93 protein-coding genes and 1 tRNA gene (1 of these 94 only partly in view) are annotated in these 102,593 nt (G+C 37.1%); 38 read left to right on the top strand and 56 right to left on the bottom strand.

Features of this window, described 5'->3' with window-relative positions:
• Positions 1-188: 188 nt before the first annotated feature.
• The 8 genes from AC4IFE_RS05370 to AC4IFE_RS05335 all read right to left on the bottom strand — a co-directional run bounded on the left by AC4IFE_RS05370 (position 189) and on the right by AC4IFE_RS05335 (position 13,520).
• On the bottom strand, positions 189-515 hold the full coding sequence (locus AC4IFE_RS05370; protein ID WP_490755424.1) for a VanZ family protein: 327 nt from the start codon (positions 513-515) through the stop codon (positions 189-191).
• A 25-nt stretch (positions 516-540) separates the two neighbouring features.
• Entirely contained in the window at positions 541-918 is a 378-nt protein-coding gene (gene gcvH, locus AC4IFE_RS05365) for a glycine cleavage system protein GcvH (RefSeq protein WP_490755423.1), read from the bottom strand.
• 129 nt (positions 919-1,047) lie between these two features.
• Complete coding sequence (locus AC4IFE_RS05360) at positions 1,048-2,076, bottom strand: cell wall anchor protein (protein WP_490755421.1); 1,029 nt, start codon at positions 2,074-2,076, stop codon at positions 1,048-1,050.
• A 126-nt stretch (positions 2,077-2,202) separates the two neighbouring features.
• Positions 2,203-9,171 (bottom strand): T9SS outer membrane translocon Sov/SprA, encoded by a 6,969-nt coding sequence (sov, locus tag AC4IFE_RS05355; RefSeq protein WP_490755431.1) that lies wholly within the window; start codon positions 9,169-9,171, stop codon positions 2,203-2,205.
• A gap of 57 nt (positions 9,172-9,228) precedes the next feature.
• Positions 9,229-9,813: a Holliday junction branch migration protein RuvA gene (ruvA, locus tag AC4IFE_RS05350; protein WP_490755420.1), complete on the bottom strand. Its 585-nt coding sequence runs from the start codon at positions 9,811-9,813 to the stop codon at positions 9,229-9,231.
• 199 nt (positions 9,814-10,012) lie between these two features.
• On the bottom strand, positions 10,013-12,313 hold the full coding sequence (locus AC4IFE_RS05345; protein ID WP_490755418.1) for an NADP-dependent malic enzyme: 2,301 nt from the start codon (positions 12,311-12,313) through the stop codon (positions 10,013-10,015).
• 16 nt (positions 12,314-12,329) lie between these two features.
• On the bottom strand, positions 12,330-13,181 hold the full coding sequence (locus AC4IFE_RS05340) for a BadF/BadG/BcrA/BcrD ATPase family protein (RefSeq protein WP_490755416.1): 852 nt from the start codon (positions 13,179-13,181) through the stop codon (positions 12,330-12,332).
• 75 nt (positions 13,182-13,256) lie between these two features.
• Positions 13,257-13,520, bottom strand: a complete 264-nt coding sequence (locus AC4IFE_RS05335) for a hypothetical protein (RefSeq protein WP_111957401.1) — start codon at positions 13,518-13,520, stop codon at positions 13,257-13,259.
• Between the two features lie 492 nt (positions 13,521-14,012).
• Here AC4IFE_RS05335 and AC4IFE_RS05330 point away from each other — a divergent pair, with 492 nt between their 5' ends.
• The 12 genes from AC4IFE_RS05330 (at position 14,013) to AC4IFE_RS05275 (ending at position 27,094) form a co-directional block, all read left to right on the top strand.
• Entirely contained in the window at positions 14,013-14,471 is a 459-nt protein-coding gene (locus AC4IFE_RS05330) for a GtrA family protein (RefSeq protein WP_490755415.1), read from the top strand.
• A 3-nt stretch (positions 14,472-14,474) separates the two neighbouring features.
• Positions 14,475-15,203 (top strand): lysophospholipid acyltransferase family protein, encoded by a 729-nt coding sequence (locus AC4IFE_RS05325; RefSeq protein ID WP_490755413.1) that lies wholly within the window; start codon positions 14,475-14,477, stop codon positions 15,201-15,203.
• A 39-nt stretch (positions 15,204-15,242) separates the two neighbouring features.
• Entirely contained in the window at positions 15,243-16,688 is a 1,446-nt protein-coding gene (locus tag AC4IFE_RS05320) for an MFS transporter (RefSeq protein ID WP_490755411.1), read from the top strand.
• A gap of 91 nt (positions 16,689-16,779) precedes the next feature.
• Positions 16,780-17,808, top strand: coding sequence for a DUF3810 domain-containing protein (locus tag AC4IFE_RS05315; protein ID WP_490755409.1), 1,029 nt, complete (start codon positions 16,780-16,782; stop codon positions 17,806-17,808).
• A gap of 750 nt (positions 17,809-18,558) precedes the next feature.
• Positions 18,559-20,067: a vitamin K epoxide reductase family protein gene (locus AC4IFE_RS05310; RefSeq protein WP_490755407.1), complete on the top strand. Its 1,509-nt coding sequence runs from the start codon at positions 18,559-18,561 to the stop codon at positions 20,065-20,067.
• Positions 20,068-20,151: 84 nt separating this feature from the next.
• Positions 20,152-20,340 carry a bacteriocin-like protein gene (locus tag AC4IFE_RS05305; protein WP_490755405.1) on the top strand — a complete coding sequence of 63 codons (189 nt, stop codon included), beginning with the start codon at positions 20,152-20,154 and terminating at the stop codon, positions 20,338-20,340.
• A gap of 33 nt (positions 20,341-20,373) precedes the next feature.
• Entirely contained in the window at positions 20,374-20,559 is a 186-nt protein-coding gene (locus AC4IFE_RS05300; protein ID WP_490755403.1) for a bacteriocin-like protein, read from the top strand.
• Positions 20,560-20,638: 79 nt separating this feature from the next.
• Positions 20,639-22,831 (top strand): peptidase domain-containing ABC transporter, encoded by a 2,193-nt coding sequence (locus AC4IFE_RS05295; RefSeq protein ID WP_490755401.1) that lies wholly within the window; start codon positions 20,639-20,641, stop codon positions 22,829-22,831.
• A gap of 40 nt (positions 22,832-22,871) precedes the next feature.
• The gene (locus tag AC4IFE_RS05290; protein ID WP_490755399.1) at positions 22,872-24,170 is read left to right on the top strand and encodes an HlyD family secretion protein; all 1,299 of its coding nucleotides are present in this window, start codon (positions 22,872-22,874) and stop codon (positions 24,168-24,170) included.
• A gap of 292 nt (positions 24,171-24,462) precedes the next feature.
• On the top strand, positions 24,463-26,622 hold the full coding sequence (locus AC4IFE_RS05285; RefSeq protein WP_490755397.1) for a zincin-like metallopeptidase toxin domain-containing protein: 2,160 nt from the start codon (positions 24,463-24,465) through the stop codon (positions 26,620-26,622).
• Position 26,623: 1 nt separating this feature from the next.
• Positions 26,624-26,926 carry a hypothetical protein gene (locus AC4IFE_RS05280; protein ID WP_490755396.1) on the top strand — a complete coding sequence of 101 codons (303 nt, stop codon included), beginning with the start codon at positions 26,624-26,626 and terminating at the stop codon, positions 26,924-26,926.
• A 45-nt stretch (positions 26,927-26,971) separates the two neighbouring features.
• Complete coding sequence (locus tag AC4IFE_RS05275) at positions 26,972-27,094, top strand: hypothetical protein (protein ID WP_490755394.1); 123 nt, start codon at positions 26,972-26,974, stop codon at positions 27,092-27,094.
• 327 nt (positions 27,095-27,421) lie between these two features.
• Here AC4IFE_RS05275 and AC4IFE_RS05270 read toward each other — a convergent pair.
• The 7 genes from AC4IFE_RS05270 to greA form a co-directional block, all read right to left on the bottom strand.
• Positions 27,422-27,495 (bottom strand) — tRNA-Met (locus AC4IFE_RS05270).
• 44 nt (positions 27,496-27,539) lie between these two features.
• Entirely contained in the window at positions 27,540-28,832 is a 1,293-nt protein-coding gene (locus tag AC4IFE_RS05265; protein WP_490755392.1) for a peroxiredoxin family protein, read from the bottom strand.
• A gap of 61 nt (positions 28,833-28,893) precedes the next feature.
• Positions 28,894-29,106, bottom strand: a complete 213-nt coding sequence (locus tag AC4IFE_RS05260; RefSeq protein WP_490755390.1) for a signal peptidase — start codon at positions 29,104-29,106, stop codon at positions 28,894-28,896.
• A gap of 5 nt (positions 29,107-29,111) precedes the next feature.
• Positions 29,112-31,079, bottom strand: a complete 1,968-nt coding sequence (locus AC4IFE_RS05255) for a T9SS type A sorting domain-containing protein (protein WP_490755388.1) — start codon at positions 31,077-31,079, stop codon at positions 29,112-29,114.
• Between the two features lie 76 nt (positions 31,080-31,155).
• Positions 31,156-32,343: an ATP-dependent Clp protease ATP-binding subunit ClpX gene (clpX, locus tag AC4IFE_RS05250; RefSeq protein ID WP_490755386.1), complete on the bottom strand. Its 1,188-nt coding sequence runs from the start codon at positions 32,341-32,343 to the stop codon at positions 31,156-31,158.
• 66 nt (positions 32,344-32,409) lie between these two features.
• Complete coding sequence (locus tag AC4IFE_RS05245) at positions 32,410-32,799, bottom strand: HIT family protein (protein ID WP_490755384.1); 390 nt, start codon at positions 32,797-32,799, stop codon at positions 32,410-32,412.
• Positions 32,800-32,859: 60 nt separating this feature from the next.
• Positions 32,860-33,330, bottom strand: a complete 471-nt coding sequence (greA, locus tag AC4IFE_RS05240; RefSeq protein WP_490755382.1) for a transcription elongation factor GreA — start codon at positions 33,328-33,330, stop codon at positions 32,860-32,862.
• A 110-nt stretch (positions 33,331-33,440) separates the two neighbouring features.
• On the opposite strand from greA, the gene AC4IFE_RS05235 reads away from it, so the two are divergent.
• The 3 genes from AC4IFE_RS05235 to AC4IFE_RS05225 all read left to right on the top strand — a co-directional run bounded on the left by AC4IFE_RS05235 (position 33,441) and on the right by AC4IFE_RS05225 (position 36,114).
• Positions 33,441-33,896, top strand: a complete 456-nt coding sequence (locus AC4IFE_RS05235; RefSeq protein WP_490755380.1) for a Rieske (2Fe-2S) protein — start codon at positions 33,441-33,443, stop codon at positions 33,894-33,896.
• Positions 33,897-33,899: 3 nt separating this feature from the next.
• Entirely contained in the window at positions 33,900-34,349 is a 450-nt protein-coding gene (gene dtd, locus AC4IFE_RS05230; protein WP_490755379.1) for a D-aminoacyl-tRNA deacylase, read from the top strand.
• A gap of 112 nt (positions 34,350-34,461) precedes the next feature.
• Complete coding sequence (locus AC4IFE_RS05225) at positions 34,462-36,114, top strand: S8 family peptidase (protein ID WP_490755377.1); 1,653 nt, start codon at positions 34,462-34,464, stop codon at positions 36,112-36,114.
• 81 nt (positions 36,115-36,195) lie between these two features.
• On the opposite strand, the gene AC4IFE_RS05220 is transcribed toward AC4IFE_RS05225, so the two are convergent.
• The 8 genes from AC4IFE_RS05220 to AC4IFE_RS05185 all read right to left on the bottom strand — a co-directional run bounded on the left by AC4IFE_RS05220 (position 36,196) and on the right by AC4IFE_RS05185 (position 40,926).
• Positions 36,196-36,708 (bottom strand): hypothetical protein, encoded by a 513-nt coding sequence (locus tag AC4IFE_RS05220; protein WP_490755376.1) that lies wholly within the window; start codon positions 36,706-36,708, stop codon positions 36,196-36,198.
• Between the two features lie 59 nt (positions 36,709-36,767).
• The gene (locus AC4IFE_RS05215) at positions 36,768-37,307 is read right to left on the bottom strand and encodes a hypothetical protein (protein ID WP_490755374.1); all 540 of its coding nucleotides are present in this window, start codon (positions 37,305-37,307) and stop codon (positions 36,768-36,770) included.
• Positions 37,308-37,312: 5 nt separating this feature from the next.
• Entirely contained in the window at positions 37,313-38,686 is a 1,374-nt protein-coding gene (locus AC4IFE_RS05210) for a DUF4153 domain-containing protein (protein WP_490755373.1), read from the bottom strand.
• Between the two features lie 44 nt (positions 38,687-38,730).
• A complete protein-coding gene (locus tag AC4IFE_RS05205; RefSeq protein WP_490755371.1) occupies positions 38,731-39,027 on the bottom strand; it encodes a hypothetical protein in 297 nt (98 codons plus the stop codon).
• A 9-nt stretch (positions 39,028-39,036) separates the two neighbouring features.
• Complete coding sequence (locus AC4IFE_RS05200) at positions 39,037-39,522, bottom strand: Coq4 family protein (protein WP_490755369.1); 486 nt, start codon at positions 39,520-39,522, stop codon at positions 39,037-39,039.
• A 79-nt stretch (positions 39,523-39,601) separates the two neighbouring features.
• Positions 39,602-39,892, bottom strand: a complete 291-nt coding sequence (locus AC4IFE_RS05195) for a hypothetical protein (protein WP_490755368.1) — start codon at positions 39,890-39,892, stop codon at positions 39,602-39,604.
• A gap of 64 nt (positions 39,893-39,956) precedes the next feature.
• Positions 39,957-40,247: a winged helix-turn-helix domain-containing protein gene (locus AC4IFE_RS05190; protein ID WP_436807287.1), complete on the bottom strand. Its 291-nt coding sequence runs from the start codon at positions 40,245-40,247 to the stop codon at positions 39,957-39,959.
• A gap of 61 nt (positions 40,248-40,308) precedes the next feature.
• Positions 40,309-40,926 (bottom strand): hypothetical protein, encoded by a 618-nt coding sequence (locus AC4IFE_RS05185; RefSeq protein WP_490755366.1) that lies wholly within the window; start codon positions 40,924-40,926, stop codon positions 40,309-40,311.
• Positions 40,927-41,094: 168 nt separating this feature from the next.
• On the opposite strand from AC4IFE_RS05185, the gene AC4IFE_RS05180 reads away from it, so the two are divergent.
• Positions 41,095-41,607 carry a hypothetical protein gene (locus AC4IFE_RS05180; protein ID WP_490755365.1) on the top strand — a complete coding sequence of 171 codons (513 nt, stop codon included), beginning with the start codon at positions 41,095-41,097 and terminating at the stop codon, positions 41,605-41,607.
• Between the two features lie 80 nt (positions 41,608-41,687).
• Here AC4IFE_RS05180 and AC4IFE_RS05175 read toward each other — a convergent pair whose 3' ends face one another.
• From AC4IFE_RS05175 to AC4IFE_RS05165, 3 genes are all read right to left on the bottom strand, one after another.
• The gene (locus AC4IFE_RS05175; protein ID WP_490755364.1) at positions 41,688-43,208 is read right to left on the bottom strand and encodes a RagB/SusD family nutrient uptake outer membrane protein; all 1,521 of its coding nucleotides are present in this window, start codon (positions 43,206-43,208) and stop codon (positions 41,688-41,690) included.
• Positions 43,209-43,217: 9 nt separating this feature from the next.
• Positions 43,218-46,166, bottom strand: a complete 2,949-nt coding sequence (locus tag AC4IFE_RS05170; RefSeq protein WP_490755362.1) for a SusC/RagA family TonB-linked outer membrane protein — start codon at positions 46,164-46,166, stop codon at positions 43,218-43,220.
• 760 nt (positions 46,167-46,926) lie between these two features.
• Entirely contained in the window at positions 46,927-47,691 is a 765-nt protein-coding gene (locus AC4IFE_RS05165; RefSeq protein WP_490755360.1) for an enoyl-CoA hydratase/isomerase family protein, read from the bottom strand.
• 267 nt (positions 47,692-47,958) lie between these two features.
• Between AC4IFE_RS05165 and AC4IFE_RS05160 the strand changes: the two genes are divergently transcribed.
• Both AC4IFE_RS05160 and AC4IFE_RS05155 read left to right on the top strand, forming a co-directional pair.
• A complete protein-coding gene (locus tag AC4IFE_RS05160) occupies positions 47,959-48,507 on the top strand; it encodes a phage tail protein (protein ID WP_490755359.1) in 549 nt (182 codons plus the stop codon).
• A 26-nt stretch (positions 48,508-48,533) separates the two neighbouring features.
• Positions 48,534-49,355, top strand: coding sequence for a T9SS type A sorting domain-containing protein (locus AC4IFE_RS05155; protein ID WP_490755358.1), 822 nt, complete (start codon positions 48,534-48,536; stop codon positions 49,353-49,355).
• A gap of 74 nt (positions 49,356-49,429) precedes the next feature.
• Here AC4IFE_RS05155 and AC4IFE_RS05150 read toward each other — a convergent pair whose 3' ends face one another.
• From AC4IFE_RS05150 to AC4IFE_RS05040, 23 genes are all read right to left on the bottom strand, one after another.
• On the bottom strand, positions 49,430-50,116 hold the full coding sequence (locus AC4IFE_RS05150) for an SMUG2 DNA glycosylase family protein (RefSeq protein WP_490755356.1): 687 nt from the start codon (positions 50,114-50,116) through the stop codon (positions 49,430-49,432).
• A gap of 2 nt (positions 50,117-50,118) precedes the next feature.
• The gene (locus AC4IFE_RS05145) at positions 50,119-50,895 is read right to left on the bottom strand and encodes a DUF4241 domain-containing protein (protein WP_490755354.1); all 777 of its coding nucleotides are present in this window, start codon (positions 50,893-50,895) and stop codon (positions 50,119-50,121) included.
• A gap of 46 nt (positions 50,896-50,941) precedes the next feature.
• Positions 50,942-51,478 carry an SMI1/KNR4 family protein gene (locus AC4IFE_RS05140; RefSeq protein WP_490755353.1) on the bottom strand — a complete coding sequence of 179 codons (537 nt, stop codon included), beginning with the start codon at positions 51,476-51,478 and terminating at the stop codon, positions 50,942-50,944.
• Positions 51,479-51,606: 128 nt separating this feature from the next.
• Positions 51,607-52,233, bottom strand: a complete 627-nt coding sequence (locus tag AC4IFE_RS05135) for a transposase (RefSeq protein WP_490755351.1) — start codon at positions 52,231-52,233, stop codon at positions 51,607-51,609.
• A gap of 124 nt (positions 52,234-52,357) precedes the next feature.
• Complete coding sequence (locus AC4IFE_RS05130) at positions 52,358-52,519, bottom strand: bacteriocin-like protein (RefSeq protein WP_490755350.1); 162 nt, start codon at positions 52,517-52,519, stop codon at positions 52,358-52,360.
• A gap of 201 nt (positions 52,520-52,720) precedes the next feature.
• Positions 52,721-55,216, bottom strand: a complete 2,496-nt coding sequence (gene paaZ, locus AC4IFE_RS05125; protein WP_490755349.1) for a phenylacetic acid degradation bifunctional protein PaaZ — start codon at positions 55,214-55,216, stop codon at positions 52,721-52,723.
• A gap of 94 nt (positions 55,217-55,310) precedes the next feature.
• Positions 55,311-55,889 (bottom strand): transposase, encoded by a 579-nt coding sequence (locus AC4IFE_RS05120; protein WP_490755348.1) that lies wholly within the window; start codon positions 55,887-55,889, stop codon positions 55,311-55,313.
• 10 nt (positions 55,890-55,899) lie between these two features.
• Positions 55,900-56,175 (bottom strand): hypothetical protein, encoded by a 276-nt coding sequence (locus AC4IFE_RS05115; protein WP_490755347.1) that lies wholly within the window; start codon positions 56,173-56,175, stop codon positions 55,900-55,902.
• Positions 56,175-56,864, bottom strand: a complete 690-nt coding sequence (locus AC4IFE_RS05110) for a DUF6624 domain-containing protein (protein WP_490755346.1) — start codon at positions 56,862-56,864, stop codon at positions 56,175-56,177. Before AC4IFE_RS05110 ends, AC4IFE_RS05115 begins: the two co-directional genes overlap by 1 nt.
• A gap of 3 nt (positions 56,865-56,867) precedes the next feature.
• Positions 56,868-57,719, bottom strand: a complete 852-nt coding sequence (locus AC4IFE_RS05105; protein ID WP_490755344.1) for an alpha/beta hydrolase — start codon at positions 57,717-57,719, stop codon at positions 56,868-56,870.
• Between the two features lie 35 nt (positions 57,720-57,754).
• A complete protein-coding gene (locus AC4IFE_RS05100) occupies positions 57,755-58,348 on the bottom strand; it encodes an acyltransferase (protein WP_490755343.1) in 594 nt (197 codons plus the stop codon).
• Positions 58,349-58,481: 133 nt separating this feature from the next.
• Complete coding sequence (pcaF, locus tag AC4IFE_RS05095; RefSeq protein ID WP_490755341.1) at positions 58,482-59,687, bottom strand: 3-oxoadipyl-CoA thiolase; 1,206 nt, start codon at positions 59,685-59,687, stop codon at positions 58,482-58,484.
• Positions 59,688-59,781: 94 nt separating this feature from the next.
• Entirely contained in the window at positions 59,782-60,195 is a 414-nt protein-coding gene (locus tag AC4IFE_RS05090; protein WP_490755340.1) for a PaaI family thioesterase, read from the bottom strand.
• A gap of 72 nt (positions 60,196-60,267) precedes the next feature.
• Positions 60,268-61,401: a 3-hydroxyacyl-CoA dehydrogenase NAD-binding domain-containing protein gene (locus AC4IFE_RS05085; RefSeq protein ID WP_490755338.1), complete on the bottom strand. Its 1,134-nt coding sequence runs from the start codon at positions 61,399-61,401 to the stop codon at positions 60,268-60,270.
• A gap of 84 nt (positions 61,402-61,485) precedes the next feature.
• Positions 61,486-62,286 carry an enoyl-CoA hydratase/isomerase family protein gene (locus AC4IFE_RS05080; RefSeq protein WP_490755337.1) on the bottom strand — a complete coding sequence of 267 codons (801 nt, stop codon included), beginning with the start codon at positions 62,284-62,286 and terminating at the stop codon, positions 61,486-61,488.
• A 306-nt stretch (positions 62,287-62,592) separates the two neighbouring features.
• Positions 62,593-64,467, bottom strand: a complete 1,875-nt coding sequence (locus AC4IFE_RS05075) for a right-handed parallel beta-helix repeat-containing protein (RefSeq protein ID WP_490755335.1) — start codon at positions 64,465-64,467, stop codon at positions 62,593-62,595.
• 147 nt (positions 64,468-64,614) lie between these two features.
• Complete coding sequence (gene paaD, locus AC4IFE_RS05070) at positions 64,615-65,079, bottom strand: 1,2-phenylacetyl-CoA epoxidase subunit PaaD (RefSeq protein ID WP_490755333.1); 465 nt, start codon at positions 65,077-65,079, stop codon at positions 64,615-64,617.
• 82 nt (positions 65,080-65,161) lie between these two features.
• Positions 65,162-65,911, bottom strand: a complete 750-nt coding sequence (gene paaC, locus AC4IFE_RS05065) for a 1,2-phenylacetyl-CoA epoxidase subunit PaaC (protein ID WP_490755332.1) — start codon at positions 65,909-65,911, stop codon at positions 65,162-65,164.
• 72 nt (positions 65,912-65,983) lie between these two features.
• Positions 65,984-66,265: a 1,2-phenylacetyl-CoA epoxidase subunit PaaB gene (gene paaB, locus AC4IFE_RS05060; RefSeq protein WP_490755331.1), complete on the bottom strand. Its 282-nt coding sequence runs from the start codon at positions 66,263-66,265 to the stop codon at positions 65,984-65,986.
• A gap of 109 nt (positions 66,266-66,374) precedes the next feature.
• Positions 66,375-67,313, bottom strand: a complete 939-nt coding sequence (paaA, locus tag AC4IFE_RS05055; RefSeq protein WP_490755329.1) for a 1,2-phenylacetyl-CoA epoxidase subunit PaaA — start codon at positions 67,311-67,313, stop codon at positions 66,375-66,377.
• An 83-nt stretch (positions 67,314-67,396) separates the two neighbouring features.
• Positions 67,397-68,482, bottom strand: a complete 1,086-nt coding sequence (locus AC4IFE_RS05050) for a 2Fe-2S iron-sulfur cluster-binding protein (protein ID WP_490755328.1) — start codon at positions 68,480-68,482, stop codon at positions 67,397-67,399.
• Positions 68,482-69,798, bottom strand: a complete 1,317-nt coding sequence (locus AC4IFE_RS05045) for a phenylacetate--CoA ligase family protein (RefSeq protein WP_490755327.1) — start codon at positions 69,796-69,798, stop codon at positions 68,482-68,484. The genes AC4IFE_RS05050 and AC4IFE_RS05045 overlap by 1 nt, the downstream gene beginning before the upstream one ends.
• A gap of 461 nt (positions 69,799-70,259) precedes the next feature.
• Positions 70,260-70,838, bottom strand: a complete 579-nt coding sequence (locus AC4IFE_RS05040) for a TetR/AcrR family transcriptional regulator (RefSeq protein ID WP_490755326.1) — start codon at positions 70,836-70,838, stop codon at positions 70,260-70,262.
• A 468-nt stretch (positions 70,839-71,306) separates the two neighbouring features.
• Here AC4IFE_RS05040 and clpB point away from each other — a divergent pair, with 468 nt between their 5' ends.
• The 8 genes from clpB to AC4IFE_RS05000 all read left to right on the top strand — a co-directional run bounded on the left by clpB (position 71,307) and on the right by AC4IFE_RS05000 (position 79,901).
• A complete protein-coding gene (gene clpB / locus AC4IFE_RS05035; RefSeq protein WP_490755324.1) occupies positions 71,307-73,901 on the top strand; it encodes an ATP-dependent chaperone ClpB in 2,595 nt (864 codons plus the stop codon).
• A gap of 148 nt (positions 73,902-74,049) precedes the next feature.
• Positions 74,050-74,226 carry a hypothetical protein gene (locus tag AC4IFE_RS05030; RefSeq protein WP_490755322.1) on the top strand — a complete coding sequence of 59 codons (177 nt, stop codon included), beginning with the start codon at positions 74,050-74,052 and terminating at the stop codon, positions 74,224-74,226.
• A gap of 379 nt (positions 74,227-74,605) precedes the next feature.
• Positions 74,606-75,145, top strand: coding sequence for a hypothetical protein (locus AC4IFE_RS05025; RefSeq protein ID WP_490755321.1), 540 nt, complete (start codon positions 74,606-74,608; stop codon positions 75,143-75,145).
• 32 nt (positions 75,146-75,177) lie between these two features.
• Positions 75,178-75,837, top strand: coding sequence for a hypothetical protein (locus tag AC4IFE_RS05020; protein WP_490755319.1), 660 nt, complete (start codon positions 75,178-75,180; stop codon positions 75,835-75,837).
• Positions 75,838-75,920: 83 nt separating this feature from the next.
• The gene (locus AC4IFE_RS05015; RefSeq protein ID WP_490755318.1) at positions 75,921-76,592 is read left to right on the top strand and encodes a sensor histidine kinase; all 672 of its coding nucleotides are present in this window, start codon (positions 75,921-75,923) and stop codon (positions 76,590-76,592) included.
• Positions 76,589-77,230, top strand: a complete 642-nt coding sequence (locus AC4IFE_RS05010; RefSeq protein WP_490755317.1) for a response regulator — start codon at positions 76,589-76,591, stop codon at positions 77,228-77,230. Before AC4IFE_RS05015 ends, AC4IFE_RS05010 begins: the two co-directional genes overlap by 4 nt.
• Positions 77,231-77,488: 258 nt before the next feature.
• Complete coding sequence (locus tag AC4IFE_RS05005; RefSeq protein WP_490755316.1) at positions 77,489-78,505, top strand: zinc metalloprotease; 1,017 nt, start codon at positions 77,489-77,491, stop codon at positions 78,503-78,505.
• Between the two features lie 406 nt (positions 78,506-78,911).
• Positions 78,912-79,901 (top strand): zinc metalloprotease, encoded by a 990-nt coding sequence (locus AC4IFE_RS05000; protein ID WP_490755315.1) that lies wholly within the window; start codon positions 78,912-78,914, stop codon positions 79,899-79,901.
• A gap of 55 nt (positions 79,902-79,956) precedes the next feature.
• Here AC4IFE_RS05000 and AC4IFE_RS04995 read toward each other — a convergent pair whose 3' ends face one another.
• The 5 genes from AC4IFE_RS04995 to AC4IFE_RS04975 form a co-directional block, all read right to left on the bottom strand.
• A complete protein-coding gene (locus AC4IFE_RS04995; RefSeq protein WP_490755314.1) occupies positions 79,957-81,822 on the bottom strand; it encodes a M1 family metallopeptidase in 1,866 nt (621 codons plus the stop codon).
• Positions 81,823-82,045: 223 nt separating this feature from the next.
• On the bottom strand, positions 82,046-82,873 hold the full coding sequence (locus tag AC4IFE_RS04990) for an endonuclease/exonuclease/phosphatase family protein (protein WP_490755313.1): 828 nt from the start codon (positions 82,871-82,873) through the stop codon (positions 82,046-82,048).
• Between the two features lie 294 nt (positions 82,874-83,167).
• Complete coding sequence (locus AC4IFE_RS04985) at positions 83,168-85,369, bottom strand: M1 family metallopeptidase (RefSeq protein WP_490755311.1); 2,202 nt, start codon at positions 85,367-85,369, stop codon at positions 83,168-83,170.
• Between the two features lie 81 nt (positions 85,370-85,450).
• Entirely contained in the window at positions 85,451-86,332 is an 882-nt protein-coding gene (locus AC4IFE_RS04980; RefSeq protein WP_034703011.1) for an SDR family oxidoreductase, read from the bottom strand.
• A 230-nt stretch (positions 86,333-86,562) separates the two neighbouring features.
• Positions 86,563-86,970, bottom strand: coding sequence for a DUF1573 domain-containing protein (locus tag AC4IFE_RS04975; RefSeq protein ID WP_490755309.1), 408 nt, complete (start codon positions 86,968-86,970; stop codon positions 86,563-86,565).
• A gap of 169 nt (positions 86,971-87,139) precedes the next feature.
• On the opposite strand from AC4IFE_RS04975, the gene AC4IFE_RS04970 reads away from it, so the two are divergent.
• From AC4IFE_RS04970 to AC4IFE_RS04960, 3 genes are all read left to right on the top strand, one after another.
• On the top strand, positions 87,140-88,387 hold the full coding sequence (locus AC4IFE_RS04970; protein ID WP_490755308.1) for a sensor histidine kinase: 1,248 nt from the start codon (positions 87,140-87,142) through the stop codon (positions 88,385-88,387).
• 17 nt (positions 88,388-88,404) lie between these two features.
• Positions 88,405-89,088, top strand: coding sequence for a response regulator transcription factor (locus AC4IFE_RS04965; protein ID WP_490755306.1), 684 nt, complete (start codon positions 88,405-88,407; stop codon positions 89,086-89,088).
• Positions 89,089-89,175: 87 nt separating this feature from the next.
• On the top strand, positions 89,176-91,473 hold the full coding sequence (locus tag AC4IFE_RS04960; protein ID WP_490755305.1) for a GH92 family glycosyl hydrolase: 2,298 nt from the start codon (positions 89,176-89,178) through the stop codon (positions 91,471-91,473).
• A 385-nt stretch (positions 91,474-91,858) separates the two neighbouring features.
• On the opposite strand, the gene AC4IFE_RS04955 is transcribed toward AC4IFE_RS04960, so the two are convergent.
• Positions 91,859-93,196: a dihydroorotase gene (locus AC4IFE_RS04955; RefSeq protein ID WP_490755303.1), complete on the bottom strand. Its 1,338-nt coding sequence runs from the start codon at positions 93,194-93,196 to the stop codon at positions 91,859-91,861.
• 212 nt (positions 93,197-93,408) lie between these two features.
• Between AC4IFE_RS04955 and AC4IFE_RS04950 the strand changes: the two genes are divergently transcribed.
• The 8 genes from AC4IFE_RS04950 to ribA all read left to right on the top strand — a co-directional run bounded on the left by AC4IFE_RS04950 (position 93,409) and on the right by ribA (position 100,445).
• The gene (locus AC4IFE_RS04950) at positions 93,409-94,830 is read left to right on the top strand and encodes a lipopolysaccharide biosynthesis protein (protein WP_490755301.1); all 1,422 of its coding nucleotides are present in this window, start codon (positions 93,409-93,411) and stop codon (positions 94,828-94,830) included.
• 148 nt (positions 94,831-94,978) lie between these two features.
• Complete coding sequence (locus tag AC4IFE_RS04945) at positions 94,979-95,995, top strand: sugar phosphate nucleotidyltransferase (protein WP_111957258.1); 1,017 nt, start codon at positions 94,979-94,981, stop codon at positions 95,993-95,995.
• 107 nt (positions 95,996-96,102) lie between these two features.
• A complete protein-coding gene (gene lolB1, locus AC4IFE_RS04940; protein ID WP_490755299.1) occupies positions 96,103-96,945 on the top strand; it encodes a lipoprotein insertase outer membrane protein LolB1 in 843 nt (280 codons plus the stop codon).
• A complete protein-coding gene (locus AC4IFE_RS04935; protein WP_490755297.1) occupies positions 96,942-98,504 on the top strand; it encodes a peptidoglycan DD-metalloendopeptidase family protein in 1,563 nt (520 codons plus the stop codon). Before lolB1 ends, AC4IFE_RS04935 begins: the two co-directional genes overlap by 4 nt.
• Before the next feature lie 31 nt (positions 98,505-98,535).
• Complete coding sequence (locus AC4IFE_RS04930) at positions 98,536-98,754, top strand: twin-arginine translocase TatA/TatE family subunit (RefSeq protein ID WP_490755295.1); 219 nt, start codon at positions 98,536-98,538, stop codon at positions 98,752-98,754.
• Positions 98,755-98,769: 15 nt separating this feature from the next.
• Positions 98,770-99,384 carry a DUF4254 domain-containing protein gene (locus AC4IFE_RS04925; protein ID WP_306840360.1) on the top strand — a complete coding sequence of 205 codons (615 nt, stop codon included), beginning with the start codon at positions 98,770-98,772 and terminating at the stop codon, positions 99,382-99,384.
• Positions 99,381-99,839: a hypothetical protein gene (locus AC4IFE_RS04920; RefSeq protein WP_490755293.1), complete on the top strand. Its 459-nt coding sequence runs from the start codon at positions 99,381-99,383 to the stop codon at positions 99,837-99,839. The genes AC4IFE_RS04925 and AC4IFE_RS04920 overlap by 4 nt, the downstream gene beginning before the upstream one ends.
• A gap of 9 nt (positions 99,840-99,848) precedes the next feature.
• Positions 99,849-100,445, top strand: a complete 597-nt coding sequence (gene ribA, locus AC4IFE_RS04915; RefSeq protein ID WP_490755291.1) for a GTP cyclohydrolase II — start codon at positions 99,849-99,851, stop codon at positions 100,443-100,445.
• Between the two features lie 360 nt (positions 100,446-100,805).
• On the opposite strand, the gene AC4IFE_RS04910 is transcribed toward ribA, so the two are convergent.
• On the bottom strand, positions 100,806-101,348 hold the full coding sequence (locus AC4IFE_RS04910) for a hypothetical protein (RefSeq protein WP_490755289.1): 543 nt from the start codon (positions 101,346-101,348) through the stop codon (positions 100,806-100,808).
• Positions 101,349-101,463: 115 nt separating this feature from the next.
• Here AC4IFE_RS04910 and AC4IFE_RS04905 point away from each other — a divergent pair, with 115 nt between their 5' ends.
• Positions 101,464-102,593: the 5' portion of a glycoside hydrolase family 3 protein gene (locus AC4IFE_RS04905; RefSeq protein ID WP_490755288.1), read on the top strand. The gene runs 604 nt beyond the window's last position; the window shows 1,130 of its 1,734 coding nt (coding positions 1-1,130); the start codon lies at positions 101,464-101,466; its stop codon lies beyond the right edge, outside the window.

Below are 102,593 nucleotides of genomic sequence, written 5' to 3'. Positions count from 1 at the left end.
AAACTCTCGTTTTTCAGTGGGGCAAAGATAACAACTTAATAACACGCAAAACAAATCTATTTAACATAAAATTCATATACGAGTTATATTGGGGATAAGTATCAATATAGTGTTTTGATTGTTAATACATTATGCCTATGATATAGTTATCCACAAAGATCGTTGAGTAAAAATAAGAAAGGTTTAGTTTAGAAAAAACGTTTAACTAGTATCTTATATATAGAGTATCCAATTAAGCATCCTATAGTATCTGCTACGATATCCAGAGATTCCATGGATCTGCCTAAGCCCATTTCCTCCTGGAAAATTTCGGTAAGGAAGGCATATATAAGGATGATCTGAAAAAAATATGAAAATTTGATTTTGGGAAATGCAGCAATAAAGCAGAAACCCAGCATTGCAAATATGCTTACATGTAAAACTTTGTCAATACCATTGAACATGAACCAGTACTCGTTATTCTCTTCGCCCGGTTTGAGAAGCATATAAGTAAGAAATGCCCAATAAATGGGCAAAATCTTACTAAATATTTTTGAAACCTTATCCAATGATTGCCTGGTATTCTTCTGCAGTAAGCAGTTCTGAATGATCTGCACCATCAGCAATTTCTAATTTAATGATCCACCCGTTTCCGTAAGGGTCTGTATTTAACAGTTCAGGCTGATCTTCCAACTCTGAATTAAATTCAATAACTTTTCCGGCAATAGGCAGGAATAAATCTGAAACAGTTTTCACTGCTTCTACACTTCCGAAAACAGCTCCCCCTTCAAGATCATCATCTATAGTATCTACATCTACATATACGATATCGCCCAATTCTCCCTGTGCGAAGTCTGTAATACCGATTGTAGCAACATTACCTTCAATCTTGATCCATTCGTGATCTTTAGTGTACTTTAATTCTGATGGTGTATTCATTTTAATTTTTATTTTGTACAAATGTATTCAAAATAATAAAAGCTTCAAAGGGGTAATGAATATCTTAATTAAATTTTGGAAACAAAATAAAAGACCGCTACCTAAGCAGCGATTGGATATTGTATATTATTATTTTTTTATTGTTTTTAGTTCATCTACTTCTTTCATAAGTTTATCGTTATTTTCCTGAAGTTTTTTAAGCTGCTTACTTTGCTCAATAGTATACAGCGTAAGTTCTTCAATCTTCTGAAGAAGCTTAATCTGAAATTCTCCAATATTGACTCCTTCTTTTTCCATCTGTGCTGCCGATGCAATTTCAGGAAGGTGCTTTTTTTCTTTAATATGCTTTTCAACCTCTTCCAGCTTCGGAAGATTGTATTTTTCGTCAAAAACAAAATCAGCCGTTGGCGTGAGGGTTACTTTTACTTCTTTTGCCTCAAACTTTCCTTGTAGCGCAGCATTTCCATTCACTGCAATTTTCATTATCTCATTCATAGCTACAGGTGAATTTAATGCAATCATTTGCTGAGGAGATGTCAAAAATTTAATTCCATCATCATTTAATGTTATAGCTACTTTAGAAAAGTTCAGAGTTCCATTACTAGATACCCATCCATTTCCAATATTATTGTCTGCTTTAGCTCCAAAGCTCATATAAGTTGCGGCTGAACTTCTTAAAGATCCCCAATTATTTAGTGATCCATTTTCATATCTTATGGCAAATGCATTAATACCTTCTGTAGCATTAGTATTTCCAGTTAAAATATTCCCCCAAACATCAATTTTAGATCGTGGATCTGTAGTTCCTATCCCCACATCTCCATTAACATTTGCCATTAATAACTGATTCCAATTCCCCCACTGACTATCTGCTTGTGAAGCGTTTCTATAGAATACACCTCCGTCATTAAAATTAAGCTGATGTACTTTATTGCCTGAACTGTCAACCCAAGGTGCTATAGTAAACAGCGACGAGAAATTTCCTACTCCCGGCACTTGCACTACATCTCTAAATTTAAATTCTACTTTTGCTATCTGAGTATAAGTAGATGGAAGAGAGTTAATGTCTCTCGTATCTAAAACAGCCAAACTTGTAGCTTGCTGGGCGTATATTAGACTTGTAAATACCAGCCCAGAAATTAATAGTGTTTTTTTCATATAAATTATTTGACAGTAAAGATACCGTATAAACCAAGCTATTCCAAAAAACGTGAATTAAAACTAAAATCCCTTTCTATAAAAGAAAGGGATTTTTATTTTAGTGATTATGTATTAATTTTTTTCTTAGAAACCACCACCTGAGTCTCCAAATGTAAATGTTGCAGAGAGACCGGCTCTAATAGTAGACAGCGGGAATGCCGTTGATATTTTGTATTTGGAAGTCATCTGCTCATAGAATACTCTCAGGTTCAGATTTTCTGAAACGTTATAATCTGCAGAAAGCTTTATATTCATGAGTTTCTGTCCTCCTGTGATCTGTGAATCATTCAACAGGATATTCATGATGGAAGTTTTGCTGTCTCTCAGTGAAATATCTCCTCTGATGTTCAGGTCACTACCTTTTCCTCTTGATCCTCTTGTATTGGCCATACCAAGTCTGAAGTTTTTAACGATATACCCAAGTCTTACTACATATTCCGTATTGGAATCTTCGGTAAGGGTATGGTTCACCAATCCTAATAGCATCATCCGGTTTCTGTTATACTGAAGTCCAAACTGCATGTTGTTTCTCATGGTAACATCTATACCGATAAGTGGCGAGAAAGATTCTACATAACCGACCTGCGAGAATGTGAACGGATTGATGTAATCATTATTCACATCGAATGCATTTCCACCGGAAATCCTGTTAAAGTAATCAATACTTGACTGGATACCTGTTGCTGTATACGTCGCTGTATATCCGTGCAGGATATCAAATTTAGAGAACTGACCATTAATGATCGGGATGTTTCTTAAACCTGAATAGGTGATCTTCCAGTTTGGAATCGGAAGTCCGGCTTTTTTAGCATTTCCCATCTGCTTAACGGATTTCCCTTCAACTGCTGCCCTGAATGCAGGAATCAATACATAAGCATTGGCAATACTATAATGATCTGCAAAGCCATCACTGTTCAGTACTTCTCCTAACCCCATCTGCTGGGAAAGTATCATTGCATTTTCCCTGATCGCCTGGTAAACGGCCTGGGTTTCCTTGAATGATGTTTTCAGAAGCACCACAGAGTTAGAATACGTTACCTGATCATTGGCAAATGCATAATCATGGTTTGCTGTTCCAAGGTTATTCCGGTTATTAAATCCGGACTGAGAGAAATTTCTGTTGTAGTTATGCAGTGCACTAAGATCAATCCTGAAATCATTGATCGGAACAATCTGTAAATTGGCCCTCAATTCTTTTGTTGACATCTTCACATATGGATCCGTCATATAAGGCGAATCACTTACCCATCCATTTTCCAGCACGGTTCTTCTGATATCAGCCTGCGATCCAAAAAGGAATCCTATAGTAGGACCTCCCAACGTCTGGCCATACCCATACATGTTTGGCGCAGAAAGCAATCCTGGAAGTACTGTTCCGTTATTTTCAGAGTAATTAATATCTAACTGTTTGAACGATGTCAGTGCAAAAGCTGCGCTCTGAAGTATTGTCAGTTTATTTTTGAATTTATAGCTCTTATATCTGTATCTTTTCTTTTCCCATTGCTGCGTATATATATTATTCAATGAGTCAATCTCCTGTTTACGCTTCTGCAGTTTTGCAGAGATGTTCTTGAAATACTTAAACTGTCCGAAGAATTTAGGAATATCCGCAGTAGCTGTAGCCTGAATCACATTTGTATTCTGACCTACGGAGCCTAAGCTTCCTTCCGGACTTGAAAGGAGTGCGGTAGATCTTGCATTCCAGTTGTAAGTAAGCCCATACCCAATTTCTGCATCAATAAAGTCCAAATACGGGAGATACTGGAACGGCAGTTTGTAATTAATCTGTACTCTGTGATTGTACAATACCGGTCTACCTGCTCTGAATACATTTCCAAAGATGGATTTGTCATTCATTCCGTTCACATCTACATTATCATTAAGGGTTCTTGTTGCAGAATTGATCTCCAGTTTTAATGATTTTGTAAAGTTGAATCCTAAACCGTACTGCCATCCGAAGAAGAAGTTTCTGTTTTTGATCGCCGCAAAACTGTCACCTGTATTTCCACTTAAGATTGCTTCTACATTTCTAAACTCAAGTTCGTTATAATTTCTGTCTACTTCTGTTCTGAAAGATAATCTCGTAGGAATCGGGTTGAAATTGAATTCTTTGATCCATCTCAGATATTTTGTAGATTTCGCCGTATCACTGATCATTTTGTTGAACGGCTTAATTACCCACGGCTTGAAAGTATAGTTGTAATCAACATAACCTCTAAGATACTGTCTGTAGTTTCTTGAAGTATAAATATCTCTGTAATAATCGTCATTATAAACTGCCGTTACGGAAACGTTCTCAATATCATAGAACTTAGGTTTCTTATTTGGATTTACCCTTTCCTTATGCATATTGACAACGCCAATGCTTCTTTGTTGTGTATACGTTCTTGCTACTTTTTTAAGCTGCTCCTTGTTGGCTGCCTTGCTGAATTCCACATCGGTGTCCAGAGGGTTATATTTCGGATCCTCGATAGTCTGTGAGTAGGAATAGTTTAAAGGAATTTTCAGTCCGCTTTTTTCAGGAAGGAATTTGTCTACGTTTACAGCAGTATTGATACTGAAAGCAGACTGTGTAGACTGATTTCTTTCTGCCGGCTTTGAATCTATATTACCGAAACCTACGGAAGTATAAGATGCACTTGTATTGACAGTAGCAAAATCTCCAAGGTTAAAGTTCAGACTTGCATTACCTGCATATCCTCCATCATTTTCAATTTCGGAAAGACGGATCTCATTCACCCAAAGAATTCTGGTAATAGAGTTTGAACGGCTTGTATTTCTTACCCCAATCATAATGGTAGTAATATTTCCTAAGCTCGGACGTCCTTTGATATAAATTCTTTTTGATTCATCTCCAAAGTTAGGATCCATGATCCTGTCTACAATATTAGATGAACTCTTATCTCTTCGAATTTTGGCATCTACAAAGTTCTGGATCTCCAAATCAACATTGTTTTCAATAGGCCAGATTTCCAAAGGTGTAGTTGCTGTCCTAGGCGTAAGCAACATTTGAGATTCATATTCATAATAGTTGTCCGTAGCATCACTTCCGAAACGGATGAAGAATTTAGATTCAGAATCGATACCCTGGTATCTGTCTGTCGGGTCCTGAGCATGTAAAAAAAGTTTTAGCTTTTTATATCTTCTCATATCCAGGGTAGTATTCTTGAAAACCCCTCTTGCTTCTCCGGCAAGACCGTCTATCTTCATGTAAAGTGAAGCCTCATTCTGTCTCTGTGCTCCTGCATTTCCACTCAATACCTGTCTGTCAATTCCCGGAGGAAGTACATAAGGAGGCTGGTTCAGGGCGTTCTCTTCAATATTTACACTTCCAACTTCGAAGTTATTATTTTGTGCTATACCTACACCTTCCTGTTGTGAAGATACTGTAGGGCTGGCAATTTGATTTGGATATCTTCTCCAGTCCGATCTTACAAGGTCCATTGTCCCGAATCTTAAGGTAGAAGTCTGTTCAAAACCGGCAAGCATTAATCTCGCAAATCTTACATTGTTAAGTACTGACGCACTTCGCTCTCCTTCCGCATCCGTTTCAGCATATTTTGAAACAGGGATTCTGAACAGGTACCATTTCACATCAGAAGACTGTCCGTTCTGGAAGGTAGCCTTCACCGTTTTTACATCTACGATATTGTTCTGTCCTAAGGCAAGACTCGGTTTATCCAGTTTTACAACATATTCATTGTAGCTTTCTGTCTGGTCAAGGTTATAATCTTTATTGATATCTTCTGCATCCGGAGTCTGTGAAGCCACTTCCAATGAATTAGCCTGAGAGTTCCCTTCCGGATTTCTGAAATATTTATATCTCTGAACAAGAGAGGCCGCCTGATTGCCTGTAAATTTGTCCGACATGAAGAATACGAAATCATCCACAGCAGGGTCAACTAAGTTGGTAACCGGGTTAACAAATGTATTTCCGAATCTCATTGATTCCTGATCTGAGTTTAAACCGTCATATCCTAAATCCTGAGATCTTCTGTCATCACCTTCACTTGAAAATGCGTAAAGAATGGGTGGCTGTTTCGGCTGTACTCCCCAATTGGAAGTTGTGGTAGTAGAAGGCGCTCCCGGAGTAGGAAGACCATTTTCATACTGCATTTTACCGTCTTTCAGGATATCTTCGGAAACGTTTCCTAACTGAAGTAAAAGTCTCGCTCTATCGCCTAAGACAGTTCCATCCGCATAAGGGTCCATCATCCAGAATTCAACATATTCTATATTTGAATTAACGAAATTGGAAACACTGATCGGTCTCATGATCCCTGCCCATCTGGAAGCCGCTGTTTCGGAGCCTGGATTGACATTGTACGGACCTTTTTCCTGAGGATAGTAAGAAATATCTAAAGTATTGGTGAAGGTCTGCTCACCCGCAACAAAATCTCTGTTGTTATAAATTTCGGAATACTGAACTCTTCTGGATGCGTGGTTGGAAACAGACTGTGCCGTAATTCCAGCTGGTGCCCTGCCTCCTACTCCCCAGAATCTTGGGTCAATATTATACCATGATAAAAGTCCTCTTCCGTAACCACTTGTCAGAGCATCATCACTAGGAGCTCCGTTAAATGGAGGCGCTAAGTTTTTCTCAGGTCTTGAAGCTAAGCTCCAGGCTGCCGGTTCTTTTAACGAAATTTTAGAAGTTGTCTGTTCAAAATCATCTACATAGGATTGGTCATTCGTTCCTTTATTTAATCCGGGAAGAAGGTATGCCCCTTCCATTTTAAAATTCAGGTTTGACGGAGCTTCTGTATTTACAAATGGAATTTTATCTGTAAGCCTTGTCAGGAAAGGAATCTGATTGTTGTACATCATGTTAATCCCGGCCATTGTATTATTAACGGCTTCCTGCCCGTAGTTTACTTTCTGGGTAAGCGGAGATTCGGAATAATTAACAACTGTTCCCCCTATTATAAAGTTCTCATTGAATCTTCTTTCCAGGTTTAATCCTAAAAATCTTTTTCTTTGGGTATTAAAGGTAAGCTGATTTTCTAATGAGATATTGATAGCCTGTCCCGACTGTTTAACATTTTCATTGATAATCGTTACTGTTCCGAGCATATAATCTACGGTATAGTCTACCCCTTCTGTCAGCTGAACACCATTCGCCGAAACTTTTACAGATCCCTGCGGAACGTTTACAGCACCAAGAGAAATTCCCTGCCCCTGTGTTCCTTTGTATCGTCCTTCTATGGTATATCTCTGGGCAAGGTTGCTGGAAGATGCCACTTGTTTCTGCTGTCTGTAGAGATCCGTAAAAACAAACTGCGGATCATTTCCGACCTGTCCTTGCATAAAGCTTCCGAAAGGCTGTACTTTGGTAAATATAATCCTCCCTGTTTCCGGCCGGATCGTAATTCCATTCACAAAGTCAAAAATACCGTCTCCCAATATACCACTGCTGGCCTGGATATCTCCATTCATGTTAAGACGGTCCCAGTTAAGTAATTTCAGTAAATTTTTATCCTGAACACTGGTTCCGGGAAGGTAATTCACTTTACCCCCGGTTTTCGGATCCCTGTAGAATACGTTAAGAATAAAGCCGTCCTGTGCTACCTGTCCTGCATCCAAAGAATAGATGTTTTTCATCATCAGGTCCCACATTGGAGATTCTGTATTTACTTTGTTGTTTACTCTAAGCACTTTGGTTACCAATACGGGACTTTCTTCGGAGAACTCCCCTACTTTATAGACTTTATTGGTACCATCCGTAAAGGAATAGGAAACGGCTAAAAGCTGATTCTCGTTCAGCTTCTGGTTCAATGAAATATATCCTAACTGAGGCTGCAATGTATATTCATTAGCATTCAGCCTTCTTGCTTTTGTATTAAAAATAAACTGTTCACCATTATCATACGGCTGTGCACTTCCAGGGAACATCTGCCCCTGAAAGGTTGTCGCATAATTTTTACCGGCTTCTCTTGGTCCTATTGCCGCATTAATAGATGGGTATAATCCATTCTGGGAATTGTCCGGCAATCCTGAAGCACCTTCTCCCAAATCCCTGATACCGATAATACTTTTCTGATACGCCAGATTACTGTTTCCCTGGTCAAGCACCCAAACTTCCAGCCTGGTAATATTTACCGTGGAATTGATTTGCGGATAGTTGGCCAGCGCGTTATCATAACGGTCAAGGAAATAATGCCCAAGGAAAAAGTGTTGGTTGTCTTCGTAGTCAATCGCATTAACTTTAAAATTATTCATAACACCTCCACCCTGTACTACAATATTACGGGCTTCTCCCTGTTGCTGGGAAAGGACTACTGTTCCGTAAGTTTTTCCTAACTGGAATTCTGTTTTTACCCCGAATAATGACTGTGAACCACGGATAAGACTGGTAGAAAGCGGCATATTCACGTTACCAAATTCTATTCTCTTAATGATTTTATCTTCCCCTCCTGCACTGGGCTTATCTACCTCGCCAAGGCCTTTGGTCTGAAGATCTTTCCAGTTTCCTTTCGCCTGCCATACAAGATTCATTCTGTTTTCGAATGCAAAGCCACTCTGGGTATCATAATTAGCCTTCAACTGAAGGTTTTCTCCTACTTTACCCAATAAGCCCAGCTGTATCCTTTGGTCTATATCAAAGGTAAAACTGGTCCTGTTCTGAGGCAGGATCAGTGGATTATCTATTTTTTGGTAAAGTCCGCCAAAGTCTAAAGAGGCATATCCTGAAGGAATGATCTCTATTTTATTACTTCCGAAAATAGTTTCAAACAGCCTGTTATTGATCATCAGAGACGGGATGAGACCTTTCTTACGGGCATCAGTCCTATCTCTTCTGTAAAGAAGACTGTACTTATCGGATTTTTCTTTATAGTAAGCTTTTGACTGCGTTGCGAGCATAAATTCTTTATACTCTTCGGGAGACATAGCTGTAGGAGGCCCTGTAAATGTATTTCCAATTTTAGGATATACATAATACATACCTGTTTTTATATCATAAAAGGCCTCATACCGGGTAGGATCAGCCAGTTGATAATCTTTCTTTATGATCGCAGTATCCCGTACCTGTTGTGCAAAGGCACTTACTGACATACACAGGAACGACAGGAACAAAAATATTTTCAGATGCTTATTATTCGCCACCAAATGTTAAATGTTTTTTAAGATATGTTTTATAAGTTCTTCTACGGAGATCTCAGGATTCTGCTTCATCATCCTGTCTGCGATCTTCTCGCTCATTCGTTTCGGAATCCCTAAAACTTCTAATGCAGATAACGATTCTTCCTTGACTTTATTATCCACAAAAGAAGAAATATTTTCTTCTGCAATGCCGAATTTCTGGACTTTATCCTTTAGATCCACGATAATTCTTTCTGCAGTTTTAGTTCCTATTCCTTTGGCTTTTTGAATCAGTGCACTGTTCTTGGAAAGTATGGCTGAAGCAATCTCTTCAAGGCTTAAGGTGGAAAGAAGTATAAGGGCAGAAACAGCCCCTACTCCGTTAACGCTTATTAACAGATTGAACATTTCTTTTTCTGAACGAGTGTTAAATCCAAAGAGAAGATGAGCATCTTCCCGTATGATCTGCTGAGTAAATAAAAATGCCGGCTTATTCAGGGCCAGGGCCTGGGAGGTCATCAAACTGATACCTACATAGTAACCAACTCCTTGTACATTGATTACTGCGTAAGTGGGTGTAAGTTCTTGAACACTGCCTTGTAAGGAAAATATCATATTAATTTTTAAAACTCCCAAATATAGCAATTTAAACTAATTAATATTTTCATTTCACGTGCGAATGATTTTTAACTTAAATTTTGATCGTACATTCAAGGAATTAATATAAAAACAAAAGACTCCAAAATATGGAGCCTTTTATTATTTTATGATTAAAACTATCCTTTAAACTGACAGTTTTGTTATGCTTATCCGTTTATTTTTTTTCGGAATTTTTCTTTTCTCTTCTCTGAGCATCAAGAACGGCGACAGTAGCCAGGTTTACAATTTCATCTACGCTGGAACGCATCTGTAAAACATGTACCGGCTGCTTTAATCCCATCAAAATTGGGCCGATCACCTGTGCCACTTTCATGCCTCTGATGATCTTGTAAGAAAGGTTGGCGCTTTCAAGATTCGGGAAAACGAAGGTATTGGCAGGAGTTGTTCCTAATTTTGAGAAAGGATAGTCACTTAAGTGATCCGCATTCATTGCAAAATCCGGCTGGATCTCACCATCAACAACCATTTTAGGATATTTCTCGTGGAGAATGCTTACTGCTTTGGCTACTTTTTTGGATGTATCGGAAATGGCTGCAAAGTTTTCGAAACCAAGCATGGCGATCCTAGGCTCTATTGCAAAAGATTTTACTGTAATTTCTGCCATTTTAGCAATATTCACAAGATCTTCTGCTGTAGGATTCTGATTGATGGATGTATCAGCAAAGAAAATAGGTTTCTTTTCTGAAAGGATCATCATCATGGCCGCTACTTTATCTACTCCTTTATCTTTTTCAATAACTTCTAACACAGGACGAAGCACAGAAGTATAATTTTTAGAGAAACCAACGATAAGGCCGTCTGTATCTCCATGTCTCAGCATTAACGGACCGAAATAATCTCTCTGGCGAACATATCTTTTTGCCTTATATTCGTTCATCCCTTTTCTCTGACGAAGTTTCCAAAGAGTTTCCCTGTATTTTTTTCTGTTTTCTTTCTGATCGTCATCACTTGGATCAATGATTGGAATATCCAGATTGATTCCAAAGCGCTCCATCTGTTCTTTGATGTATTTTTTATCTCCTAACAGGCTCGGGAAAGCAATTCCTTCTTCGTAAAGAATCTGAGCTGCTTTCAATACGTTGTATTCTTCAGCGTTGCCTAAAGTAATTCTCTTCGGGTTGGATTTTGCACGGCTCTGCATCATTCTTACCAGCTTCTCGTCTCTTCCCATTCTGTCCAGCAGCTGGTTTTCGTATTCTTCGAAGTCTTCGATAGTTTTTCTGGCAATACCGCTTTCAATGGCTGCTTTTGCTACAGCGCTGGATACTTTGGTAATTAACCTGTTATCAAATGGCTTTGGAATAAAGTATTCTCTTCCGAATTGTAGGTTCTGAACATTATAGGCCAATATTACAGCTTCCGGTACGGGTTCTTTTGCAAGATCTGCGATAGCGTGTACGGCTGCCAGCTTCATCTCTTCGTTGATTCCTTTTGCCTGAACATCTAATGCTCCACGGAAAATATAAGGGAATCCCAATACATTGTTCACCTGGTTAGGATAATCACTTCTACCTGTTGCCATGATGACGTCTTTACGGGTTTCAAGGGCAAGATCGTAAGCAATTTCCGGATCCGGGTTTGCCAAAGCAAAAACGATAGGATTCTCATTCATGCTAGAAAGCATTTCCGGAGTCATTACGTTTCCTTTTGACAGACCGATGAAAACATCTGAACCTTTTACGGCATCTTCAAGTGTTTCGATATCTGTATTAGCAATAAAGTCAATTTTTTCAGGCGTAAGGTTTTCTCTTTTATGATTGATAACTCCTTTGCTGTCACACATTAAAACATTTTCTCTTTTAAGCCCCAGAGAAATATATAAGTTGGTGCATGCAATGGCCGCCGCTCCGGCTCCATTTACCACCATTCTCACTTCTTCGATATTTTTGTCAGCGATCTGAAGAGCATTGATCAATGCAGCAGCAGAAATAATTGCCGTTCCATGCTGATCATCATGCATTAAAGGAATATCCAGTTCTTCTTTCAGTTTTTGCTCGATATAGAATGCTTCGGGAGCTTTAATATCTTCAAGGTTGATCCCTCCGAATGTAGGAGCAATTCCTTTTACAATCTGAATGAATTTTTCCGGATCCTTTTCATCAATTTCAATATCAAAAACATTGATATCTGCAAAGATCTTGAACAAAAGACCTTTTCCTTCCATTACCGGTTTTGAAGCTTCTGCTCCGATATCCCCAAGTCCTAATACAGCTGTTCCGTTGGAAATTACAGCTACCAGGTTTCCTTTACCGGTGTAGTCGTACACGGTTTCGGGTTTATCATGGATCTCCATACAAGGAACTGCCACCCCAGGTGAGTATGCCAATGATAAATCTCTCTGAGAAGAGTGAGGCTTCGAAGGAATAACTTCGATTTTTCCTTTAGGTTCGGCTTTATGATAATCTAACGCGGCCTGATTAAAGTTCTTTTCGTCGCGGTGGGTTTTACTTGACATAGAATTTTGTTTTTTATTAAAGTATATACTTAATATGGTAGTCTACTAAACTTTCGATAGGTTTCTGGACAACGTGGCCCACATTTAAATGAAGTTCTGCCGCCACTGAGCGGAGAATAGCTTCGTAATAATAAGCGATAGAGCCGATGAAATTGATCTCGGCTTCTTTTGATTCTTCGTAAGGGATCACCTGGTATTCAAAGAAATTTTTCATTTCTTCGTATACCATACTTTTAAAGTAAGGATGCTCCTTTCTTTCGATGACAAATTTGTTGAAATCCGCCAGCCAGGCATTCGGTCTCGGGCTGTGGTACATATTGTTCAGGGCTTCCTCTATTTTAAGCCCATAGTTCTGCTCGAACTCCTTATGAAGATCCGCAGGAAGTTTTTTCATAAAATATCTTCGTACCAGCTGTTTTCCAATAGCACTTCCGCTTCCTTCGTCTCCCATAAGGAAACCCAGGGAAGGGAGTTCTATTTTAAGATTTTGGCCATCGAAATAGCAGGAATTTGAGCCTGTTCCTAAAATACATACCACAGCCGGCTTTCCGCTGTATGCGGCATAAGCTGCGGCCATAAGATCTTCTTTCACAACGATTTCAGCTTTTGTGAATATTCTTTGAAGCTCTTCTTTAATAGTTTCGCAGTTTTTTTTCACACCGCATCCTGAGCCATAGAAGAAGATCCTCGTTATGGAATTTTTGACTAATATAAGGCTGCTGTTCTTTTCTATTTCAGGAACAATAAGTTCTCTGTTGATAAAATTGGGGTTAAAGCCGATGGTTTCTGTTTTTAAAAACACTTTTTTGAAATCATCCAGTATCACCCAATCTGATTTGGTAGACCCACTATCAACAATAGCAACCATATATTACATTTTAGTTTAAGGATGCTAAATTATGAATTTATCTTCAAATAGCGTTTAAAAACAGACTGGAAGCTTCTAATGTTTTATATCAGCTTTTTGATTATCGAACTTGATGAGCCAGTCCTCAATTTCATCTTCCAGATAAGAACTCTGAAGCATGATGGCATTGATAAAATCATCCGGCACAGGTTCATTGGTAGAGTTTTCAAGGTTCCACAACTCATCTGTCATATTTTCATATTCTGAATACACTCTTTTGAAGCGGGAATTTTCTCTCTCAAGAGCTTCAATATTTTTTTGCTGAAGCTGGAATTTTCTGTATTTGTTTTGACTTTTCATACAAATATTGTTATAATTTGGGTCGTAAAAATTATGGTAGTATGCGTTATACCGCACATTACAAGATAGAAAAAACCATCAACACAAGAAGTTGAAAATGAATTTATTATCAGGTTATAATTACATCATTCTGAATATTAAATTTAGAAATTATTTTGATTCAAAAAAATAATTTAACAACTTTTTTCATTGTTTAACATATGTTCACCGAAATATTTTGGGCTGAAACTTTCAGATTCCTTTAGCCATCACTGTTGCTATCGTTTTAAAGTTTTGGAAGTGATAAAGAAGAAATTTCCAATTCATTAATACTACTTATAACCCCGGAAGATCAGGTATATTACTTTAATAAAGTATATAGTATATCATCAAATCAATATCAATACATCTGCCTGATATACAATAAGTTAAATCGATAGTTTGTTTTTAAATAATCTTTTATTCTTACATTATTAACATATAATTATAAATTTGCAACTTCATATATATTGAATGAGAGAATTACTAATACGCCAGAAACAGGTTTTGTTCTTCATTATTGCCGGGGGGCTCAGTGCCATTGTAGAGATTGGAAGCTTTAAAGCATTCAGCACTTATCTTCCGCATGTCTTTGCCAGAGAAACCAATTTTCATGGCATCCATTATCCTTTAAGTAATATTTTCTCTACGAGCTGTGGAATCATCAGCAACTATTTCCTGAGCATCTGGTTTGTCTTTGAAAGAGGAAAGCACTCTAAAAGAAAAGAGTTTGCTTACTTTATGGGCGTGTCCTTCATTTCAACGTTATTAAGCTTAGGCTTTTTCCAGATTTTTTACAGCTTTATATTTAAGGATAATATCAATTTAATTTTTTATACCTTAAGCCCGGAAATGATCAGTAAGATTGCAGCAATTCTGCTGGTTTCCATTCTTAATTATTCTGTGAAAAAGAAAGTAATTTTTAACGGTTAAGCAGTGGCAAAAATTTTAAATTATCTCTGGAGATTCTGGCTGCTGATACTGGCGTTTGTTTTAACAGTCACTTTGGGAATCCCTGTCTATATTTTATCTTTTAATAAAAAGCATTATAAATATGCTTACAAATTTATCAGGATTTGGTGCTTCGGTATGTTCTACGGTATGGGTCTGAGGTACGATCTTACGAATCTTTCTGACCAGAAAAAAGACAAAAGTAAACCGTATGTTTTCATTTCGAACCATACTTCCATTATGGATATTATGCTTGCCTGTATCCTGATGCCCCATCATCCTATTTGTTTTGTAGGTAAAAAAGAACTTGTAAAGATCCCCATTTTTGGTACCATATATAAAAGGATCTGTGTGATGGTAGACAGAGGCAGCGCAAGAAGCCGTGCAGATGTCTACAGAAGATGTGCGGAAAAGATGGAAGAAGGAAACAGCATTGCCATATTCCCGGAAGGTGGCGTACCCGACGATACTTCTATTATTCTTGATGAATTTAAAGACGGAGCATTTACTTTATCTTCCAAACACCACTCCCCAATCGCAGTATATACTTTTGTAGGATTGAAAGAAATCTTTCCTTTCGACAGTGCAAAAGGTTACCCGGGAAAAGTAAAAGTATATTTCAACGGAATCATGGAACCATCAGATTCTCCGAGAGATCTGAAAACAAAAGCTTATAAGGAGATAAAAAAAACATTGCTGGAACATTCTATTTAAAAGAAATAGTTATATTTGTTTGCGAAATTTTTAACAAACATGTCAAATTATTCTAAACAAACCAATTGGGGACAGTTTATTCCCTTGGTTACTGTGTTTTTTTTCTGGGGATTTGTTGCGGCAAGTAATGACATTCTCATACCAGTTTTCCAAAAAGCCTTTAAATTGACCCAAACTGAAAGTATGCTCGTACAGATCTGCTTTTATGTGGCGTATACTGTGGGTTCTTTAATTTATATGGCTGTTTCAAAAGGTTTGAAACAGGATCTTATTAATAAAATAGGTTACAAAAACGGACTTATATTAGGTCTCCTTATTTCTGCTTCAGGAACTTTACTGTTCTATCCGGCAGCAAATCTGGCATCGTTTCCGTTAATGATCTCCGGTCTGTTCATTGTGGGGCTCGGCTTCTCATTACAACAAATTGTAGCGAATCCACTGGCTATTGAAGTAGGACCATCTGAAACGGGATCTCAGAGACTTACCATGGCGGGAGGAATCAACAACCTGGGGACAACCATCGGACCACTTATTGTATCATTTGCTATTTTTGGTGCTGCATCCGCAGCTAATACAGAAGCAAGTATCGAAAGTGTAAAAATCCCTTATCTTATGCTGGGAGTTGCATTTGTACTGGTGGCCATCATGCTTAAATTCTCCTCTCTTCCTGCAATCACTCCTACTATTATAGAGGATACTGACGATGTGATTCCGGGAGACCACAAAAAATCCGCTTTCCAGTACCCTCAGCTTGTGATGGGTATGATTGCTATCTTTGTATATGTAGGCGTAGAGGTTTCCACAGCAAGTAATCTTCCTGCATATATGGAAAAAAGCTTAGGTTTTGAAACCAAAGATGTAGCGCCTTATATTTCCTTATACTGGGCTTCATTAATGATAGGCCGTTGGACGGGTGCTGTAGAAGCATTTGACCTGAGTGCCGGATTCAAAAAGATCTTAAGATTCCTTGCCCCTTATCTTGCATTCGGTGTATTCTTATTAGTGAATGCAATTGCTAAGCATGATCTTTCTCCCTTCTATGTGTACGGCGCTGTTATTATTGTGATGATCATCTGTGACATTATGAGTAAAGGAAACCCTGCAAGAATGCTTTTGATTTTCTCTGTAGCAGGTATAGCCGCCTTACTGATAGGAATGTTTACAACAGGAATGGTATCTGTGTATGCTTTTACCAGTGTAGGATTGTTCTGTTCTACCCTATGGCCTTGTATTTTTGCTCTGGCCATCAATGGTCTCGGAAAACATACCAACCAGGGTTCCGGCTATCTGATCATGATGATCATGGGTGGTGGCGTTGTAAGCTTTATTCAGGGATATATTGCAGATAAAACCAATATCCACTTCAGTTATATTGTAGGCGTTGTATGTTTTGCTTATCTTGCATTCTATGCAATCCGTGTAACAGGGATCTTAAAATCCCAGGGCATTGATCTGGATAAAATCTCTAAAGGCAGTGGTCACTAATACAATAAAAATAATATATAAAAAGAGATTTTGGGCAGGTATACTACTTGCCCAATTTCTTTTGTTCTATGGCTTCTCAAAGTCCGGAACAATGATCTATTTCTTTGAACGTTTTTTCGAATTTCAGAAAAAAACCCATCAGATACTTTTCAGCTGGATTCCTTTTTCTTTCGGGGATTTTATCTATATTCTTCTGGGAATTTTTCTTTTGTACTGTCTTGTTTTATGTTTTAAAAGAAAAAGCAGAAATGGGGCTGTTTTGAAGCTTCTGGCTACAATTAATATCTTTTATTTCATCTATCAGATCTTTTGGGGAATGCTTTATTTTCAGACGCCTGTCATCAGGAAACTTTCCAGCCAGAAAGAGCCTGAAGTGGGTAAAGCAAAAACATTAGCCTTACGCTATCTGGAAAAATGCAAATCTACACGGCAATCTGTACGGGAAGATAAAAACGGAATATTCATTATTAGTGATCTTACTTCTATCCAGACAGAAATTTTACATCAGCAAGCACAGCTTCCGAAATATCTTTCGGATAAAAGTACTCCACAGATCAATGCTTTTAAACCAAGCCTTTTCAAAAGTGCCATGAATTTTACAGGGATATTGGGCTATTACAACCCTTTTACAGCAGAAGCCCAGTATAATGCAGAACTCCCCCATACCCTCATGCCGTTTACCTCTGCACATGAAAGTTCTCATCAGCTAGGTTTTGCCAGAGAGCAGGAAGCTAATTTTATAGGCTATCTGATAGGCATCAATTCCAAAAATACAGATTTAAGATACAGTACTGAATATTTTACCCTAAAAAGTCTTTTAAGGTTCATAGTTGAGGAAGATCCTGAATTTGTAAAATCGGTTCTTAGACAATATTCTCCGGCCATGAAAAGAGACCGGATGTACGAAAGGAGTTTTATTTTCAGACATCAGGGCTGGTTGGACGATTTTTTTGGGTTTACAAATAACCTGTTTTTGAAAAGCAACCAGCAGGAAGGTGCCGTTACCTATTCTTATTTTATTGATCTCCTTTTGAATTACGAAGGTAATAAAAACAAAAGAATCGTATCAGGCGATACGATTCTAAAAACACAAATGATGAAAAAAAATTTATTACCTTGACTTGTTCCCTCATTCAAGGCGATGTAAAAGTACAACATATTTTATAAATACAAAAACATTTCTATTGTTTTTTAAAACTTTAAGAAAACTTTATGATTTTTTAAGTTTTTTTGAGTTTAACCTTGAAAATTAGAACTTTAACAAATTTTAAGATTCGGCAATCAATCAACATAAAAAGTTCAAATAGGGTAACAAAAATTCATAAAACTAAACATTTGTTTAAAAATAAAGCATTCAATATTTTTTGAATTTTCAGTATGAAAAAATTAGAGTTATCTTTCAAATAAGCAGATAAAAGTGATTTAAAAAAGGATGAAATATTTCTCTTCGGTAATTTTTTTTTAAATCATCTAATTAAAAATTACCGTTTATCTCCATCTGTTCAAATTTAGGAAATACACTTCTTCACCTTCTTTATTAAAGTTAAATAGTGATTCTCACAAAAGAAACAAAAAGAGGATACGAGGAATGAAGATCATACATCAGAACAGCAAAGAATCACATCCTATTCCAGGGGCTTACCATGGATGATAGAGGAATTTTTAGGCTACCATAGTCTTATTGAATTTTCCAAAGGCTCTCCAATATTTTTGAACCAGATTACGAAATCAGCCTGATTTTTTGATAAACAAAAGAAAAAATACAACAATAATTACACAAAATCAATTATTTAACAAAAGTATATCACTAAGAAAAGAAAAAAAACTTGTTTTTTTAAAACATCTGCGTATTTTAGTTAAAAATATTACTATGATTTTCGACAAGCTAATTAACTATCTAAAACTTGATAAACAGGAGTTTTCTTTCCAGTTCAACTCTCATCCAAACTATCCTTCTGCGCTGGCTTTTAGTGATACGCTTAATTTTATGGGCGTTAAAAATGATGCTTATGAACTTGATAAGGAATATTGGGATGAGTTGCCGGAAGAGTTTATCGCCATAGTAGATAATTCCTTTTCTCTGGTAAAGAAATCGGGAGCCAGTTATTCGGTTTATTCTGAAAAAGCCAAAACACTCAACAAAGAAGAACTTCATAAGAAATCAACAGATTTTGTCCTGCTTTTTGAAAAAACTGAAAATGCGGAAAATAAGACGGCGTTTGATTTTAAACCTCTTCTCTATGTTGTTTTCGCTATCATTTTGGGCTATTCTTTTTTTACACAAACGATATACGAAGCTATCTTTAATGTTCTTTCCCTGGCAGGTGCCTATATTTCGCTGGAGATATTCAATCAGAAATTCGGGAATACTTCTACAGTAATTGGCAGTATTTGCGGAGATACTTCTGCCAAGCAGGTTACGAACTCATGTGATAAAATTATCAAGCAGGATAAAACAAGTATTTTCGGTTTAAAATTCTCAGATTTCTCCCTGATTTACTTTACAGGGCTTGCTGTACTGGGGCTTTTTCTTCCTGCAACAGCTTATATCGTAAAAGGATTTACATTTGTTTCCGTATTGGCTATTGCCTATTCATTATATATCCAGGCTTTTGTGGAAAAGGCTTTCTGTAGGGTCTGCCTTCTGATTATTTCAATTCTTACCGGACAATTAGTGCTAAGCATTTTGTTTTTCCAGAGTACCCCGTTCAGTATAGGAACACTTTTATTAACAGCTGTTCTGTGGATTCTTGTTTTTTCTGCTGTTTTATATTTCAGCAACATTCTTTCCCAAAAAGAAAGTCTTCAGAAGTCAAATGCTAAAAACCTTAGATTTAAAAGAAACTATGAACTTTTCAAGAGCCAGCTTTTAGAAAATGAAAAAATAGAATTCCAGGATACCGAAACTTTCGTATTAGGAAATAAAGACTCTAAACTTCGTCTTTCAATTGTATCCAATCCTTATTGTGGTTTCTGTAAAGACGGCCACAAGATCATGGAAGGACTGCTTGAAAAATATCCTGATGACATTTCTGTGCAGATCCGTTTCAATTATTCGCCGGACAGGGCTGATGAGAAATACACCAGATTACTTTCAGCTTTTAAACATATTTATCAAAATAAACCTCAAAAAGAGTTTTTGAAAGCTGTAGAAGAATGGTTCGAGACCAAAGATGAAAACAAAATCGTTTCTTTGTCAGGATCCTCTGCAACTGAAGATCTGACACCATTCATCGAAATGACAAAGGATAACAGCAATTCAGGATTGAATTTCACTCCCATATTTATTCTCAACGGGCACCAGTTTCCGGATAAATATGACCGTGAAGATATTTGGTTTTTTGTTGATGAATTAATGGAAGATGAGGACTTTCAATAAATCTTTCCGGAATTGAAAAATTCACTATCTTAGGAAAAAATAAAAGCGAATTTTAAGAGCCAAAAAACAAAAAACTTAGTAAATATGAAAAACTTAAAGAAAATCTCAAGAGAAAGTTTAAAAACCATTAAAGGTGGACTTAGACAATGCCCTCTGGACGGCAATTGTGGTGGAGATCAATGCTGTGCAAACGGTGTATGCAGATCCATAGCCGGAGCTGGTCCTAATACGTATTATTGTACTCCTCCTACAGTGATTGATGTTACGCCGTAAACAGGTTAATAACTTTCAACAAAGCTTAATAATATGAAAAATCTAAAAAAACTGTCAAGAGAAAACTTGAGAATACTTAGAGGAGGTATCACAGAGGAATGTGCCCGTATCCAGTCCTCTGCCAGCTACTGTGTTTTTAAGACGCAGGGCCAGTGCTCAACAGCTGATCAGGAAATGTTCATCTGTGTGAATGCATGTAATAAATGGTGCTATTATTAGCCAAGTGATTAATTAGTACAACAATGAATAAAGTAAAAATGTCGTCATACGTGGCGACATTTTATAATGAGTATAAATTTTGAAGAAATTTCCCTTTTATAAACAGCCGGATGCTAAAGACTGCGGACCAACCTGCCTTAGAATAGTAAGTAAATATTACGGCAGAAGTATCTCTTTGCAGCAGATCCGTACACTTTCTGAAACCACCCGTGAAGGAAGCAGCCTTTTGGGCCTTAGCGATGCATCAGAAAATTTAGGATTCCGTTCCCTTGGAGTCCAGATTGATTTTAATACCCTGGCAGAAGAAGTACCGTTCCCATGTATTGTCCACTGGAATAAGAACCACTTCGTTGTTGTCTATAAAATTGATAAAAATAATAAAGTATATATTTCAGATCCGAGCTACGGACTGATTACCTATACCCGTGAAGAATTTATTAAATTATGGATCGGGGAAAATGCCAACGAAAATACAGAAGAAGGAATTGCCCTTATTCTTGAAACAACCCCGGCATTTTTTCAAACAGAATTTGACACTACGGAAAGTAAAGCCAGCTTTTCTTTCCTTTCAAAATATCTGCTTAAATACAAGTCACTTGTTATACAGCTTGCCGTAGGTCTTCTGGCGGGAAGTTTACTTTCGCTTATTTTTCCGTTTCTTACCCAAAGTATTGTAGATGTCGGGATACAGAACCAGGATCTCAACTTTATTTATGTTGTGCTCCTTGCCCAGATTATGCTATTCCTCGGAAGAATGGGTATTGAGGTGATCCGGAGCTGGATCCTGCTCCACCTTTCTGCAAGAATCAATATTTCGATTATCTCAGATTTCTTTATCAAGCTGATGAAGCTTCCTATAAGCTTTTTCGATACGAGAATGACAGGAGATATTATGCAGAGGATCAACGACCACCACAGAATAGAACAGCTTTTGACGAGTTCCTCATTAAATACCCTTTTTTCACTTGTCAATCTTATCATCTTCAGTATTGTACTGCTCTTCTACGATTACAGACTTTTTATCGTTTATCTTGTAGGAGCAGCATTATATATTGCATGGATCAGCTTCTTTCTTAATAAGAGAAAAGAGCTGGATTATAAAAGATTCTCTCAGGTTTCACAGGAACAGAGTAAAGTAATTGAGCTGATCAACGGTATGCAGGAAATCAAAATGCATAATGCAGAAAAGCAGAAGCGTTGGGATTGGGAATTTTTACAGGTAAAGCTGTTTAAAATCAGAATAAAATCTCTATCTCTGGAACAATGGCAATCTGTAGGAGGAAATTTTATCAACCAGATGAAAGACATTCTGGTAAGCTTTCTTTCTGCCAAATTGGTTTTGAGTGGCAATCTTACCCTGGGAATGATGCTTTCGGTGCAGTATATTATTGGACAGCTGAACAGTCCGTTATTGCAGCTTATCGATTTTATCAAGCAGACTCAGGATGCTAAGATTTCATTGGAAAGATTGGGTGAGATTCACGACAAAGAAGATGAAGAAGACAAAAATGAACAGTATGCGGGTGAAATTCCGGAGAAAGACATTGATGTCAGCAATATATCATTCAGGTACATTGGATCTGATGTTCCTGTATTTGAAGATCTCAGCCTTACCATTCCCTACCAGAAAACGACGGCTATTGTAGGAGCCAGCGGAAGCGGTAAAACGACTCTTCTGAAGCTACTGATGAAATTTTACGAACCTAATTCGGGAGAAATTAAACTTGGAAATACCCAGTTAAGAAATATTTCCCCAAGATTCTGGAGAGATCATTGCGGAGTGGTAATGCAGGAAGGATATGTGTTCAATGATACTATCGCCAATAATATTGCGGTGGGAGAAGATTATGTTGACAAACAGAAACTGAGGCGTGCCGTAGAAATTGCCAATATTAAGGATTTTATTGAAAGTCTTCCTTTAAGCTATAATACGAAGATTGGAAATGAAGGTGTAGGAGTCAGCGGTGGCCAGAAGCAGAGGCTTTTTATTGCCAGAGCCGTTTACAAATCCCCGGAGTTTATCTTTTTCGATGAAGCCACCTCTGCTTTGGATGCTAATAATGAAAAGGTAATCATGGAGAATCTGGAACAGTTCTTTAAAGGTAAGACAGCCATCGTCATTGCCCATAGATTATCAACAGTAAAACATGCTGATAAAATTATAGTTTTGGATAAAGGTAAAGTGGTAGAGGAAGGCAATCATGCTGAACTGGTCTCCTTAAAAGGAGAATACTACAGGCTGGTGAAGAATCAGCTTGAATTAGGAAATTAAAATACGCTCTCTGAAATCACAGGGAAAATTCTATCTTAACATGAAAGAAGACATCTTAGACAATATTGAACTTCGCTCTGAAAGTGTTCAGGACATTCTTACCCAGCCTCCCCATTGGATGATACGCTGGGGAAACAGTATCATATTAATTATTCTCCTGCTCATCCTTGTAATGAGCTATATCATCAAATATCCGGAATTTGTTTCTGCCCCCGTTATTGTTACATCACAAAATCCGCCTGAAAAAATAGAAGCCAGAACCAGCTCAAAAATTGAAAAGATCTTCATCAAAGATCATCAGGAGGTTAAAAAAAATGACGTTTTGATGGTAATGCAGTCTACAGCAAATTATAAAGATGTCCTGGAATTGAAAAAGCTTGTGGATTCTATTGCTCCCAATCAGCTCAGCTCTTTTCCGATTGCGCAGACGTCCAGATTCAAACTGGGAGAATTGCAGGGTGATTACAATAGTTTTGCAAAAGCTTTTCAGGATGAGGAACTTTTCACAAGGCTACAGCCTTATGCTCCGGAAAATATTGCAGCCAATCAAAGTATCTCAGAATACAGAGGGAGAATCGCAACTTTAAAACAACAGAAAAGCCTGGAATTAGCTAAATATGAATTATCAAAAAAAAGCTATCAGAGATCTCAGGAACTTTACAACCAGGGAGTGATTGCTTCTGTAGAACTTGAAAATGAGAAAATAAAATATCTTCAGGCTCAACAAAACCTTGAAAACCTTAATATTTCCATTTCGCAAATGGATGAAGGAATTTCCAATCTGAACAAAACCAAAAGCGGCACAGCCATTAATACGGAAAAAGACAAAATCACATACTCTTCACAGACTTTACAGCTTTTTGAGCAGCTTCGTAAATCTTTAAAGCAATGGGAACAAAATTACCTTGTTATCTCTTCCACAGATGGTATGGCCAGCTTTCAGCAGTTTTTTGGAGAAAATCAATTTGTAAAAGTGGCAGAGCCCATCCTTTCCATACTTCCTACAAACAAGGAAAAGCTGGTGGGAAGAATGTCTGTCCCTACTATTAACTCAGGAAAGGTAACTACAGGCCAAAAAGTACTGATTAAGCTTGATAACTATCGTTTTCAGGAATATGGTATTGTAGAAGGGAAAGTACAGAATATTTCTCTTATTCCTGATGATAAAGGAAATTATTATGTGGATATCACTCTTCCTAAAGGATTAAAAACAAGCTATAATAGAAATCTTCCGTTTGATAAAGAACTCAGAGGTAATGCTGAGATCGTAACGCAGGATCTACGGCTTATTGAGAGATTTTTCTACCAGATCAGAAAATTATTGGGGTACCAAAGTTAATTTGTCCTTTAAAATATGAATGATACAGGCTGTCCGAAAAATATGGATAGCCTCATTTTTTCACACCTTTTATTTGCCTTAGACATAATTATAATGGGAAACACTCATGATTAAATGTTTTTTATGGATGATTAAGAAACTATAAAAAAACATTCCTAATAGAGTAAATTAAATTAGCATAAATATTCCAAGTAAATTATAGGATATACTTTAAAATTTTTGAAAGTATTCTAATACGACGAGTTTTGTCGCTACCTGTATCTACATTTGGTTCGTAATAAATTCAAATGATATGATACAAAGATTAGAGTATGTTCTGAGTAGAAACCTGGACAGTCCTTATGGAAAAAATAGTGTGTTTTTTGAAACATTTGTTGTTCCTCCTGAAGACTTCGGCAAAATTTCCGAAACCAAAGAAACAGAAGGTATAAAGTACACTTTTATATTATGCAAAAGTGGTGTTGAGGTGTTTGACAGGTATCAAAAAGATGAAGTAGATGACAAGGAATTTAAAGTATTCTATGAAGAAGACAACCCTAAAAAAAGCAATTTTTTTGGTACTGCCTGTCGGGTAAAAATGGGAAAAGATGCCAAAGACTTTTTTAACAGAATATACAGTATAGACCAGAATGTGAATTTTAGAGGATTGGTTTATGATTATACCGTGAATGGCTTCGACAATCTTGTAATGGTATTAGCAAAAGAGAAAAAGATAAATGAAACTCTTTTAAAAGGTGCAATCTATTTGGAAATTGCAGAACAAACCAAACTAAATGAAGTCTATAAAAAGGTATTCTCATTAAACAATCAGTTGGCAGACTGGATGAGAGGAGGTATAGAAACCATTGAGAAATGGAAGTTTACAGAGGAAAATTACGATTACATAAAATTTTATGTAAATCCGATGTACAGCACCTATCAAAATAAAATAGGAACAACTGGTTTCGCAAAAGAAGAAGTAAAATATAAGCCTATTATCCCTGTACCCATTGAAGCCAAAGAATACAAGACTATGCAAAATGCTTCTGAAATAGCAGCCGCAGGATTTGTCAAGTTTAAAGAATTTGCAAATTATTTTGAAGAGGTTTCTTTAGCAATAGTCACAACCGTAGTAAAAGCAACACCTACCATTACGGATGATATTTTCTTTGCTGTTGTTTTCTATTTAAAAAATTTCATTGAAGACAATATCCCCGAAAGTATTAAAAACGTCTATAACAAGCTCAAAACATTCTTTAAGGAAATATTGGAAGTTTTTTCGGGAATTGGTGCAATTATAGGAGAGAAAATCAATCAGGAGGTTGCTAAAGTCAATGCTTTTCTTTGTGGTTTGCTAAATGGTCTCATTTCTTTGGCACAAACTGTTATTATGCTATTAGCGATGATTACGGATAAAATTCCTTTCTTGGAAATGGAAAAAATGAGTCCTTTAGAATTAGCTAAGCATCAGGAAAAATTGGAGTTCATAGAAGATTTTGTAGATTTATTTTCTAAAAATTCTAAAGAATTTCTTGCAGGGATTAAAAGTCTGTTCAGTGAGGGGAAGATATGGAAAGAACTCTCAAAAGTAATTGACGGACTGAAAAAGAAATTTGCTTCGATAAAAGATTATAATGAGTATTTTTGGGCGTACTTCATTGGTGCTGTTGCATTTGAACTCATTTTAGATGCTATTATTGCTTACTTTACAGGGGGAAGCTCTTTAGTAGCCGGCCTTTCCGCTAAAATCAGCAGAATGGCTGCTAAAGCGGAACAGTTAGGTGCAAAGGGAATACAACTCACCAAAAATATAGGTAGGAAAATAGCTACTACTGCACAAGACCTTTACAAATGGTTGGAGAAAGAGTTTTTAGAAATGCTGGAAGCTATAAAAAGTGGTAAAATTGCGGAATGGATTAGAAAGAAAATTGATACTATATTTGGGGAGGGAAATAAGCCATTGGGAGAACTGTCAGGTTTAACTGATAATGAGTTGGACTGGATGGCAACCCGAAGGCTAGATGAGTTTGGAGGAAAAATATTGACAGCTAAACAAATCAGAAGACTAAGAGGACTTCTTAAAGAAAAGGGTATAACCCTTATAATGGAGGACGATATAAGAAGTATTAAAAAACTATTTACACCTGTAATGGGTTACAGCAATGTAGATGACTTGTTTTATTTTATGAGACAAAACGGAATTGCAGGAGGGTTTGATGCTGTCAATAGACAACTCGTACTTCCCAAAAATGCTTCGGAGTTAGTTGCTTTCCACGAAATGTCTCACGTAAAACATTTTGAGCAATTAGAGGATGTATATCACACTTTAAGTACATTGGAAAAGGAAACATACGTTTGGCAACAAACTTTAGCAAATAGACATAGGTGGGCAAAAGAAGAATTTGAGGAAGCACTAAGATATATTAATGATGTAAGAGAAAGATTTGGATTAGAAGCTATTAAAATTAAATAAAATGAAACATACAGAAAAACAAATATTAGAAAAGGCTATTAAAATTGTAAAAGATTTGGATGGAAGCCATAATGTAAGAAAAGTTAATCATGCTACGTTTGTAGAAAAGAAGAAACTTGCAAAAGGAATTGATAAAGATAAAGAACACCCTTGTTGGATAGTGTATATTGAGTCACTATTTGGTAATGAAGATCATTTAATTATTTCCGATGAAACAGCAGAACCACTATATTATCAAAATTTTAATTTAATTACTATGGAAATTATTAAAAATAATGACGGTATTTATCAATACAAAAAATAATATTTTCATGGTTATCGAAAAGCCAATTATCTGAAATTCAAAATAATGAAACAGACAGAAGATAAAATTAGAGAAAAGGCAATAAAAATTATAACTGACTTAACAGAAGGAACGTATGGTAAAGACAATATCATAAATACAATTTTCAAAAAGATGATGAATTATTAATTCCTAAAGGTAAAATTATAGACTCTTGGACGGTTTCGGTAAAATCCCTTTTTGATAATAGAGACTTTTTAATTCTTTCGGATGAAACAGGAGAACCAATATATTATCAAAACTTCAATTATACTACAACTGAAATTATTAAAAACGATAAAGGTACTTACCAATATAAGAAATAGTGTATTGAAATTTCATTACTCCACCTTATATTTTCTATTCAAAAGTAAAATTTAGACAATAAGAAAAAAACTAATTTGAAGTTACTGTACAAATACCGTACAAATCAAAAACCGCAACTATTGAAAATCAATTAGTTGCGGTTTGTTATTGTAGCGAAGACGGGAATTGAACCCGTGACCTCAGGGTTATGAATCCTGCGCTCTAACCAACTGAGCTACCTCGCCGTTTTGGTGGTGCAAATATAGAAAATATTTGTTTACCACCAAAATTATTTCAGCTTAAAATATTCCAAAACATTGCCCACGTGGTCTGGCTTATTGATTATCTTATTGTTAGCATCTAAAATAAAATAGGTGGGAGTTGCATGAACATTATAGGTATCTACATAACTGCTGTTCCAACCTCTTAATTCAGAATCATTGATCCAAGGAAATGCAGCAATCTTTTGAGTGTAAGAGTTTTTATCCGTATCTAAAGACAGCCCAATAATCTGTATGTTTTTAGCTTTTAAATCATTGTATTTGGCTAAAAGCTGAGGCAGCTCGCTTTCGCAGTGAGAACATGTAGATGACCAGAAAATGATTATTTTCTTATCAGCTTTCACATCATACAGTGATTTTGCAGATGTGTTGGCTGGGGACTGGAATTTAACATTGGGAAATGCTGCTCCCATCTCTACATTAGCATTAGATTTTAAAGTGGTTGCCAACCTGTCTGTGATCGTGCATTTAAGATTTTTTGCAAGCGTAAGATATTTGGTTTTGAGTTCTGTCATATCGTAGGCGTCAAAAATATCAATCAGCTCCGACAAAACGGTTTGCCCTCTTGGAGTTTCAACTTTTAAACGGTCTAAAAGAGTATCTACTGAGCCTGCAACATTCGTATTACCTCCGGAATTAAGATATGAAACCAAAACTGGTCTTAAAAGAGAAGAAGACTCAAGCATATCATTGGATTTATCCAGGAAGTTAACAATATCGTCCTGACTGACCTTTTTAGCAGGATCTGTTGAATTGGACAGAAATTTATTATAGTTGGTATTATAATAAGAAATAAATGGATGCTGAGCTGCATCAATACTGTTACTCGTTGCAGCAAGCCTTTCTATCTCACTTTTCAGCGCTTTTCCGAACTCAGTATTATCCTTATAATATTCTTTGATCTGTGCTAATGCCGGAAGAATAAGTTCTTTTTTCTGCGATCCTTCCTGCTGTTTGCTCATCAGATCATTAACTTCATCGAGATAAATAACATCCTTAAGCTTATTATTCTGCACATCCATTTTAATACTTACATTTTTGTTTTCCGAAACAAAACTTACCGCATTATTTGAAGCCGGAAAATACACCTTCATCATCCCCATATAATGGTTTGGATATTTAAAGGTCCATATATTATTCTTGTTCTGTTCTTTAGTAACGATTATATCTTTCGATCCGTTTAGTGTATATAGAATGGCATCCTGGTCTTTAAATTCTGCAGGAGCCTGAATAGTAACTGTAAACTGAGCCTGCAACGAAAATGCAGATAATACTGCAGATAGTATATAAATCTTTTTCATAAGGTAAAAATAAAAAAACTCTCCGACTAATCAGAGAGTTTAATGTTATTTTAATAAAATTTTAGGCTTTTTGGCTCTTCAATTTCTTTGTATAGTATATAATAAATGCAACTGCAACAATAGACAGTAGATAAACATACATGTCAATAGGTGAGGCTTGAGCACCAGTCCCATTTCCTCCGTTACCTCCACCTCCCGGAACAGGTGGTTGTGCAGTGACCAGTAGAACTGTGAAAAAGAAAAGAGCAAGTACTAGTTTACTAATAGTTTTCATAATATTTATTTTAAGATTTTAGTGTTAACAGTCTCTCCTTTATCAGAAACAATTTTTACAACATAAGAATTTTTAATTGCTCCATTAAGCTCAATTACGAAATCCGTAGATGTATTAACTGCTTTTTTAGAGATAACTAGTTTACCGCTCATATCATAAACTTCAATATCTGCTTTTTTCCAGTTTGGATCGAATCTAACAATGTAATTGGTAATTTCTGGATTGTATACCACCATTGTTCTTGAAGGTGTAGCAACCTTTTCTTTTGCAGCTAATACCACATTGCTTGGCTCACCATAATATAAATCATATTCAGTAACAGCATTAGGTGCTGTACCGTTCTGCGTTGCAGCTTGTAAAGTGCCGTTTGATGCTTTATAATAAAAGCCGATACCTGCAGATAGTAAGTGAGTTCCTGATGGAACTAACTCTCCATTTTCTCTTATTTCAAATTTATAAGACTTTACTTTATTAGTATCGTAATTTACCAGTTTAACATTTTTACCTTTAAAGTTACTTTCATTGGCTTCATTAATATATAACCAATATTGTCCTGAATAGTTATTATCATAACCACCAGTAAGAGCTTCTTCAAATGTACCGATTATGTTTCCTGAACTATTAGCAGCCTGAACAGTGGTTGCAATAGATGTCTGGTGTCCGGTTGTTGCTGTTGGAGAAACCACATAATATGTTCTCGCGATTTCTTTTCCTGTGGCATCTAAGCCAATTACTCCAAGTTGTTTTACCGTACCCCTGCTGTCTTTTGCACCATTTCTAGCTGCTGTTACACTGTAATCAGTAGCAGCTGCTCTTGCAGTTGAGTTAAAACGTCTTAATGTATTAAAATTTAAAGTTTGCGGAACATTAGTTCTCAACTTTAATTTGAACGTTTGCATCGGCTTGATCATAAGCCCAATATCCCCTACTGGCGTTCCATCTGGATTAAATGTTGTCACTAGTGCTCCCGTAGCATACGTAGATCCTGAGGATAACGTTTGTACAGTACCTGGTGAATATTCAATTCCCCAAATATTACCCACGCTATTCCCATCAGTAACACCTGCGTTCTCAACATAACCAATTTTAGTTAAATCTAAATTGGTAAGATACGGGTTCCCATACTGATAGAAATTCTTCCCATATGTTCCTAACCATGGACTTGCAGTAACCTCAAATGAATCCTGAAGATAGGTATTATATCTCTCATTTTGAGGATTAATAGCCGTTCCTCCAGTGCCGAAATTAACATTACCACCGTTTTGTAATGTCACAGAACCTACTGTAGTGTAAGGTCTACCATTAACTGTAAATACAGAACCTGTAGGAGTAGGAGCAATAGTTGCCATACTTGCCGGTGGGGTAGCTGTACTAAAGTCATTGTTCGTAACTTTTAACATATAGTATCCTGTACCATCACTTGTGAGAGATGATAAATTTGTAAAATGGTTAGATACTGCACCAGTATTATCCCATGTTAGAATTGGATTACTATATCTGCCGGTATTAAAGGTTTTGGCAAATTCAGTTGATAAAGTACTTAGGGTTTTTCCATAGAAAGGGAGAGCAATTTGTTGGAAATAATTGCCGTTACCATGCCTATCAGTTCTAAATTCTTTACTAACAACTCCGGTAATATTGGCTTGTGTTAAACCATCAACGTAAAGTTGTCCGTAAGTAGAAGTAGCATAGGAGCCCGGATTGTTCAGCCTTAAAACAATATTTCCACCGTCGGTTTTATCTGCACCGGCAGCATCAATTGTTTTAAAAGCATCTCCAGCTGCACCTACAACCATAACGTTTCCATGAACATCCAAAAGGCCATTTCCTTTTGTCTGTACACCTCCACCGCTGTAAACTAGGGTACCATCGCTTACATACATATTAGCATTAGTGTCAATATGACATAATATCTGCGCCTGAACAGAATAACTAATTGCTAAAAGACCTATAGCAAATAAACTTTTTCTCATTGTATAAATTATTTGTGTGTTAATACAATCTTCACCCGCAAAGGTAAGATTTTTTTTTAAAGAAAAAAAAAATATTTTATTTATTAACAAAAATATTATCTTCCGTTAATATAATTTCTTTCTCTTCACCTATTGAAAACATGTAGTCCTCCAGTACTTTTTCAGTTGTTCCTCTTAAGCCTCTGGCTCCCAATCCTTTTTCGATGGTCTCTTCTACAATCTTTTCAATAGCGCCATCAGTAAATACCAAATTCGTGCCATCCATTTTGAAGAGTTCTACAAATTGATTGATAATGGAGTTTTTAGGCTCTTTCATGATTCTTACCATGGTCTCTTTGGTGAGCTTATCAAGGTAAGTAATGATTGGAAATCTTCCTAAAAGTTCAGGAATTAAACCAAAAGAACGAAGATCGATTGCGTTAATATGGGTCAATATATATTCTTCTTCGTCAGTCTTATTAATTTTTTCTGAACTGAAGCCTATGGCCTGTTTATTCATTCTTCTTTCTATGATCTCTTTGATCCCGTCAAAAGCACCTCCTGCAATAAACAGAATGTTCTGAGTATTGACCTGGATATATTTCTGATCCGGATGTTTTCTTCCTCCCTGAGGCGGAACATTCACAATACTCCCTTCTAAAAGTTTCAGCAATCCCTGCTGTACACCTTCCCCGGAAACATCTCTTGTAATACTTGGATTGTCTGATTTTCTTGCAATTTTATCGATCTCATCAATAAATACAATTCCTCTTTCAGCCTTTTCCACATCATAGTCTGCCACCATGAGAAGTCTTGAAAGGATACTTTCCACATCTTCTCCCACATAGCCGGCTTCCGTAAGGATAGTAGCATCTACGATACAGAAAGGAACGTTCAGCTCTCTTGCAATGGTTTTTGCCAGGAGAGTTTTCCCTGTACCGGTTTCGCCTATCATAATGATATTTGATTTTTCCAGCTCTACTTCCCTGTTTTCGTCCTGAGCGTGAAGCAGTCTTTTATAATGGTTGTATACTGCAATCGAAAGTTGCTTTTTGGCCTGATCCTGCCCAATTACATATTGGTTAAGGAATTCCTTGATCACTTTCGGTTTCTTAAGTTCGTCTATATTTGCTGCAGGAGAAGATCCTGTTTTAGAAACGCTGTCTTTTACAATAACATGCGCCTGTTCGATGCAGTTCTCGCAGATAAAGCCACTTTGCCCGGAAATAAGCATCTGTACTTCATTTCTTTTTCTGCCGCAGAAAGAACATTGGTTTGAATTCATACTATATAATATATGTTAAAGAAAATCGTAAAAAATTTCTTTTTTACGATTTTACGATTTTATGCTTTAAGAATTAATAATTGAGTTTTGGATCTCTTTATATTCTTCGTCTGTTAATTTAAGTCTTTCATTTCTGAAGTTCATGTCTTCCATCTTGTTTAGAGGAATAAGATGGATGTGAGCATGTGGAACTTCAAGCCCTACTACAGCCACTCCTACTCTTACGCAGGGAACAGCATGTTTAATCTTTTTGGCGACCTGCTGTGCAAATCCCCAAAGGTTTTTATATTCTTCACTTTCCAGATCAAAGATCAGATCAACTTCTTTTTTAGGAATTACCAGGGTATGTCCTTTCACCAAAGGCATTGCATCAAGGATTGCTATAAAATGATCATCCTCAGCAATTTTGTATGAGGGAATTTCACCATTGATAATTTTTGTGAATATACTGCTCATTTTTTATAGAAGTTAAAGGTTAGAAATTAGAAGGTTGAGTCCGGAATATACTTACTTAGATTATAGTGTAATGTCTAATACTTCGAAAGACAGTTTATTTCCGTTTGGCAATGTAATATCTGCCGTTTCGCCTATTACTTTTCCAAGTAATCCCTTTGCGATCGGTGTATTCACAGAAATTCTTCCTGTTTTAAGGTCGCTTTCGTTATCTGGTACCAATGTAAACACCTGCTCCTGATTGGTTGCATTGTTTTTAAGTTTTACAGTGGTAAGGATTGAAACCTTTGAAGTATCTAATTGACTTTCGTCTATAATCTTGGAAGTTGCGATAGCGTCTTTCAGCTTGGAAATTCTCATTTCAAGCATCCCCTGAGCTTCTTTAGCAGCATCATATTCAGCATTTTCAGATAAATCTCCTTTATCTCTCGCTTCTGCAATTTGCTGGGTAATTTTTGGTCTTTCCACAGTTTCTAACTGTTCCAGCTCAGCTTTCATTTTGTCTTGTCCCACCTTTGTTACATAGCTTGCCATAATTTTCGAAATTTAGTTTTGGTATAAAAAAATAATCCGACATTTGCCGGACAATGTTTTACGTGTTATAATCGTTTAACTTTTACAAATATATAAAAATTTAAATTGAAATGAAAAAAACTTTTTCAATCCTATCTTTTTTAATACTACTGATTTTCAGTAATTTAACCATAAACTCTTGTGGAAGCAGAGAAGATACCGTGAGTTGTTTCCCGAACAATCCTGTAAACGTAACCTTAAACCTGAATCTACCCGCTTATAACAATCTCAACTATGATGGAGGCTGGATTTATGTAAACGAGCAGCAAGCCGGAACAAGAGGACTGATCGTGGTCCGGGTTGGAGATAATTTCAAAGCGTACGACAGGAATGCCCCCCATATTTGTCCTGATGTAAATACTACCCTTGAGGTAAAAGACAATATCAGCATTCTGTGCCCCAAAGACAATACCCGCTGGATTCTGAGAACCGGCCAGCCGGAATCAGGAGCCGCTACTTCACTGCCACCCAAAACATATCCTTACAACTATGATCCTTCTACCAAAAGTTTAAATATCTATTACTAAAAAATGAAAGTTGTTATACAAAGAGTTTCTGAAGCACATGTAAAAGTAGATGGAAAGGTTGTCGGGGAAATTGGAAAAGGATTGATGCTGCTCACCGGGATTGATGAAAATGATGAAAAAACAGATGCAGACTGGCTTGTCCAGAAGATCCTTAATCTAAGAATTTTCGGTGATGAGGATGACAAACTTAATCTTTCTGTGAGGGACACTTCGGGAGAGATCCTGTGCATCAGCCAGTTTACATTAATTGCAGATTATAAAAAAGGCAACCGCCCTTCTTTCATTAAAGCCGCAAAGCCGGATAAAGCCATTCCTCTTTTCGATTATTTCAAAGAGGAACTGGCCAGATCAGGTTTAAAAACGGAGAGCGGAATTTTCGGTGCAGATATGAAAGTTTCTCTGATTAATGACGGACCTGTAACAATTGTTATGGATTCGATTACTAAAGGTTGAAAAATAACAGAATATAATTAAAAAAATAAATATCAATTTAATTTCACAAAAAAGTGATTAATATTTCTCATTAAAATTATATATTTGGTTAACAACCATTTAAAATAATATTATGAGAACAAAAATTAGACTTTTCACATTCTTTATTTTTATTTTTTTCATTTCCTTCGGTCAGAAAAATGATAAGCTGAACCGTAACATTTATGTGTGTTTTTCAAAAGATATTCATTCTGAGAAAATAGCACTTGATAAAAATCCGGCATTAGCAGAATTTGTTAAAACAAATGAAATTTCATTCGTTAATGATCTTGGTTTTAGTGACGGGAAGCTTGAGGAAATGATCAAAAACAGCAGGGCAAACGGTAATTCGGGTGAGTCAGTCGAAAAACTGAAGCGTATTTTTAAGGTGAACCTGCCTTCACAAAGTGAAGAGGAAGCCGAACAGCTGGTCCGAACTCTTGAAAAATTTCCGGAGGTAGAATATGTTTCTGTAATGAGCAGCACTCCTATCGAGCCGCCATTCGTAAAAGCTTTCGTAACTACTCCGGATCTTGAAAGCCTTCAGACTTACCTCAACGACAACCCTGGGATCAATGCAAAATATGCCTGGTCCAGAGGAATTACAGGTCAGAATATCCGCATCCGTGATGTGGAATACGGATTTTATAAGACTCACGAGATGCTTGCTAATCAAAATTCAATTCAATTGGAGCCCGGATATTCGCCTAATTCGGGTTTATCAGGCAATAATTACCGGGATCACGGAACAGCTGTGGTCAGCATTTTAGGTTCTGTAAAAGATAATATCGGACTTTCCGGTGCAGCTTATGGTGCTTCTGAGATCAAAGGATATATGGAGTGGACGACTGTAGGCTACAACAGGGCTGCAGCAGTAAGCAGATCAATCAATGCATCACAGGCGGGTGATATTATTTTATATGAAATGCAGACAGGTGGAAAAGATGGTCAGTATTGTCCAGCTGAATATGACAGTGTGATCTGGGATTTAACCAAAGCAGCTACAGACTCGGGAATTATCATCATTGCAGCAGCAGGAAACGGGAATCAAAACCTGGATGATCCTTTTTATGCGGCTTATAATGCAAGAGGGAACAGCGGAGCGATTATTGTAGGAGCAGGTTCTCCAAATACTACCCATTCTAAGCTAAGTTTCAGCACATACGGAAACAGAGTGGATGTACAGGGCTGGGGAAGCAATGTTTTAGCAGCGGGATATGGCTCTTATCAAAAATATGACAACGATAACAACAGAACGTACAATTATTTTAGCGGAACAAGCTCTGCTACGCCTGTTGTGGCATCTGCGGCTACTTTAATTCAGTCTTATTATCGTCAGGCTACGGGGCAGTATTTAAGTCCGGCTGCTATGAAAAATCTTTTAATATCTACAGGAATTCCTCAGGGCGGTACTGTTGTTGGCCAGAAAATAGGACCTTTTCCTAATGTAAAGAATGCCATATTGCAACTGGAAAGCAATTTATTCCTTACTACAAATAAGAGAGAAATCCCGCTTCCTTTGGAAATAAAAATCTATCCTAATCCTGCTACCAACTATGTTGCTGTTCATGGCAATGAAGGTCAAAAGCTGGATTTTGAGATTATCAATATGTATGGACAAACCGTTGTAAAAGGATCTGTGTCATCTGATGAAAAGATCGATACTTCTCATTTGCCAGCGGGTCAGTATATCATAAATATCACTGAAGGACCCAAAAAAGTGGTTGAAAGATTTACTAAATTATAATACATTTAATGCATAAATTAAAAAAGCAATGAAGCGGCCTACTTTTAGGCCGCTTCATTATTTGATATAGAATTGCATAAATTATTGCGCAGGAACACTATTGAAATTAAGTGCTATTTTAAGCGTCATATCCGAACTTGTCTGGTTTTTCAGCTCATAAACTGTTCTTACCGTAAGGCCGGTACTTTTTACCACCTCATCCAGGTATCCTGTATCATTAAGATCCAGATTTAAGCTGGAAGAATCCGTTGTTATATTGGAACGTGATGCTACAAGCTTTTCGCCTGTTCCGTTGGAAGAAACATATACTTTCACGGATTTAAGTGCACTCAGGTTTCCACCTGAAGGAGAAGCTACAGAGATTTTGGCATCGGAGATTCTTACATCTTTGATCTTTGCATTATTATTTCCTCCAAACCATGTCTGTACATTGGTGGCCGTAGCCGTAGATGAAACTTCTTTATCAGCAGGCACTCCTGTAGAAACCAAAACATTGGCTGTATAAGGGAATGTATTCTGAACCAGTGACTGTACAGTTCCACAGCTTATTACTACTGCTGAAACTGCTGCTGTCATTAAAAATATATTTTTCATAATTTTAAACTTTAGTATTGATATTTGAGTTTGCAGAAATTATACCAAAATGGTTAATCTTATTCAACACTTACATTAAACCCTCCTTTTGTGTTTCCGGAAGCCATATTACTTTTTCCTATAATTAGCCATACTTCACCTTTTCCTTTGGTCTCATAGGTAATTTCTCTTCCGAATGGCCCGTCATAATCCCCGTTTGGCAGCCTGATCTGGTTGAATCTAATATTAAAGTTCTTTTCATTGGTTGAAATTTTAGCTTTAATAGTAGGTTTGTCATAATGGGTCAGTTTTAAAACCAGTTCCTGACCGTCTTTTGTAAATTCTTCTCCCAATGTGAAAGGGAGCTGCAATGCATCTGCCGTTCTTATGATCTGGCCCTCTTTTTCACTTCTCATCACACCTTTCCGTAATACTTCTTTGGTGACAGGAGCATTGTTAATGATTGAATCTTGCTTTCTAAGGGCAGCAGAATCTGTTTTTGTGGCAGAATCCGGCATTTCTGTAACCACAGCGGAATCTTTGTTCACGGTTTCCGTTACGGCTGGTTCTTTTTTACATGAAATGATAATCAATGGAATTAACAATAAGGATTTTTTCATAATAATTACTCTTTTAATGTTTCAAAGTAAAGGATCTTTGAAAGGAAAGGTTTGGAGGTTTCTAGTTTAACTTTTTCCAGCACTTTCTTTTTCAGCTGCGGATCATTTTTTTCTTCTGCATACTTCAGCAGTCCTTTCTCACTGAAGTTGATCTGTTCCAGGTGATAGTTTACCACAAAATCTTTACGTTTCATATTCTGGGAAGTGATCATTCCGCCCCAGTTCACATAACTACAAGCCAAAATTGTTCCATAAAAATACCAGGTCATTGTATTGAACAGGAATGCATTTCTTTTTTTCTTCTGAATTTTAATGAAAGTAAGGGCTAATCCAATCACCGCCAGGAGAAGAAACGCAAACACACCCAACCTTTTATAAGTAAATCCGTAACTGATAATGTATTCGTAGTTTTTCAGGGCAGCGGAAAATACAAGAACAGCATTCAGAATGATCCAGATCCTGGCAAGAATTTTCATCAGCTGAGCTTTAGGATCAAAATTAAAGCTGGATTTAAAATAGAACATAATGACCAATACTGCCATAACGATCGACATGATGACAGCATTGACTCTTTCATGAGTTTCTTCTGAAAGCTGTACAGGCGTTTTTGAAACTTCATAAAACTGCTCATAGTTGTAAGTGATAATAAAAAATATGAGTAAAATATTCAGGCAAAAGAAAGAAATAACACCGCTGGTTCTCTCTGCATCCAGATCAAGGAAGGAATAGGTGGCCTTCTGAATTGTATTGCTGTCCTGAAAATCATCATCCAGCAGATGATTTTTTTTATAAATGAACCTTTCCACTGCATAGTTCCAGTAATTAAAAGCAATGAAAAAGCCCAAAACTGAAAGAGCCAGTACCTGCCATATATTAATATCCAGCTCATAATCTCTGAAAACAGCCGCAAAATGATCACTTCCCACAGAATAAATCCCGAAAAACATAGAGATAAACAATAGCGGAATAATAATGAACGCTAAGGTTTTTTGCCATACCCCGGAAACATTCTTTTTCGGCAGCCAGGAGTCAAAGCTGAAAAAACGGAAAAGTGAGGTAAAGCTGTTGATGATAAATACAGGAATGAGGAAAAGTATTTTCAGTTCCCTGTTTCTTGAGCGATATCCTAATAACAAAAGGGAACTTACAACCGCCAGCAGGGATGGAAAGTCTCTGAACCATGCAAAAGCTAAACTTGACAGAATACTTGTAACGAAAAGCATCAGAAAAGTTCTTGTCCTGTTTCTCTCCGGAGTTTTGAACAGGGTCAGCAATGCGTAGACAATACCCAGAATACCGAGATTCAGTCCCATGTCCTGATCGTAGAAGACAATAACAAACAAAGCGGCTGTAAGAAATATATGATGATGTGTTTTCATGATGGAAAAGATTTGATAATTTAAAGATTCAAGAATTGAAGAATTTACAATTCGAAATTAAAGAGGATGCAGATATAGAGAATGGTGACGGGAATATTGACCAGGAGGAGCAGTACAGAATTTCCTGAGGATTTTCTATCAGGAATATTGGCCAGGAATTCTAAAAGCTCATACAGCAGAATAAAGATATTGGCCACTGCTGCAATGATCACGAAATAGAATCCGGATATTACCAGAAAATCTGCACCTGTTACAAGATAAGATACCAGTAATAAAGTCCCTGAAATAAAAGAGATCAGAAAAGTATTTCTGCCAAGCGTACTGAATTTCAATTTATTCATGACCGATCTTTAATATAATGCTGGCGTTTCTTTCTGCTGAATATAATCCTTCAGGTGGTCGAAGTTCTGCCACAGCAGGCTTTCAAAATCCCAGTGATAAAATGGTCTCATGCTCTGCCCTTTTCTGTATGCCTGCCTATATAATTTCAGATATTCCGGAAGAATAAATGTTCCCAATACAACTGCTGCAAGGAGATGGGCATTGAGCTTACCGTTTCCCAGAAGCAGATATTGCATGGCAATCTCGTCTTCAAATTGGGTTCCGCATCCGGTGATCAGATGGTGTACATCATGGTTTTCCATTTTGGGAATCATTGAGAATCCGTGCTTTTTATAGAATTCCCCCAGTTTTCTTCCGAGAGAATCTTCCTGAAATTTCAGCAGCTGTTCTTCATTGAACTGCCATTGTCTTTTTTTCTTTTTAAAATATTTCCTGTAAAGTTTCTGGGTTTTATCATAGACAAAAAGCAGAAATTGAACACGTACTTTTTTCATAAGGTTTTATTTTTAGTTTAGATTTAGCCCTATTACAGCATACAGTATGGCTATGGGAATATTAATCATAAGAATACTATTAATTTCCGGCGAAAGGAGTTCCGAAAATGCCTACTGCCAATTCTGCCCAGACAAGCAACAGCAATATAAGAATGGCTACGCTTAACAGGATTTTGTACGTTTTGTTTTTAACGATCCGCAGAATCAAATCGATTATAAAAGCTGTTCCAAAAAGCAAAACGGCACCGATTACAAAATCTCCCGGTGACCAGTCGAATTCTTCAGAGAAAATATTCCCCAATAACGGAATGCATAATAAAACTGCGGGTGCAGCGTAGATAAGAACTGTTTTTTGTTTTAGTGTCATCATTTTTTTAATTTTAAATTTATAAAGTACTTTGTATTTCAAAGTTGATTTTCAAAAAAATATAAGATTACCTTCCCAATAATTTTTCAAGAGCATCCAGATGTTCGTTAAAAGCCTGTCTTCCATTCTGTGTAACACGATAAGAAGTTTTGGGCTTTTTGCCTACGAACTCCTTTTTCACTTCAATATATCCGGCTTTCTCCAAAGCATTGCTGTGGCTCGCCAAATTGCCGTCTGTGATATCTAAAAGTCCTTTCATTTCAGAAAAGTCAACCCAGTCGTTTACCATAAGAACGGACATTATACCCAATCTCACACGGCTTTCGAATTCTTTATTGAGTTGATTTATCTTTATCATAACAAGTTGCTAACTGCAGTTTTAGAGAAATATGCCCCTGAAAAAGCTGCAAATTTAATCTTTATTTATATTTTTTATGCATGATCAAGCCATACACAATGTGTAAAATCCCAAAACCGATGGCCCAAAATACAAGCCCCCATCCTAAAAAGAAAAGAGAAACCAATCCCAGAACAATTTGACAGTAGCCTAAATATTTAATATCTGTTAAAGTATATCTTTCTGCACTGACCAGGGCAATACCATAAAATATTAATGTAGCCGGAGCTATCCATACAAACAGATGGTGAAAAAGAAGCGCAAGGCAAAAAATCCCACCTGTCACCAATGGAACGGCAAATGTTAACAGCAAACGTTTGGTTGTACTGTCCCATATTTTCAGGCCTTTCTTTTTGCTTTTATTGGCTGTGAAAATATATCCGCTCAGTACGGCTGTCAGTAAAATTACAGTTCCTACAATTACCAGTTCCCGGACCAATGCCGGGCCAAAGAAATTTCTGTCGCCGTCAAAGTAATCAATTCCTTCCCGCTGGAAAATACAATAAACGTATCCTGCACCGATCAGTGCAGCCAAGCCGGCAAAAACTCCGGACAGTCCGCTCAATGAAATAAATCTGGAAGACCGCTCCATCATGGAACGGATATGGGATAAGTCTTCGTGATAGTTTTTCGAATCCATAAAAAGAACTTTGAATTACAAAGTTATAACTTATTTTCAATCTGCCAATTATTTTTTACATTTTAGTAATATTTTTTTTCTCATCAAATTCAATACAATTCTTAACTTTAAGAAATTAGAATTGAGTGGTATCCTCAAAAAGTTTTATGAACATTCAAATAACCTGCTATGACCGAAGTTTTAATAGACTATTCTCAAATACAATTACAGGAAAATGTTCCCTTGAGTGATACGGAGATCAAAAAAATTGAAGAAGGTCAAAAAAAACTGGCTAAATTATTACCAACTATACTGGCTTTTTGTACACTTTTTACTATGGCAATTCCTATTTTCAGTATAGAAAGTTTCAGCAAATTCAAATACTATGATTATATTTTATTTGCCGCCGGAGGATTGGCGCTGTTTGGTTTCGCCTATCTGATTTCTTTCTTAGTAACCGGCTATGACAGACGAAATTGGAAAAAAGATAAAATCCATGGAAAAAATAGATTGACAAGCATTATTATTAACCGCGACAAAACAGACTATGGAGAATATTTAACTTTGGCAGGGAAATCTAAAAATGATAAGGTAAGGCTTGAGGTTGAACCAGAAGTTTATTCCCGGTATCAGCCAGGAACAAAAGTAGAAGTTACGTATTTAAAATATGGTAAAAAGGTTCTTTCTATCCGGGAGTTCTGAATGATTAAATTGATATAAATAAAAAAGAACCCTGCAGAAAAACAGGATTCTAATTAAAAATATTAAAATTTGAAGATTGTTTATAATGGATTTTGTTCAATAAGCGGGTTGGCATTGATCTCATCTTTGGGAATCAGCCACTGCCATCTATTATCTGTATTAGGGACTGTAAATACACTATTAATTACTGCAGAAGAGTGATTAGCTCCTGTTCTGTCTAACCCCTGACCCAGTCTTTTAAGATCCAGGAATCTGAATCCTTCACCCCAAAGCTCTATTCTTCTGCTGTTGAGAATCTCTGTAATATAAGCTGCTCCGGTAGTAGTTGCACCTGTATAAGAAGGGTTTCTGTTTTTTGCAAGCTGATTGAACACTATCTTTGAACCCGCCTCATCATTAGATCTGGCTAATGCTTCTGCTTCAATAAGATACATTTCCGCAGCTCTCATATAAGGTACATCCACCCTGCTATCTGAGATGGTTAAACACAAAAACTTTTGACTTGTGTATGGGAATTTTAAATATGTGCTAGGTAAGGCAAGTGCAGTATGTGCTCCTGTAGGATCTACCACCTGGGTCCTTACATCTGTAGCAGGAAACATCGCATATAATTTTTTATTCATTGCCTTAGGTGCCTGCCGAACACTTATAGAGGTATAATTTCTGGATATGTAAGCTCCAAAATTACTAGCGGCATCACTTTGTTCCACTACAGATATTGTAGAACCCCACATCCATTCTCCATTAGTTTCTAAACTGCCATTTTTAAATCCTAAGATATAATCAGTATTACTCATTAAAGAAAAACCGGCTCTGGCAAGTTTGGCAGAAGATGCTGCCAATGCATAATTCCCCTGCGTTAAAGCAACCCTGGCTCTTAAGCCCAATACCACCTTATCATTAAAATGTGATTTGAAAGTTCTTACACTACTAAGCCTTGATAGCGCTTCAGTAAGATCATTATTAATCTGGGCATATACTTCTTCTACCGTATTCCTTGCCATTGGGGCTACATCATCTATTAGCCTTAAAGGAACACCTAATTGGCTGTTTGTTGTACCGGGAATATATCTTTTCCCATAGATCTGTACCAGCATATAATAACTGAAAGCCCTGAAAGCATAAGCTTCCCCCATTGCCTTTTTTACCGTGTCCGCATCAGTTGTATTAAGTACCGGTACGTTTGGCCCATGGGCAATAACCAGGTTAGCATTTCTGATCAATTCATAATAGAACTGGTAAGGATATAAATTGGGAGTTGTACCATTATTAACCGGATCCACCCACCTAGCCGCCGATATAAACTGGCCTCCGGAAGTAGAGGTAAAAACGAGGTCCTCTCCCATCGCGTCCATCGTAAGCATAAGTCCTCCCTGCCCATTTTCCGGCTGGGTGCTATTTTGCCGGACATACATATCCCTGTGCATCCCACTGATAATGGACATAAGGCCATTTGCACTGGAATATGCTGTCTGCTCAGATATTGCCGTAGCAGGGTCTATTTCCAGATAATCGCTGCTGCAGGATGAGCTTACAGCAAAAAATATAAGGGCTGCAGAGCATACTGCAATTTTTTTATAATGTCTGATAATATTTTTCATAATGTATTTTTAGAATGATAAACTTAATCCTAATGTGATAATTCTTGACGGGGTATATCTATTCTGAGTACTGCCGTTGAAATTTTCAGACGGCTCCAATCCTTTTCTTGCAGTTTTACTCCAGAGATTTTCTCCTGACAACATTAACCGCAGGGAAGTCAATCCATATTGTGAAAGGCTTTCCGGCTTGAAACCGTAACTTAATGTGGCCTGTCTGAAAGTAATAAAGTCTGATTTCACGAGCCACCTGCTTGATGCCGCATCTGAATTTGGAGCTGTAGAAGAATTTAAAGCAGGAACATCCGTAATTTGTCCCGGAGTAGTCCATCTGTTCAGAATATCAGTGCTTAAATTAGTTCCCTCCGGATAGCTGGCCATTAAAGCAGCATAATTGGAGTCATAGGTCATTCCACCCAACTGATAGGTAAACATGGTTGACAGAGACCATTGCTTATAGGTAACTGAAGTTCCGAAGCTTCCAAATAAGTCCGGAATAGCCGTACCTGAATAATCAAATTTAGCTTTATTAAAGTTGGTGGTTACCAGTGCTCCGTTAACTGTTCTGATATCGGATGCAGGAGTGCCTGCATAAGCATCATCAACTAAAAATAACGGGGAACCGTCAGCAGGGTCCACCCCATACCATTGTCTTAACCAATAATCATAAATTGAGCTCCCTACAATAATCTGTTTGTTACCGGTATTGATAGTGTTAATCCCATCCGCCAATTTGGTAATCTCATTTTTCAGTGTTGAAGCATTAACATTAACGTTCCACGTAAAATTCTTTTTTCTGATGATATCTGCACTAATTCCCAATTCAAAACCTCTGTTATACATGGCTCCGATATTTCTGCTAACACTGTATCCCGGAACACCACTGGATACCGGAAGCGGCACTGCAAAGATCAAATCATCCGTAATTCTGTTATAATAGTCCACAGTACCTGTAATTCTGCCCTTAAAAAAACCAAAATCCAATCCTATATCCGTTTGCTTGTTACCCTCCCAGGTAATGGAAGGATCTGCCAGATAATTATACAAAATACCCGGTTCTGTTCCATTACTATATCCTAATGAAAATGTACTCTGGTACATATAATAACTGTTAGTCTGGTCATTTCCAACCTCACCGTAAGATCCTCGCAACTTAAGTTCGCTGACTGTATTTGATTTGCTTAAGAATTTCTCTGCTTTTATTCTCCATCCTGCCCCTACAGACCAGAAAGAAGCCCATCTTACATCCTCTTTAAATCTTGACGACCCATCCCATCGGATGGAGCCTGAGAGAAGATATTTAGATTTATAATCATAATTCAAACGCGAAAAAACACTCTCTTTTCTATAATTGATAGTTTGCGATGTCATATCAACAGCAGTTATAAAGTTGACGAACTCAGTATTATCATTAACATTCTGATCCTTTCTGGATCCAGAAGTTAATTCAGATAAATATTTATAGTTTTCATGCCCCATCAAAAACTCAAAATTATGCATTCCGAATTTACGTTTATAGTTCAATATCTGATTAAAAGTAAGGGTCTGCAGTGTGGTCGTAGATTTTAAAATACTACCGGACGAAACAACATCTCCGATAATACGGTTTCCATATTTACTTCTCCTGATATTTCTGATATCATACCCCACATTGGTAGATAAGGTTAAATACGGATCTACTTTAAATTCAGCGTAAGCTCTTGAAATGATATAGAAGTTCTTGGTAACATCACTATTTAAAAGAACCTCCTGAATTACGTTTCTTCCGCCTCCAGCTTTAGCTCCTCTTGCACTTCCCGGATCATACATGATATTTCCGGCGGCATCATAGAGGGTGGCAAACGTAACCGGGTCATGGGCATAAGGACTATAAATAGGGGCCAATGTCCTGGTCCATCTGTACGGGTTACCTAAACCAGTATCATTAGCTTCACCATCAATAGAATTATTACCGTTGGAAGAATTCCCGGTAATGCTTGTTCCTAACTTAAGCCACTTTCTAATCTGAGAATCAACTTTAAGCCTAGCAGTAAACCTTTCCAAATCTGACTTGATGATATATCCTATCTCATTGGTGTAACCTACTGAAGCAAAGTAAGTAGTCTTATTATTTCCGCCACTGTAATTCAAATCATAATCCTGCCTGAACCCCGTCTTCATCAGTGGTTTCTGCCAGTCCAGGTCTGTATATTTCAATCGGGCATTAGGATTCAGGACACCGTCAACTACCAATTGGTCATCCGGAACATTAAATACATTCGTTTTCAAAACCCCGGAGATCAAAGTGCTTGTTGCATAGGCATTGGCTGCTGCAATACCGTCTGCAGGATTAGTTGTCAGCCTTCCGTTTCGGAGCGATTCCCAAACTAAGGGGTAGTACTGATTGGCATCGACCCTGTCATACTCCGGAATTGCTCTTCCTACATACCCTGTACTCATATTAAAATTCAGGACATCAGCCCCCCTTTTACCTGATTTTGTGGTAATAAGCACTACACCATTAGCCGCCGAAGAACCATATAACGATGTTGACGCCGCATCTTTCAGAATATTGAAAGACGCAATATCGTTTGTGTTAATGGCAGACAATGCTCCTGTAAATACCACACCGTCTAACACAATTAAAGGCTGTGTTGAAATCCCAAAGGAACCGATACCCCTGATTCGAATATCCGGACTACTTCCCGGCTGTCCCGCACTTGTAGCTATCTGTATGCCGGGACCTGCCCCATCAATTGCCTGCCCTATACTGGTTAGGGGACGATCAACAAATTGTTTGGCCTTTACCTCAGTATTAGCTCCTACCAATGTTTCCTTTTTTTGAGTCCCGTAGGCAACTACGACAACTTCATCAATTTCATTTTCTTTGGTTATCGTATCTTTCTTTTTACTTTGTGCATCAACCATTTGTCCTGCAAAGAACAGAACAGCAGTAGACAGAATTGACAATCTTATTTTCATGATATTAAATTTTTAATATTCCTAACAATTATGTTAATAAATAAAATTATTTGAATCCCATCCTATAATGCGTTTGGAAGATTCCGGGTTAAATCCGTTTTCCGTGTCTTTAATTTCAGGAGGCTGAGTATAACAATGTACTAGTGTATTATTTGAGAAGCATCTATTTTGTGAAAAAATAAAAGGAAACATGTAATTTTTCATCATAATTAATTTAAATGTTTTTAATGTAAAATTGCTTTAACTGCTATATTGTAAATAGCATATGTCGGCACTCCTTCGAAAGTAATAATTGAATATAAAAAACACATTACTGCAATTTAACTGCAATTACACAAAATGTTAATTTTCAACGCAATACACATGGAAAATAGTTAAAGAGCAGTATAAATGCAGTACAAAAACAATTAAAATACGGATAATTACACCCGTTACAACTGATGATAAAATGATATTTGAACCACGAAGTCCTATAGAAATGAAATTATTTTATCATTTTTAAGCAAGCCAAGTGTATTAACTTGGTTTAGCAACGCTTTTTAAGGCAATATCTTAACCGTTACAATGTAAACGGGCTGGAAAGTTGTAAATCAATTTTTGATTTGGTTCTCATAAAAAATAAAATAAACCCTGCTTTTTCAAACAGGGTTTTAAGAGTTTTTCAATAAAAGGATCAGTTTACTTCAGCTCAGGATAAAAATACAACCATTTGTATCCATGTTGAGAGCTGTAATAATCAGAAAGTTTCAGGCCATACCTATTATTTTACTTTTAACCTTTCCTTGATCGCTTCAATATTCTTTTTGGCAGAATCTTCCAGAATAAGACTTGCACTCATGTGAATTCTGGCAGGCATCAGTTCATTAAAATGATCTGTACCTTCCCAGGATACTTTTTTAATTAATGCTAACGCCTCAGTACTCCTCGAAGCTAAAGTCTGTAAAAATTTTTCCAGTTTGCTATCCATTTCTTCAATATTTTCGGAAACGGAATGATAAACATTGTGTTGTTCTGCCCATTCTGCAGATCTGAAATCGGCATCAATAGCCATTGCAGAGAACTGTGATTTCCCGATTTTTCTTTCCACGTAAGGCCCAATCACGAAAGGTCCGATTCCTAAATTGATTTCTGTAAGCGCTAATGCCGAATCCTTAGTGGCAAAACAGTAATCTGCCCCACAGGCAATTCCTACTCCTCCACCTGTTGTTTTTCCCTGCACTCTTACCACTACTATTTTACCGCAATTCCTCATTGCATTCAGAACTTTTGCAAATCCACCGAAAAATTTTGCAGATGCCTCCAGCTCTTCAATAGCTAAAAGCTCATCGAAACTGGCTCCTGCGCAGAATGCTTTTTCACCTTCACTTTTTATTAAAATAGCTTTTACTTCTTCTTTAGCTCCTTCATCCATAATGGTCTGTGCCAGCTTTTCTAAAATAGCTCCCGGAAGCGAGTTACTTTTTGGGGTTCCGAAGGTAATTCCGGCGATATTATTTTTAATTTCTGATACTACGAATTCGTTCATTTTTATTTTAATTGGATTATTACAAAAATACTAATTACAGTTTAAACATTCCCATATAATATCTGTTCTTTTTGTCGCATAAATTCTCTGTAAAAAGGAAATACAGAGATCCGTTACGTATAAATACGGACTTCCTAATTTGGTATTTTCTACTCTAGTAATCCCCTTTTATATATTGTTCCTTTGACTCATAAAACTAACGACACAGGCGAAATCCGAAAAGCCAAAAGAGAGTAGGAAATTTTAACAACTGAAAAAACTATTATCATGGAAGAGTACATTGGAATTGTAAAATTATTTGCAGGCAATTTTGCCCCTAGAGGCTGGTTATTTTGTGACGGAAGCTTATTAAGTATTTCAAGCAATTCTGCATTATTTTCAATTTTGGGAACCATTTACGGCGGTGACGGAGTCACTACTTTCGCCCTTCCAAACCTAAAGGGAAGGATGGCCATAGGCGCCGGAAATGTGAACAGTAATGAATATTATCCTCTGGGAGTAATGGCAGGGACTCCGCAAAATACGATCATGGCACAAAATCTTCCAAGCATTGGATCCGGCTTTCAGCTGAAAGTGGCCAATGCCAATGCAACTTTGCCCGCTCCGTCAGTTAACACATCTATTGCTATTACAGGGAACCAGGTAGGAAGGGATTTTACGGCGATTCCAAGTTTTGTACAGGCTGATCCTGATACCGCTCTTAATGCAAGATCTATATCCTACATCGGACAGAATATTCCGATGAATAATATGCCGCCTTATTTAGGGCTTAATTACATCATTTGTGTAGAGGGAATTTATCCTCCACGTGGCTAAAAAATAACCTATTTAAAACCTAAATCATGAAAAGATCTATTTTTTTAACCATCTGTAGTCTGTTCATCTCCTTATTTTCTTTTGGACAGACCAGTACGGAGCAATTTGAAACGGAATCTCACGGAAGTCTCAGTTTCACAGATAACGGAGTAATATTCAATGTTATCTCTTATGTAGGAACTTTTGATATTCAGGCCAACTACCCGGGGACAGGCTGGAACGGGACAGCTAATGATAACAGATATATTGATAATTCCGGATCTGTTGCCACTGATGCTTCTTTTAGTATCAAGACCACAGCGAACTTATTTAAAGTAAACCGATTTTGGATATTCCTTTCTAATAATGCATTAAATCAAAATGTTGTTGGAAATCTTACCGTAACCGGAAAGTTATCAGGGGTCACTAAATTCACCCAAACCAAGACGACTGGTTTTGTAACATCTCTGGGTTCAACCAATGGGTATACTTTAATTGATTTAACCAATCTGAATGGACAAAACTATTCGAACATTATTATTGATGAGCTTCGGATCACTTCAGGCGGGGCCTATACCTATGTAGGTCTGGACGCATTTACCTGGGTAAAAGATACAGGTATTGTACTGGCAACTGATGAAGTTAAAACAGCTAAAAACGAACTAGCTGTTTATCCTAACCCTACCAACGGACCGCTTTCGATTAAAACGGAAGAAAATACAAAGGCGGAAATTTACAGCCAGGATGGCAAACTGCTTAAAAGCTTTGAAATGAATAAGGGAACCAATCAAACAGATATCTCGGAACTTCCAAATGGTGTTTATATGATCAAAACTCCATCAGGATCTTCAAGGATCATTAAAAAATAAATTTTTATAAATGATTTGTACCCGAAAAGATTCTAATGCATAAATGAGAAATTCCCTGATTGTTCAGGGAATTTTTATTTTTTCAATGCTGAAATATATTTGTCGATGTACAGCTGCTTTTCTTTTGTTTTATACTGCTGAATGTATCTCGGATGTTCAAGAACGGTCATTTTTTCAAATAGCTGAGCTTCTTTATTGAGTGCCGAAATAAATTGTGAGTTCTTTTTGCCAAGAATAAAGACCTCTGAAGTATCCACACCCAGACTGATATGATTTTTCAGAGAATCAATCATAAATTCTCTGACGACTTCAAATAGTTTTTTATCATCATAATAATTCGCATTCAGCCAACCGGTCTTTGCTTTTCTGACAATGGCCAGCGGAAACGGTGAATTGATATAAACATCTTTATAAAATTCTTCTGCACCACCATATTCAGCGATCATATCATATATAAAAACGGAGGAAACTTCATGGGTCCGGGCCGACTGCATTTTAATTCCGCAGACAGCCTCCAGCCTTTTGGTATCAGTAAACGGTACACCTGTCACTCCTGCTCCATGCCGGCTGGGATTGATCCCGATGATGAATTTTCTCCGGTTCTGATCATTATAATATTTGTGATAAAACTCCCGCATGACAGTCATGGTTTCCGGATTGTCCATATACGGATTCAATGCCTGAAACGTTTCAGGAAGTTCTCCGGTATATTCGAGATTTTCATTAAACTGAATGACTTTATCAGCAAAAGTTTTATCCATATTTAGTTTTTCAGAAAAATAAAATTTTCAGGCTGATCATCATCATCTTTGTAATCTTCCTCGTCCCCTTCTTCACTTAAAGCCAATTCAATATCAATAAATTGAATATACAGGCCACAAATTTCTCCATTGACATCATAAGCAAAGTAAACAGGATAACTTCCGTCACCAAAACCACTTGCAAACATCGGAATCTGATAATTGGTACCCGGAACAGTCCAATTGATCCAGTCTCCTGCTTCTCTCTGATTGTTGGGATGGTCTTTATAGCTTTGTGCAAAAAGTTCAGCAAAATAATCATCGTAAATATTGCCGAAATCTTTTTCATCTATAAATTGATCTACAAAAGGAAGCACTTCTGCATCGGTAATACAGCCTAAACCGGCATCCACTCCGAAACCAAAAAAATCGTCTTCTGTTACACCTTCCAACTCTTCAATTCCGATGAGGGCTTCTCTGTAAACAACAGGTTTTGCTTTAGTAAATTCAACTTTTACAACAGCATATCTGTCTCCCCAGTCTTCAGATTTCACTACGGCAATGGTCACAGGGAAATTTCCTTTCGGAGCCTGAATAAAATAAGGTGATTGATTGGCATTCAGAGAAACCAACGGATCTCTCACCACCACTTTTCCGGAAGGAAGAGAAACATTCCCAATCTCCATTACTTCCAATTTCTGCTCCAGAATTTCATCCGAAGTAAAATAGGTTTCCAAATCTACAGGGCATATAAGTATATCTTTTACCTCTTGCCATTTTTGCATCCAGTTTTCGTTCATTTTTTTATTTTATGATTTGATTAATGTTTAAAAGTATCTGTTTTAATTATTCACCGTCAAATTCATCTTCGCTTTTCAGTCCTTTTATGAAAGTTTCAAAGTCTTTCGCCAGAAATATTTTTTTATAATGATCTTCCTGATCAATGTGGACCACTTCCGGCTCACCGTCTTTTCCGCAATTCGAATAATCCAGCAAAACCATATCATGCCCTGCCGAAGGACAGTCGCAGATATAAACACCTATTGCCGGATACCCCCATTCCTCAATCATAAACTGACTTCCGAGTTCTCCGCAGATGGAATAGGTTTTCTCTCTTCCTATTCCCATAATTCCGGTAATGGCAATATGATCGTCTGCCCATGAATTCTCTTCTGATGTAGGAAAGCAGAATTTTTCGACCAATCCTCCGTTCTGCAGTCTCATCAGTTCGATATAAGAAGCCGGAAGCTTGTATCCAAGCTCTTCTTCTACGGAAGCAATAAGTTCATCATCCGGAAACGGTTCTATATAATCTCTTACGGAATAGCTGCTCTCGTTCCAAAAATCCGTAAAGTCAAAGTCTTTGAAAAATTGTAGTTCCATATTTTGTTCTAAATAAATGAGATTTCTATTGTTCTGTAAAAGTAATTATCATTTTTAATAAAACCTTTTCCTGAGCTAAGATTTTTCATGCAGCAAAAATGCCTTATCCGGGTGCCAAGAAGCTTAAACTAAAACTCATCATCAAAATCAATAACTTTTTTATGTGACAGTATAAAGTTTTCTCTGTTATCAAATAATTCAATAACCTCTTTCCTTCTCAATAAAGTTTTTGAATTACTTAAAATCGATTGATATGAGGAAAAATTATATTTTGAAAACTCACGAGCCACTGAATGATTTTGTGGATTTTGATGAATATAAATTATGACATTAATTAAATATTCATCCGATGTAATCAATTTTCTTTTAAATGGAGATTCAATAAGAGCACCATGTCTTTTATTTTCTTTATTAAAAGCCTGAGAATAAGAATTGAAAACCCGGGCAAAATGTTTTGAGAAAATATTCTGAGGAGAATTAAGACCGGTTTTATTCTTCGTAGCCTTGTCAAGGTTTAGAACCTTGACAAGGCTATTCAATTCAAAATCAGATTTTACCTTAACTAAAAGATGAAAATGATTAGGCATAAGACAATAGGCATACACATCGCAAACGGGAAGAAGAAATTCAGATACTTTACTGAGAAAGAACAAATAATTCCGATCTGTTTTAAAAATATTTTCGCCGTTAATTCCACGGTTATAAATATGATAAAAACAATCTGTTTCAATAGGAGTAGTTCTAATATCCATCATCGTATTTTGTGTTTTTTATTTAAATCTTAGTCATGATCCTTGTCAAGGTTTAAAACCTTGACAAGGAGTATTAAAAAATCCCTTTCAGTAAAAACCAAAAGGGACTATAAATTTATATTTTATTTTAAGAATCAGCACATATATAACATGCTCGTGGAATATCCGGCCATCTTCCAGGGAGACAACAACTTCCCGGAGGGCAAGAATTAGGCAAACAAGCCCAATTTGGACCGGCACCTTTAACAGATCTCAATTCATTTCTTGAAAGTTTTTTTAAATTTTTCATAGTAATTAGTTTTTAATCTTTTTTTCCTACTCTATATGCTTTTCGGATTTCGCCTATTAAAGTTACTCAATTTAATATAAACTTTATTTTAAGCGGTTGACTTCTTAACCCTTGTCAAGGTTTTGAATCTTAACAAGGATCATTAAAAAATCCCTTTCAGTAAAAACCAAAAGGGACTATAAATTTAAATTATATTTTGAATCAAATCAATCCAAACTGTTCAAAGTGGTGGGTAAAATGCTTTTTGTGCATCAGCTCCCACATTTCTTTATTCAGTTTTCCGAATACAAAGTTCATATGTTCAGCCTGTGGATTTTCTTTGTAATACACTGTAAATCTCTGCAGGTTATCAAGGAAAGACTGTTTTGCAGCTTCCAGATTTTTATGCTTTAATTCCAGCAAGGTTTCATCTTCAGCAAGGAAAGGAGCAGGGAAATCTTTTGGCATTTTCCTGTGGTTATAAAGAGAATCCTGCCATTTCTCCAACTGTTCTTCCGGTGTGAAACATTTGTCTGCTTCCGGCTCTCCTAAGCTTACCAGAACGCCGTGTTCTAAATGCTCGATCATCTGCTGAGGAGACATTTTACCCCAGCCTGGCTGCGTACCTTCTGTTAAACCACCTAATATCTTCTGAACATTTTTAACATTCAGATCAATGAAAGGGGAATGTTTTGCCACCAATGTTAATATTGTCGCTACACAAACGACCTCATCTCTTTGGTTAACTACTTCCACCAGCCATTTTACCACTCCGGAAGGAATGTTTCTTCCTTTTACGCCCCTGTTTATTTTTTCTTTTGCTGTTAAATAAACTGTGATGGTATCTCCTGCGTAAACGGGTTTAAAGAACGAACAGTTTTCCAGTCCGTAGTTTGCAATAACAGGTCCTTTTTTCCCTGAAACAAACAGTCCTGCGGCTGCAGAAAGGATGAAATATCCGTGAGCTACTGTTTTATCGAAAATAGTTCCGGTTAAGCTTGTAGCATCGGTATGGGCATAGAAATGATCCCACGAAACGTTGGAGAAATTAACGATATCGGCATCGGTAACTGTTCTTCCGGCCGTTTCCAATGAATCTCCTACTTCCACTTCTTCGAAATATTTCTGGAAAGGATGCTTGTCTGAGAATTTTTTCTCTGCTCCCTGCTGATATACCTTTGTAATTGCCGTCAATACATCCGGAGAACCCTGAATCGCTGTTTTCTGAAGGAAAAAATGAAGACCGTTCAGTCCGCCCATTTCCTCACCTCCACCAGCTCTTCCCGGACCACCGTGCATCAAAGTAGGCAACGGTGAACCGTGACCTGTACTTTCTTTGGCATTGTCTCTGTTCAGAACAAAAATCCTACCGTGCTGGGAAGCCATTTTCCATGATGTCTCTGCGATAAATTTTTCGTCATGGGAAATAATGGATCCTACCAAACTTCCTTTTCCTCTTTTAGCAAGAGCCGCTGCCTCTTCGGCATCTTTGTAAGGCATTAACGTAGAAACCGGTCCGAAAGCCTCTACATCATGAGAGATGTTTTTCTCAAAAGGTTTATCATTTAAGAACAGTTTCGGACTCATGAATGCACCGTTATCATAGTCTGCATCTACAAGCTCATGTTTTCCGTCGTAAACCAGTTCTGTTTCAGATTTTAAAATATTTACTTTTCTAACGACCTCATCGTACTGCTGTTTTCCTACCAGCGATCCCATTCTGGTTTCTCTGCTCAATGGATTTCCGATTTTGGTTTGATCTAAAGCTTTAGACAAAGCATTCTGCACATCTCCAATGAGATGCTCAGGAACAATGATTCTTCTGATTGCCGTACATTTCTGACCTGCTTTTGTGGTCATTTCATTTCGTACTTCCTTGATGAAGAGATCAAATTCCGGAGTTCCCGGTTTTGCATCCAGACCTAAAATGGAACAGTTCAGAGAATCTGCTTCCATATTGAAACGTACTGCATTTCCAGCAACAGAAGGCATTGATTTAAGCTTTCTTCCTGTATGGGCAGAACCTGTGAACAATACTGAATCTCCATCCTGAACATAATCCAGGATATTTCCCGGCTCACCGCAAACCAATTGAAGCGCTCCTTCCGGAAGAACACCGCTTTCGATCATATCCTGAAAAACAGCATTCGTAAGATAAGAACCGTAAGGAGATGGCTTGACAATGGAAGGAACACCCGCCAAAAGTGAGGTTGATAATTTTTCCAGCATTCCCCAAACCGGAAAGTTATAGGCATTGATCTGTATAGAAACACCTTCACTTGGTGTCAGAATGTGGGTTCCCAGAAAAGTTCCGTTAGCTGAAATTTTCTGAGTTTCACCATCTACCCAGAACGGAGTGTTCGGAAGCATTCTTTTTGCCAATCCGGAATAGGTAAAGAAAGTACCGAAACCTCCTTCTATATCTACCCATGAATCTGCGTGGGTAGCTCCGGTTTTATATGATAATTCGTAATATTTTTTCTTTCTTTCCAAAAGGTAAAGAGCCACTTTTTTCAGCATCTCCCCTCTGTCATAAAACGTCATGGAAGAAAGGTTTTTGTAGCCTACTGTTCTTCCGTAGTCAAGAGCCTGCTCAAAATTAAGCCCTTCTGTATCTGAAACAGCGACCTGCTCGCCTGTGACGGCATTGAATAAAGGAATTCCGGTTCCGGTTCCTTCTACCCATTCTCCGTAGATATAATTTTTCAGTTTTTCCATATTATTTTTAATTTTTATTTCTTTTTAATGTATTTAATCCTACAATTTCTTTAAACCTTATAGGTTTCAAAAACCTATAAGGTTTGTGAGCCGTTTATTCTAAATCAATAAAATCATACTCTACATTAGATTTATGATAGCCTAGAAAATCCTCTTTTGTCTCGAAATATTTCAGAATTTCTTTTCTTTCAACAGTGCTTGACTTTTCTATATTTATATATGAATTATAGGAAGAATATTTCCATTTTTCAGGCTGACTAACAAAGCCATGATGTACCGGATTATTGTGGATATAATGTAACAGCTTAAGCAGATATTTTTCATCCTGAACTTTCTTACGTTTCAGAAAATCAAGAAAGAGAGCCCCTCTTCTATTATATCTTTTGTTGTAAGCTTTAGCATAGCTATTCAGAAAATTACTGAATGGCTTCATTAAATATTGATGTTCATTAGCAACCTTATTATCCTCTAAATCATTAAACCTAATTAACAAATGAAAATGGTTTGGCATCAAACAATAAGCGTAAATGTTAGCAATTGGTGCAATATACTTTAATATCTTATCCAGAAAATAATGATAATTACTATCCTCCGTAAATAGTAGATCTTTTCCATTGGCATGCGAATATATATGATAAATACATCCGGACTCAAAATGCTCTGCGTTAGTCATTTACTTTCTGTTAATTTGAATATTTATCTTTTATTAATTGTACTATTTTTCTTCCTGCCATAAACAGCAAAAACAGAATAAGGGAAAAATCCAGAATCATGACTGCCTCTATAAACAGAGTGTAGAGAAAATCTTTCTGCTTTAATTTTCTGATCACAGCCTCTGATTCTACATGTTCCAGCGCATCGGAAATACCCACTGATTCCCATAACAGACAGAATCCAAGATAGTTGATTCCAACAAGAGCAATTAAAAAGAAAATCCAATATTTCTTCAGAAGATCCATTATTTCTTTTTTTGAAGCTCCAACGCTTCTTTCAATGTATATTTTTTGTATTCGAAACCTCCTGCATCTTTAGCGTAATCTTCGATGGTCCTGTCAAACCCTGAATTTTTTCTCAGTTCGTTGACATGGTCGGGATCTTTTATTGGCCAAACAAACGACAGCGTTTCTGTTTTTCCGTCTTTTGTCGAAAAAACCGAACGGATCTGAGTTCCATAGATCTGTTCTTTGTTGTCGTACATCAGCTTTCTGTCCAACATCATAGCATAGAGCCGGAAAGGAAGTTCTTTTTCGTCTGCTGCTTTTTTGATCAGAGGAAAGTATTTTTCAATTTTAGGGGAATGCTGGATGACATACCAAACGGCATAATTCTCAGGTTCGCCTACCATAGATTTTCCTGGATACCCATATTTTTCAATGATCTTCTCAACTTTAACCAGGTTCTTCTGGTCCTGATCATCCATAATTTTGATAAGCCCACTACCAACATCTTCCTGGGAGAGATTTTTCTCTTTTATGATCTCTGCCTTTCTTTCGGGCGTAATGTTAGACTGTGTCAGCTCTCGGTAGATCTGGTCGTCTTTATAGATCTGTGCCAGCTCTTTCTTAAGCTCAACATTGATCTTTTTTTCATCAGTCGCCTGGCTGTTCATTAAAACAGAAAAGAAAATTGCAAAAAATAAATATCTCATGGTTTACTTTTTGGGTTCTTTGTAAGGGAACATTTTCACTAAACCTTCATACAAGCTTCTGTGAAGAATCGTTGCATGATTATCTCCTTCCATCATTTTATATTCTACGGCCCAGTTTTTTTTATTTGATTTTTTAAGAGTATCATACAGATCTTCAGCATCTTTGACCATTACCGGATGTTCGCCTTTTCCTACAGAAACATAAACGAATTTCTTGGTATCCGGAATTTTAGACAATAACTTGTTTGCCTGTTTCAAAAGACTTTCATCATCCCACCACAAACTTGGGCTGATAATAAAATAGTTATTAAACATTTCAGGTTTTTTCAACAAGATTTCTGTTGCTAAAAGTCCACCAAGAGATTGACCAAATACATATTTTTCTGTTGTTTTATAATGGCTTTCTATGTAAGGAAGTAGTTCTTTATCCAGAAAATTAATAAACTTATCAGAATGTCCTGTCGTAGGATAATCTTTCTGTAAATCTTTTAAATCGGTGTGAAAAGTGAAATCTCTTTTTCTGTCGATATTGGCAATTCCAACCACAATGGTTTCAGGCATCGCATACATTTGATTAAAAAACTGTACTAATCCTGAAACATGAATAAAGTCTTCATTCATTGATCCATCTAGAAGATAGATAACCGGATATGATTTTGTTTTATCAAAACCTTGTGGCAGATAAATATTTAAAGTTCTTTCTTCATTTAAGATCTTAGACTTGAGTGTTCTTACTTCTCCAATAGTCAACGGTTTACCTTTCTCATTCTGGGCTAAAACCATGAATTGAAAAGCAAACAGCATACTACAGGCAATGAGCATCTTTTTGATCATATTCTTTTTCGTTTGTATCATTAAAACCTTATACGTTTTTGAATAAGGTTTAAAATTTATTTTAAATCCGCCCAGATGCTGTAATCCACAGTTTTGGTAGCGGTCTGTTCTACATATTCTGAGAATGGCTCACACGGAAGAATCGCTTCTTTCCCTTCTCTCGCCAGCTGTTGGTAAAGCTTGGTTCCTTCAGTTTTCCAATGGATCATTTCATCGGAAACATCACGGATGATCTTGGCGGGGCTTCCTACAATAAGTTTTCTGGCTCCGCATGTAAAATTAGCAGGAACAAAAGCAAGAGCCCCAATGATACATTCATCACCAATGACCGCTTTATCCATCACTACGGAATTCATTCCTACAAGGCAGTTTTTACCGATATGCCCTGAATGGATGATCGCCCCGTGTCCGATATGGGCAGATTCCTCAAGAATGGTTTCAATATTCGGGAACACATGAAGTGTACAGTTTTCCTGAACATTGGCTCCGTCTTTAATGATAATCTTTCCCCAGTCACCGCGGATGACAGCATTGGGACCGATATATACTTCTTCACCGATTTCTACATTCCCGATGATCACCGCCTGCGGATGGATATAGGCAGAGGGCTTGATGATGGGACGAATACCGTGGTATGAGTAGATGTTCATAAAATTTTTGTTAAAAATTTAATTTAACAATGTATCAATCTAACAGTTTTACCAATTGAAATGCTTCAACAGACTCAACATGACAAGAATTGTTACATTGATACATTTTTATATTATTACATTATTGAAAAAATTACATTTTTTCGATCACCATTGCATAGCCCTGTCCGACACCGATACAAAGGGTACATAATGCATATTTTTTATCTTGCTTCTGAAGTTCCATAGCAGCAGAACCAATGATTCTTGCTCCGGAAACTCCCAGTGGATGGCCAATGGCAATAGCACCTCCGTTTGGATTTACCCTTGAGTCATCATCTTTCAATCCTAAGCTTCTGGTCACGGCTAAGGCCTGCGCCGCAAATGCTTCGTTCAGTTCGATGATATCCATATCGTCCAGAGAAAGGTTTAATCTTTTCAATAGTTTCTGTGTAGCTTCTACAGGCCCAATTCCCATAATTCTGGGTTCCACGCCAGCTACGGCAGATCCTAAGATCTTCGCTTTTGGTTTTAAACCATATTTTTTTACGGCTTCTTCGCTTGCCAGGATAAGAGCAGCTGCCCCATCATTCATGCCTGAAGCATTTCCAGCGGTTACCGTTCCTTCCTTTCTGAAAGCGGGGCGAAGTTTCCCTAAACCTTCCATAGAAGATGTAGGCTTGATGAATTCATCCTGATCAAAGATTTTAGGCTCGCCTTTTTTCTGAGGAATTTCAACTTTTACAATTTCTTCTGCCAGTCTTCCGCTTTCCTGAGCTTTGGTAGCTTTCTGCTGAGACCAAAGGGCAAATTTATCCTGATCTTCTCTGCTGATATTATGCATATCTGCTAAATTTTCAGCTGTTTCTCCCATCCCGTCTACGCCATACATTTCTTTCATTTTTGGGTTGACAAAACGCCATCCGAAAGTGGTATCAAACATCTGGCTGTCTCTTCCGAAAGCAGTACCGGGCTTAGACATTACGTAAGGCGAACGCGTCATGTGCTCTACTCCACCTGCAATATAAATTTCGCCTTCTCCGGAAGCAATGGAACGGAAAGCATTGGCAACCGCGGACATTCCCGAAGCACAAAGCCTGTTTACCGTTTCTCCTCCTATTTTGTAAGGAAGTCCGGCCAATAGAAGGGCCATTCTGGCTACGTTACGGTTATCTTCCCCGGCCTGATTGGCACATCCGAAAATAACGTCCTCAATTTCTTCTACGGGAACTTCAGGGTTTCTTGCGATAACTTCTTTAATAACCACTGCCGCCAGATCATCAGCTCTTACTTCTGATAATCCACCCTGCAGTTTTGAGATTGGGGTCCTTACGTAGTCTATGATGTATACGTTGTTCATTTCTTATTTTGCTTTAAGCTATAAGCAGTAGGCAGCAAGCTTTAACAGCTTCAAAAAAAGCTATTGCTTACTGCTTAAAGCCTATTGCTATTATTTATAATTCTGTTACTTTTTTTCCAATTTTATAGACAGTTCCGACGAATTTTGCGATCAGTTCACTGTTCTGATTGGTGATCCTGATATCGTAAACAGCTGTTTTTCTAGTATCATTCACCAGAATGCTTTCTGCTCTGAAAACATCGCCCTCTTTTCCGGCTTTGGTAAAATTGATGATGCAGTTCAGGGCTACTGCCGCATCTCCTGTGTTGTTCGATGAAAATGCCAGCGCAGAATCTGCAAAAGCAAACGTAACGCCTCCATGAACGGTTTTGAGCCCATTGATCATCTCTTTCTTGATGGGCATTTCTATTAAGCAATAGTTTTCTTTGACTTCGATCATTTTGATATTCATCCATTGGGAAAAATAATCCTGATCGAACATATAATCTGCAACTTGTCTCGGCGTCATAATTTTTTAATTTACCAATGTAACAGTGTAAAAATGTACCAATTATTGTTACACTGTTAAATTTTTATATTGTTACATTTTACGAAGTAAAGGGCTCTGTCTGTATCTTTCTTCCTGATATTCTTCATAAAGATTTTGCAGGGTTTCGGATATTTTTGAATAGCCTATTTCTTTCCCCCATGCCAATAGTCCTTTTGGATAATTAACTCCTTTCTGCATAGCCAGTTCAATGTCTTCGTCGTTAGCAACCCCTAATCTCTTGGCTTCTACCGCTTCATTGATCAACATTGAAATAATTCTTAAAAAGATCTGCTGATACAATGCATCATCTTTTTGAGCAACCGGCTTCTCTGCACCTTCCGTATAATCATAGAAACCTTTTCCTGTTTTTCTCCCATGAAGTTTGGCTTCAGCCATTCTTTGCTGAAGCAGAGACGGTTTGTATTTCGGATCGTAGAAATAATCTTTGTAAACGGTTGTGGTTACGGCAAAATTGACATCGACACCAATAAGATCCATTAGTTCAAATGGTCCCATTTTGAAGTTACCCAGTGTTCTCATTGCTTCGTCTACCTGTTCCGGTGTTGCTATATTTTCTTCAACCATTCTTAATCCTTCCCCATAGTAAGGACGGGCAATTCTGTTAACGATAAATCCGGGAATATCTTTGGCAATCACAGGCGTTTTGCCCCAAGCTTTCATAAGACTGTAGATTTTTTCCGCTAATGATTTTTCTGTTAGTAAAGATGGAATAACCTCAACCAATGACATCAATGGAGCGGGATTGAAAAAGTGAATTCCAATGAAACGCTCCGGTTTCTTCAATTCTGCACCGAGAGAGGTGATAGAAATAGATGATGTGTTGGAACCGATGATACAGTTTTCCGAAACGTAGGTTTCAAGTTCTGTAAATACTTTGGTTTTTATGTCTTTGTTTTCGATGATGGCTTCGATTACCAGATCGGAATCTTTCAGATCCTGTAAAACTTCACCTTTAACGATATTGTTTCTGATTTCTGTGGCTTTTTCCTGAGAAATTTTAGTTTTATCCACTAATTTCTGAAGAGTCTTTTCTAAGTCTGATAATGCTTTATCAATCTGCGGAGCATTTGCATCGAATAAAACGACCTTGCATCCCGCTGTTGCAGCCACCTGAGCAATTCCTACGCCCATGGTTCCTGCCCCAATAATTCCAATATTTTTCATTGTTTATAGATATTAGAAACTAGAGGTTAAATGTTAGACTCCATAATTACTAATATCTAACTTCTAACCTCTAGTTTCTATAATTTATTTTCCTTTATAATCAGGTTTTCTTTTCTGTAAAAAGGCATTTACCCCTTCGATGAAGTCTTCTGTCTGTGCAGCTTCCTGTTGCAGATCAGCTTCTAATTCAAGCTGTTCTTTCAGCGTATTGTTGTAAGACTGAGCAAAGGCTTTTTTAGTTAATTTAATAGCAGCAGTCGGCATATTTGACATTTTTTCGAGGATCTCCATAGATTTCGGAGCAAATTCTTCTTCAGTAAAAACTTCAGCTACCAAGCCATAAGATTTAGATTCTTCAGCTGACAGCCTTTTACCTGTAAATGCCAGATAATTAGCCAATTGTCTTCCTAATAATTTTGGAAGGAAATACGTTCCTCCCGTATCAGGAATGAGTCCAATATTTGAAAATGCCTGAGCAAAATAGGATTTATCTACTGCCAAAACAAAATCACAGATCAGGGCCAGCATCGCACCAGCTCCTACTGCAGGGCCATTTACCAATGCCACAACAGGTTTTTTGCATTTCGTAATCTCGGTAACAAGGGGATTGTAATAGTCTACTACAATTTTTCTGATGATATCATTATCATGGTGTTCGTTGCCCTGTACAAAGGCATCTTCCAGATTCTGCCCGGAGCAGAAAGCTCGTCCTCTTCCTGAAATCGCCACACATCTTACTGCAGGATCTTCGCTGCATTCTTTTATAAAATCTTTCAGATCTGATAAAGATGGCTTTGTAAGGGCATTCATCGTTTCCGGCTGGTTGAGGTAAGCAATTTTCAGTTTTCCGTCAAAATGCGTTTCAATATCAAGTTGTGTATACATGGTTTAAATTTAAATTAAATGATTAAAAATTATATTGCCCTAATTTAACAATATAAAATAATGTGGCAATCTCTTTAATGCAACAATCTAACAGATTAACGATGCAGCAAATAAGTCTAGCAATGCAGCAGTTTAACAATGTAGCAATTATTTTGCTCTTGTTAAACTGATACATTGATTTATTGGCACATTAAATATCCAATTCCACAACATGGATCACCGGAATTTCGGGATCGGAAACCTGGGATGGTATGTTTAAAATATTTTCTTGCATAATTAAAAAAAGAAAAAGCTTCTTTTATACCCTTATATGGGGTTATTATTATAATAATTCTGGAATTTAACATTATCTGTATAATCTTCTAAAATAGCATTTATAGTACAATTAAAAAGAATATTATCTTTTGCAATAGTTTTATGGCATCTTAAATAAAGACCGCGTCCAACATCACTGATTTCATTGTTTGATACTGTAACTTTTCCATCTAAAGAGTTTCCTGCAATAACTTGAGGGCCTGTTGTCATTGGATCAAATTCATTAATTGAATTAATGGTAATCCCATATCCCTGGGTATTGCCAAAAATAAGATTATTTGAAATTACAAAACGCTTTGTAAAATTTTTATAAATATCTAGGTTACTTTGGGAATATATAGTTACTCCATTTATTAGAATTCCAACAAAACCGTCTCCGCTTTGGAATGATTTAAAATTATTATTACTAATCAACACATTTCCTACATTTGATGTCACTTTATGGGTAGATGATGTTATATTTCCATTAGAATCAAAGACATTGTCAGATGTATAAGCTTCAAATACTACTGCAGGACCTCTAACATCTGATGCAATATTACCAGAAATATTAATGCTACTGATATTGCCAATGACTGTTATTATTCGCTTCAGCTTATTAAAAGTGTTATTTAGAACATTAATATTATCAGAAATAATATTATCATATTGTGATTGTAATATAATACCATAGCTTTGATCACTCGATGTTTCGATGGTGTTATTGCTAATAAGTATATTTTTGAATTCTACTTGAGATCCTCGTGTCGATGAGTTTATAATTCCACTGTCATCAGCAATCAATTGATGAATAATATTATTGCTGATTACGGCATTTTTCCTAGTTGAATCAAACCTTATTGCTCCCCATGTTGTGTTTCTAAATACATTGTTAGTCATGATAAAATTATTCACATTATCATAAAAATCTATTGCGTAAAGCCTATGATGTCCGGTATTATTCCTACCGCAAAATTCAAAATAATTATTATTAATAAGCAATGAACCAAAGAGCCCACAGTCAAATGCAAAAATAGCACAAGGCATTTGATCCGGATTAGGAATTGGATTATCACTCCCATCTCTTGGCACTTTGTTTTTAAAAATATTATTTTCAACTGTAAAATTCACATTATGAGATTGTGTAAGTCCCAAATGTTCCATCCTGTACATTTGAGTTTGAATCTCACTTTCAAAATAATTATGGGTAACTTTTATATCTCCTTCATTACATCCATAAAACTGAAGCCCTCGAGTATATAGATCTAAAAAACTACAATTAGTAACCTCTATATCTGTAGAATTTGTAATGTAGATACCTCCATTAAAATCCCTCATTAATTCATTACTTGCATTATCATAGTCGGTCTGAGTATAAACCTGTAAATTACTTTTATTTTGATTAATCCTTATACCATCTATAATTAAATTATTACAATTAGTAAATTTTAAATAATAGGAATTAAATCGTTTTGTGGTATTTGATTTAATAAGTGTATGCTGCTTATCTCCTAAAAGTTTAAAACATGAAAGATCCTGAAAAGAAAGTTGACTATTAACAATATATTCTTTTGCATCAAATTTTAATGTTGCACCTAAATATCCCGCTGTATTGATCGCTTTAGTTAGCATAACTTCATCTCCTGTCCCATTTGTTAAATCAGTGGGATAAGTACATCTGTACCATTCTATATTAATGGTATTCTCTGTATAAATAGCTTTATAATATTTCCCATTTTCTTGTTTCAGAACAACACCATCTAGTAAGTTGGCACTAATAGGGGCTATTTCTTGATAACGGATAACTTCTCCCGTATTGTGAAATGTTTCAATAAGAGTAGATTCCTGACAGGTTGATGGAAATTTCTGGCTGTTGCAATTTGTCATAATAAATGTTTTGTGTTGATTATTTTAAATAAGATCATTAAAAAATGATACTAAAGCAAAACTAAGCGCTGTTAACGACAAAACTCGTCGTATCATTTATTGTCTACATAATCAAGTCATTTATCTTGATAGTAACCTCTTACCATTTTAATGACATTTAAAATAATCAAACGGCTCCAGACAGTCCAGACATTGATAAGAAGCCTTACACAAGGTAGACCCAAATCTGCTGATCTGCTTCGTATGCTCAGAGCCACAACGCGGACATTTTTTCGGTTTCCCGATATGATGCTCGTCTGCTCCTTTTTCAGGAGGTGTGATTCCGTATACTCTGAGTTTTTCTCTCGCTTCATCCGTTAACCAGTCTGTTGTCCATATCGGGAACATTTTGGTTACCACTTTGGCATCCCAGCCGTTTTCCTTCATGATCTTCACAATGTCTTCCTCAATGGTGAACATGGCAGGACAGGCAGAATAAGTAGGTGTAATTGTTATTTCGCAGGTATTCTCACCCGTAACTTTTGCCTCTCTTACAATACCTAATTCCACAACATTGATCACCGGAATTTCGGGATCGGGAACCATTTCTAATATTTCTAAAGGATTTTTCATTTTTAAAATGTACCAATTTATCAATCTAACAGTCTAGCAATTAATTGTTACATTGGTAAACTGCCAGATTGTTACATTTGAACTACCACGTACATCCAGGGTAAGCTCTCTGCATATACTGTAGCTCGCAAAGGATAAATCCAAAATATTCTGTATGGTATCCTGTTCTGGATTTAGGCTGCATGAAGGGATTTGCAGGATATTCTAAACCAAAGTCCTGAAAATCTTTTTGGGTGATGACCAGAAAATCTTCATAAAGCGCGTCTACATCCGGAGCAATGTTTAAAGCAATCAGATTATCTTCTCCTTCCACTTTTGCGAATAATCCTTTGGTATATTCCCAAATGTTATCAAGGGCTTTAACCAAACGTTCACGGCTTTCTTCTGTTCCCTGAGCAAAAATTTTCATCCAGGAAGAAGCGTGTGTATAGTGATATCTTACCTCTTTTAAAGATTTCTGAGCCAGAGCCGAAAGTTCTTCATCTGCGGAATTTGACAATGCTTCGTACATCAGTTTCTGATATACGGAGAATACATACACTTTAAGAATAGTCTGCGCGTAATCTTCGTTCGGAAGTTCAACCCAATGTGCATTTACATACTCGTGCTCGTATCTTAAGAATGCCAAATCATCTTCACTTTTACCGTTGTCAATAACTCTTGATGCATACACATAAAAGTTATTGGCCTGGCCAAGTTCGTCCAATGCGATGTTTGTCAATGCAATATCTTCTTCCAGATAAGGACCTTCACCACACCATGCAGACAGTCTCTGTCCCATAATGAAGCTGTCATCAGCAAACTTTAATAAATAATTATATAATGAATTCATTTTTTATAGAATTTAGAAATTAGAGGTTAGAAATTAGACTAAATTCTAGAATCTAACTTCTAACTTCTATGTTTACATATTTTTTACATCATTAGGAATATCATAGAACGTCGGGTGACGGTATAGTTTGTCATCTGCCGGATCAAAGAAAGCTTCCTTGTCTACTCCTTCTGAAGTCACAATATATTTACTTGGAACTACCCAGACAGAAGTTCCTTCTTTTCTTCTGGTGTAAACGTCTCTTGCGTTCTGCAAAGCCATTTCTGCCGTGGGTGCCTGTACTATTCCTGCGTGTTTGTGGGATAGTCCCGGTTTAGTCTGAATAAACACTTCCCACACATCTAAATTTGCCATAATTAAAATTAATTTAACAATGTATCAATCTAACAATTTACCAATGATGAGATTCTTCGCTTTGCTCAGAATGACAAACTAATTGTTACATTTTTACATTAGTATATTGTTAGATTGAAATTTTTTCCTGTTTTTCTGCAAAAGCTCTTGCCGCTTCTTTTACCCAAAGGTTTTCCTGCTGTGCTTTTACCTTGGTCTGCAATCTTTTCTTGTTACATGGCCCGTTTCCTTTTAGGATTTCCATGAATTCATCCCACGGAAGCTCTCCGAAATCGTAATGTTGTCTTTCTTCATTCCATTTCAGATCTTTATCCGGAATAGTTAACCCTAAGAATTCAGCCTGAGAAACGGTTACGTCGATAAATCTCTGACGAAGACTGTCGTTACTTTCTCTTTTTACTCTGTAATTCATTGAGATTTTAGAGTTAGGTGAACTGTCATCATTCGGACCGAACATCATTAAAGCCGGCCACCAGAAACGGTTTAACGAAGCCTGAGCCATTTCTTTCTGTTGTTTGGTTCCGCGACAAAGTGCCATCAGAATTTCGTAGCCCTGTCTTTGGTGAAAAGATTCTTCTTTACAGATTTTCACCATCGCTCTTGAATAAGGGCCGTAAGAATTCCCCATCAGCATCACCTGGTTCATAATGGCTGCGCCATCTACCAACCAGCCTATGGCGCCAATATCTGCCCAGCTTAGCGTTGGATAATTGAAAATACTTGAGTATTTCGCTTTACCTTCCAACATATCTTCGTAAGTGGCATCTCTGTCCGCTCTGATAGTTCCGTTTCCTAAGGTTTCAGTCGCAGAATACAGATACAATCCGTGGCCTGCTTCATCCTGAACTTTAGCTAAAAGAGCCATTTTTCTTCTCAATGAAGGTGCTCTTGAGATCCAGTTGGCTTCCGGCAGCATTCCGACAATCTCAGAATGGGCGTGCTGGGAGATCTGGCGAACCAATAGTTTTCTGTAATCATCGGGCATTACATCTTTCGGTTCTACTTTATTTTCTTCGTGAACGTATTGAACAAATTTTTCTAAGTCCATAATTTTTTAATTTGAAAATTTGAAAATTTGAGAATGCATCAATTAATTTTCAAATTAACACATTAGCACATTTTCAAATTGAATTAAACATCATAATTAAGCATCACCACATTCGTTGTCGGGTGACATTGACACGTCAGAACATAGCCCCTGGCTACTTCGTCTTCGGTAAGCGCAAAATTTTTCTCCATGAAAACCTCTCCTTCCAGAACCTGCGCCTTACACGTACAACAAACTCCTCCTTTGCAAGCAAAAGGTACAGGAAGATTGTCTTTTAATGCTTTATCTAAGATACTCTCTTTTTTAGAATTAAGGTGGAACGAATATTCATCATCATCAATGATCACCGTCACCATACTTTCTATATTGGCAATAGCCTTGAATTCATCACTCATTTCCTCAGAATTTTCATCATCAGGAGCAGTGAAATATTCAAATAAGACCTGAATGGCAGGTACTTTTTTCTCTTTCTTTAAATAATCGGAAATCCCTTTAATCATTTCCGCAGGGCCACAGATGAAATAAGTGGCTTCTTTTACATCAATATCTGTATATCTTTCAAATAACTGCTCTAATTTTTCAGCAGAAATTCTTCCTTCAAATACAGGATCTTCATGTTTCTCACGGCTTACCAGATAAATTACTTTCAGTCTTCCGTTAAAATGCTCCACCAATTTATCGATCTCAGCTTTTTTCATCACATGATTCATGCTTCTGTTGCTGTAGAAAAGATAAGCACAGCTGTTCGGCTCCTGATAGAGACTTTCCTTAATATTTGATAAAACAGGGCTGATTCCGCTTCCTGCCGCCAAACCTACATAGGTTTTCACATTGGTAGGGTGGTAAGAAGTGTTGAAACCACCCATTGGAGGCATTACTTCCAGTACCTCGTCCATATGAAGATGCTCATTGAAATATCCTGAAACCTTTCCGCCTTCCAAAAGCTTCACCAGCACTTCCAGTGTATTGCTTTTTTCGCTCGGAGCGTTGCAGATAGAATAAGAGCGTCTTTCTTCATTTCCGTTGATCATCATACGGAAATTAAGATACTGCCCCTGCTTGAACCTGAATTTATCCTTCAGTTCCTCGGGAACTTCTACTGCCACGTTTACCGCATCAGGAGTATCTTTCTGAACCTTTACCGTTTTAAGTTTATAAAATGAATTCATTATTTTTTAAGTATTCTATTAATTTTTCCACCTTCGCATTTTGGCAGGCTGTCCTGGGCATGAATTTTTACTTTTGTGGTAATTCCTACCCTCTTTTTTATTTCGTTTTCTATGTTTTTTCCAAAGCTGCCGACAAAATTAAAATAATCATCGGTATCAGCCTCTATTTTTTGAATTTTCACCAGTTCATCATCAATTTCTACATCAATATCCAATGCTACACACATCTGCTCTTTTTCAACTGGCGTCAGGTAATAATTGGGAACCACTCCTTTTACATGTGAAAATGCTTCTTCTATCTGGCTCGGGTATACATTTACACCTCTTACAATCAGCATATCGTCTGCTCTTCCTTTGATGGGTCTCATTTTGACCATGGTACGCTTGGCGTTTTCATCATAATAAAGGCTGGTGATATCATTGGTCCAGTACCGTAAAAGCGGCATGGCCTTTTTTGTTAAAGTGGTAATCACCAAAACACCTTCTTCTCCGAAAGGAACCGGCTGTTTAGTCACCGGGTCCAGAATTTCAGGATAAAAATGATCTTCCCAAATGTAAGAACCTCCTTTCTCTTCAAAATCCTCCATGGATACCCCGGGACCGATGATCTCGCTCAATCCGTAGATATTCGTTGCATGAAGGCCCAGTCTTTCTTCAATATGGCTTCTGATAATTTCCGTCCAGGGCTCCGAACCTAAAACAGCATATTTCAGGCTGATATCCTCAGCAGAAACTCCTCTCTTAGCAAATTCATCAGCAATCGTTAATGCATAAGACGGTGAACAGCAGATTACTTCGGGCTTGAAATCCAAAATCAGATCCACCTGCCTGGCTGTCATTCCTCCTGAAATAGGAAGAACGCTCATTCCTAACTTTTCCGCACCATAATGAAGTCCCAATCCTCCGGTAAAAATTCCGTATCCGTAAGCATTGTGCAGCTGCATTCCCGGTCTTGCTCCTGCGGCATATAATGATCTTGCCACTACTTCACTGAAAAGATCGACATCTTCTTTGGTATAGCCCACCACTGTAGGCTTTCCTGTTGTTCCACTTGAACAGTGAATTCTCTGCAGTTCATTTTTTGGAACCGTAAAAAGTCCGAAAGGATAATTATCCCTCAAATCCTGCTTGTAAGTTATAGGAAGTTTCGTGATGTCTTCAATGGTCCTTATATCTTGTGGAGATATTCCTGATTCATTAAATTTCCCTCTATAAAATTCTGATCTCTCTTCAAGATAGGCGACCAAATCTGTCAACCGATCAGACTGAAGCTGTCTCAACTGGTCGAGCTTTACATATTCAACTGAAAAATCCATATCCTACTAACTAACATTTGTTAGGTGTAAATTTAAAAAGAATTTCCTTGCTGGCCAAATTTTTATGATTTTTGTCACTTTTCGAAATGATTCTAAATAACTGAGTAGTGAGGCGATGAGTTATTCTGGCTTTAAACAGTACAAATTATTAGGTTAAATGAAAAGGCTTCTTTACTTGAAACATTAGGACATCTTAAAGAGTGAAGAGTAATTAAGGAAATATCAAAAATATTTTTTAAGCTTGAATGCCTAAATCTTTCACAAGATCATTTTAAATTATTTTTTTTTATGATCAAAATCTTAATGCTAAATGCGTATCTCGCAGATTAAATAGACTGGCAGATTCTTCTATGATGGTGTGATTCTCAAGAAATTTATGTGAACTTCTAAGCATTAAAATCTTTAGCTTAAAATTTAAACTTTGTGTAAAAAAAACTTTTGCGTCTTTTGTGGTAAAAAAACTATTGCTTTTGATTTCCCAGTAGCCCGTACAGGAGCTTAGCTCTTATTTCATCAGTAATTTCAGAAGTGGATTCTGTGTTTCTTTTAAACCAGAAATAAGAATTATTAAGGGTATGAAGAATGAATTTTGTGGTAAAAGTAGGCGATTTCAGCTCCCAGTTTTCTGCCTTGTAAATTTCGGAGATTAGCTGCTCCACATCTTCCTGATAGTTTTTTCTCAGCTCTACAAATTCGGGAAGCCTTTCTTCAAGATGCCTCCATTCGTTGGAATAAATATGGGTGACATCCCGGTTTTGTAAAACAACAGACAAGTGCTTGTCGAGAAATAAATTAAGTTTATCTTTTGGAGCAATGTCCATATTTTTCACTTCCTGAAGCTCATCAAAAAATTGCTGCGCAATCCCGAAGCATATCCATTCCAGGATTTCTTCTTTTGAGCGGATATGGGCATAGAGTGACGCAGCTTTAATATTAAGCTTTGTAGCCAGATCTCTTACCGAACTGCCCATATACCCTTTCTCTTTGAAAAGTTCTACTGCTACGTCTAAAATTTTCCTTTGTTTTTCTTTAAGCTCCATCTGGTAAAATACAAAAGTAATTATTCTGAGGTTAATATGTTAATTTAAAGCCATGATTTTAAACACACAAGCGGGAGTTTCGTTTAGCAGCCCATCAAATCTGTGATTTGCCACCCTTACAGCGGAAGGAAATTTTAAGTTAAGTTTACATTAAAAGCCTTTAAATACTAAAAATCTCCCTTCTTTCTATTTTGAATTTTCCGAAACCTGACGGTTTTTCCATTATTTCAAAGCAAATTTAAAGGAATCGGAAATTTTGTCAAGTTAATTTAACGTTAAAAATAGATAATCCGGAAATTTTGTCCTTATTTTTTGTAAATTTAATAATTGAACAGTTTTTGCGGTAAGGTAACCGATTAAATGATTAAATAACTGATGGCATTAAGAAACCGGGCCTTAAAATTTGGTTTCTTGGTGTCTTTTTAAAAACTCAACCAACAATAAATTATTACCAAAAACATAAAAAATATGAACTTAAACCAATATACTGTAAAATCGCAAGAAGCCATCCAGGCAGCACAGCAGACTGCTATAGAATTTGGCAATCAGAGCATTGAACCGCAACATATACTTGAAGGTATCTTTCAGGTAGATGAAAACATATCACCTTTTTTATTAAAAAAATCTGAAGCAGATGCCAATCTGGTAAGGGAAAGAAACAGGGAAAATATTGAAAAGCTTCCAAAAGTTCAGGGAGGAAATATCTACCTTTCCCAGTCAGCAAACAAAGTCTTGCTGGACGCCCCGAATATTGCTAAAAAAATGGGCGACGAATATGTAACGATTGAGCATCTGTGGCTTTCGTTACTGGAAACCAGTTCCGAAGTATCCAAAATGCTTAAGGATATGGGCGTTACCAAAAGCCTGCTGGAAGGTGCTATCAAAGAATTAAGAAAAGGAAGCAAGGCTACTTCTGCCAGTTCGGAAGAGACTTACCAATCCTTAAATAAATATGCTAAGAACTTCAACGAATTAGCAGCGGAAGGAAAACTGGATCCGGTAATCGGGCGTGATGAAGAAATCAGAAGAGTGCTTCAGATTCTTTCTAGAAGAACTAAAAACAATCCTATCCTTATTGGGGAACCGGGTGTAGGTAAAACAGCCATTGCTGAAGGTATCGCCCACCGAATTATTTCCGGAGATATTCCTGAAAACCTGATGGACAAAACACTGTACTCACTGGATATGGGAGCACTAATTGCCGGAGCCAAATATAAAGGTGAATTCGAAGAACGTTTGAAATCTGTGGTAAATGAAGTGATCAAGTCTGAAGGGCAGATCATCCTGTTCATCGACGAAATTCACACTCTGGTAGGTGCCGGAGGCGGTGAAGGTGCAATGGACGCAGCCAATATTCTGAAACCCGCCTTAGCAAGAGGCGAATTAAGAGCAATCGGCGCTACCACTTTAAATGAATACCAAAAGTATTTTGAAAAGGACAAGGCACTTGAGCGACGTTTCCAGAAGGTAATGGTAGAAGAGCCGGATACGGAATCTGCTATTTCGATTCTTCGTGGAATTAAAGATAAATATGAAGCCCACCACAAAGTAAGAATTAAAGATGAAGCGATCATTGCTGCGGTGGAGATGTCGCAACGGTATATTTCGGACAGATTTTTACCGGATAAAGCGATTGACCTTATCGACGAGGCTTCGGCTAAATTAAGAATGGAAATCAATTCAAAACCTGAAGAACTGGATGTCTTAGACAGAAAATTAATGCAGCTTGAAATTGAGCTGGCCGCTATTTCGAGAGAAGGCAACCAGACAAAAATTGACCATTTAAAAGAAGATATTTCAAAAATTTCTGAGGAAAGAAATGAGATCAATGCGAAGTGGCTGAAAGAAAAACAGAAGTCTGAAGATTTAACGCAGATTAAAAAAGATATAGAATCTCTGAAACTGGAAGCAGAAAAAGCTTCAAGAGCCGGAGACTACGCGAAGGTAGCAGAAATCCAGTACGGGAAAATAAAAGAAAAGGAAGATGCTTTGCAGAAACTCGAATTAGAGATGCAAAACCATCAGAATGAACTCATTAAGGAGGAAGTTACCTCTGAGAACATTTCTGAAGTAATTGCAAAATGGACAGGAATTCCTGTTACCAAACTGCTTCAGTCTGAAAGAGAGAAGTTGTTGAATCTTGAGGCCGAGCTCCACCATCGTGTCGTAGGACAGGATGAAGCGATCGGAGCTGTTGCAGATGCGATCAGAAGAAACAGAGCGGGACTGAGTGATGATAAAAAACCAATCGGCTCTTTCCTATTCCTGGGAACAACCGGTGTAGGTAAAACTGAGCTGGCCAAAGCTCTGGCAGAATACCTGTTCGATGATGAGAATAATATGACACGAATCGACATGAGCGAATACCAGGAAAGACACAGTGTTTCCAGACTGGTAGGTGCTCCTCCGGGATATGTAGGGTATGATGAAGGCGGACAGCTGACAGAAGCCGTACGAAGAAGACCCTATTCCGTAGTGCTTCTGGATGAGATTGAAAAAGCACATCCGGATGTATTCAATACGCTGCTGCAGGTACTGGATGACGGACGTCTGACCGATAATAAAGGCCGTGTGGTAAACTTTAAGAATTCAATCATTATCATGACTTCCAATTTAGGTTCACACCTGATCCAGGAAAATTTTGAAGACATTACAGAAGATAATCAGGATGAGATCGTCAGCAAAACCAAGGATGAAGTTTTTGATCTTCTGAAACAAACGCTGCGTCCGGAATTCCTGAACAGAATTGATGAAGTGGTATTATTCCAGCCTTTAAACAAAAAAGAGATCGGAAAAATTGTTCAGTACCAGCTGAGAGGTTATAATGACATGTTAGGCAAACGTAATATTATCATGACTGCCACTCAGGATGCCCTGGATTATCTGATGAACAAAGGCTATGATCCTTCCTTCGGAGCAAGACCACTGAAAAGAGTAATTCAGCAGGAGGTATTAAATAAATTATCGCGGGAGATTCTTGCAGGGAAAGTAAACGACGGAGACAGAATCACTTTGGATTATTTTGAAGAGACCGGTTTGGTTTTCAGACCGACAGATCAATAAGTAGTTTTTTTCATATATATTATTTTTGTAAGTAAGTGATGCAGCCCAATCTGCATCACTTATTTTTTTATTCTATTTTTTATCAAAACTATGTGAAATATCAGTACATTTATAATTCAAAAAAATTAATAACTAAAACAAAATCAGTATGAAAAAGTTAAAAAGAAGCTCATTAAAAACCATTTTAGGGGGAAAAATTGACTGCAGTTGCAATATAATAATTTACCCTGATGGCTCTGCCAGCGGAACGTGTGCTACAGAACATTGTTCACAGATCAACATCAATTGCGGACAGGCTGAATGCAGACCCGGCCTTATTGATTAACCTCTAAAAATAACGGTATGAAAAAGTTAAAAAGAGTTGATCTAAAAAGAATCAGTGGCGGTGTATCGCCTGTACTCACAGAATGCGACATCGATATGAACTGCCCTGCAGGACTGTGCTGCTCAACAGGATATATATGCAGGGACCCCAAAAAATATCCTTGTATTTAGCTATAAGCCGGAGGTTTTACTCCGGCTTTTTTGATTTTACTTATTTATTATAAATATGGAGCCTAAAAGTCACTTGGGCTTTATTATTTTACAGCCTATACACAATCCGTAAAAACACGGAAAATAAACAGGAAAAAACACATCGGTTTACCTTGAAATTTTTACGAGATTTGCACTACTAACTAACATTCTTTTATAAAACTAAAGTTATGAAAACAAAATCTACTTATGAGGCCGGTGCAAGCGAATCTGCCTCAAGCGCAAACACCATGGCTTCAGAACTTGTTCAGCAGTTAATAGGCAACTACAGAAACAATCAGATGCAGGCTGTTAATAAAGAATTGGGGATTACAGATTCTCATGCCATATGGTTTGATCTTCCTAAACTGAAAAAATTTATAGCATGTGTTGAGAATGAAGCAGCAAAAGTAAATCCTGCAGTTACTGAAGAAGATCTAGGCATCAGATTCTATTATGCTGCCTATCCAAAAGCCGAAGACTGGGCCATTATGGAAAGTCATCCTGTAGAAAAGGAATATGCGGAAAGACATACTTTAGTAATGATCCCGACTCTGAAAAAAGCGGATGAAACGGGGGAAATGCTTAACTATGATTTCTGTCCGTTTAATTCAGAATCAATTTTAGCAATGGCTTCAAAAAACGGACAGCCGGCTGGTCTTGAAACGCTTGCAGAAAACCATGGAGTATTATCTCCACCGGAAAGTCCAAAAATAGAGCAATTTCCTTAATATCATAAACACGTTATCTTACTCTAAAAAAAATGACAGATTTCCAGAAAATACTCCAAGATTCTATGATTTGGGCAGAAGGACTCGCTGCCTTTATATCGGTTATTTACTATAATCGCAGTAATAAGGAAGGATACTGGAAGTATTTCTCCATTTATCTCATTATTATATTCCTGTCTGAAGTGATAGGAAAATGGGGAGATTTAATCATAGACTACAATAAGCAGAAATTTTACAATTATTTTGTAATTCCTTTTGAATTCCTTTTCTTTTACTGGCTTTATGCTGCAAAATCCCTAGGCAAGCCAAAATTGTTCTACATCATGTCCCTGCTGTATCTTTTGTCATTTTTATCAAGTGAATTATTCTTTACCACAAAAAAGATCATTTTATCCTTTAACTATACAGTAGGATGTCTGCTTTTAATGGTGTTAGTGATCATGGAATACTATAAACAAATCAATTCTTCTGAAATCCTGAACTTCAGCAGGAATAAGATGTTTTATATTAATCTTGGAGTGACTTTATTCTATATAGGAACACTTCCATTCTGGACATTCTTTAATCTTATTAGGGAATACAGAGAAATATATTATATTTATTTTACGTATTTTCTTATGTCAGGAATTATAATGTATTTATTATTTTCAATTTCATTCATATGGGGAAAACAGAGCTCATCATCGTATTAATTTTGTTTAATATATTCTTTGTACTGTTTGTATCCGCAGTAATTGTTTACATAAGGAAATACCAGCAGCGCAAAAGAGAATATATGAATGAAATTGAAATAAAAAATGAAATCCACAAACGGGAACTCCTGGCCACACAGCTTGAGATCCAGCAGGCCACGATGCAGCAGATAGGACGCGAGCTTCATGACAATATCGGCCAGAAACTGACACTTGTGAGCCTGTATACCCAACAGTTGCTTTACGAAAACAGGGTGCCTGAAGTAAACGAAAGAATCGATCAGGTTTCCCAAATTATAAATCAGTCGTTACAAGACCTCCGGAGCCTTTCAAAAACACTGACAGACGATAATATAAACCAGAAGGAAATCGTAACTTTGATCCAGGAAGAGGTAGACAATACCAACACTTTCAAAAGATGCCATGTAAGTTTTGAACACAACTTTAAGCAGCTTGATCTTGGATTTGTCCACAAAAATGTACTTCTGCGGATCATTCAGGAATTTATTCAGAACAGCATCAAACATGCAAACTGTAAAAATATTTTTATCAACCTGAATACTTCTGAAGAGGTACTCTGGGAGCTTAATCTCAGGGATGACGGCATTGGATTCGACAGCACAGAGGTAAAGTCTAACGGCATTGGCCTGACCAATATGAAAAACAGAGCAGCCATCATAGGTGCGGATTTCAGTCTTAAAAGTCAGCTAAATACCGGAACTACACTCAAAATTATTTTAAAAAAACAGCCATGAAAAAAACAATAGTAATTGTTGATGACCACGTACTAATCGCCAAAGCACTGGAAGGAATTATTGATAATTTTAATGAATTTGAAGTAATCTATGTCTGTGAGAATGGCAAGGACCTGATCCAGAAGCTTGAAGATAATGGTAAAATTCCGGACATTGTTCTTCTAGATATCAGTATGCCGATTATGGACGGTTTCGAAACTGCTGCCTGGCTTACACTGAATCATCCGGAGATTAAAGTAATGGCACTGAGCATGCAGGGCGACGACAACAGTGTTATTAAGATGATCAGAAACGGCGCGAAGGGATACTTACTAAAAAATACACACCCTAAGGATCTGGAAACTGCATTAACAAAGTTAAATTCTGACGGTTTCTTTTATCCTGAATGGGCTTCAAAAATCATATTTTCCAGCCTGAACAAAGAAAAGGAAGCAGAAAATGCTGTGAGAATTTCGGACCGCGAAAGAGAATTCCTGAAATATACCGTTACCGAGCTGAGCTATAAGGAAATTGCTGATAGAATGTGCTGCAGCCCGAGAACTGTAGAAAGCTACCGCGACCAGCTATGCGACAAACTGGACCTGAAAACACGGGTTGGCCTGGCAGTTTTTGCTATTAAAAATGGCTTTGCAGGTTAGTCTTACCAAACAAAAAAAATTAAAAATATAAATCAATAAAAATAATTAAGTAAATATTTTTAATTAAAATAATTTCAAATAAAGAATATTTAAATTCGATTCATTAAATTGATTAAAATTCAATCAAAATAAACAAAAATCAAATAATACTCAATATTCATCGCTGTTTGATAATAATTATTCAATTATATGTGAATATTTTTTGTGCATTAATTTTTTATACTATAAATTTGGAGCACAAACCATTTACAATATTTTATGAAAAAACTATTATTCGGAGCTTTAGTTCTGGGCTTCATGTCTGCTTGTAACAGTGATAATATGTCCAACCAGGAGGATATACCTCAGGATCCGGGAAATCCTTCAAGCACAATGGCATCAAAAAGGGCCTGTCCCTCTGACATCATAAGGGAAAAGGCACTCAAAAGCGATCCGGCACTAAGAGCCAGATTTGAAGCTAATGAGTTACAGTCTGAAAAATTTTCAAGAGACATCATGATGGGCAAAGTGCTTGCAGACGGAACAGTGGAGATTCCGGTTGTTTTCAATGTGATCTACAACACTTCTACCCAGAATATTTCTGATGCAAGAATTGCAGAGCAAATCGCAGTGCTGAATGCAGACTATGCTGCCACTAATTCTGATATTAATAAAATACCTACAGCGTTTCAGCCTTCTGCCGCAGGGAATGTAAAAATCAGTTTTAAGCTGGTAGCAACAAACCGTAAGCAAAGTACAAAAACAGGATGGAGATCTGATTTGGAAGAAATGAAGAAATCGACTACCGGAGGTATTAACGCAACTGATCCTACCAAAAACCTGAACATCTGGGTGGTTAATTCTATCCTTGATGAGAACAGTCAGCCAGGGACACTGGGATATGCTTATTACCCTGAATCTGCCGGACTATGGTACGACGGTCTTGTCATAGGCTATCAGTACATTGGAAAAACAGGTGCTTCCGCTCCGTTCAATTTAGGCAGAACAGTTACCCACGAAGTAGGCCATTATTTAAACCTACCTCACCTTTGGGGATCATCTGATACAGGATGCCAGACAGATTACTCCAACGACACTCCTACTTCTCCGGGACCTAACTACGGAACGCCAACATATCCTTTAAACAGAGTTTGCGGAGGGGTAAGCCGTTCTCAGATGTTCATGAATTATATGGACTATGTAGACGACAAAGCCATGTTTATGTTCTCTGCCAATCAAAAAACAAGAATGCAGGCAGTAGTGGCTGCAGCTGGTCCAAGAGCCGGCCTAAGATAATACGCATCTAATAAACTTAAATAAAATAGCCTGAGTTAATTTTTAATTCAGGCTATTTGCTTTTATAATAATTACATATTATTTATAAGATTAAAAAAATATCAGAAATATCCTTTTTAAAAGAGGCTCCCTATTAAAATTATTTTATTAACAGCTTAATAATAAATAAAATAATTTACGTAAAATATGTACAGATTAAAAATACGCTATATTTTAAAAAAAATAATTCAATAAATTCAATATTTTTAAAATTAACAAAAATGCATAATTTTATTAAATAAAGTATGAATTACACAACAAATAAATCTAATGTTTGATTTATTTTTAATAAAATATGAAAAATATGTTGCACAATAATTTTAAATAATATAAATTCACCATCAGAAATCGTAGAAAATAACAGCTTATGAAAAAATTATTATTTGGAGCAATTGTATTAAGCTTCATGTCAGCTTGTAACAGCGACAATATGACAAATCAAAACGAAAACCCTGCAAAGGAAGATGTTTCTTCAGGTAATATGTTTAAAAGAGGTTGCGCGTCTGAAGAAGTAAGGCAGGAAGCATTAAAAAACAACGCAGAACTCAGACAAAGATTCGTTAACCTTGAAGCGAATACCGAAAAATTTGCCAATGATTTAAAAATGGGAAAAGTTCTGGCAGATGGCACTGTAGAAATTCCGGTTGTTGTTAATGTACTATATAGAACTTCTGCAGAAAATATTTCTGATGCCCAGATTCAATCCCAAATCAATACATTAAATGCAGATTACTCTGCTACTAATAGTGATATTAATAAAATTCCAGCAGAATTCACTTCTACTGCAGCAGGTAATATCGGTGTTAAATTCCGATTAGTAACGGTTAACAGAAAAGCCACGACTGTAAGAAGCTGGAAAACAAATGATGCGATGAAAAAAACATCAACTAAAGGAATAGACGCTACCGATCCTACACATTATTTTAACATATGGGTAGTTAGTGATATGGCAGGAATTCTTGGCTATGCAACATTTCCAGAATCTGCAGGACTTTGGAATGACGGGGTAGTAATTGCAGCTAAATATTTCGGAAATACATCATCTGCACCTTATGACTTAGGAAGAACGGCTACTCATGAAGTAGGACATTATTTGAATCTTAGACACATTTGGGGAGATGCTAATTGTGGAGACGATTTGGTAACAGACACTCCTACACAAACAACTGCTAATTACGGAAAACCTACTTATCCATTATACAACACTTGTACTGGAGTTCAAAGATCTGTAATGTTTATGAATTATATGGATTATGTGGATGACGCAGCAATGTTCATGTTCTCTTCCGGACAAAAAACCAGAATGCAATCTGTAGTAGCTTCTACAGGAGCAAGAGCTGGATTAAGACTTTATTAAAAAAAATAAATTGATTTCAATAGAAAAGCCTGAATATGCTATTCAGGCTTTTCTTTTATAATGATTTCATATTATCTTCAGGTGTGTAATCCATAAAAATATCTCCATCCAGTGTCACTGCTTTCACTTTCTTTTTGATAGGAATTACAAGGTCTGCATCCTTCTGATTCTTTTCCCATAAAGAAGGTGAAAAATGAAGTTTTTCCACCGATCCGTCTTCATAATGTAATACAGCATCAAAAGGAATTGCAAAGCCACCCACATTATCTATATTGACAGTAAGAAGATCATTGAGCTGTGTAATGCCGGTTATTTTCAGATCAATATAGTTATTGGTATAGAACCAGTTCTGGAAAAACCAGTTCAGATTTTTTCCGGAACCTGTATTCATTGAATTAAAATAATCCCAAGGTACAGGATGCTTTCCATTCCAGTTGTTCATATAATGCAAAAGTGCTTTCTTGAACAGCTCGTCTCCTAAATAATCCTTTAATGCAAGATAAGACAGAGATGCCTTTACATAGGAATTGTTTCCGTATCCGGCTCCGCTTACCTGCGTACTCATTGTAATAACCGGTTGGTCCTGCTCCGCAGAAGGGTCATTGATCCATTTTTTAACACGAAAATTTTTATAGAATTCTTTTGCTGCTGCTTCACCGTTTTCATCAATTCCGATCAGGTATTCAAGGGTAGTTGCCCAGCCTTCATCCATAAAAGCATAACGGGTTTCATTGATTCCCATATAAAAAGGAAAATAAGTATGAGCAATCTCGTGATCTGCAGTAAGCCTTGCATCGCGAAGATCATCAGGAATACTTGTATCATTAATCATCATTGGATACTCCATATCCGCATACCCCTGAATCGCAGTCATAACATTATAAGGATATTCCACGCCCGGCCATTTCTTGGAGAACCAGTCCAGATTATACCTCATCCAGTCTACATATTGCTCAAAGTCTTTTGCTCCGGATTTATATCCGGCCTGAACACTTACTCTTTTTGTTTTTAACTGGACGCTTGCTGCATCCCAAACATAATGACTGCTTAATGCAAAGCAGAAATCCGTAATGTGATTGGCTTTGAATTTCCACACATTCCATTTATTCTGCCTGGTTACCTTTCCGGATCTTATTTCCTCCTCAGAAGCAATATGGACCACCTTGTCGCTTTTAAGAGAAACTTTATATCTTTTTAAATATTCCGGCTGCAGTACGGCTTCAGGATTCAGAAAATCACCGGTAGCCCAGACTACGAAATTCTTTGGTGCAGAAATGGTAAAACTGTAATCATTAAAGTCATTATAAAATTCCTGCCGATCCGAATGGGGAAGCATATCCCAGCCATTATAATCATCATACACGGAAATTCTCGGGAAAGAATAGGCTACATAAAAAGTTTCAGGATCTATCTGTCCCTCTCTTCCACTCTGTACGGAAAGCGGGTATTCCCATTCTATTTTCACTTCGGCTTTTGCTCCGGCTTTAAGCGCTTTATTCAGCTTTACTTTTTCTACTGTTCCCCAGTCATCACTGTTTACCGCATACTTCTCGCCATTTACAACAAATGATTTTATATGAAGCCCTGACGACAGGAATTCTTTAGACACGGAACCTGATCTGGGTGATTGCGGTTTATGAAGGTTATTCACAAATCTGATCGCCAGTTCTTGAAGTTCATCGGGGCTGTTATTGCTGTATGTGATGGTTTCTTTTCCGGAAACTGTTTTGCTTCCGGCATCCACTTTTACCTCAACATTATAAATCCCTTTATTCTGCCAATAGTTTTTGCCTGGAGCGCCGGAAATATCGCGGGTTCCTTTCTCATAGGCTTTCTTAATATTTCTTGGCATATACAGCTCCTGGGCAGCAATATGCTGCATTGAAACAGTAACTACCAGAGCATAAAGAAATCGTCTCATATCTCTAATTTTTAAAAATAAATATCAAAATTAGCGAAAATGTCACACAGAAAAGGAATTTCTTTTATAATAATGTTTTATGGATATTAGTCTTTCACTTTATAAGAAAGGAAAATCGTAAGTTATTCAAGATCGCTTTAAACTGCCCAATTCTATTGAGAAAAAATCCAATCCCTGAGAGGAATTGGATTTGAAATTGATTTTCCTGTAAACTGATCCTGAATTAAAAAGCAAGTTCCGCTAAAACCGGAAAATGATCCGACGGATACAGCAGGTTTTCTCTCCTGTCGTTGATGTGTCTCTGGGATTTTATTCTAAATCCTTTTACAAAAATATAATCGATTCTGTCTTTAGGGATTTCAGCCACATTGAAAGCGGTAAATGTTCCTTTCGGGCCGTAAGGCTTTGTTTCGGAATGATAAAAGCTGTCATTCAGATTCTGGGAAAGTATTTTTATAGGCTCCGAATCTTCTGTTAAATTAAAATCACCACTTAAGGTTACAGGAAGATTTTTAGGATTCATCTCTTTGATTTTTTTCAGAATAAGTTCAGAGGATTTTACCCTCGCCACATTTCCTATATGATCAAAATGAAAGTTCATGGCCAGAAATTCTTTTTTGGATTTTTTATCTCTAAAAAAAGCATAGGTACAGATCCTGTTAAGGGCTGCATCCCATCCTCTGGAAGGTATTTCCGGTGTTTCCGAAAGCCAGAATGTTCCGGATTTTACCACCTGAAGCCTGTTCGTATCATAAAAAATAGCTGAAAACTCCCCTTTTTCCTTTCCGTCATCTCTTCCTACACCTACATAATCGTAGTTTTTAAGGCCTGCTTTAATATCTTTCATCTGCTCGGGAAGCGCTTCCTGAACTCCGAAATAATCGGGATGATAGTAATTTAACAGATCCACAACATCCTGTTTTCTTTCTGTCCATGCATTTTCCTTATCTGAAGCAACCTGCAATCTGATATTGAAACTCATCACTTTAAGATCCTGCGAAAATCCCAGTACAAAGAACAACAGGGATACAATTGAAAATCTGAAATTCATAATCCTATTTTAAAATTAGTATCACAAAAATAGAATATCCTGATTAGAGATAATAAAAGTTGGGGATATATTATTGTTAATTTTTAGAGGGAGGATGGAAGTCCATGTAACCGGAAGAAGTAATTAAAGGTTGTTAATTTAATCATTCTTATCAATGAACCTAATTCTCGAATGAAGAAACCAATAGGGCTTCCATCTTCAGACTTCCCTCTTCCTTCCAGTTCTTTTCCAAACAAAAAAAACCGAAACTTCATAAATCTGAAATTTCGGTTTTTTATAAGATCAATATACCTTTTATTCTTTGGTAAATTTATATTCTCTTCCGGCCTGTTTAAAAACAAGTCCTTTCTTATCTTTGCTAAATAGCAGTGTTATTCCGGCTTCTTCAAAGGTAAACTGGTTGTTTCCGGCATATTCAAGGGGGAATTCCGGCTGGTTCCCTGCCTTCGCATAAAGCTTCCCGTTTTTATCAGTAAAGACCAGTTTGATGGGATCACTTGCAGTTCCGTATGTTCCTGCAAACTCTTTCGTATTAATCTTTTCAACCGGTTTTGTCTGTGCTGAAGGCCAGATATTATTTTTCGGATTAACATCTGGCACCATAGAATCCGGATCAAGCATTACTTCACTAATTTCTTTATCTGAATTGATATTGAATAACCATTCTGTATTGCGTTTCCAAACTTCAACAGGGATTTTTACAACCTGCTTGGTACCGTCTTTAAATTTTACCTGAACCGTAGTAGGCATCGGAAGCTGTCCAAGATTTTCAACTGTGATCTGGGCACCGTTTTTAAAATCTCCGTTGATGTATTGTACATCTTTTACAGACTGGTCGATCTTCCATTTATTGATAAACCACCCTCTCCAGAACCAGTTCAGTTCTTCTCCGGAAACATTTTCCATGGTATGAAAGAAATCCCAGGGCGTAGGATGTTTGAAAGCCCAACGGTTAATATAGGTTTTGAATGCTTTATCAAATTTTTCAGGACCTAAAATTGTCTCTCTTAACATCTGCAGCCCCATTCCCGGCTTAAAGTAAGCCAGAACTCCTATGCTCCTTTCCTTCATGTTATCCGGACCTACCATAATAGGCTCCATATTATCGCCCATCATAAAGGATCCACTTCTGGCAATATCTTTTTTCCTGTAATATTCTCCGTTGTTAAAAGCTTTTGTGGATAACTCATTGATAAAGGTATTGAAGCCTTCATCCATCCATGCAAACAGCCTCTCATTGGAACCTACGATCATCGGAAACCAGTTGTGCCCGAATTCGTGATCCGTAACTCCCCAAAGGTCTTCACCTGCGGAATCCATGTGACAGAAGACAATTCCGGGATACTCCATTCCACCTTCATTTCCTGCTACATTGGTTGCTGCCGGATAGGTGTATTCATACCATTTCTGAGAATAATGCTCAATTGCTGCTTTTGTATATTCTGTAGACCTGCCCCAAGCTTTTTCACCTGCACTTTCTGCGGGATAAGCGGATATGGCTACAGATTTTTTACCGCTCGGAAGGTTTATTTTTGCTGCATCCAGAATAAATGCCGGAGATGAAGCCCATGCAAAATCGCGGGTCTGATCAATTTTAAATTTCCATGTTTTTGTTCCTGAAGCCTGATTTTTCCCGATTTCGGATTCCAGACGGATCATAACTGTTTTATCACTGTTCCTCGCCTGTTCCCAACGGTTATTTTCTTCTTTGCTGTATACTTCTTTATAGTTCAGAAGCTCTCCGGAAGCCACTACATAATGATTGGCCGGAACTGTGATGTTGGCAGAAATATGACCATATTCCAGATAAAATTCTGATGCCCCAATATAAGGAAGGGTATTCCAGCCCATTACATCATCATACACACACATCCTTGGATACCACTGGGCTATAGTAAATATTTTACCGTTTTTTGTTTTCTGAATTCCCATTCTGTCCGATCCATATTCCGGGGAAGTAAAGGAATATTCAATTTTTATTTTAGCAACACCCCCTTTAGCTTTCAGTTCTTTAGGAAGATCAATCTGCATTCTGGTATCGGTAATTGTGTATTTTACATCTTTACCATCAAGCTTTACAGATTTAATTTTATAACCTCCATCCAGCTCTTCGCCGTGAGCTCCGTTTCTGCTTCCTGATGGCGGAACAACTGCGTTTCCACGGGAATCTTTTGAGAATAAATTCTGGTCAAGCTGCAGCCATAAGAAACCTAACTGGTCGGGGCTGTTATTGGTATAGGTAATTTCAGCCGTTCCGGTGATTTCATTTTTTACATCGTTAAGACTTACATTCAGATCATAATCTGCCGAGTTCTGCCAGTAGGCATGTCCCGGCTGTCCGCTTGCGGAGCGGGTTTCTGTACCGGTCTGGGGATAGAAGAAGGGCTTAAACGCCTCTACATAACTGTATTTCGGTATATCCTGTGCTAAAGCAGATCCTGAAAACAGGAAGACTGCCGCTGCTGCTGCAATAAGGCCTGGAAGTTTATAGTTCATTGGAATAAGTTATACTATTTCTGTGATAAGTTATAAAAAAACCCGGAATCGTTACAAATCCGGGTTCATTTTATAAAAATTTTAGTTTGTTTTTTTTGCTTTGATCATTGCTTCAAGCGCATCCCACATTTCTTTTGGAATATCTTCAAGCATATTAAACTCTCCGGCTCCCTGAAGCCATTCGCCACCATCTATAGTCACTACTTCCCCATTCATATAAGCAGAATAATCCGAAACCAGATAAGCGGCAAGGTTAGCCAGCTCCTGATGTTCTCCCACTCTTCTTAAAGGAACTTTTTTCCTCATATCGAATTTTTCCTGAAGATCTCCCGGAAGAAGCCTGTCCCATGCTCCTTTGGTAGGGAAAGGTCCCGGTGCAATCGCGTTGAAACGGATCCCATACTTTGCCCATTCCACCGCTAAAGATCTTGTCATAGCCAGAACTCCAGCTTTGGCACATGCTGAAGGAACCACGTAAGCAGATCCAGTCCACGCATAGGTTGTTACAATATTTAAAACAGTCCCCGGGCTTTTAGAATCGATCCAATGCTTTCCGATAGATAGAGTACAGTTCTTCGTTCCTTTTAAAACAATATCCAAAATAGAATCAAAAGCTGAATGCGTGAGTCTTTCTGTCGGAGAAATGAAGTTTCCGGCTGCATTGTTCAGTAAAATATCTATTCTCCCGAATTCTTTCAAGGCTGCTTCTTTCATTGCTTCCACCTCATCCCAGTTCCTTACGTCACAGGCAACACACAGAACTTTTCCGCCGGTCTCCTCTTCCAGCTCTTTTGCAGTTCCCTGTAATTTTTCCAGATTACGAGAAGTGATCACCACTTTTGCCCCCAGTTCCAGAAAATATTTGGTCATTGCTTTTCCAAGACCGCTTCCGCCTCCAGTTACAATCGCTACTTTATCCTGTAATGCACCTTCGCGCAACATTGGCTGTGTATATAAATTCATAGATTTTATTTTTTCCTAAAAATACTAAATATTGAACGGATGCCATTGAAAATAATGCGATAAATAATAATGTTATAAATAGTTATTCTCCTGCTCTGTTTAAAATCTTACCACAAAACAACAGTAAATTATAAATAAAGGATAAAACTAATTACAGATCGGAAAAATCATAAAAATAACCCTGTAAAGAATTACAAGGTTATTTCTATAATGGCTGCTGTAAAATTTTATTATGAAACTACTCCTTTGAAAGAAAGTGTTTTCGGAGTTTTGCTATCGCTTGTGGTTACATTCACTGTTTTCATGAATGCCCCTTTGCTTGCTGCATTATAACTCGCTTCTACAAATCCTTTTTTTCCGGGAAGAATAGGCGTTTTAGTATAATCTGCTGTTGTGCATCCACATGAAGGAGCCACATTTTCAATAACTATAGGCTTTGAAGAAGTGTTGGTAAATTCAAATCTGATCAGCTTAGGTTTTCCCTGAGGAATGGTTCCTACGTCTATAGATTCTGCTTTCCATTTAATAGCATCAGCGATCATTTTTACTACTGAATTGCTTTCAACAGGAAATACATTGGCATAAAATGGAGAGAACGCCAAAACTGCTAAAAGGGCTGTAATTTTTAATTTTTTCATGAGTATAAATTTTATGAGTTACAAAATTAAAATAATCAGTTATTATTTTTTGATATAACAAATGTAAAGCGCATTAACCGTGCAACTTGTTAATTGCTATCAAACATTTGTTAACAAGTTGTTAATGATAAAAAATTAATAGATATTTTTGGATAATATTGCTCCAGAAATGGAAATTAAAAAACTCAATATTATTATAACGCTCGGGTTCTTTGCTATCATCGGAATTATGACAGCTCAGCTTTTATGGACCCGGCAGGCCTATAATCTTGAGGATAAAAAATTTAACCAGAAGGTGAATATCGCTTTACTGGAGGTTGTTGAAAAATTATCCGGAGGAAAAACTTCTTTTACCGAAAATCCTGTACAGAATATTTCTAATGATTATTATGTAGTTAATATTAATAATGAATTTCATCCCGCAGTGCTCGAACATTATCTGAGAACAGAATTTACCCGTTTCCAAATCAATACAGATTATGTGTATGCCCTGTACAACTGCCATAGTGATAAAATGATTTATGGAAAATATATGTCGAAAAACCAGGAAGCTCCAAGTGATAAGGTTATTAATTTTCCAAAACATAAAAACCTGACCTATTATTTTTCCATCCGTTTTCCTGACAAAACAACCTATCTGATCAGTTCATTGCGGTTTTGGTACCTGCTTACACTGGCCCTTTTCATCATCCTTCTTGTTTATGTGTATTCTATATACACAATTATTCAGCAAAAAAAATTCTCAGAACTGCAGAGGGATTTTATCAATAATATGACCCATGAGTTCAAAACCCCTTTATCTTCAATACTTTTAGCATCGGAAGCTCTGAATAAGCACAATATCATACAGGAAAATCCCAAACTGGAAGCCTACACTTCCATCATCATCAATCAAAGCTATAAACTCAATAATCACATTGAAAAAATACTAAATATTGCGAAAAATGATGCTTCCGGACTGTTATTAAAACCTCAGAAAATAATACTGCTTCCATTTATCCGGGAAATTGCAGATACCTTGCAGCAAAAGAATGAAGATCTCACGCTCCATATAGAAATTGAAGATAACCTCTCAATTATTGCAGACGAATTTCACTTTACAAATATCATTTATAATATTTTGGATAACTCTGTTAAATATTGCGATACAAAGCCCGATATTACCATTTCATCGAATAAAGATTCAAAAGGTTTATATTTAAAGTTTAAAGATAACGGAATGGGAATTCCTGCGAAAAATATTCCTCATATTTTTGATAAGTTTTACAGGGTCAGTACAAAAAAAAGTGATGAGGTCAACGGTTTTGGGCTAGGTCTATTTTATGTAAAAAAAATTGTCCAGCAGCATCAGTGGAAAATTTCTGTTGAAAATAATCCGGATAAGGGAATTACTGTTACTCTGTTTTTTCCGTTTTAAATTTAATAATGTAAGCAATGGAAAAATCTAAAATTTTATATGCAGAAGACGACAAAACTATAGCTTTCCTTATCCAGGACAGCCTGGAAAGCTATTATGATATAGATCATTACCAGGATGGAAAATCCGCCCTTGAAGCCTTCAACAGCCAAAATTTTGATATCTGCCTGCTGGATATTATGATGCCTGGCCTCAATGGATTTGAGCTGGCACAACACATCCGTACCAGCAACTCTGAAATTCCTATTATTTTCATTTCTGCAAAAGCCCTGAAAGAGGACAGAATCAAAGGCCTTAAAATAGGTGCCGATGATTACCTGGTAAAACCGTTCAGTATAGAAGAATTAATTTTAAAAATTGAAGTTTTCCTGAAACGCAGCAGAAAAACAGATATCTCTCCGCTTAAATACAAGGTGGGGAAATATTATTTTGACCCCAAGAACTACACTCTTCAGGATACAGAAAATACCATTAGCCTTACACAGAGAGAATCTGATCTGCTTTTATATTTTATCCGCCACAAAAATACAGTTGTCAGAAGACAAGACATACTGAAAGCAATCTGGGGAGATGATGATTATTTTATGGGACGGAGCCTGGATGTATTTATCTCCAGACTGCGAAAAGTGTTCGCGGATGAGCAGAATATACTTATTGAAAATCTGCATGGAATAGGTTTTCGCTTCTCAGAAAAAAACTGAATACCGGATGAATTGTATATAAAGCAAAGCAATAAATGATTATTCTTCAATTTTTAATTAATTTTACTGTTGAAAATATATTCATTCATGAAAAACACAGCAACTCTTGCAGCTATACTCCTTTTACTTCTCGGTCAATATTCGAAAGCTCAGCAGTTTGAAAAGCTGATACAATATATAAATCCTTTAATAGGAACTGAAAAGATGGGCCATACCTATCCCGGAGCTACCGTTCCCTTCGGAGCCGTACAGCTGAGCCCGGAAACCGATACCATTTCGTATGAACTCAATGGAAAATACAACGGCGAGGTCTATAAATACTGTGCAGGATACCGTTATGAAGACAAAACCATTGTCGGTTTCAGTTCCACCCATTTCAGCGGAACGGGACATTCCGACCTTGGAGATTTCCTGATTATGCCAACTGTCGGAAAGCTGCAGTTGAATCCCGGAACAGCCTCCAATCCTGAAAGTGGCTACCGGAGCAGATTCTCTCATCAGAATGAAAAAGCTGAAGCTGGATATTACAAAGTGAAGCTGGATGACCATAATATTTTAGCCGAGCTGACTGCTTCCACAAGAACCGGAGTTCACCGGTACACTTTCCCAAAATCTGATCAGGCACACATCATTTTAGATCTTACTGCAGGAATTTATAATTATGAAGGCAAAAATGTATGGACATATGTACGCGTAGAAAATGACGGTACAGTAACAGGTTACCGCCAGACCAATGGCTGGGCAAGAACCAGAACGGTTTATTTTGCTATGAAATTCTCAAAGCCATTCAAATCATACGGACAGAAAAACTTTGACGGACCTCAGGTATACAAAGGATTCTGGAGAAAATTTGACCAGAATAAAAACTTCCCTGAGATCGCCGGTAAAAACCTGAAAATGTATTTTAATTTTGATACTCAGGAAAATGAAGCTGTTGAAGTAAGGCTGGCTATTTCTCCGGTAAGTCAGGTTAATGCCCTGGAAAACCTGGAAAAAGAAACCGGAAATTTATCTTTTGACCAGATCAAAGCAAAAGCCCAGGAAAACTGGAATCAAGAACTGAATAAAATTGTCATCGAAGGTTCAGATACAGAAAAGAACAATTTTTATACAGCGATGTATCATACTTTTATCAGCCCTACCACTTATATGGATATCAATGGGGAGTATAAAGGTTTAGACCAGAATATTCACAAGGCAGAAGATTTCACGAATTATACAACATTTTCAATCTGGGATACATACCGCGCCCTTCATCCTTTCTTTAACATCATCCAGCCTAAACGCAATAATGATATGGTTAAATCGATGATGGCCCATTATAATCAGTTCTCTATGAAAATGCTTCCGATATGGTCACATTATGCCAACGACAACTGGTGCATGAGCGGATACCACAGTGTAAGCGTAGCTGCTGATGCCGTGATCAAAGGCAACTACAACGGCAATCCGGAAGAAGTATTAAAAGCCTGTATTGCGACTGCCAATAAAAGAGATTATGAAGGCATCGGCTATTATATAGATATGGGTTATATTCCGGCTGAGAAAAACGGAACTTCAGTTTCCAACACCCTGGAATATGCTTATGATGACTGGGCGATTGCCCAACTGGCAAAACATTTAGGTGAAACAGAGATTTACGATCAGTTCATCAAACGTTCTGAAAACTGGAAAAATAACTTTGACCCAAAAGCCGGATTTATGCGTCCCCGGCTTGCTGACGGAAGTTTCAAAAAAGATTTTGATGTTCTGAGCACTCACGGGCAGGGCTTTATTGAAGGAAATTCCTGGAATTACAGCTTTTTTGTTCCTCAGAATCCCGAAGGTCTGATGCAGATGATGGGTGGAAAGAAAAAATTGGCCTCAAAACTGGATGAGCTTTTCACCATGCACCTTCCTGATGAGTTTTTTGCTGATACCGAAGATATTACCCGCGAGGGAATTATCGGAGGCTATGTCCACGGAAACGAACCGGCTCACCACGTTGCTTATTTTTACAATTGGGCGGGGCAGCCATGGAAAACGCAGGCTCAGATCCGACGTATTTTAGAAATGCAGTACAAAGCCACACCAGACGGTCTAGGCGGAAATGATGATGCAGGACAAATGAGCGCATGGTATATTTTAAGCTCACTTGGATTTTATCCTGTAGCACCGGGTTCTGAAGATTATGCAATCGGAAGTCCGGCTGTAGACCATGCCATCCTGAATCTGGAAAACGGAAAAACTTTCGAAATCGATGCCGTTAATCAGAGCCCGAAAAATGTGTATGTTGAAAAGATTCTTCTGAATGGTAAAGAGATTAAAAATTTCACCCTAAAGCATTCGGAGATCGTTGCTGGCGGAAAACTTACTTTTTATATGAGTGCTAAAGCGAAGAAATAGTTTTTTTTTAAAATCACAAAAGTGTTTTTTTACATTTGTGATTAACCACAAATGATTTACACAACTATTTACAAACATCTGTGTATATCTGAGAAATCTGTGGTTAAAAAATATATTAATAACCACGAAGACACAAAAGTTATTGAACACTTAAGTTCTTTTAAGTTGAACATATAATATATAAGAAGTACATATAAGTTTTTTGAAAGTTTCTGACTTTCATAATGACTAATATTCGTTGGATTAAAATTCCCCTCCGTGGAGGGGTGGCGAAAATTCAGAGAATTTTTGACGGGGTGGTTAACGCTCACAATCAACAATCATAAAAAAGGGCAATATGTTTATAAACACAATGCCCTTTGTTATTTTATCGTTCTTCTTACAATTACTCTCCCACTTCAAAAAGTAACCTCTCCCCGAATTTTTCTTCTGCAATTTTACCGTTATCATACACAAGATGTCCGTTGATAAAAGTCTGGGTTACTTTGGAGTGTAAATTCATTCCTTCCAGCGGGCTCCAGCCGCATTTGTAAAGGAGATTGTCTTTAGCTACAGTCCAGTCTGCATTTAAATCAACCAAAACAAGATCCGCCTTATACCCTTCTCTTACAAAACCTCTTTTCTCAATTCTGAAAAGTATCGCAGGATTGTGACACATTTTTTCAACAATCTTTTCCAAAGAAATTTTTCCCGAGTGATAGTTTTCCAGCATTACCGGTAACGAGTGCTGCACCAAAGGTGCACCGGAAGGGCATTTTGTATATGGATTCAGCTTTTCTTCGGCCGTGTGCGGGGCATGATCTGTAGCAATTACATCAATTCTGTCATCCAGAAGGGCTTCCCACAGTGCATCTTTGTCTTTCTGTGTTTTTACGGCAGGATTCCATTTGATCAGAGAGCCTTTAGTTTCGTAGTCTTCATTGGTAAACGTCAGATGATGGACACATACTTCAGCTGTAATTTTTTTATCTTTTAAAGGAATATCATTTCTGAACAGCTCCATCTCTTTTGCGGTTGAAAGATGGAATACGTGAAGCCTTGCTCCTGTTTTTCCCGCCAATTCAATGGCTTTGGAAGAAGATTTATAACACGCTTCCTCACTTCTGATCAGGTGATGAAATTTTACAGGAATATCTTCCCCATATTCATCAAGATATTTCTGGGTATTGGCTTTGATTGTCGCTTCATCTTCACAGTGGACAGCGATCAGCATTTTTGTGCTGCCAAAGATATTCTCAAGTGTTTCAGGATTATCTACCAGCATATTTCCTGTGGATGAGCCTAAGAATAATTTAATCCCCGGAACATTTCTCGGATTTGTTTTTAAAACTTCCTCCAGGTTATCGTTTGTTCCGCCCATCATAAAACCGTAGTTCGCGTATGCTTTTTGAGCCCCGATTTCATATTTATCGGCCAATAATTCCTGAGTAACAGCATTAGGAACCGTATTGGGCTGATCTATAAAGCTTGTAACTCCTCCTGCAACGGCAGCTCTGGACTCCGTTTCAATATCACCTTTATGTGTCAGTCCCGGGTCTCTGAAATGCACCTGGTCGTCTATTACACCCGGGAGAAGATATTTTCCGGAACCGTCAATGATCCGATCTGCTTCCTCAGAAATATTGGAGTTTATTGTAGAGATCAGGTCATTTTCTATTAAGATATCGCTTTCGAAGATCTTACCTTCGTTCACAATCTTTACATTTTTGATTAGGGTCTTCATTTTTAGTTTAGAAATTAGATGTTACAAGTTAGAGATGTCAGAAAATTTTTTAAATCAAAAATTATAAGTGATTGGTAAACTGCAATCATTAATTTCTAACTTCTGATATCTAACATCTACAAAAAACAAAATTAAGGTTTATGAATGAATTTTAATGTCGCCGATTATAAATCAATTTCTAAATATTTACATTTGCATAAAAATTTCACACTTTGAAAAAACTTCTCAACGAGACAATTATATATGGAATTGGGGCCATCATGCCAAGGATAATTGTAGTATTGCTTAATTATTTGTTCATTAAAAATATCAACAACAGCGATTTTGCAATATTTACCAATCTTTATGCATTAATTTCATTTGTAAATATTGTGCTTTCCTTTGGCTTTGAAACTGCCTATTTCAGATTTTCATCTGATAAGGATAACGAACAGAAAGTTTTCAATACATCATTCTGGTTTTTGACAGGATTATCAACTGTATTTTTGCTGCTTGTTTTACTGTTTAACCAACCTATTGCCAATATTTTTGGTTATGAAAAAACTCCTGAGTTTATCAGATGGTTTGCATGGATTGCTTTCTTTGACAACCTTCTCGTTATTCCTTTGGCATGGTTCAGATTTCATAATAAGCCCATAAAGTATACTGCTATCCGGGTGATACAGGCCATTTTCCAAAGTATTTTCGCAATTGCACTATTCCTTTATATTCCGCAGGAATTTTCATTTAAATTAGGCTTAAAAGAAAAAGTTTCTTATCCCTTCTTCAGTAATCTGGCTGCAAGTGGTTTAGGATTTTTACTTGTCTTACCTATTATTTTAAAGGTTAAGTTTCAGTTTTCAAGAGATCTTTTCCTGCAGATGATCAAGTATTCATGGCCCGTAATGATAGCAGGATTGGCCTTCATGGTAAATGAAAATTTTGATAAATTCATTCAGAAATTTATTATTAATGATGCTGAAGCGGGAGCTTATGGAGGATGCTATAAAATGGCTGTTCTAATGACTCTTTTTGTCACAGCCTACAGAATGGGAATTGAGCCTTTCTTTTTTAAACAAATGCAGAATGAAAATGCTAAACTTACCTATGCAAAAGTGACTGAATACTTTTCGTTTTTTGCATCCGTAGTTGCTTTAGGAATTATTGCCAATGTTTCGTGGATAAAGCTTTTACTGGTTCCCAATAGCAGTTATTGGATTGCTATTAATATCATCCCCATCATTGTGATTGCCAATTTATTCTTCGGGATTTATTATAACCTTTCCACCTGGTACAAAGTAACGGACAGAACAAGAGTAGGAACTTATATTTCCTGGACTGGTGCGGTTATTACGATTATTTTAAACTTTTTATTTCTAAAAGAATATGGTTTCATGGTTTCTGCATGGGTAACCTTAGCCGCTTATTTTGTGATGATGGTTCTTTCCTACTTTTTAGGTCAAAAATATTATCCCATCCCTTACAGAATGAAGAAAATATCATTTTTCATCATCCTGTTGGCAGTTTTCAGTTATGTGATTGTAGAATTATTCGATTACAATTTCTGGATCGGAAACCTTTTATTCCTTATGTATGCAGGTATCCTGGTGTATTCAGAAAAAGATATGCTGTTATCAAGAATCAGGAAAAACTAATTTATGGCCTTTAATTTGATACTATTGAGGTCTTTTTAAAAAATTAAACAGAAGATTAATAAAGATGATAATTATTATAATCACCAATGATTTTAATGATTACCTTTAGCCTAATCAAAATAACAAATAAAACATTGTCATATTATTTATGAAAATAATTGTTCCTATGGCTGGACGTGGTTCCAGATTACGTCCACATACACTGACAGTTCCAAAACCTCTTATCCCGATTGCAGGGAAGCCTATTGTACAGAGACTGGTAGAAGATATTGCTAAAGTGGCAGGCGAAAAGATTGAAGAAGTAGCATTTATCATTGGGGACTTCGGACCGGAGATAGAAAAATCTCTCCTTCAGATAGCCGAAAAACTGGGAGCAAAAGGCAGTATATATTATCAGAACGATCCGCTTGGAACAGCACATGCCATTAAATGTGCGGAAGATTCCATGCAGGGAGATGTGGTAATTGCCTTTGCAGACACGCTTTTCCGTGCAGATTTCCAGCTGGATAAAAATTCGGATGGGGTGATCTGGGTAAAAAGCGTAGAAGACCCTTCAGCTTTCGGAGTGGTAAAATTGGATAACTACGGTTTTATTACCGATTTCGTTGAAAAACCTCAGACTTTCGTTTCAGATCTTGCCATCATTGGTATCTATTACTTCAACAGTGCCGAAAAACTGATGAATGAGATCAATTATATTATGGATAATAATATAAAAAACGGAGGCGAATACCAGCTGACAACAGCACTGGAAAACCTTAGGGCAAAAGGAGCAAAATTCACTTTAGGAAAAGTAAATGACTGGATGGACTGCGGAAACAAAAATGCCACCGTAGAAACCAACAGTAAAATCCTTGAGTATGAAAGAGAAGCAATGCTTAACCACCCTGCATCAGCAGTTATTGAGAATTCATTGATCATTCAGCCTTGCTTTATCGGTGAAAATGTACAAATTTCCAACTCAAAGATAGGTCCCGGCGTTTCACTGGGGAATAATACGATCATTGTCAATTCCAATATCGAAAATTCTCTGATCCAGGAAAATACAAGAATCAACCATGGGAATCTTTCCAACTCAATGATTGGAAATTCTGCACAATACTTTGGAGTTTCCCGTGAGATCTCTTTGGGTGACTACTCAGTTTTAGATTTTTTATCTAAATAGATCAGAAATAATTAATATAAATAAGATACATTCAAACCACATAACATTTGTTGTGTGGTTTGGCGTTAATATTGCAGCGTATTTTTTTTAATCGAAAGACAAAATACATGAAAAACTGGATCCCGATACTTCTCCTGTTGCTTACCCTATCATCCTGTAAAACAAGAAATGCAGCTAAAAACAACGGCAGCAGCCAGGATAGTACCGTCATAACAGAAGACAACAGAAATCCCAAAGATGCCAATGAGCCGGTGAGAGACAAACTTACCTTCTACGAGCATGTACTTCTTCCTCCAAAATTTGACCAGATTAAGATCAACAGTAAAGTGAATGTGGAAACCGGAAACTTTATCCCAACCCTTGACGCCGTCATCTATATTGAAAACGATAAAAAAGTATGGATGAATCTTCAGGCATTTTTATTTACTGTAGCAAGAGGTATTGCTACGCCTGAAGGAATCAAAGGACAGGACAAAACCAGCAAAACCTATATTGATTCAGATTTTGACTATTTAAATAATTTACTGAATGTGAATTTTATTGATTACAAATCACTGGAAAAAATACTGCTGGGAAGAACCTTTGTGAAGATCAGTGATTCCCAGTTTACACTGACTAAAAATATGCAGGGCTTTAAAATGGTTTCCAATACCAACCAGAAAATTGTTACAGATCAGAAAACCAGAGAATACAAAATTGAGCTTCAGTATGATACAAATTATGATCTGCTGAGTGTGAATTTAAAGGATGTTTTATCTCCTGATGAGCTCGAAATCTCTTACAGCAACTGGGATGAATACAATGGAATCCGCCTTCCAAAAAATGTTAAAATAATTATAAAAGGCTCAAAATCTAGCCAAATTTTACTGGAAAACACGAAATTTGACTTTTCGAGGATGGAAACAGCTTATTCTGTACCATCCAGTTATAAGAAAATTGAGATTAAATGATTAAAAAATTTAGCTTTTTAATAGGTATTCTACTGTTCGGCCTGTATCAGGGACAGCAGAACAAGGAACAGCTTCAGAAACAGAATGCCGATCTTAAAAAACAAATTGTACAGATAAATACAGACCTGGCTAAAACCAGAAACGAATCTAAACTTTCAGTAGCCTATCTTAATAATGTCAATAAAAAACTGACATTAAGGGAAAAAGTATATACCAATACACAGAAAGAAAAAAGGTTTATTGAAGATGAGATCTATCTGCGTCAGCTGGAGATCAACCGTCAAAATAGAGAGCTGGCAGTTCTCAGAAAGAATTATGCTGACGTGCTTGTCAACGCTTATAAAAACAAAGGGGTACAGAACAAAGTAACCTTCATTCTTTCTTCCAAAAACTTAGGGGAAGCCATCAGAAGAGTTCAGTATCTGAAACAGTACGCTGACTATCAGGATAAAAAAGCTGCAGAAATAAGCAACGCAGCTGCCCAGATCAAAAAATCAATCGCACAGAAACAAAACTCCGCAAGAGAAAAAGAAAATCTCTTGGCTAACCAGCAAAAGGATCTGGCAACCATTAATGCAGAAAGAGCACAGAAAGAACAGCTGCTGGCAGATTTCAAGAAAAATGAAGCCAAGCTTACCGTAGAACTTAAGCAGAAGCAGGTTCAATCTAAGGCATTAGAAGGACAGATCAGAGCTATCATCGCAGAAGAAATCAGAATAGCAAAAGCGGAAGAAGAAGCCAGAAGAAAAGCGGAAGCTGAAAAAATCCGTATGGCCAAAATAATTGCGGAAAGAGAAAAAGCAAGAATTGAAGCAGAGGCAAAAGCCAGAGCTGAAGCATTGGAAAGAGAAAGAAAACTGGCAGAAATTGAAGCTAAAAAAGCTGCCGATCTTGCCGCTAAGAGAGCTGAAGAAGAGAAAAAACGTAATGAAGAGGCCGCAAGAGCTGAAGCCAGTGCAAAAGACGAAGCCAGAAGAGTAGCCGCCAAAAAAGCATCTGACGAAGCGAATGCAAGAGCAAAAGAAGCCACAGAAAAGCTTGTTGCCGCAAGAGCAGCAGAAGCCGCTCTGAATAAGAAGAAAGAAGAAGAGAAAAAAGCCGCCGAAACCAAAGCAATGACCAGCTATGGAGTAACTACAACTCCAGGTAGCAGTTTTGCAGACAGCAGAGGAAGGCTTGGCTATCCTGCAGACAGAGCGGGACAGGTTACCCACCGATTCGGAAGACAGCCACACCCGGTTTTCAAAAATATTGTTGAGGAAAATACAGGTATTAAAATATCAGTTCCATCGGGTACCCGTGCAAAATCTGTATATCCGGGATCCGTCTCTTCGGTATTGGCCAATAGTGACGGAACAAAAACTGTTATGGTAAAACACGGAAACTATTTTACGATCTATTCCAACCTGGGAAGCGTAAGCGTATCCAAAGGTCAGCAGGTTTCTTCCGGTACTCCTGTAGGTACGGTAGCTCAGGATTTCGATGGTTCTTATACTCTTGACTTCCAAGTATGGAATGGAAACACGCCAGTTGATCCATTAGGTTGGATTTCATATTAAAAAAAGCGTAACTTTGCAAAAATCTTAAGAGATGAACACACTAACAATACTTGCCTTATCTTGGCAGCACATCCTTATCGTAGCTATACTTTTGGTATTGCTGTTTGGAGGAAAGAAAATTCCGGAATTAATGAGAGGAGTTGGTTCAGGAATCAAAGAATTTAAAGATGCGGTGAAGGAAGAAGACAAACCAGGTTCTGAAAACAAAACCTCTTCTACCAATAATAATAATAATACGACCAGCAACTAAAATTCCTCAGCCATAATGAATTTTACTGAGACTGCATGGAAAGTCTTCAATCAATCGATCGAAGATTATCACGTGTCCGATGACGTTAACGCTCTAATTAATAACCCTTTCGAAAAAGATAGTTTGGAACGGATTTTGTATGCAAAGAACTGGATTGATACCGTTCAATGGCATTTGGAAGATATTATTAGAGATGAAAATATTGATCCCGCTGAGGCTCTTCAACTGAAGAGAACAATAGATGCATCCAACCAGAAAAGAACAGATCTGGTAGAATTTATCGACAGCTGGTTCCTTACAAAGTTTGAAAATATAACTCCAAAACCTGATGCAAAAATCAATACAGAAACACCCGCTTGGGCTGTAGACAGATTATCAATTCTTGCATTAAAGGTTTATCATATGTCATTAGAAGCCAATAGAGAATCTGCTTCTGAAGAGCACCGTGCCAACTGCCAGGCTAAACTGGATGTACTGCTTACTCAGAAAGAAGACCTTTCAACTTCTATTAATCAGTTGCTTACTGATATTGAATGCGGTAATGTTAAGATGAAAGTATACAAACAAATGAAAATGTATAACGATGATAGTCTTAACCCGATCCTTTATCAAAAGGGGCAACAGAAATGAGAAAACTATTTTTTTTTGGAGTACTATTATTAATCATAACTTCCTGCGCAACGGAGAAGCTTAACCTTTCGCCGTTGTCAAATAATTTTTACAGCGAAACCAAAGGTTCTGATTCCGACAGAGGGGCAAAAAAAGGCTTTGATATCAATATCAAAGAAAATGTAAATGCTTCTGAAATTTCAAATCTGATTTCTACTTTTCCCAAGTTTAAGAATAACAGTTTGAATGATGAAGTGACAAGCCTGAAATACAGCCTTCAGAATTATTTATATGCCATTGATGCCAACAATTCGCCGGGAAAGAGCAGAGCCATTAAAAGCTTCGAAAAATCATACAAGAAAATTCAGAAACTCAGACAACAGCTTAACAAAGATGATGATGAAGTTCTTAACAGATATCTGGTCCGTTTAAAAACCAATATTTCTGTAATCGAAGATTCTTTAATTAAAAACTAAACACTATTAATGATTAAAATTCAGGCAGAAGCCAATGTTCCTACGGAGCACGGCTCTTTCCGAATGATCGCTTTCTCTGAAAACGAAAACGACTGGATGCCGCACATGGCCATCGTAGCAGAAAATACAGATTTTTCAAAACCGGTGAACGTACGTTTCCATTCTGAATGCATTACCGGAGAAGTTTTCCATTCAAAAAAATGTGAATGCGGACAGCAACTGGATGCCGCAATGAAATATATCCATGAACACGGAGGCATTATTGTTTATCTCCGTCAGGAAGGAAGAAATATCGGAATCATCAATAAGCTGAAAGCCTACTCGCTTCAGGAAAAAGGTTTTGATACCGTTCAGGCTAATTTGGAACTGGGACTTCCCGCTGATGACAGAAACTTTGGAGTTGCGATTGAAATCCTTAACCTTTTAGAGGTGAAAGATATCAATCTTCTGACCAACAACCCTGAAAAGGTAAAATATGTGGTCAACAGCAATATTCACCTCAATTCAAGAGTACCTTTACAGATCCCGGCCAATGAGATGAGTAAAGGCTATTTAAAGACAAAAAAAGACTTCTTTGGACATCTTCTGGATGACAATGATAACTAAATAAAAAAAGCTTCAGAAAATTTCTGAAGCTTTTTTTATACCGGATTAATTTCTCTCTAATAAATGTAAGTCTATCCTATAATATTAAAATAATAATTGATAGGTGAGAGAGTAAGGCCTGAAATCCATGTCAAGGTTTAAAACCTTGACATGGATGCTTTCCCGCACTCGAGGTGATTTTATTATTCAATAATACAACTGTTATAAAATTATTTTTTTCTTCAACAATTCATACTTCAGACTTGCTTACTTATTGACAACATAAAAAATACCTTATCCTGAACTCAGGTTCAAATAAGCAAAAGCTCCGGAATTTCTTCCGGAGCTTTTTAATAATTATAAAAAACTGAAAAGATATTCTTACTTAGTGACTTTAGTCTGAATTTTAGACTCGTCAATATTGTAATATTTAATTACACTGTTGTAATCTTCATAGTTAACTGCTGCTTTTGCACTTTTTCCTGTTTTTGCAGGAACAACTACTACTCTGAAGTTTTTATTTTGGTAATAACTAGGATTAGCCGTTAAGCTAAAAGCAGTTGTAGAGTTTATGTTAATAGTAATTCCAAATTTGCTGAAATCAAATAAATAATCTACAGCATCATTAGCTAAATTTCCAACATAATAAGTATAAGGAAGCAGCTTCCAAACCGGCGCGCCGCCATCTGTACCATTTTGCATGTAAATAAGAACTACATCAGATTCTACTAGCGGACTGTTAAAATCATCACTGAATCTATAAAGGTTATCATTTACTTTGGTAAAGCTTGGGCTAATATCATATGCTGTTGAATAGGTATCATAGTCCACCGGATTCTGTGTAACAACATCATCATCATTGTCACAGCTATAAGCTGTAAAGCCTACTGCACCCAGAAATAAAAAGAGAAGTATTTTTTTCATTTTTAGAAAAGTTTAGTTATTATTTATAAAGCGTATTCAAATCATATACCAAAAATTGCAAAAACTTTGTTTTCATCATTTTTTTAATTGTATTTTTGTTCTTATTCAAAAGATCATGAAGAAATTGTTATATACTTCCCTCTTTATTTTTTCATTAATAAGCTTTACAGCCAAAGCTCAGTACCAGCCCAAAAACATTTCAAAAGAAGACCTGAAAAAGGCTCATCACTGGGTTGATAAAACCTACAGATCACTTTCTCAGGATGAAAAGTTGGGCCAGCTGTTTATTGTAGCACTTTACACGAATAAAGGAGAAGATTATATTAACCAGATCAGAAATATTGTGGTTAATGATAAGATCGGAGGACTGATTTTAATGCAGGATGATGCTGCAAGAGAAATCAGTTTGGTCAACGAGTTCCAGCAGAAATCAAAAATTCCGATGATGATCGGCATGGATGCAGAATGGGGTTTGTTCCAAAGAATTGCCACAGCACATAAATTTCCATGGGCCATGACTCTTGGTGCGATCCAGGATAAAAGCCTTATTTACCAGATGTCCGCCAAAATCGCAGAAGACTGCCACAGAATGGGGATCAACTGGGACTTCGCACCGGTTGTGGATGTGAATACCAACCCGGATAATCCAATTATCGGAAACAGAAGTTTCGGCTCAGAGGTAGATAATGTAATCAGTTCTGCATTGTCTTATTCCAACGGTCTTCAGGATAATACGATTCTTGCCGCCATCAAACATTTCCCGGGACATGGTGATACCAGTACAGATTCTCACCTGGATCTGCCCGTAGTTTCGCATAGTTTGGAAAGATTAAATACCGTTGAACTAGCTCCTTTTAAAGCCTTAATGGATAAAGGAATCGGTGGTGTGATGGTAGCTCACTTATATGTCCCAAGCCTTGAATCCGGCAAAGGAATTCCTGCTTCGGTTTCTAAAAATATTATTACTGGGGTCTTAAAAGATAAACTGGGCTACAAAGGTTTAATTATTACTGATGCACTGAACATGGGTGCTGTAGCTAATAAATATAAGCCTGGCCAACTGGATGCCCTTGCTTTTAAAGCCGGGAATGATATTATGCTTTTTTCTCAGGGAGTTTCAGAAGGGAAAAAATTAATTCAGAAAGCGATTGAAAACGGTGAAATCCCACAATCAAGAGTGGAAGAAAGCGTAAAGAAAATTTTACTGACAAAATATTTCTTAGGCCTTAATCAGTACACTCCAAA

It is taken from the genome of Chryseobacterium sp. UF-81 (assembly GCF_058245105.1).
This window is presented reverse-complemented; position numbering and strand designations above follow the sequence as displayed.

Excerpts from the sequence above, each read along its gene's own strand:
- AC4IFE_RS05145 (WP_490755354.1), bottom strand. The coding sequence starts at position 50,895 with ATGAACGAAAACTGGATGCAAAAATGGCAAGAGGTAAAAGATATACTT.
- dtd (WP_490755379.1), top strand. The coding sequence starts at position 33,900 with ATGAAAGTTGTTATACAAAGAGTTTCTGAAGCACATGTAAAAGTAGAT.
- AC4IFE_RS05085 (WP_490755338.1), bottom strand. The coding sequence starts at position 61,401 with ATGAAAAATATTGGAATTATTGGGGCAGGAACCATGGGCGTAGGAATT.
- AC4IFE_RS04960 (WP_490755305.1), top strand. The coding sequence starts at position 89,176 with ATGAAAAACACAGCAACTCTTGCAGCTATACTCCTTTTACTTCTCGGT.
- AC4IFE_RS05160 (WP_490755359.1), top strand. The coding sequence starts at position 47,959 with ATGGAAGAGTACATTGGAATTGTAAAATTATTTGCAGGCAATTTTGCC.
- AC4IFE_RS05290 (WP_490755399.1), top strand. The coding sequence starts at position 22,872 with ATGAAAGAAGACATCTTAGACAATATTGAACTTCGCTCTGAAAGTGTT.
- AC4IFE_RS04975 (WP_490755309.1), bottom strand. The coding sequence starts at position 86,970 with ATGAAAAAATTAAAAATTACAGCCCTTTTAGCAGTTTTGGCGTTCTCT.
- AC4IFE_RS05090 (WP_490755340.1), bottom strand. The coding sequence starts at position 60,195 with ATGACGCCGAGACAAGTTGCAGATTATATGTTCGATCAGGATTATTTT.
- lolB1 (WP_490755299.1), top strand. The coding sequence starts at position 96,103 with ATGAAAAACTGGATCCCGATACTTCTCCTGTTGCTTACCCTATCATCC.
- AC4IFE_RS05285 (WP_490755397.1), top strand. The coding sequence starts at position 24,463 with ATGATACAAAGATTAGAGTATGTTCTGAGTAGAAACCTGGACAGTCCT.
- AC4IFE_RS05275 (WP_490755394.1), top strand. The coding sequence starts at position 26,972 with ATGAAACAGACAGAAGATAAAATTAGAGAAAAGGCAATAAAAATTATA.
- AC4IFE_RS05210 (WP_490755373.1), bottom strand. The coding sequence starts at position 38,686 with ATGAAAACACATCATCATATATTTCTTACAGCCGCTTTGTTTGTTATT.
- AC4IFE_RS05135 (WP_490755351.1), bottom strand. The coding sequence starts at position 52,233 with ATGATGGATATTAGAACTACTCCTATTGAAACAGATTGTTTTTATCAT.
- AC4IFE_RS05200 (WP_490755369.1), bottom strand. The coding sequence starts at position 39,522 with ATGAAAAAAGTACGTGTTCAATTTCTGCTTTTTGTCTATGATAAAACC.
- AC4IFE_RS05120 (WP_490755348.1), bottom strand. The coding sequence starts at position 55,889 with ATGACTAACGCAGAGCATTTTGAGTCCGGATGTATTTATCATATATAT.
- AC4IFE_RS05215 (WP_490755374.1), bottom strand. The coding sequence starts at position 37,307 with ATGAAAAAATCCTTATTGTTAATTCCATTGATTATCATTTCATGTAAA.
- AC4IFE_RS04980 (WP_034703011.1), bottom strand. The coding sequence starts at position 86,332 with ATGAATTTATATACACAGCCAATGTTGCGCGAAGGTGCATTACAGGAT.
- AC4IFE_RS04925 (WP_306840360.1), top strand. The coding sequence starts at position 98,770 with ATGAATTTTACTGAGACTGCATGGAAAGTCTTCAATCAATCGATCGAA.
- AC4IFE_RS05195 (WP_490755368.1), bottom strand. The coding sequence starts at position 39,892 with ATGATGACACTAAAACAAAAAACAGTTCTTATCTACGCTGCACCCGCA.
- AC4IFE_RS04990 (WP_490755313.1), bottom strand. The coding sequence starts at position 82,873 with ATGAATTTCAGATTTTCAATTGTATCCCTGTTGTTCTTTGTACTGGGA.
- greA (WP_490755382.1), bottom strand. The coding sequence starts at position 33,330 with ATGGCAAGCTATGTAACAAAGGTGGGACAAGACAAAATGAAAGCTGAG.
- AC4IFE_RS05140 (WP_490755353.1), bottom strand. The coding sequence starts at position 51,478 with ATGGAACTACAATTTTTCAAAGACTTTGACTTTACGGATTTTTGGAAC.
- AC4IFE_RS05190 (WP_436807287.1), bottom strand. The coding sequence starts at position 40,247 with ATGATAAAGATAAATCAACTCAATAAAGAATTCGAAAGCCGTGTGAGA.
- AC4IFE_RS05100 (WP_490755343.1), bottom strand. The coding sequence starts at position 58,348 with ATGAACATCTACTCATACCACGGTATTCGTCCCATCATCAAGCCCTCT.
- AC4IFE_RS05225 (WP_490755377.1), top strand. The coding sequence starts at position 34,462 with ATGAGAACAAAAATTAGACTTTTCACATTCTTTATTTTTATTTTTTTC.
- gcvH (WP_490755423.1), bottom strand. The coding sequence starts at position 918 with ATGAATACACCATCAGAATTAAAGTACACTAAAGATCACGAATGGATC.
- AC4IFE_RS05340 (WP_490755416.1), bottom strand. The coding sequence starts at position 13,181 with ATGGTTGCTATTGTTGATAGTGGGTCTACCAAATCAGATTGGGTGATA.
- AC4IFE_RS04995 (WP_490755314.1), bottom strand. The coding sequence starts at position 81,822 with ATGAGACGATTTCTTTATGCTCTGGTAGTTACTGTTTCAATGCAGCAT.
- AC4IFE_RS05025 (WP_490755321.1), top strand. The coding sequence starts at position 74,606 with ATGAAAACAAAATCTACTTATGAGGCCGGTGCAAGCGAATCTGCCTCA.
- AC4IFE_RS05335 (WP_111957401.1), bottom strand. The coding sequence starts at position 13,520 with ATGAAAAGTCAAAACAAATACAGAAAATTCCAGCTTCAGCAAAAAAAT.
- AC4IFE_RS05260 (WP_490755390.1), bottom strand. The coding sequence starts at position 29,106 with ATGAAAACTATTAGTAAACTAGTACTTGCTCTTTTCTTTTTCACAGTT.
- AC4IFE_RS05170 (WP_490755362.1), bottom strand. The coding sequence starts at position 46,166 with ATGAAAATAAGATTGTCAATTCTGTCTACTGCTGTTCTGTTCTTTGCA.
- sov (WP_490755431.1), bottom strand. The coding sequence starts at position 9,171 with ATGTCAGTAAGTGCCTTTGCACAACAGGTACGGGATACTGCGATCATA.
- paaC (WP_490755332.1), bottom strand. The coding sequence starts at position 65,911 with ATGAATTCATTATATAATTATTTATTAAAGTTTGCTGATGACAGCTTC.
- AC4IFE_RS05115 (WP_490755347.1), bottom strand. The coding sequence starts at position 56,175 with ATGGATCTTCTGAAGAAATATTGGATTTTCTTTTTAATTGCTCTTGTT.
- AC4IFE_RS04970 (WP_490755308.1), top strand. The coding sequence starts at position 87,140 with ATGGAAATTAAAAAACTCAATATTATTATAACGCTCGGGTTCTTTGCT.
- AC4IFE_RS05235 (WP_490755380.1), top strand. The coding sequence starts at position 33,441 with ATGAAAAAAACTTTTTCAATCCTATCTTTTTTAATACTACTGATTTTC.
- AC4IFE_RS05310 (WP_490755407.1), top strand. The coding sequence starts at position 18,559 with ATGATTTTCGACAAGCTAATTAACTATCTAAAACTTGATAAACAGGAG.
- AC4IFE_RS05255 (WP_490755388.1), bottom strand. The coding sequence starts at position 31,079 with ATGAGAAAAAGTTTATTTGCTATAGGTCTTTTAGCAATTAGTTATTCT.
- AC4IFE_RS05080 (WP_490755337.1), bottom strand. The coding sequence starts at position 62,286 with ATGTATACACAACTTGATATTGAAACGCATTTTGACGGAAAACTGAAA.
- paaD (WP_490755333.1), bottom strand. The coding sequence starts at position 65,079 with ATGAAAAATCCTTTAGAAATATTAGAAATGGTTCCCGATCCCGAAATT.
- AC4IFE_RS05020 (WP_490755319.1), top strand. The coding sequence starts at position 75,178 with ATGACAGATTTCCAGAAAATACTCCAAGATTCTATGATTTGGGCAGAA.
- AC4IFE_RS05185 (WP_490755366.1), bottom strand. The coding sequence starts at position 40,926 with ATGGATTCGAAAAACTATCACGAAGACTTATCCCATATCCGTTCCATG.
- paaB (WP_490755331.1), bottom strand. The coding sequence starts at position 66,265 with ATGGCAAATTTAGATGTGTGGGAAGTGTTTATTCAGACTAAACCGGGA.
- AC4IFE_RS05205 (WP_490755371.1), bottom strand. The coding sequence starts at position 39,027 with ATGAATAAATTGAAATTCAGTACGCTTGGCAGAAATACTTTTCTGATC.
- AC4IFE_RS05360 (WP_490755421.1), bottom strand. The coding sequence starts at position 2,076 with ATGAAAAAAACACTATTAATTTCTGGGCTGGTATTTACAAGTCTAATA.
- AC4IFE_RS05005 (WP_490755316.1), top strand. The coding sequence starts at position 77,489 with ATGAAAAAACTATTATTCGGAGCTTTAGTTCTGGGCTTCATGTCTGCT.
- AC4IFE_RS04955 (WP_490755303.1), bottom strand. The coding sequence starts at position 93,196 with ATGAAGACCCTAATCAAAAATGTAAAGATTGTGAACGAAGGTAAGATC.
- AC4IFE_RS05305 (WP_490755405.1), top strand. The coding sequence starts at position 20,152 with ATGAAAAACTTAAAGAAAATCTCAAGAGAAAGTTTAAAAACCATTAAA.
- AC4IFE_RS05050 (WP_490755328.1), bottom strand. The coding sequence starts at position 68,482 with ATGAATTCATTTTATAAACTTAAAACGGTAAAGGTTCAGAAAGATACT.
- AC4IFE_RS05105 (WP_490755344.1), bottom strand. The coding sequence starts at position 57,719 with ATGATACAAACGAAAAAGAATATGATCAAAAAGATGCTCATTGCCTGT.
- AC4IFE_RS05010 (WP_490755317.1), top strand. The coding sequence starts at position 76,589 with ATGAAAAAAACAATAGTAATTGTTGATGACCACGTACTAATCGCCAAA.
- paaA (WP_490755329.1), bottom strand. The coding sequence starts at position 67,313 with ATGGACTTAGAAAAATTTGTTCAATACGTTCACGAAGAAAATAAAGTA.
- AC4IFE_RS04910 (WP_490755289.1), bottom strand. The coding sequence starts at position 101,348 with ATGAAAAAAATACTTCTCTTTTTATTTCTGGGTGCAGTAGGCTTTACA.
- AC4IFE_RS05150 (WP_490755356.1), bottom strand. The coding sequence starts at position 50,116 with ATGGATAAAACTTTTGCTGATAAAGTCATTCAGTTTAATGAAAATCTC.
- AC4IFE_RS05220 (WP_490755376.1), bottom strand. The coding sequence starts at position 36,708 with ATGAAAAATATATTTTTAATGACAGCAGCAGTTTCAGCAGTAGTAATA.
- AC4IFE_RS05315 (WP_490755409.1), top strand. The coding sequence starts at position 16,780 with ATGATCTATTTCTTTGAACGTTTTTTCGAATTTCAGAAAAAAACCCAT.
- clpB (WP_490755324.1), top strand. The coding sequence starts at position 71,307 with ATGAACTTAAACCAATATACTGTAAAATCGCAAGAAGCCATCCAGGCA.
- AC4IFE_RS05015 (WP_490755318.1), top strand. The coding sequence starts at position 75,921 with ATGAATGAAATTGAAATAAAAAATGAAATCCACAAACGGGAACTCCTG.
- AC4IFE_RS05110 (WP_490755346.1), bottom strand. The coding sequence starts at position 56,864 with ATGAGATATTTATTTTTTGCAATTTTCTTTTCTGTTTTAATGAACAGC.
- ruvA (WP_490755420.1), bottom strand. The coding sequence starts at position 9,813 with ATGATATTTTCCTTACAAGGCAGTGTTCAAGAACTTACACCCACTTAC.
- AC4IFE_RS05165 (WP_490755360.1), bottom strand. The coding sequence starts at position 47,691 with ATGAACGAATTCGTAGTATCAGAAATTAAAAATAATATCGCCGGAATT.
- AC4IFE_RS05345 (WP_490755418.1), bottom strand. The coding sequence starts at position 12,313 with ATGTCAAGTAAAACCCACCGCGACGAAAAGAACTTTAATCAGGCCGCG.
- AC4IFE_RS05045 (WP_490755327.1), bottom strand. The coding sequence starts at position 69,798 with ATGGATTTTTCAGTTGAATATGTAAAGCTCGACCAGTTGAGACAGCTT.
- clpX (WP_490755386.1), bottom strand. The coding sequence starts at position 32,343 with ATGAATTCAAACCAATGTTCTTTCTGCGGCAGAAAAAGAAATGAAGTA.
- AC4IFE_RS05245 (WP_490755384.1), bottom strand. The coding sequence starts at position 32,799 with ATGAGCAGTATATTCACAAAAATTATCAATGGTGAAATTCCCTCATAC.
- AC4IFE_RS05175 (WP_490755364.1), bottom strand. The coding sequence starts at position 43,208 with ATGAAAAATATTATCAGACATTATAAAAAAATTGCAGTATGCTCTGCA.
- AC4IFE_RS04930 (WP_490755295.1), top strand. The coding sequence starts at position 98,536 with ATGAACACACTAACAATACTTGCCTTATCTTGGCAGCACATCCTTATC.
- AC4IFE_RS04935 (WP_490755297.1), top strand. The coding sequence starts at position 96,942 with ATGATTAAAAAATTTAGCTTTTTAATAGGTATTCTACTGTTCGGCCTG.
- AC4IFE_RS05330 (WP_490755415.1), top strand. The coding sequence starts at position 14,013 with ATGAGAGAATTACTAATACGCCAGAAACAGGTTTTGTTCTTCATTATT.
- AC4IFE_RS04945 (WP_111957258.1), top strand. The coding sequence starts at position 94,979 with ATGAAAATAATTGTTCCTATGGCTGGACGTGGTTCCAGATTACGTCCA.
- AC4IFE_RS05280 (WP_490755396.1), top strand. The coding sequence starts at position 26,624 with ATGAAACATACAGAAAAACAAATATTAGAAAAGGCTATTAAAATTGTA.
- AC4IFE_RS04985 (WP_490755311.1), bottom strand. The coding sequence starts at position 85,369 with ATGAACTATAAACTTCCAGGCCTTATTGCAGCAGCAGCGGCAGTCTTC.
- AC4IFE_RS05075 (WP_490755335.1), bottom strand. The coding sequence starts at position 64,467 with ATGACAAATTGCAACAGCCAGAAATTTCCATCAACCTGTCAGGAATCT.
- AC4IFE_RS05300 (WP_490755403.1), top strand. The coding sequence starts at position 20,374 with ATGAAAAATCTAAAAAAACTGTCAAGAGAAAACTTGAGAATACTTAGA.
- paaZ (WP_490755349.1), bottom strand. The coding sequence starts at position 55,216 with ATGGAAAAACTGAAAAATTATATCTACGGAGAATGGGTAGAAGGAACC.
- AC4IFE_RS05265 (WP_490755392.1), bottom strand. The coding sequence starts at position 28,832 with ATGAAAAAGATTTATATACTATCTGCAGTATTATCTGCATTTTCGTTG.
- ribA (WP_490755291.1), top strand. The coding sequence starts at position 99,849 with ATGATTAAAATTCAGGCAGAAGCCAATGTTCCTACGGAGCACGGCTCT.
- AC4IFE_RS05180 (WP_490755365.1), top strand. The coding sequence starts at position 41,095 with ATGACCGAAGTTTTAATAGACTATTCTCAAATACAATTACAGGAAAAT.
- pcaF (WP_490755341.1), bottom strand. The coding sequence starts at position 59,687 with ATGAACAACGTATACATCATAGACTACGTAAGGACCCCAATCTCAAAA.
- AC4IFE_RS05155 (WP_490755358.1), top strand. The coding sequence starts at position 48,534 with ATGAAAAGATCTATTTTTTTAACCATCTGTAGTCTGTTCATCTCCTTA.
- AC4IFE_RS05000 (WP_490755315.1), top strand. The coding sequence starts at position 78,912 with ATGAAAAAATTATTATTTGGAGCAATTGTATTAAGCTTCATGTCAGCT.
- AC4IFE_RS04965 (WP_490755306.1), top strand. The coding sequence starts at position 88,405 with ATGGAAAAATCTAAAATTTTATATGCAGAAGACGACAAAACTATAGCT.
- AC4IFE_RS05040 (WP_490755326.1), bottom strand. The coding sequence starts at position 70,838 with ATGGAGCTTAAAGAAAAACAAAGGAAAATTTTAGACGTAGCAGTAGAA.
- AC4IFE_RS05130 (WP_490755350.1), bottom strand. The coding sequence starts at position 52,519 with ATGAAAAATTTAAAAAAACTTTCAAGAAATGAATTGAGATCTGTTAAA.
- AC4IFE_RS04920 (WP_490755293.1), top strand. The coding sequence starts at position 99,381 with ATGAGAAAACTATTTTTTTTTGGAGTACTATTATTAATCATAACTTCC.
- AC4IFE_RS05030 (WP_490755322.1), top strand. The coding sequence starts at position 74,050 with ATGAAAAAGTTAAAAAGAAGCTCATTAAAAACCATTTTAGGGGGAAAA.
- AC4IFE_RS05320 (WP_490755411.1), top strand. The coding sequence starts at position 15,243 with ATGTCAAATTATTCTAAACAAACCAATTGGGGACAGTTTATTCCCTTG.